Below are 115,343 nucleotides of genomic sequence, written 5' to 3'. Positions count from 1 at the left end.
AATGATAAGATTCTAAAAGGCTACAAAAATCGTGTGCGTAAGATAAACGCATTAGAAGCAGAGTTAGAATCCTTAAGCGATGAAGCTTTACAGCAGAGATTTCAAGCGATAAAAGATGAAGTTACACATAAGCTTGGTAGCTTAGATAATAGTGATTTTTCTATTCAAGTGGTAAATTCTCTCTTAGATTCTAAACTTGAAGAAGTCTTTTCTCTCACAAGGGAAGCAAGCAAGAGAATCCTTAATATGCGGCATTTTGATGTGCAGCTTATCGGCGGTATGGCTTTGCATGAGGGAAAGATTGCAGAGATGAAAACAGGGGAAGGGAAAACACTTGTAGCAACGCTTCCTGTTATCTTAAATGCCTTATCTGGTAAAAGCGTGCATGTTGTAACCGTGAATGACTATCTAGCAAATAGAGATGCAGCGACTATGCAACCACTTTATAACTTTTTTGGCTTTAGTGTGGGCGTTATTACAAATGCGATACAAAGTGATGAAGAGCGTTTAAAAATCTATTCAAGCGATATAGTCTATGGCACAAATAATGAATATGGATTTGATTACTTGCGAGATAATATGAAGTATAATCTAGATCAAAAAGTGCAAAAACGCCACTTTTTTGCTATCGTTGATGAAGTAGATTCTATCCTTATTGATGAAGCCAGAACACCGCTTATAATCTCTGGTCCCATTAATCGTAAAATGGAGAATTATCAATTAGCAGATTCTGTTGCAAAGAAAATGCAGAAGGTTACTGACTTTAGCGTTGATGAAAAAAATCGTGTGATTCTAACCACAGAAGATGGAATCAAAAAAGCAGAATCTCTTTTTAATGTAGAAAATCTCTATGCGATTGAAAATGCCTCTTTATCACACCACCTAGACCAAGCCCTAAAAGCAAATTATCTATTTGTAAAAGATAAAGACTATGTAGTCCAAAATGGCGAAGTCGTCATTGTAGATGAATTTACAGGCAGACTAAGTGAGGGCAGAAGATTTAGCGAAGGGCTGCATCAAGCCCTAGAAGCAAAAGAGGGCGTAGCTATTAAAGAAGAAAGTCAAACACTAGCAGATATTACATTCCAAAACTACTTTAGACTCTATGATAAATTAGGCGGCATGACAGGGACAGCCCAGACTGAAGCAACAGAGTTTTTAGAGATATATAAACTTGAAGTTGTATCAATACCGACTAACTTACCGATACAGAGAAAAGATTTAAATGACTTAATCTATAAAAGTGAGCAAGAAAAATTCCAAGCAGTGCTAGATAAAATCACAGAGTTATATAAAAAAGGGCAGCCAGTGCTTGTTGGCACAGCAAGTATTGAAAAAAGCGAAGTTTTGCATGAATGGCTAAAAAAAGCGAGAATCCCGCATAATGTATTAAACGCAAAACAGCATGAAAAAGAAGCAGAAATCATTAAAAACGCAGGGCTAAAAGGTGCAGTAACCATTGCTACAAATATGGCAGGTAGAGGCGTGGATATTAAAATCGATGATGAGATACGAGATCTAGGCGGACTTTATATCATCGGCACAGAGCGACATGAAAGCAGAAGAATTGATAATCAGCTAAGGGGTCGTGCAGGCAGACAGGGCGATCCGGGCGTTAGTCAATTTTATCTAAGCCTTGAAGATTCCCTGCTTAGAATCTTTGGAAGCGATAAGTTGAAAGGCGTTATGGGTAAGCTTGGTATGAAAGATGGCGAAAGCATAGAATCTAGCATGATTACAAAATCTATTGAAAAAGCACAAAAAAAGGTAGAATCTCTTCATTTTGAATCAAGAAAGCACCTACTTGAATATGATGATGTAAGTAATGAACAAAGAAAAGTCATATATAGATTCAGAAATGAGCTATTACAAAAAGATTTTAATATGGCAGAACGAATAAAAGAAAACCGCGAAACAAGCGTGCATAACCTTTTAGAAAGAGGACAAATATTGCCACATGATGTGCCAGAAAACTATGATATTGCGGGACTTTTAGCCGTATTGAAAGAAGAATATTTGCTTGAATTGAGTGAATCTTTAGAAGCAAAAAGTTATCATGAAATACAAGAGATTCTCATATCCGCCTTGCAAAATGAATATGACAAAAAGTTTGCAAATACAACACCAGAAATGCGTAATGAGCTTGAAAGAATCATTTATTTGCAAGTGGTAGATAATGCGTGGCGAGAGCATTTATACTCAATAGATCATTTAAAAACAGGCATTAGCCTTCGTGGATATAATCAAAAAGACCCGCTTGTAGAGTATAAAAAAGAGAGTTATAATCTCTTTTTAGAGCTTGTAGAAAATATCAAAATTGAAGCCTATCGCACATTACAAATCATTCAATTTAACACGCAAGATGTGCAGCAAGAAGAAGAAAAGATTCTATCAAACCTAGAGCATGAAAATGAGAATCTTGTGCTAAATCATAGCGGATTAGAAGAAGAGATAAGGGATAAAAAACCAGCAAGAAATGAAATATGCCCTTGTGGTAGTGGTAAAAAATATAAACACTGCCATGGTAAAAGCGGACCAAAACGAGGCGCCCTTGCAAAGCAAAGAGAAGACATCAATGCTTAGTTAAGCATTTGCTATAAGTAATTTTAGATTCTAAAAGTTTATTTTGGAATCTATACATATACTATATACACCACAAAAATCACAGAATATTTTTTACACTTAACCCATAAAATGAAGTATTATAGCTTTAAATGAGGCTATATGATTGTGGCAATGAATGAAAATTTAGAGATTTTAGTTCTGCTAAACATTCTCACTTCACTTTAACAAATCTTAATATAACTATGTCATAATCAGTGATTTATTTTATTTTAGCTTTAATTTTAACTACACATAAGGATACACAATGCAAAATATACGAAATATCGCTGTGATAGCACACGTAGATCACGGCAAAACTACACTAGTAGATGGGCTTTTAAGTCAGTCTGGGACATTTGGTGAGAGAGAGCAGGTTGATGAAAGGGTAATGGATTCTAACGATTTGGAGCGAGAAAGAGGCATTACAATCCTTTCAAAAAATACAGCCATAAACTACAAAGGCACAAAGATAAATATCATTGACACGCCCGGACACGCTGATTTTGGCGGGGAAGTGGAGCGAGTGCTAAAAATGGTAGATGGCGTTTTATTGCTTGTAGATGCACAAGAAGGCGTTATGCCTCAAACGAAATTTGTCGTCAAAAAAGCCCTTAGCTTTGGAATCCGCCCCATTGTAGTGGTGAATAAGATTGATAAACCTGCCGCAGAGCCTGATCGCGTGGTAGATGAAGTGTTTGATTTATTTGTATCAATGGACGCCACAGATTCTCAGCTTGACTTTCCCGTGATTTATGCTGCTGCGCGCGATGGCTATGCGATTAAGGATTTAAATGATCCTAAAAAGAATCTTGAGCCATTGTTTGAAGCGATTTTAGAGTATGTGCCGCTGCCTAGCGGAAGTAGTGATAATCCGCTGCAAATGCAAGTTTTCACACTTGATTATGATAACTATGTAGGCAAAATTGGCATTGCGCGGGTGTTTAATGGACGCGTGAAAAAGGGTGAGAATGTAATGCTTGCAAAAAGCGATGGCGAGAAAGAGACAGGGCGTATCAGCAAACTCATCGGCTTTATGGGACTAGCAAGGACAGAGATAGAATCTGCTGAAGCGGGGGATATTGTAGCTATTGCTGGATTTAACGCCGTTGATGTGGGAGATTCTATTGTATGTCCTAATAATCCTATGCCACTTGATCCTATGCACTTAGAAGAGCCTACAATGAGCGTGTATTTTGCGGTAAATGATAGTCCTTTGGCGGGATTAGAGGGCAAGCACGTAACGGCAAATAAAATCAAAGATAGACTATTAAAAGAAATGCAAACAAACATTGCTATGCGATGTGAAGAGATGGGCGAAGGGAAATTTAAGGTAAGCGGTAGAGGGGAGTTGCAAATTACCATTTTAGCGGAGAATCTAAGGCGTGAAGGCTTTGAGTTTAGTATCTCACGACCTGAAGTGATTGTCAAAGAAGAAAATGGCGTGAAAACTGAGCCTTTTGAGCATTTAGTCATTGACACACCACAGGATTTTAGCGGGGCGATTATTGAAAAGCTTGGCAAGAGAAAGGCGGAAATGAAAGCTATGAATCCTATGAGTGATGGCTACACAAGGCTAGAGTTTGAGATTCCAGCAAGGGGGCTTATAGGCTATCGCAGTGAATTTTTGACAGATACAAAGGGTGAAGGTGTAATGAATCATAGCTTTTTGGAGTTTAGGGCATTTAGCGGTGGGGTGGAATCGCGTAAAAATGGTGCGTTAATCTCTATGGAAAATGGCGAGGCGACTGGATTCTCACTCTTTAATATACAAGAGCGGGGTGTGCTATTTGTAGCCCCACAAACCAAAGTGTATATCGGTATGGTAATAGGTGAGCATAGTCGCGATAATGATTTAGATGTTAATCCCATTAAGGCAAAGCATTTGACAAATATGCGTGCAAGTGGGAGTGATGATGCCATTAAGCTTGTGCCACCGCGAGAACTGACTTTGGAGCGAGCATTAGAGTGGATAGAAGATGATGAGATTTTAGAGGTAACACCGCAAAATATTAGGATTAGAAAAAAGATTCTAGAGCCAAATATGCGTAAAAGAGCGAAGGCAAAGTAGGGTTTTGTGTGTTGTTTAAATTTACATAAGGGGTGAGTGATGAATAAGTTTTTAGAATCTATATATTTCCGCCATTCGTGCAAACTTTTTGATGAGAATAAAAAGATTCCAAAAGAAGTGTTTGATGAGATTTTAGAAGTGGACAGATTATCGCCAAGTTCCTTTGGGCTAGAGCCTACAAGGCTACTTGTGTTGCGTAGCGATGAGGCAAAAGCGGCTTTGCGTCCATTATGCTGGAATCAGCCTCAAATCACAACAGCAAGTGAAGTTGTAATATTTAAAAGTTTGCAAAATGACTTAGTCCCGCCAAGTGAATACACAAAGCAAAACACCTTTAGGCGTAAGCCAGACTTAGGTGCGTATCAGGCATTTTGTGATTGTTTAGGTGGATATTTAAAAGAGCGGGGTCTAGATTCTGGCGAGTCGCTTTATCATTGGAGTAGCAAACAGGCTTATATTATGGCAACCTATATGGTAGCCTATGCGAGTTTCTTAGAGATTGATACTTGCTATATTGAGGGCTATGAAAAAAGGGAGGTGGAGAAACTCTACGGGCTTGATCCATTTAAAGAGCAAGTAAGCCTTATTGTGTGCTTTGGCTATCGTGGCAAGGAACAACAGCCTAGATATAGAATCTCGCTTGATGACTTGGTGGAATATAAATAAAGTTAAATCTGACTTATAAAAACATAAAGATTTAAAGGCTTGTTATCCACAAGAATAGTACCTTAATATTTTATAATAATTGAACTTAAAGCTAGTTTCTATAAATCTTAGTGAGTGGGTAACTACACTGCAAAAACATATTAGCGATACTGACTTGATAGTGCCAGTTATTGGTGTGTTTAGTGCTAGGAAAAGATCACTTTTAAACTCATTTTTAGGAAAAAGATACCTTATAAGTGAGGGCATAACCCCAGAGACAGCCCTAGCTACAGAGTTGCACTATAATACGAGCGAATACATTGAGGCGGTAAGGGAAAATGGCAGTGTAGAGAAATTTAGCGTAAATGTTACTGAGATTCCAAAGGATAGGGCAAAGTGAGGGCAGATTCTGTAATTAATGATTTAATACACAGTTCCATTATCTGCAGAATTAAAAGATTCTATGGTGGATATTGCTAATGACATTACAAGCCGAATAGATTCTACTCTCAGCAGCATCAATACTAAGACAGGCAATACGACACAAAAATCAATAATTTATGTCGGTGGGACAGAACTGCCAAGAGGAGCAAAAAGCGTCCTAAAAATCTTAATAAAACATGGTGATTTGTAGGGGTCTATTGGCGGAGCATTAAGGCTTGCTCTGTCCGTGCTTAATCCTATCGCGGGAATCTTTGTGTTATTACTCCCTAACTTAATTATGGGTATTCTTGGCAGTAGTAAAAACCAGACGAACAAGATGAAATGCGACAAATTAAAAATGCAGTCATTTCACAAGTTATACCAGAGAGTAAAAGTGAGTTAGACAAGCAAATACCAGAAATCTTTAATAATTAAGTAGAAGAGATGACAAAAAGAAACAAGTGCTAACTATAAAAACAGAATCGCACAAAAGAAACAAGCGGTAGAATTAGCACAAAAAGAGATGGAATCTCAAAGCGCAAATATTGAATCTATGGTAGCTACATACAGGGAAGCAATAGATTCTACACAAAAAGAAGTTAAAAGATTATTCTAAGTTAGGGGGCTAATATGGAATTTTTGCAAAAGATAGCCGATAGACTAGCAACACAGGCAAATAGCTTATTGGCAAATCACGATTTAACAAGCGCTAAGATTCTAAAAAACATTCCACAAAATCCCATAAAGACCGATATTATAGAATCTACTTTTATAATTGCTATGACTATAGCATAGCAGGGAGTTTGTTTTGAGAGCATTTCTTATCACACGCTGTATTTATTTTTTTAAAAGGTTTTGTTTAGTCCTTTCTGTTGGCTTTATGCTGTGTTATAATTTGTATGCGTTTGATAGGCTAACTGAAGAAGAGTGGCATTATACATATAATTTTTGTATGCAAAATAATGCGAATGCATGTGATTATCTTATCGATAATGGCTTAGTTGGTCCGCAAGAATGCCTTGATAAACAATGTGAGATTGTAGGCATGATATACACACTTGCAGGCAGACACGATGAAGCACTAGCCTATTTTGAAAAGCTATGTGAGAGTGGGAATGTAGCAAGTTGTGGTAATGTCGGCGATATTTATTATTTCCATTTACATGATTATTTTCGGGCAAGAGACTTTTATGAGCGTTCATGTAAGCAAAAAAATAGCGCAAGTTGCTATGGTTTAGGCATTATGTATGGTAATGGAGAGGGTGTGCGACAAAGCTTTGATAAGGAAGATAACTTTTATAAACAAGCATGTAATGGTAAGGAGCCGCTTGGCTGTTATAATTTGGGCGTAATGTATCAGCAAAAAACAGATATGAAAAATCATCTAAGCATTGCAAAAGAGTTTTATGGCAAGGCATGTGATTATGGCTATCAAAGCGGCTGTGATAAATACAGAGAGTTTAATGAAATAGGAATTAAATAGTCTTATTATAAGAGAAGCATTTTGAGACAATATGTAAAAAAATATATCGATAAAAGCACGATTATTTATGGTGTAGTGGGGATTATTAATACCATTGTTGGCTATGGTATTATGTTTGGCTTAACCTTTATGGGTGTTGTGCCAGAGATTGCAAATGCACTAGGCTATGGAATCGCCTTTATAGTCTCATATTTGCTTAATAAGCGATTTACTTTTCAATCAAAGCATACGCATAGAAGAGATTTTACACGCTTTGTGATAGCAAGTTGCTTTGCTTATATGACGAATTTATTGACACTTATTATATGTTATAGAATCTTATCTTGGAATGAATATATAGCACTCATAATTGCAAGTATAGTGTATGTCATTGTTGGTTATTTGTTGCATAAATTTTGGACTTTTCGCTAAGATTATAATAAATACATAATAGATTCTATGCTTTTATGAGCAAGTGTAGGTCATTTTAATGTATTTTGATATGGAATGAGATTTCATATCAAAATGCTAAAATAAAACTAAATTTAATCACACTTAAGGAAAAAATATGCGAGTTGATTTACATAATCACACCACTTACTGCAATCATGCAAATGGCAGTATGGAATCTTATATGCAAAAAGCAAGTAGCCTTGGTATAGATATTTTTGGATTTTCATGCCATGCCCCGATGAGATTTGATGAGAAATATCGCATGAGTTTTGCGGATTTACCAAACTATCTTGCACAGATTCCAAAAACTTATGAATCTATGGAAGTTTTGTGCGCGTTAGAAGTGGATTATATACTTGGTAGGGAAGATTTACTAGATAAAGCTGTGCTAGATTCTGATGTGGATTATTTGATAGGTTCGGTGCATTTCTTAGATGATTGGGGCTTTGATAATCCGGAATTTATAGGTAAATGGCAAAAAATGGGCGTATTTGCCACTTGGGATAAATATCTCTCATCTTTGCAAGGCATGGCAAAAACGGGATATTTTCAAATAGCAGGACATTTTGATTTACCAAAGCTATTTGGTGATGTTATGCCGCAGAATCTCTATGCAAAAATGAAAGAAACACTACATATTATGAAAGATATGGATATGGTGCTAGAGATAAATGCAGCAGGTTTGAGAAAAGATATAAAAGAGCAATATCCCTCAAGAGAGATTCTAAAAAAAGCAAAGGAAATAGGACTTGATATAACGATGGGAAGCGATGCACACGATACTTGTCAAGTAGGCTTTGGTTATGAAGAATGTTTAAAGATTTTAAAAGATATTGGCTTTAACAAACTTGCAATTTTTCGTAAAAAACAGAAGTTTTTGGTTGATTTAGATTAATAAAAAATATCACTTGAAGTCTGCTATAATTCACTAAAAACAAGGCTATATAATGGAGAAAATTTCACTATTAAATAACGAACAAACAGAACGCATAATCGCTGGTGATAAGAAGACAATAGATTCTCAAAATGAAAATACCCTGCGACCTATATCATGGGAAAACTATATAGGACAGGACAAGATTAAGAAAAATTTGCAGGTATTTATTGAAGCAAGTAAGAAGCGTAATGAATGTTTAGACCATATTCTATTCTTTGGACCGCCAGGGCTTGGCAAAACTACGATTAGCCACATTATCGCACATGAAATGGGGGCAAATATTAAAGTCAGTGCAGCCCCCATGATAGAAAAAGCGGGGGATTTAGCAGCGATTATGACAAATCTTAGTCATGGCGATATTTTATTTATCGATGAGATTCACAGGCTAAGCCCTGCTATTGAAGAGATTTTATATCCAGCTATGGAAGATTTTCGCCTTGATATTATCATAGGGCAAGGGGCAGCCGCTCAAACTATAAAGATTGATTTAGCCCCATTTACTTTAATCGGTGCGACAACAAGGGCTGGTATGCTATCAAACCCCTTGCGAGATAGGTTTGGAATCAGTGCGAAACTAGAATTTTACAATGAAGATGAGTTAGCCTTAATCATCACAAAAGCAAGCCTTAAACTAAACACAAAGATTAATGAAATGAGTGCAAAAGAGATTGCAAAACGATCGCGTGGCACACCGCGTATTGCCCTGCGACTACTAAAAAGGGTAAGGGACTTTGCTGAAGTGCAGGATAAAAATATGATTGATGAAGTCATCGCAAAACACGCATTAAATGAGCTAGGCGTAAATGAGCTAGGCTTTGATGAGATGGATTTGGGCTATTTGAAGATTCTATCACAGGCAAATGGCAGACCTATTGGCTTAAATACAATTGCAGCAGCAATGAGTGAAGATGAGGGGACAATAGAAGATGTGATTGAGCCATATTTACTTGCAAATGGCTATATTGAACGCACCGCAAAAGGCAGAATCGCCACGCCTAAAACCTATACACTTTTTCCACATTATGCCAAAAACGATGGTTTAAGTTTATTTTAATAATTAGGAAAGTTGCTTTTATACACATATTAAAATAAGTATGGTGAATCTTAATTGCAATTTATATTAAAATACAACAAGTTTCACAGCTTTATCTTAATAAAAAAGCGGCGATTCTATAATAAAAGTGTTTCTTAGAATCTGCCGATTTTAAATTTGGCTTATTATATTAAAAAGGTAAAGTATGAAATCAGTTATTCTTTACACAGATGGTTCAAGTTTAGGGAATCCGGGGGCTAGTGGGTATTGTGCCCTGCTTGAGTATAAAGCCCCAAATGGTAGAGTTTTTCACACGCAAGTAAGTGGTGGTGAGGCATATAGCACAAATGGACGCATGGAGCTTAAGGCGGTTGTAGAGGGATTAAAAATGCTTACTGAACCTTGCCGTGTAGTCATTGTAAGCGACTCCAAGTATGTATGTGATTCTATCGAGCAGTATCTTCCAAATTGGCAAAAAAAAGGTTTTAAAGATGTAAAACACACGGATTTATGGGGAGAATATATACATGTAGGAGCAAAGCACACTATAACAACACAATGGGTTAAGGCACATAATGGACATCCACAAAATGAACACTGCGATAAAGTCGCAAGAGAAAATGCAAATCTCTATGCAGAGTAGAATCTTATTTCGTGCTGTAAAATCTCATAGAAAGCTTGAGTGCATTAAAAATATATTCCTTTAACATACATGAATTTTAATATTTGACTCCCTATGTTATGTTTAAAGTAATTAAGATTTTATATCATTTAAAATCAAAATAAGGCATAAACACACAATGAAAAAAAATCTCATAGCGAAAAAACATACAGAATCCATAGATTCAAAAACAGAATTTCGCACAAAAATAAAAGCAAAAATGCAAAAGAGATTCTGCATTTATGATAAGCTTTGTGCGAAAAATATATACACACACATAACAAGCTACAAAAAGCCAAAAACCTATAAGATAAAACGCAATAATAAACTTTTCTATATACAATCAAAAGCAAAAGAATGCAATGTCTTGCTCTACATTCCACTATCTACTGAAGTAAATATTACGCATATTTTGGCAAAATTAAAACAGGATAAAAAATATCAGGTATTTGTCCCAAAACTTGAAAAAACAAGCTTTAACATGGTAAAATATCGTTTTCCTTTGGTAAAAACCCATTGGCGACTTTATGAACCAAAAACTTGCAAGATTTATAAAAATATATTAATAGACATTGCTATTGTGCCAGTGCTTGGCGTTGATAAAAATATGAAAAGAATAGGATTTGGAAAAGGTATGTATGATAGATTTTATGAAACTTTAAAGGTGCGACCTTATAGTATTTTTGTGAGTAGATTGCGGCATATTTCTAGTAAGTCATTGTGTGAATGGCATGATATACAAGCAGATATATATGTGAGTGCGTATAAATGACTTCTATTGTTTTACTTTCATGCGGGGCGACCGCTATTTGTGTTGCATTTCTCACTTTCTTTGTTGCAAGGAAGTTTTCCTATGCCAAAATGCTTTTGTGTATTGAGCAAAATAATGCAAAAATTAAGGCATTAGAAACCGAAATAGAGCAGTTACTGCACAATAAACATGTAAAAATGCAAGAAGAAGAGGAACAATTCAATAAAAAACTTGCAAAGCGTAAGAATGAGCTTGAAAAAATAATACAAGAACATGAAGAAAGCAATAAGATAATAAATCATGCAAAACAGGAAGTATTAAGGCAAAAAGAGGAACAAGCAAAAATATTAGAGCGATGTCAAGAAGAAAAAATAAAGCTTTCATCTCTTTTGCAAGATTACACTGCTCTAACAAAAGAGGAAGGAAAAAAGATTCTATTAAAAAATCTAGAAGATGAGCTGATACAAGAGAGGGCTAGTCTTATCCGCCGCTATGAGACAGAGGCAAAGGCCGAAGCAAAACGCAAGGCAAACTATATTATCGCACAAGCGACTACGCGATTTGCCGGAGAGTTTGTCAGCGATAGATTGGTGAATAATGTGCGGTTAGTAAATGATGAGATGAAAGGCAAAATCATTGGCAAAGAGGGGCGAAACATTAAAGCCTTTGAGATGGTTTGCGGTGTGAATCTTATCATTGATGATACGCCTAATGAGATTTCACTTAGCTCATTTAGCCTTTATAGAAGGGCTTTAGCGACAAGGACACTTGAAATTCTCATGCAAGATGGCAGGATACACCCAAGTCGCATTGAAGAAGTGTATGAAAAAGTAAAGGCACAAGCAGAAGAGCAACTCTATCAAGAAGGCGATGAGATTCTATTGGAACTTGGTATAGGCTATGTGGAATCTGAGCTTAAAAAACTCATAGGAAAACTAAAATATCGTGCAAGTTTTGGGCAAAATGCTTTGCAGCATTCACTAGAAGTGGCACGACTAGCAGGGATTATAGCAGGTGAGTTAGGTGGCAATGTAAAACTTGCAAGAAGAGCGGGACTCCTGCATGATATTGGCAAAGCACTCACAGATGAACAAGGTGGTAGCCATGTGGATTTGGGTGCTGATATATGTTTAAGATATAATGAAGATTCTGTTGTAATTAATGCCATATACGCACATCACGGACACGAAGAGTCTAAAAGCATTGAATGCAGTGCAGTCTGCACGGCAGATGCATTAAGTGCGGCAAGACCGGGTGCTAGAAATGAAGCAAATGAGAGTTATATCAATCGTGTGAGAGATTTAGAAAAAATTGCTATGGAGAAATTTGGCGTAAAACAAGCCTATGCGGTATATGCAGGTAGAGAAATACGAGTAATTGTAAGAGCTGATTTAGTAAATGATATAGAGAGTGTTGTATTATCTAGAGAAATTGCAAATGAAATCAAACAGCAATTACAATATCCGGGCGAAATAAAGGTTAATGTAATACGAGAAATGCGCGCTGTGGCGTATGCATGAGAATCTTATACGCTAAGTAGCATATAAGATTCTAAGATTGTTTAGATTTGCGAAGTTTATTGATTGCTTTTTATCACATAAAATTCACTTCAATAATATTAAATATTTTCTTATTTGCGTCTGTATAATGCAGCATTGTTTTTACATAAAATCACATTTTTGTAAAAATAGCCCTTAAAACAATGCAGATTTATATGCTATTTGCCTAGATAATATAGTGTGATAATAGTTTTACACAAAGGATTTAATATGCTAACACTACGCAAAGCAAATGAACGGGGGCATTTTAATCACGGCTGGCTTGATACTTATCATAGCTTTTCTTTTGCAGGATATTATGATGAAAGGTTTATGGGTTTTAGCGCATTGCGTGTGATTAATGAAGACAGAGTAGAGCCGAGCAAGGGCTTTGGGACGCATTCGCATAAGGATATGGAGATTTTAACCTATGTGCTAAGTGGGACAATCGCGCATAAAGATAGTATGGGCAATGAAGAGCGTGTCCCAAGTGGGGAGTTTCAAATAATGAGTGCGGGCAGTGGCATTACGCATTCAGAATTTAATCTTTTAGACGAGCCGTTGCATTTTTATCAAATTTGGATTCAGCCAAATGAGCTAGGCATTAAGCCAAGATATGAGCAAAAAGCCTTTGACACAAGCAAGGGCAAAACACTTATTTTGTCCCCAAACGCTGAGCAAGATTCTCTAAAAGTGTATCAAGATATGCGATTATGGCTGTATAGGGATATTACCAACGAGACTTTTAGCTTTGAAAGTGGTCGCAAGGCGTATATCCAAGTGGTGCGTGGCAAACTAGAGATAGAATCTAGCCAAACCAAGCCCTTTATCATAGAAACAAGTGATGGTGTGATGTGCTGCTCTGAATCTAGCTTTATTCTCAAAGGCTTAGATTCTAATAATGAAGTGTTGATTTTTGATCTGCCTTAAACACAATTAGTCCGTAACATATAGTTGCATGCCAACACAAACTCGTGATAAAATGCAATATAAACATTTTGTTGCTATGAAATGGCATTAATACAAGATTGGAATCTTTTATGCAAGTATTGTTGGTATGTTTGAATTATATGCAAACAAGGATATATGATCTCAAAGCATGAAATATGGTCTATGATAGATTATTGCTTGTTGCATTTTGACTTTAAATGATAAATAAACTAAACAACATATAATATTAATACCTAATATAAAGCCATTATCACCCAAATCTTCCCGCAATATAATCTTGTGTCTTTTTATCCTTTGGTTTTGAAAAGATCTTTTCAGTATCATCAAACTCTATCACTTCACCAAGTAAAAAGAAAGCAGTTTTATCAGATATACGCATAGCTTGTTGCATATTGTGCGTAACGATAATAATCGTATATTCTTTTTTGAGTTTATTAATGAGTTCTTCTATCTTTAGTGTTGATATGGGATCAAGTGCGCTTGTAGGTTCGTCCATTAGGATTACTTCAGGATTTACGGCTAATGTCCTTGCGATACATAGTCTTTGTTGCTGTCCGCCACTAAGGCTTAGGGCAGATTGCTTTAATCTATCTTTAAGATCTCCCCATAAGCCAACATCTTTTAAGCATTCTTCTACGATAGAATCAAGCTTATCCTTATGCTTTATCCCATGTGTTTTTGGACCAAACACCATATTATCATAAATACTCATAGGAAATGGGTTTGGTTTTTGAAAGACCATGCCAACCTTTTTACGCAATATATTTACATCATATTTTTTATAGATATTAACTTCATCTAATAGAATCTTGCCTTTAATTTTACAGCCTTCTACTAAGTCATTCATACGATTAAGGCTTTTTAGAAAAGTGGATTTACCACAACCACTAGGACCGATAAAGGCGGTTACTTTACCTTTTAGAATCTGCATATTAATATTCTTTAACGCATGAAAATCATTATAGTAAAGATTCATATCCTTAATACTAAAACATACTTTTTTATCCATTTTATGCCTTTGTGAGAGTTTTTGCTATGTAGTTTGATAAAAGATTGATGATTAGCACAATCACAATGAGAATCATTGCCGTGCTATATGCCTCATTGATATGATGCCCTTCATTTGATATAAGATACATGTGCATACTAAGAGTCCTACCAGAATCAAATAGTCCAGAAACTTGAGCAAATCCGCCAAAAGTATAAAGCAATGCGGCACTTTCACCTACAATCTTACCAATGCTAAGGATTATTCCTGCTAAGATTCCGGGTGTAGCAGCAGGTAGAATAATCGCAAAAATAGTTCTAAGCTTACCTGCCCCAAGTGCAAAACTTGCCTCTCTATACATTAAAGGCACAGACTTTAATGCCTCTTGTGCGCTACGCAAAATTACAGGTAAAATCATAATAGTAATGGTAAGGCTACCTGCTAAAAAGCTAAACTTTAATTGAAAAAATACGACAAATGCAAGGAAGCCAAAAAGCCCATATACGATTGATGGGATACCTACAAGCGTTTCAGCTGCGGTTGTAATGACAGCGATGAGTTTATTTTTACTACTACTATATTCTGTGAGAAAAATCGCCCCAAAGATTCCAAAAGGCATGGCAATAGCAAGGGAGAAAAGTATCATATTAATGGTATTTATAATAGCTGGCATCATAGAGACATTTTCGCTATTATATTCCCACTCAAAAAGGCTTGGTGTGAGATAAACAACACCTTTTATAAAAATAAAGCCAATTAAAATGCAAAATATCGCAAGTGTGCTAAAAATGGATAGTCGCATACACCAAAATAATAGACTAGATAGCCCATCTCTTCTCATCTTTATCCCTTATTAATACTTAGAAAATTTGCTTGAAAGTGTAAAAAATGTATGTAAAATCGCAAAACTAGATTGTAAAATATTTGTAAATTATTGCTACAACTAACTCTTAGGGCGTTAATTTTCTTGCTTTGATTCTAGGATATTTCATTTATCCTTTGTTATATGTGGCATTGAAATGTATTTTTACACCAAATACACGCTAAAAACATGAAATATTTATAGAATCACATACAAAAATATCTACAAAAACAAACATAAATATCATATAATTTTCATTATTTTTCACAATGTCTTATTAGGACAAAATAGCACAAGGAGTTATCATGCGATTACATAAGATTCTCATATTTTCTGCACTCAGCCTTTCTATGCTGTATGCAAGGCAGAATGAGATTGCAATCATGGAGCAAGAGCATAAAAACACAGAATCTACAATAGAGCAAGAAAATGGCGTATTTTTACATGGTGGTTTAGAAGTGTTTAATAAAACTGCATTTAGCACGAAACAAGCATTGCCTAATAATAGCTATGGTTACGCCTTAGGGCAATTAGGCGTGGGGTATAAATATAATGATTTTCAGGTTATGATTGGAGCGGTTGCTGCTGGGCTTACTTATGATTCTACAAAAGGTTTGGGTTATAACTATGTGGGGGCATATCCGGGCTATCTCAATGACAAAGACGCAACAGCGGACAATACCCATAATGCGTTCGTGCATAATGCTTATATACACTATCAAACAGATTCTCTAAATATTAAAGCAGGGAGATTTGAGCAAGAAGATGATGATTGGTTTGATAGCTATGCTGAAGGTATAAACGCAGTGTATAAATTTGCGGATAACTTTCATGTAAAGCTTTTTGGCTCAAGCACAGTGGCACTTGTAGGTAATAGTTGGCTTACAGATTTTAGCACTACTTATTCTACTTATGGAATCTTAAATGCTGAAGTCGGCTATAATAACGACTTTTTAGATGCAAAGGCTTATGTGTATTATGGTGCAAAAGAGTATGTTGCACCGGGGCTTAGTGTGAGTGCTAGTTTTGGCGATAAAGAGAGTGTTAGCTATACTACAAAGCTAGTCGCACTTTTCCCTATACATAGTAAAAGCATTCTTGATATAGGTAATCACTTTTTCGCTGACTTTAAAGATCCCACCGGCTTTACTTCAAGCATTCTTGTGAGACAAGATATTGACATTTATGATACTTATAAAATCGCACTTGGAGTCTATAAAAATATAGGTAACGCAAATGCTAGAATGGGTATGTTTGGTAATCCTATCGGCATAGATATTTGGGATAATAGTGTGTATGGCACAGGCAGATCGCTTAATGCTTCTGTTGCCCCTGATGCCCTTAGTGTATTGCTTTTCACAGAAGCTAGATATGAAAAATTAGCAAAATTTGTAGAATCTTTGTCCTTTGGACTTGATGGGCGATATACCACTGCCCCGAGTGCGACAGAGTATTCATTGAAGTTTATTATCGATTGGCAGATTATAGATTCTGTAAGTTTGGGCTTAATTGCTAACTATTACACACATATCATGCAAAATGATGCGTGGAATGAACAAGATATTGCCCTAAATGGTCGCCATGTCCTTGATAGAAGCTATCTTATGTCATCTGTAACCTATGCGTTTTAGTTTTTTTACCCTTTTTCCAGATTTAATCATGCCTTATTTTGGGCATAGCATTATGCGAAATGCTATACATAATAAAAAGATTGAAGTAGAATGTATAAATATCCGCGATTTTGCTTCCAATAAGCATAAAAAAGTGGATAATGCCCTTATTGGCGGTGGAGCGGGCATGCTGCTTGATCCATTTGTGCTTGATTGTGCTTTACAGCAGGCAAGAGATTCACGCATTATATTTCTTAGCCCTTGTGGTGCGAGATTTAGTCATAAAGATTCTGTCCGCCTTAGCAAATATAGCCATATTAGCTTTGTGTGTGGGCGATATGAGGGCTTTGATGAGCGAAGTATTGAGCTACATGCGACAGAGATTTTTAGCATAGGCGATTTTATCTTAAGTGGTGGCGAGTTAGGGGCATTGTGTATGGCAGATTCTATTGCTAGGCATATACATGGTGTGCTTGGCAATGAGCTGTCTTTACAAGGTGAAAGTTTTGAATCTGGCTTACTTGAAGCACCAAATTTCACAAAATCAAAGCAGTTTGCTAAAAAAAATCAAGAAAATTTACCAACTTCAGCATATTTAAATGGAAATCACGCTATAATCGGCGATTTAAAACTTACCATGTCTAAGATGAAAACGCAATATTTTAGACCGGATTTATTAACATCATAAGTGAGGAAATCATGAAAAATCGATATATCGAGCAATTTGAAAAAGCACAACTTGAGAATAAGTCTGTGCCACAATTTAAAGCAGGTGATACTCTGCGTGTTGGGATTAAGATAAAAGAGGGTGACAAAACGAGAGTGCAAAACTTTGAGGGTGTATGTATAGCTATACGCGGTAATGGCGTGGATAGGACTTTTACCGTGCGTAAAATGGGTGCTAACAATATAGGTGTTGAAAAGATTTTTCCACTTTATAGCGATAGCTTAGAAAAAATAGAAGTGTTGCGTATTGGGCGAGTCCGCCGTGCAAAACTTTATTATTTGCGTAATAGAAGAGGTAAAGCTGCAAGGATTAAGGAATTAAGAAAAGAGTTGAATAAAAAAGAAGCATAATAGTCTCATTGTTTTCATACAATCTTTACTTCAATATGCTAATTGTGTTGTGTGGATCGTGCGGAATTTACCGCAAGATTCTAACACTTGAGATTCCAGAACTTTTTATGGATATTTAGAATCTGCCAACTCTCATCAAACCCTTGAATACTTTATGTGGATAGTATTGAGATATTTTTGAAATAATCTTATACAAGTAGTTTCGTTATATGAATAGCAAAGAAACCAAGAATTTTCTCCTTTTGGTAGATACAGACACATAGAGTGTAAAACATGAAATTTAGATTCTATAAGGGTTACTTTTTGTGTTTTTTTGATTATTGTTTGTGATAATTCTTGAGAAGACCATACGGAATCTAAAAGCCTAGAAAATCATATAAAGCCCATCAAACTTAGTTTAATTTCGCAAATATTACTTAGTATGATAAATAGATTCCGCAAAATCTCTGCTTTGTATTTTTTAAGCCTATATTTTTATATAGCAAGAAAAGATTCTAAATACACGCCACTAAAAACATAAAGAAATTGACAATCTCATTTCATTAAAGCAAAGTATGCTAAAATTAGCCACGCGATAATTAGCTTACACGATAAAACACAAACAAAAGGATTAAATATGAAAACTTATGATTTTAAAGCAATTTTTATGCAGACTTTGCATGATGAAGGTAATGCACTTTTAGCGTATAGTGGGGATTTGGGCGATTTAGATTCTATTATCAAGCTTATAATAAATATGAAAGGTAAGCTCGTGCTTATAGGAGTAGGCAAAAGCGGGCTAGTCGCACAAAAAATTTCAGCGACACTCTCAAGCACGGGCACACCAAGCATTTTTTTGCATCCCACAGAAGCTATGCATGGTGATTTAGGCGTATTGCAAAAAGATGATTGCGTGTTAGCGATTAGTTATAGTGGTGAGAGCGAGGAGATTGTAGCGATTTTGCCACATATTAGACGCATGGGGTTGCCTATCATTACTATGTCAAAGTCAAAAAAGTCGCGCATGTCTATGTTTGGCGATTATTTTCTGCCCTTAATTATAGAAAGGGAAGCATGTCCTTTGCAAACTGCCCCCACGACTTCCACCACGCTTACACTTGCCTTAGGCGACTCTCTTGCTGTGTGTCTTATGAGGGCTAGGGGCTTTAGTAAGAGTGATTTTGCAAGTTTTCATCCCGGTGGGAGTTTGGGTCGTATGCTTTTTATCAAAGTGAGCGATATTATGCAGACGCAGAATCTCCCCTTGCTCGATACTGCGATGAGTTTGCGTGATGCGATTAGTGTTATGACAAACGGGCGTTTAGGAAATGCATTTTTTGTAGATTCTAATTATAAATTGCTTGGTGTGCTGAGTGATGGCGATTTAAGACGAGCTATGTTTGATAAGGGTTTTAGCTTAGAATCTAGTGCTTTTTCTTATGCTACAAAAAATCCAAAAGCACTTTATGATAGCAGTATGCTTGCATTTGATGCTTTAAAGATTATTGAAGATTCTAAGATTCAGATATTACCTATTTTAACACAAGAGGGTGTGCTGGAGGGTGTTATTCATATGCATGATTTAATCCAAGCTGGGTTTTGTAAGTAAGTGTTATATGGGTTTAAGATGGTGGCTGTTTGTTAGAAATTTAGAATCCCAAATCTTGAAAGAGAACTTTTTTGTGATATGGTATCCCGTAGTTTCTACCGATGAAATCATATCTGTCGAAAACATAGAATTGAAATGCCACACAACATATAAAAAATACAATACCAAGGCAAAAGCCAATGATGATTTTGAGGCTTGAAAATAGCACGATAGACGCATTGAGTGTGGGCATATTGCGGAAAAAGGCAACACACACAATGCTGACTACAACAAAGCTTTCCCATATCACAAACCAAGGAATCATAAAAATTTGATTGCTGAGAGTTAGGGTAGCAGACAACCCTGTGAGAAAAAAGGCAACAACAAGAGCAAGGCATACACCAAAAACAACAAGGTTTTGTCGCAATGTGGGGATAAATACAAGAAAAAACGCAGGAAGATTCACAACAAAAAGGTAAAAAACAAGGATAATCCCCCCTTGATATAAGCTCAACAAAAGTATGTTCAAAAAGTGGCGTTTGTGTGATGAAGTATCGGTAAGCTAAAATGCCAAGAATGCAAAGTATCACATAAAGCACAAAGAGAAAGGGCAAAGAGAGAAAGAAACTCTTTGTTTTTATATTATTATGAGAATCCATACATTATCCCTTAGAAATATCAGCACATGCAAAGTATAAACCACGCATTATATATGCTTTATTTTTATGCAATTAAAGATGATAAGCCAACTTAAAACTGCTTTTTCTCTGCGTCTTCAAGAATCTGTTCTGCGATTTCATGCACTGCTTGACTAATCTCTTGTGAATGTCTTGCAACATCTGCACTTTGATGTGTGCTATCTTCGAGTTGCGTAACAGCTTCATTAATTTGGGCTACACCTTGTGCTTGTTCGTTTATGGTCTCTGCTACTTCATTTATCCCTTGTGATAGAATGTTGGCATTTGCTTCAATTTCACTTAAGCTTTTTTGCGTGCGTTCCGCTAGTTTCCTTACCTCATCAGCAACGACTGCAAAGCCCCTGCCATGCTCTCCAGCTCTTGCTGCTTCAATAGCAGCATTCAAAGCAAGCAAGTTTGTTTGATTTGCAATATCATTAATGATAGCTACGATATTTTTAATATCTTCACCTTGTTGCAACACTTCGTTCATACGCCCACGCATACTTTGCATTGAGGCTGTGATTTGCTCCAGTGAAGCGGCAGTTTGCGTTAGGGCTTGGGCTTGTTGCGTTGTGCCTTCTGTGAGTTTATTGACATTATCTTCAAGCGAATTTGACTTATCGTTAAGGCTTGTTGCAAAAGATTTCGAATCTTTTAGCATTCTTCTTATTTCGGCACCAAGTAGATTTGCAATGCTTTCGATATTGCCTTCTGCTTCAGGGATAGAGTTGCGGAAGTCAAGGTTTTTATACTGCTCAAAAAGCTTTTGAATCTCATTCATGTTGCTACCGATTTTTGTTTGTAAAACCTCAAGTAAATTATTTAGAATCTCTTGTAATTTAACCAATTGTGGATTATATGGCTTTTCTGTTAGACGCACTCTTAGGTCGCCATGCTCTACCCTATCTACAACATCTATGGCATCAGTAATGGCAGCCTTATCTTGCAGACTATGATTCTCAATATCTTTTACAACTGCATTAATTTTCTGTGCCATTCGCCCAAATTCATCTTTCTTATGAATCGCAATGCTATCAACTTTATTTGTTTTATAATCCAAAAATGCAAAGAAATTTTCCAAGCCAACATAGATTTTTTCAATATCGCTTTGCAAATAGAATTTTGCATAGCCAATAGTGATTAAGATAATAAAGATTGTAAGGACTAGCACGGTAACAATGATCGCATATCTTACCAAATATAGTTCTTCTAGCACTTCATCATAGGGTGCAAAACTCACCATAGTCCATACTACATTATCCCATATTTCAAATTTAAAGACACTTGCTAAACCTTTTGCACCGCTCTTAGATTCTATCTCAATAACCTTTGTATTCTCTCTCGCTCCAGCATCTGGATCATACTGCAATGCCGTAATCTCTTGGGCTGCTTTAGAATCCATAACCGCATCAAGAGATTCTCCAAGCTTTTTTGTATCAGGATAGAGCGTCAAGGCATTATAACGATTTATAAGAAAGCGTTCTGCATGTGCATATAAAGCGTGTTTTGGATTAAATACAACTTTTGAAAGACTATCCATATCAATTAGCGTTCCAAGCACACCAACAACCTCATCATTATTTGAAACGATTGGAAAAATCACGCCCACAACCGACTTTTCTACATTATTGTAAAGTATGCGATAAGGCTTTGTCAGAATCATGTCCTTTTGTGTGTATGCTTCTTTAATGTCTGGCATACCCTCAAAAATACTGCGTCCATCAGGCATTTTTATAACACCTTGCTTTGCTATCTCAATGCCCGTGTCGTATTCATTATTATCTGTATCTATGAGAGCAAATTCTAAATTACCGTTTGCATTATATAAGTTTGCGTTTGCTCTTCTACTACGAGAAAAAGAAGGGTGTTTAATCTGTGCGAAAGTGGTTATCATGGCGGGATCGTAATCCACAATGTAGCCTAAAAAGTGCATAAGAGAGTTATCACTAAGAGAGCTAGTCCCCTCCTCCCAGTCTGCATGGATTGCCTTTGTGATTGCCTCAAGATTCCCACCTGCGACATTGAAATAGTTCTCTACATCTCTAGCATCTTGAATAGCATTTGCAATAAGCGTTTTTTGTGCTTCATATTGCATACTATTTTCTAGTTTGCTAGATACAACCATATAAAGCACACACATGCCTAGCACTAAAGCTGTTGTTAAAAGAAAGCTGATTTTCTTGCCTATACTCATATCGCGAATAAACTGCATTTATACTCCTTGTTTTTCCTTTGTTTTTGCAGTGTAAGGTTGTTATTGTAGCCAAAATTACAAAAAAAAAAAAACATTTTTCATTATTTTTCATATTAAAGTTTAAAATTTTACATTTTTATATGCATGAATGCTTTGTGAGTGCTTTGATGTATATCTGATAGGTATAGTAGGTGTCCCTACTGATTAAAATTAATGGTTGTTGAGAGGCGAAAGAGGATCTCAATATTATCGATGAGAGTAGCACATCATACATTGCAGATATAAGACACCAACAAGATAGCAACCCAAAAACATTTTTTTTTTTTGCAAGATATGAGAAATTTAAGAAGACCTCATTCTATGTGTTGCCGTCTAAAAAGTTCTCAAATTGAGATTAAATTGAAAGTTTCTTGTAGCATGTATGCTAGGTAACTAACTATGCTGCAATACAACAACGATCGTATTTAAAAACACGCGTTTAAATATAATGACAAACAGATTATTCTCTAATTCATCTTAAGCCAACACAAATAGCCAATCTCGAATCTACAACGGAATATCAACCTTTGATATAAGATAAAAAGTAACTGCACCAAAGATAGCTGATAGTGGCACGGTAATAAGCCATGAAGCAACGATTCTATTGATTGCACTTCGTCTAACTAGCTCTTGCTTATAGGCTTTTTTCAGACTTTTACGCTCTTTTTTCTTCAATACGGGCAAATCGGCATTCTTCTTATCAGTTTTTGCAGCATTCTCTTTTAGCGATTGTAGCATCTCTTGCTTTTGCTTGATATTTGCGCGTTCAAATTTTGTTAAGAATCTTTGCACAGCTTCTTCATTTTTACCTTTATATGCCTCAATTACTTCTTGTTGCATAGTGTAGTAACGCTTTTTTAGATATTCACGCAAAAATCCAACGCCAAAAATCGCACCAATAGCAATGTGTGTAGAGCTTACAGGCAGTCCTAATTGTGAAGCAATAAGCACGGTGATAGCAGCAGAAAGGGCTACACAGAAAGCACGCATTTTATCAAGATCTGTAATCTCACTACCAACCGTCTTGATAAGTTTTGGTCCATAAAGGGCTAGTCCTAGCGAGATTCCAAGCCCACCAATAAGCATAATCCAGAATGGCACTTGTGCTTTACCACCAAACGCTTCCATAGTCGTCTCTCTAATTGCCTCATAGATTCCCGCTAAAGGTCCAATAGCATTTGCCACATCATTTGCACCATGTGCGAAGCTAAGAAGAGCGGCAGAAAATATTAAAGGGAGTGTAAAAAGCTCATTAATATCCTCTTTTGTATTTGAAAGCGTATCAGCCTTTTTAATGATAAATGGACGAGAAACAAAGAAAATAACAATTGCAATGGCTAATCCAGCAAGTAAGGCAACACCAAAACTCAGTTTAATCATGCCAGTTTTTTGCACCAAATACACGCTAAATGACCATGACATAATGAGAATTAGTAATGGCACAACGCGTTTTGCCGCAGTCTTTTTATCGCTTTGATAGGTAATAGATCGCTTAATGATAAATAAAAATATCATGGCGATTAAGCCACCAAGACAAGGTGATACAACCCAGCTTAATGCAATCTCTCCCATAGCACCCCAGTTTGCTATGCCAAAGCCACCAGCCATAATACCAGCCCCAAGCACACCACCAACAAGTGAGTGTGTCGTAGATACAGGCGCACCAAGCGCAGTAGCCACATGCAGCCAAATCGCCCCAGAAGTAAGGGCAGCAAGCATTACATAAATAAAGGTTTTACTATCTTGCAAACTCGCGGGATTAATAATGCCAGATTTAATCGTATCAACGACATCTTTTCCAGCAATAATCGCCCCTAAAGCCTCTGCAATCGCAGCGATGATTATCGCACCAACAAGTGTGATAGCATGAGACCCAACCGCTGGACCAACATTATTTGCCACATCATTTGCACCGATATTGAGAGCCATATAGCCACCCACAACCGCAGCAAAGATAAGCACAACAGGGCTACTGACAGGATAGCCAAAAGTGATAGCAATACCAGCAATAACAATAAAAAATGCAAGCACAATGCCAATCTTTATAATATCCTTTTGCCCAAATGATGTAGCATTCTCAATCTTGTTAATATTTTGAATATCCATAAAACCTTCCTTAAGACTTGAAATGGCACAAAAACCTTTTCATTATAGCTTAATATCTCACTCTTTGCTTTGCGAATTAGTGCAAATATGTCATTCATAGGTCACAAATGCATAGATTCTAGTATAAATAAACACATACAATTACAAATCCCATAATATTATCAACATATCACACATAGCCCATAAAAGACATATTATAAGAAATTAACTTAGAATCTTCTCTCCAATATTGCGATTATTGCATTACATTTTCACATATATATTTGTGTATTTTTGATAGAATACAAGCTTTTTAATTTTGTAATTTTTGGTAGAGAAAAAGGGAAAATATGGGACAAAATGACAATATCACAATCATAGGTGCAAAAGAAAATAATCTAAAAAATATAAATCTCTCTATCCCAAAAAATAAATTAGTCGTATTCACAGGTGTGAGTGGTAGCGGTAAAAGCACGCTTGCATTTGATACCTTGTATGCTGAGGGGCAAAGGCGATATATAGAATCTCTCTCAAGCTATGTGAGACAATTCCTTGATAAAGTAGGTAAGCCTAATGTAGAAAAGATAGAGGGGCTAACTCCAGCTATTGCCATAGATCAAAAGACGACTTCAAAAAATCCACGCTCCACCGTTGGCACTATCACAGAAATATATGATTATTTGCGACTTTTATATGCTAGAGTTGGTATGCAACATTGCCATTTATGCGGGGAAAAGATTAGCTCTATGTCATCAACTGATATTATTAATGAAGTTTTAAAATTGCCAAAAGATTCTAAACTCATCATTTATGCCCCCATTGTTAAAGAGAAAAAGGGAAGCTTTCAAGATAAATTAGAATCTTTACGCACAAAAGGCTATGTAAGAGCAAAGATTAATGGTGTGATGACAAGACTTGATTCTGAAATCACACTTGCAAAGACTAAAAAGCATAGCATTAGTATCGTTATGGATAGAGTGGTGCTAAATGAAGAAAATCATGCAAGAATAGCTTATGCGATAGAATCTGGACTAAAAGAATCTTATGGTGAAATTGAAGTTGAAATTTTGCAAGATTCAAAAGAGCATAATGAGATAATCCACTTTAGCGAACATTTAGCTTGTTTTCAATGTAAGGTAAGCTTTGAAGAGCTAGAGCCTGTAAGCTTTTCTTTCAATTCCCCAAAGGGTGCATGCAGAGATTGTGGTGGCTTAGGTGTGAAATACGCCCTTGATATGAATAGCATTATTACACAGCATGAGCCACTTAATAAAGGCGGGATAAAGTTTATTTTTGGATTCAATAAAAGCTATTATTACGCACTTTTTGAGGGTTTTTGTAATGCCTATGATATAAAGCCTAGTAGCACTTTTGCGGAACTCTCTAAAGATAAGCAAAACGCACTTTTATATGGCAGCACAAAAGATATTATGGTAACTTGGAAAAATAGCACGATAAAGCAGACTTGGCGTGGTGTCATGCAAATAGCCCTTGATGTGCTAAAAGATGATGCAACAGATTATATGGTAGAAAAAATTTGCAGTGGTTGTAATGGTAATAGGCTAAATCCACAATCTTTAAGCGTGAAAGTCGCAGATAAGGGGATAGCAGAAGTGATCAATATGCCAATTGAGCATTGCTATCACTTCTTTGATACAAAAGAGAATTTTTCCTACCTTAGCACACAGCAAAAGCAAATCTCAGATTCTATACTTAAAGAGATACGAGAGAGATTATTCTTCCTTTATGATGTTGGGCTAGGCTATCTTACACTGCATCGTGATGCGCGTAGTATTAGTGGAGGGGAGAGTCAGCGAATACGCATTGCAAGTCAAATCGGCAGTGGGCTAACAGGCGTTATGTATGTGCTTGATGAGCCAAGCATAGGATTACATGAAAGAGATACGCTAAAGCTTATTAAAACGCTAAAATCATTACAGGAAAAGGGTAATAGTGTCATTGTCGTAGAGCATGATAAAGAGACTATTATGCGTGCAGATTTTATAGTCGATATAGGACCGGGTGCTGGAATCTATGGTGGTGAAGTCGTCTTTAGTGGTAAGGTTAAAGATTTATTAAAAAGCAAGACTTTATCCGCACAATATCTAAATGGCACAAAAAAGATTGACTATAAATATAATAGAAAACAAGAGACATGGCTAAGTATGCGAAATGTTACTTTGCATAATCTCTGTAATATCAGCGTAAAGATTCCATTAGCAAACTTTGTGTGTGTAACAGGCGTTAGTGGTAGTGGCAAAAGCTCACTTATTTTACAGACACTCTTACCCGCCGCACAAGAATTGCTTAATCACTCAAAACGCATTCAGGCAAATAGCGGTGTAATTATTGAGGGCTTAGAGAATCTTGATAAAGTAATCTATCTAGACCAAAGTCCAATAGGCAGAACCCCAAGAAGTAACCCAAGCACTTACACGGGCTTAATGGATGATATACGCCATTTGTTTGCAGAGACAAAAGAGGCAAAAATACGCGGTTATAGTGTCGGTCGCTTTAGCTTTAATGTCAAAGGTGGCAGATGTGAAAAATGTCAAGGTGAGGGCGAAATAAAGATAGAAATGCACTTTCTACCCGATGTCATGGTGAAATGTGATGTATGCAAAGGTGCGAAATATAACCCCCAAACACTAGAGATTACCTATAATCACAAGAATATCGCCGAAGTCCTTGCTATGAGTGTTGATGAGGCATGTAGCTTTTTTAGTAAGATTCCAAAGATTTTTAATCGCCTTAAGACTTTGCAGGCAGTGGGGCTAGGCTATATCACACTCGGGCAAAGCTCACTTACACTAAGTGGTGGGGAAGCCCAAAGGATTAAACTTAGCAAGGAATTAAGCCGTAAAGATACAGGTAAAACGCTGTATATCCTAGATGAGCCTACAACGGGACTTCACTTTGCTGATGTGGATAAACTCACAGGTGTGCTACATCATCTTGTAAGTCTTGGAAACTCTGTCGTTGTGATTGAGCATAATTTAGATGTGATTAAAAACGCTGATTATATCATTGATATAGGACCAGATGGTGGCAGCGGTGGTGGGAAAATTGTAGATTGTGGTAGCGTAGCTGATATTATAAAAAATAAGGATAAAAGCGGGAGCTACACCGCACAATTTTTAGCAAATGAAGTGTTGTGATGGTTTTTAATGATTTTAAAAGATTAGTTGTCGTTTAATATAATAAAGTGGGGTTAAACACTAGCTCTTGGATTTCATTCTAGGCTTAGACGCACAACTTATTTATTCATGTCTTGTCGCCACAAACACCTTTGGGATCTAATCCTTAATAAGCTAAGATGTGATAATTCTAGATAAACTTGCGTTGCTTGGTGTTGCAATATAAAATAAAATTCTGTAAAATACTTTACAAAAATTTATAGCCATCACTCATAAAAAAAGGAAAATCATGCGTTTTTCAACTTTCTTTGCACCAACACTTAAAGAAGCACCAAAAGATGCAGTGTTAAAAAGCCATATCTATTTGCTTAGGGCAGGCTACATTCATCAAATAGGCAGTGGTATTTACAACTTTTTGCCATTAGCACAAATTGTAATGGATAAAATCAAAACCATAGTAAGAGAAGAGATGAATAGAGCCGGGGCAAATGAAATTACTATGGGATTTCTAACGCCAACAAGCCTTTGGGAGCAAAGTGGAAGATATGAAAAATATAGCGAATTAGCCCTTTTTACCGATAAAAAAGGGGCGTCTTTTGTGCTTGGTCCAACACATGAAGAGTGTGTAACAGAGATAGCAAAAACCTATATCAAAAGCTATAAGCAACTGCCACTTAATCTCTATCAAATCCATTTAAAATTTAGAGATGAGTTGCGTCCTAGATTCGGGCTTTTGCGTGCTAGAGAGTTTGTGATGAAAGATGCGTATAGCTTTCATGATTCTTTAGAATCTTTGAATAAAGAGTTTATAAATATGCGTGATACTTATGTGAGAATCTTTAGGCGTTTGGGGCTTGATTTTCGCATTGTTGAGGCGGATTCTGGTGCGATTGGTGGGAGTGGTAGTCGTGAGTTTATGGTGCTTGCTGAATGCGGTGAAGACACGATTGTAACCTGCAGTAAATGCGATTATGCTTCAAATATTGAAGCGGCAGTGCGTAAGCCAAAAACATGCGATGAGATTGCCCCACAAGCTACAAGCAATTATCATAAATTTGAAACGCCAAATGTAAAAACTATCGATGATTTGAGCAAGTTTTTTAAAGTCAATCCATTCTATCTTATGAAAGCGGTTGTAAAAAAAGTGATTTTTAAAGATAGCGTTGATATTGCTATATTTTTTATGCGTGGTAAAGATATGCTAGAGGATACTAAGGCATTAAACGCACTTCAGGCGATTGATCCTTCCGTGCTTGATATAGCCGATGCGGATACGGCATTTTTAGAATCTTATAAGTTGCCACAAGGCTCTATTGGTCCTATACATTTGCGTGCCTTGACAAATTCTCGTTTTATTGTGTTTGATAAGGAATTAGAGAATGGAGAGGATTTGATATGTGGGGCAAATGAGCATGGTTATCATTATGTTGGTGTGCAATTGGAGGAATTTGATGATTTATATTATCGCGATTTAGTCGCTGTGCAAGAGGGCGATTCTTGTGCTAAATGCGGTGGGACTTTGCGTTATAGTAAGGGCATTGAAGTAGGACATATTTTTAAGCTAGAGGATAAGTATTCAAAGCCTATGCAGGCTAATTTTCTTCTTTCAAGTGGCTCTAGTATGCCTTTTACTATGGGTTGCTATGGGCTTGGTGTAAGCAGACTAATATCTGCTATTTTAGAGCAAAAGGCAGATGAAAAAGGCTGTGTGTGGGGGGCTGTCGCACCCTTTAAGCTTGATATTATCATCTCAAATATGAAAAATGAAGAAGAGGTGCTTTTTGCTACAAATCTTTATACACAATTACAAGAGAAGGGCATTGAAGTCATACTTGATGATAGGAATGAGAGGTTTGGGAGTAAAATCGCTGATTTTGAGTTAATCGGCTTTGAATATGCCTTAATTGTAGGTAAGAGACTTGCTGAAAATAAGTTAGAATTAATAAAGCGAAATGGACTCATAAAGACAGAATATAGCAGCGTAAATATCTTAGAATCTTTGCTTGGGGTTTTGTAAATAAAGATTCTATAAATGTAGTTGTAGATTAAATAGTCTAAATTCCACACAGAAGATAAAGAATTGCTGATCTCATTTAAAGTGTAAGATAGTGTGCTTACAGGCAGTAGATGCACTAGTAATAAAAGTTTTAACAGGTTTTGATTTACTTATAATGTTAAATCATAACATCGGACATATTGGAAAGGTGGTTGTCTATTTACAAAAAATATGCCTTAAAAGTGATTCTAAATAATCTTTGATTTAAAGCTATCTTAACACTTGCTAGATTCTAATCTTAGAATCTTTATGGTTTTAATCTAAAAGAATATTCTGTAAAATACAGAATCTTTATCTTAATTTAAAAGGACAAATATGTTGCTAAAAAGTGTGTTAATGGGTTTTCTTTCATTTCATAGTGTAGATACAACCATGTTAAAAGAATGCGAAAATCACGCAGACATAATAAGCGGTTGTGTAGAGAGAGAATATCATTCAAATGGGAAAATTTATTGGGAAACACCATTTAAAAATGGTGGAAGAGAAGGCATAGAAAAGTGGTATTATAAGAGTGGTGAGCTTCGGGCTGAAATGCCATATAAAAATGGTGGAAGAGAAGGCATAGAAAAATGGTATTATGAGAGTGGTGAGCTTCGGGCTGAAATACCATATAAAAATGGTGAAAAAGAAGGTATAGAAAAGCGGTATGATGAAAATGGGAATCTAAAGATTGAAATACCATATAAAAATGGTGAAAAAGAAGGTATAGAAAAAGAATATTATTCAAATGGGAATCTTTGGATAGAAACACCATATAAAAATGGTGAAAAGGACGGCATGGTAAAGTCGTATTATGAGAATGGGAATCTAGGAGTAGAAACACCATATAAAAATGGCAAAAAAGAAGGCATGGTAAAGTGGTATTATGAGAATGGGAGTCTTTGGAGAAAAGCGCCATATAAAAATGGCAAAATAGAGGGCATAGAAAAATGGTATTATGAGAATGGGAGTCTAGCAAGTGAAAGACCACATAAAAATGATGAAGCACATGGCAATTTAAAATACTACACAGAAGATGGAGGGCTACTTGCTTTGCTTAAAGCCGAGAATGGCAAGATTACAAGCGGTAAATGCTATAATAATAAAGCCCCAACAAATAAAGATTTAGAAGAGATTGGTAGATTTTATAGTGCTGGCAAAGGAATTAACTATTTACAAAAAATATGCCTTAAAGAGAGTGATTCTAAATAACTTATGATTTAAAGCTATCTTAACACTTGCTAGATTCTAATCTTAGAATCTTTTAGGCTTTAATCTAAAAGAATTTTTGTAAAATACAGAATCTATTATTTCAATTTAAAAGGGGCAGTTATGTTTTTAAAAAGTGTGTTAATGGGTTTTCTTTCATTTCATAGTGTAGATACACCTATACTAAAAGAATGTAAAACCGAAGAAGACATAATAAGAGGTTGTGTAGAAAAAAAATATGATTTAAATGGGAAACTTATAAAAGAAACACCATATAAAAATGGTGAATTCGAGGGTATGGAAAAAGAGTATTATGAAAATGGGAATCTTCATATAGAAACACCATTTAAAAATGGTGGAAGAGAAGGCATAGAAAAATGGTATTATGAGAATGGGGAACTTAAAACTGAAATACCATATAAAAATGACAAAAGAGAAGGTATAGAAAAAGAATATCATTCAAATGGGAAAATTTATTGGGAAACACCATACAAAAATGGCAAAGCAGAGGGCATAGAAAAGTGGTATTATGAAAATGGGAATCTTTGGAGAGAAATACCATACAAAAATAACAAAGCAGAAGGCATAGAAAAGTGGTATTATGAAAATGGGAATCTTTGGAGAGAAATACCATATTTAAACAACTTGTTTCATGGGGATACGAGATTCTACACAGAAGATGGAAAACTACTAGCCTTATTTAAAGGTGAGAATGGCGAGATTATAAGTGGCAAATGCTTTGATGATAAAGTCTTAACAGACAAAGAAATAGACGATCTTAGTAGACCCAAAAGCATTGAAGAATCAATTAACTATTTAAAAGAAATATGCTCTAAATAATGTATAATTCTAGCCTTGTATGTATCAAATAGAATCTAAGCTATAAAAGGAAAAATATGGTATCAGTGGTGATTTTAGCGGCTGGGTTTGGCACACGAATGAAGTCAAATACACCAAAGGTTTTGCATAAGCTATGCGGTAAAAGCATGATTGAATATGTGATTGATACCGCATTAGAGATAAGCTCTGATGTGCATGTCGTGCTATATAATCAAAAAGAGAGAATACAAGCGTTTTTACAGGAAAAATACGCATGGCATATCGCTGATAAGATTACTTTTCACACGCAGTTGCATGATAAGTATCCGGGCACTGGCGGGGCTTTGATGAAAGAAAATAAGCAATTAATCGATATAAAAGGTGAAAAGGTGCTAATCCTTAGCGGTGATACGCCTCTAATCTCAAGCAGTGATTTAGAAATGCTAGTAAATGGGGCTGGCTCTATCAATCTTTGTGCGTTTGAGACAAAAAATCCTTATGGTTATGGCAGGATTATCAAAAAAGACAAGGATTTAAAACAAGCATTTGCCATAAAGGGCATTATCGAAGAGAAAGATTGCAGTTTAGACCAAAAAGAGATTAATATCGTAAATGCAGGGATTTACTGCTTTACTAAAGAGATTTTACAAGAGTATGTATCAAAGCTAGATTCTAATAACGCACAAAATGAATACTATCTCACACAGCTTATAGAACTCGCAAATAAAGATTCTAAAGACATTTTTGCCTTTATATGTTGTGAAAAAAATATGCTTGGGATAAATACAAAACTTCACCTTTCACAAGCAGAGCAGATACTCTTAACAAGGCTAAGAGAAAGGGCAATGGAACAAGGCGTTATCATGCAGATTCCAGAGAGCATTTATATAGAATCTAGTGTGTGTTTTGAAGGGGAATGTGTGCTTGAAAATGGGGTGAGAATAACAGGTAAAAGCTATATCAAAGATAGCCATATAAAAGCTCATAGCGTAGTGGAAGAAAGCGAGATTATAGAAAGTGATATAGGACCGCACGCACACATACGACCAAACTCACATATAAAAGATTCTCATATTGGCAACTTTGTTGAATGTAAAAATGCGAGTTTAGATGGAGTGAAAGCGGGGCATTTAAGCTATCTTGGCGATTGCGTGATAGGAGATGGGAGCAATATTGGAGCAGGTGTGATTACCTGCAATTATGATGGCAAGAAAAAGCATAAAACACATATTGGCAAAAATGTCTTTGTAGGGAGTGATTGTCAGCTTGTAGCCCCAATACATATCGCAGATAATGTGCTGATTGGTGCAGGTAGCACGATAACTAAGAGTGTAGAAGAGGGCAGCCTCTCTCTATCTAGGGCTAAACAGATAAATTATGCAAATGGATTCTATAGATTTTTCAAGCCAGAAGATGAGTAAGGATACTCGTGCAAACACAAGATAATCTCAATGAAAAGCAGCTACAAATAAACTACTATAAAAACATGGAGTTTTTTAAAAGTCTCAATCCAAAGCTTTTTCATGCCCTAAGCAAAGCCCCAACGCTTTACAACCTACATATTGATTCTTATGGATATAATGTAATCCATATCCCAACACAAACTATGCAATATCCGCTTATAAAAAGCACAAATGATAAAAACGCCCCTACGCATAAAACAAGTATGCAAGACACACATAAAGAACTTGCTAAAAATCCTATAAAAAATCCGCAATGGGAACTCTTTAGTAATCACGCATTAACTCCAAACGCACATTTTATAAATGAAGAGAAGCTAAATATCACAGGTAAGCTTTGCAATGATTTATTAAGAGAGAGTGTAAAAATGGGAGTGGAATCTAAATCTTGTCATGTTGAGTGTAGCAAAACATCTCAAAGTTTAGAATCTACGCCACTTGAATCTAATGCGAATTTTCAGTCATATTGTAATGAAAAGCAAGATTCTATATTAAAATCTAAAATTTGCCATATCGAGCGAAGCGAAATATCCAGCAAAACATTAAAACAGAATCTAGATTCTATAAAAATGCACCCTAAACCCTGCACCCACCAAGATTTGGTGGAGAATCTAGAATCTAAAACAACCACTTGTCATACTAAGCCTTTAGGCGAAGTATCTAATATAGAATCTAATAAAGATATTTCATGCTTACACACTCGCACGAGCGAAGCTTTTGCCCATACTTGCAAAAATGACAATACACAGAATCTAAATCTCGCAAAAGATTCTAAAACCACACAACAAGATTCAATACAAACACAAAGCAATCTCACACTCTATGAAAATCTAATAGAATCTTTTTGTAATTCCAAATTCCTGCCACAAACAAATATATATGGGCTTATGGGTGGTATGTTTTTACAAGAATTGCTAGAGAAAGACTATCAATTTTATTCCTTAATGATTTATGAAGAACATATTGATTTATTCCGCATTTCACTCTATTTTATCGATTATGATAGGCTATTTCAGCATGTTGGAAAGAACTCTTGCTTTATCATTATAAAGGATATATCATTTGAACTTGTAAGTGCGTTTTTACATGCAAAAAAGCTAACAAATAATTTTTTGAGTTTGAGTTTAACGCATTATACAACTGATAATGTAGCCCTGCTTAAAGACTTCATTTATAAAGAGAAAAAGGCTATTATGCGTGGTTGGGGTAGCTTTGAAGATGAGCTTATAGGCTTAAAAAATGCGTGTTTGAATCTAGCAGATTCTAGGCTTTTAAGCATGCGACCAAAGCGAGTAAATGCCCCAATTTGCGTTATAGGTAATGGGGCTAGTCTTGATTTATGTATTGATTTTTTGAAAGCTTATAAAGATTCTATGATTTTGCTTAGTTGTGGGACAGCTTTAAAGGTTTTGCGACATCATGGCATACGACCTGATTTTCAGCTAGAGATTGAGAGAGTGCCTTATCTCTCACAAGTTTTAAAGGAAGCAAATTTAGGTGATATTCCGCTAATATTCGCACAGACTACGGACACAAAAGCATGTAATTTAGCAAAAGAAAAATATGGATTTTTACGCGGTGGTAGCAGTAGTGCGTATTTAGATTCTACATATATTCCGCTAGAGTTTAGCGCACCTTTTGTTGGGAATGCTGGGGTTAGTATCGCGAGTCTTCTTGGGAGCGATGTGATACTATGCGGTATAGATTGTGGTTATATAGATGGGTATAGCAAACACGCTAAACATAGCTTTTATGGCGATGAAAATACAGAGATTCCAAAGGATTGCTTTCAAGTGGAGAGTAATAAAAACTTGCGTGTATTTAGCAATGACTTATTCTATCTTAGTGCGAAAAATATCGAACAAGCCATAAAGCTATACAAGCCAAATAGCGTGATTAATCTAGGCTATGGTATGCGTTTTCAGCATACAATAGCCCTAAATGAAGATGATTTTACACTAAAGCCTATTGATAAAGAAAGAGAACTGAAGCATTTTAAAGAGAATTTTACCCCCTATAAACTCATGCTAAACACACAAGAAATGCTAGATTCACTCACTGCGTTTAGTAATGCCTTACAAGAGATTCTCACACAGGATACACACACAATACAAGATATTTTTAACCTTACACAAGATATTTTTAATCTACTTCAAAAAAGCATTGATAATAAGATTATGCGTAAAAGCATCATTTTACTTGAGGGCAGTATCATGCACTTAAGCTATACGCATTTACTCGCACAACTTTTTGCAGGAACTACGAAGAATCTAGATTCTACAACAAATTGTCATTTTGAGCGTAGCGAAAAATCTAGCATAGAAACTAAAAAAGATATTTCGTGCTTACGCACTCAATATAACAAGAATCTAGAATCTATAAATTTTGCACCCCAAAGCCCTGCATACACTCAAGTGGCAGAACACCTAGATTCTAACAACTACACAGAAAACACGCATTTAATAAAGTTAAAAACACTTTATTCACAAGGACTTTTTTCGTTGATAAGTAGTAGCAAAAAAGCAATGGAAACTATAGGCTAAACAAACATATAATACCTTGAGATTAATGCCCTAAGTATTTCATATTACAGGGAATTGCATTAACTCAAACTGCAAAATGCGACAACTTTATGTAAGATTTGGAGTAACCTAGGGGATAACATGGTAATAATGCAGATAGAATTTCTATATAACATCACACATAACTTTTTTGTCTATTCATATCAGTTGCAAGGTATGGATTATCATCTTGCATTTTGTAGATTAACTCTTGTATGCTTTTTTTATTGTCATCTGCATTATCATATTGCATAATCCATTCTAGCTCTTTTTGTGTAATGCCTACGAGTTGTAGAAACTGGAGTTTGCCATGCTCTGTTGTAACGCCTTGTATCTCTGTATCATGCGTTACAATCATGGCGGTAATCAAGGATTTATCATCACGGCTAAGGGACTTGCCATCACCTGCGATAAATTGCAGATTCTCTAAATAGCTTTCTTGCGTGTTTGTAAAAAAAGCAAGATTTGCAAGCGTATTTAGCACCCATAGGCACTCTTCGGGCTTATTTGCCACAAGTTTAAAAGTCATCTCATAGCCCCAGCCACTCCATTCACCACCAAAAGATTCTTCGTTTGCGTATAACTCACTCATACCATAGGTAACAATATGCTGATATTCATTCATAGAAGTGTAAATGCTGTAACCATCAAGGTATTGATCGCCACCAAGATTCGCACGGGAGGCAAGATTTGTAGCATAATGACGCGGTTTTTGGTCGCCATAAATTGCGCTAAAACAAGATTCAATAGCTTCCCAACCGGGTGAATAATCTGGATTTTTTTCTATTTTCTGTTTATATTCTTCTAAAGTCATGGCAAGTCCCCTAAACTCAAAGTGATTTATAACTACAATCATATAATATTTAAGCTGAAATTTTGTTGATTTTTATTTACTCATGTATTTTTCATACACTAGATTCTATGCGTTTTGAATAGTATAGAAACAAATATCTTTTTAAAAGGTTTAGTAGTATATATTTATATAACTTTATATCAATTAGCTAAAGTTTTATTATATAAATACTATAAAATTTTAAAAAATTTAGCACTTGTTTATAAATATTGCTAAATTTATGCTATGATTTCAGCACATTTTATATAAGGAGTTTCTTATGAGTATTTTTGATAAATTGACAAACCAAATGAGAGAGATATTAAACAATGCGGCTCAATTTGCCATTACGCATAAAAATAATGAAACACAGCCCATTCACACATTGCTTGCCATGCTTGCAGATTCTAATATGCTTTTATATCAAGCATTGCAAAAAAATAATGAAAATATTAATGCCTTAATACAGAATCTCACACTTGAGATTGATAAATTGCCTAAAGTTAGCAATGCAAATACGCAAAATATGTCGCTTAGTAAATCATTGCAAGAAGCCTTGCAAAATGCCCTAAGCTTTGCTACAACACAAGGTGATAGCTTCATCGGTGTAGATAGCTTTGTGAGAGCAAATCTTGATTCACATTTCAAAGATTTGCTAAAAAATATTGATAAATTAGAGTTAATCAATACGCTAAAAAATATGCGAAAAGGTATGAAAATAGATTCTCAAAGTAGTGATGACACTCTTGAAACGCTAGATAAATATGGCATAAATCTTAGCAAACTTGCCGCACAAAATAAGCTAAATCCAGTTATTGGCAGGAATGAAGAGATTGAGCGAATGATGCAAATCTTAATTAGAAAAACAAAAAATAATCCTATCTTGCTAGGAGAACCGGGCGTTGGTAAAACCGCAGTTGTAGAGGGACTAGCCATAAAAATAGCAAAAAAAGAAGTGCCACTATCCTTGCAAAATAAGCAGGTTATAGCCCTTGATATGACTGCATTAATGGCGGGGGCAAAGTATCGTGGCGATTTTGAAGAGAGATTGAAAGCGGTTGTTGATGAAGTAAAAAATAATGATGAGATTATATTATTCATAGATGAGATTCACACTATTGTTGGGGCAGGTGCGAGTGAAGGTGGCATGGATGCAGCAAATATTTTAAAACCCGCATTAGCAAGGGGAGAGCTAAGAACAATAGGGGCTACAACACTAAAAGAATATAGAAAATATTTTGAAAAAGATGCAGCCCTTGCAAGGAGATTCCAACCTGTAAATATTAATGAACCAAGTCAAAATGAAGCCTTGCAAATCATGCGTGGCATTAAAGAAAGCCTAGAGGCACACCATAATGTAAGCATTACCGATGGGGCATTAGTCGAGAGTGTGAAGCTATCAAGTCGCTATATCACAAATCGCTATTTGCCTGACAAAGCTATCGATTTAATCGATGAGGCAGCAGCAGAACTCAAAATGCAAATAGAATCTGAACCAAAAGCCATTGCAAAAGCAAAAAGAGATATTGAAGCATTAGAAGTTGAAAAGGTTGCCCTAAACCTTGACAAAAACGAACAGCACAATACGCGTTTGCAAGAGATAGAAAAAGAACTCATAGATTCTAAAGAAAAGCTAAGCGGATTGCAAAGTGCCTTTGAAAATGAAAAGACACTATTTAGCGATATTGCAAAAGTGAAAAATGACATAGAATCTTTGCGTAGAGAAAGCGAGATAGCACGCCGCAGTGGCGACTATGCAAGGGCTGGAGAGATAGAGCATGGAAAGATTCCAAACGCACAAGCTGAATTAAAGAATCTTGAAGCAAAATGGCAGGATTTACAAAAGAGTGGCTCACTCTTAAAACATGCTGTAACAAAAGAGAGTATCGCAGAGATTGTATCGCGTTGGACTCAAATCCCAGTGGGTAAAATGTTAGAATCTGAAAAACATAGAATCTTGCATATTGAAGAGAATTTAAAAGCAAGTGTGATAGGGCAAGACAGGGCGATTGAGAGCATTGCCCGTGCGATTAAACGCAATAAAGCAGGGCTTAATGATGCAAATCGTCCTATTGCTAGTTTCTTGTTTTTAGGGTCTAGTGGTGTTGGTAAAACGCAGAGTGCAAAGGCATTAGCAAAGTTTTTGTTTGATAGTGAAAAAGAACTTGTGCGACTTGATATGAGTGAGTATATGCAAGAGATTGATGCGACAAAGCTAACCGGTGCAGCCCCCGGCTATGTGGGCTATGAAGAGGGCGGAATCTTGACTGAAGCCATTAAAAGAAAGCCTTATAGTGTCGTGCTTTTTGATGAGGTGGAAAAGGCGCATCCAAAAGTCTTTAATGTGCTTTTACAAGTGTTAGATGATGGCAGATTGAGTGATAATAAGGGTGTTGTTGTGGATTTTAAAAACACAATTATTATCCTAACGAGTAATATAGGCAGTGAATTTATTTGCGAAGATTCTAAAGAAGTGGCAATGAAAAGAGATGATATTGCGGCTTTACAAAAAGCAATAAAAGAGGGCAATATAGAATCTAGAGAGAAATTAGAGAGAGAAAAAGAGATTCTAAACAGCTTAGTAGAAGCACAAAGGGCTTCTCAAATGGAGAAAATCGAGCAAGAGTTAAAGAAATTTTTTAGACCAGAATTTCTAAATCGACTCGATGATAAGATTATTTTCAACGCTTTAAGTAAAGATGATATTAGAAATATTATTGATATTTTAACACAGCAGGTAGCCCTAAAACTTAAGGATAGAAATATCACGCTTGTTTTAACAGATTCTATGAAAGATTATCTAGCAGATTCTGGCTTTGATCCTGTATTTGGTGCAAGACCGCTAAAAAGGGCAGTGCAAAGAGAGATTGAAGACAGACTTGCAGATTTAATCCTTAATGAAGAGCTAAGCGAACAAAGCAAGGTGATATTTGATATTGTGGAGAATAGTGTAAAAACGCAGGTGGTATCAATGTAGTGTAAAAAATCTTTGGTATGCCCTACCCTTTGGGGTGGGCTTACTTCGGTCCTTCTTGCATTCTATGTTGAATCTTAAAAATGTCATGTGTGATTGGAGCGAAATATCTAAGATTTCAGAAGCTACAAATGTAAAATTTTAGCGAAAATTCACTAAGACTCTTGTAAAAAAAGGGGGGGGGCTTTATGTCTTATTTTACATTACATTTAAGCTTAGGTAGATCACTTATAAGAAACGAAAGAGTGTGTTTGATACCCTTTTCTGTTGATTCTATATAGGATTTACCGATGGTACTTATAGAATCAATACATTCATTGTGTGTATAATATACTTCTAGATTGTATTTGCCTTGTTGCTTATGTTGCTTTTTTATGTAATAAAGGATGATAGGTAATCTTAAAAAGCCTACAAAATGTTTTGTATTAAGCAATAAGGCTTCCCCAATTTTATACGCATAAGAAAGCCTTGCAATATAGTCTTTCATATTCATTGTTAAAGCATCGACATTTGAATGCGTTTTCAATGTGTGATCCATTCTTTGGATAAAAAAGTCTCGATACAATCTGTAATCAATAGGTCGCAAACCTTCATGTATTCCACTACTGCAAGCAAGATTATCATCGGAATCATAGTTGGCAAACCATATAAGATCTGGCTCTGGCACATACTCTAAAAATGGCATTCTTCCAAAGATATTGTGTCCGACAAAGCATAGCTTACCCCCCCCCCCCCATTTATTAGCCGATTTTCTTTTTGCATAATTTCATAATAAGAATCTATAAAATAGGAAAGATCTAGCCTCGTTGTAAATAAAATATCATATCGTGTATAAAGCATATAATCATATTCTATATTGTGTTGTTTCGCATATTCTCGCCTTATTTCATTTGCTCTTTTATAGCTCAGCATAAACCCGCGTTCTTCTTGTAATGTTTCGATTGCGTATCGCTTTGGCTTGTATGTATTTATTATGTCGTCTTTATCATCTTGGCTTAATGGTTTGCCACTTAATGTTGCATTGTCTTTATGCCATGAAGTTTGCGCGACTGGCTCAAACATGTCCCATGTGTGCATAAAAATATCAATATCCCATTTTTCTTTATTTGTCTCAACAATATTTTTCAAAAAGGATTCCGCAGTATCCTTATATGTTCTAGTGTGTCCTATTAGATGAATGGCTAATTTTTTCATTACAAATCCTTCTCTAAAATTAATACTTCCATCAGATCTATGTGTAAATCTACTCAATCACTCTCTTGCTCATCCTCACTTTGTGTTTGTAATTCCGGTTCTTTTTTGCCTGTGTTTCTAATCCTATTATGTGCATAATCTACAATTCTTTGTGCGATTTTTTGTAAAGGTAGAATCTCTCGCACAGCACCGATTTCAATAGCTTTTTTAGGCATACCAAATACAACACAGCTTGCTTCATCTTGTGCGATAGTGTATGCACCATTATCAAACAATTCTTTCATACCTATCATGCCATCATCGCCCATTCCAGTAAGGATAATAGCAAGGGCGTTTTTACCTGAGGCATTATTCGCACTTCTAAATAATACATCAACACTTGGTCTATGCCTACTCACCCTATTTGCTTCAAGCGGTGAGGCATAATATTTCCCTCCCTCACAACTTACCACAACATGTGCATCACCATTTGCAACATAGGCACAATCACTTTGCAACTGCGTCTTTGCATTGACTTCAAATATATCGATTTGACTATGTGCGTTTAGTCTTGCTACTAGCGATGCGGAAAAAAGCTTTGGGATATGCTGCACTACAACAATGGGTGGTAATCCCTTTGGTAATTCTGCAAAAATCTTATTCAGTGCCTCTGTCCCACCCGTTGAGCTGCCGATAACAATGAGTTTATCTCTTGATAATACGCAAGGATTTTTAGGCAATACTGAATCTGGGTGATATTTCTGCTCTATCTGTCGCGATAAAACATTGTTATTACTTTTTTTGTCATCTTTTTTTAACGCCATACCACTCTCTCCCCTACAATATGCCTATCGTTGATTCTGAATTTTTTACAAACATTTTATTACCAAGTCGTTCAAAATATGGGCTAAGGCTTAATATATCTTCTGAATGCCCCAAATACAATGTGCCGCCTACTTTTAACACATTATGCAATTTTGTGAGTATGCTTTCTTGATCTTTAGGTTTAAAGTATATAAGCACATTTCGACAAAAAACCATGTCAAATTCACCTGCACTAAAAGGATAAGTCTTATTAAAAAGATTTAATTGTTGAAATGTAATCATACTTTTGAGACTACTTTTGGCACGCAGTGATACCACATCTTTTGATACTACTTTCACAATGTCAAAATACTTATCAAGCTCTACCCAGTCTGGAATCTTGTTTAATCTAGAATCAAGGATATATTCACCCTTTCTTGCAAGCTCAAGCATACTTGTATCAATATCTGTTGCAATAATCTTAATCGAAGAGGTTGAATTATAAAGTGTTTTTGCATAAAGACAAGTGGCAGCTATAGAGTATGGCTCTTCACCGCTTGAGCTTGCAGAGCAAAATATTTTTACCGCACTATTACTGCGTAAAAGTGGTATCAAAGTGCGATTTAACATATCATTGAAATGATAAGATTCTCGAAATAAATCTGTTTTATTTGTAGTAAAGTTATTGATGAATACCTGCTTTACTTGTGCGTTTGTCTTCACAAGATATAAAAGATCATCAAGGCTTTTAATGTTAGCACAAACAGCTTCTTTTTGTAATGAATTGATTCTATTTTGTATCATCGTTTGACGCGTATCAGTAAGGTAAATACCACAAATATCATACAAAGTGTCTTGTATCTGCCGCAATGTTTTAGAATCTAGCTTCCAAGTATTCTCTTTCAAAAATGCCCCTTAATAAAATCTCAAAAATATATACATAAATCTTATTTTTGCAAATGTTTTTACTATAATGTTAGCATATTTTTTTGAAATAGGGACGAAAACATGCGGCTTGGTGTAAATATTGATCACATTGCGTATTTGCGTGAAACTAGAAAGATAAACGATCCTGACCCACTTGAAGCAATCTTTATTGCAAAAAGGGCTGGGGCAGACCAAATCACAATTCACTTGCGAGAAGATAGGCGACATATACATGATAGCGATTTATATCGCATTGCAGAATCTAGCTTTTTACCGCTTAATGTGGAGTGTTGCAGTGAGATAGATATGCTGCATTTAGTAAGCAAGGTAAAGCCACACAGAGTAACACTTGTGCCAGAAAAAAGAGATGAGGTAACAACTGAAGGTGGATTAAGGCTATCTCAAACACTCTTAGAATCTCTAAAGATTCTAAGAGACAATGAAATACAAATCGCGCTTTTTATCGACCCAAATATTGAGAGTATAGAAAAAAGTGCGGAATTTGCAGAAACACTAAAAGTGCCTATCGCAGTGGAGCTACACACAGGAAAGTATGCAAATATCTCTCTTATGCTTAACTCTAATCTATCTCGCACACATAATTCTATACAAGAGTTACAATATGATAGGAAGACATTGCACGCCATGCTAACACAAGAGTTGCAGAATCTAAAAGAAATAACACAACACGCTTTGCATGCAAACCTAAAGGTATATGCTGGACATGGGCTAAACTATGTGAATGTGAAAGATATTGTAAATATACAGGGCATAGAAGAGCTAAATATCGGGCAAAGCATTATAGCGCGTTCAATCTTTGTGGGATTAGAACAAGCAATAAAAGATATGAAAGAGTTAGTTGGGTAGTTTTGTTGTTTGTTGGTTATGGGAGCCTTATACCACAGATTTTTTCCATATAGAATCCAGTGGGTTTGTGTAGATTCTATGTGAGATTTCCCTGCGATTGGGCTTTGGTGTGCTATATCCTTGTTAGATTAATAACCTCTAATCTGTGATTTATGGATATAGCCATGTATTGCATCTTTACCATGTCGAATGCCCGGTGGGAAGTAGAATACTTCATACCAGCCATTTACATCATTACAATTTATAAAACCATCAAACTCAGAGCAACTAGCACCGATAAGAATAGCTTTTGAAGCTTTAGGTTTTTGCATATCAGCTTTTAGCATTTGTCCTGCGATTGTGCCTTTTGGAGTTTGGCGGATATTTACATAATCATCTTTTGAAGCATAGCTAAACTCTTTTGTAACCGCCCCTTTCATTGGATATGCTGAATATGATTTCTTGGGCGGTGTAAGTGCAAAAACACTTTTCATTGTTGAGCCGTTTTGACTCATATGTGCTTTTACTCTTACTGCTTGTTCTCCATAGATTTTTCCACCAAAAGTTTTAGCTACTACATCGTTAGAAACCTTAATCCCTTCATTTTTACTGGGTTTCATGGCAAGACATGCGGACATAGCTTTTTCACTCGCACATTGAAACACTTGTTTTCTATCAAAAAACACATTTTTAAGATTTGTATCTGGGTAGAAATATGTGCCATTTGGACTTGATACAAGCACACCTGTTGCTACTACTTCACCTGTGGTTTCAATATATTGTTCGCTGTCGCCATTAAATATCGTTTTTAATTTGAGTGTATTCTTCTCCATAACGCCATCATTACGCAAAAGACTCTTAAACTCTGGGTTAATAGGACCAACATCAGCTACTGCCATACCGCACATAAGTGCAAAACTTAAACACATTTTTTTAAACATAAATGCCCCTTTAAAAACAAAATGAGATTTGATTGTAGCTTTTTTTATGTATGAAATCAAGCTTTTTATAAGAAGATTCTATAATTTTCATAGTTTTTAGTCCATAAAAAGCAAAAATGTAAATCTTCATCTCTAAAAACTCTAAATTGCTAGATATTTCCAAGTGCAATTGGGCAGTATCTCTTCTATCTTATGTTTTAATCTCTCATCAAGATACATGCTACTCTCAAAAATAAAGGTTTTACCACTCACACTATCTTGAAAGCCGATACCAAATCTTGTATCACCTTGAGATGAACGCATAATATTTGCTATAGCACTCACTTGTTCTTCTGTGATAACGCTTTGCATTAACGCACATAAACATGAGTTTCTTATATCCATATCTGCTACGAGATTAAGCGGCTCAATGCCATTTGCTTCATCAAGGATAGAATCTCCATATACAGCGTTATTATGCAGCTTAGAATCCATAGATTTCTTTGTAAAAGTTTTAGAATCTTGTGTATTTGTTTGTGATTTTGCATTATCTTTTTTCACACGCAATTTTATCTCTTTACATGATTGTAATGTGTGGATTTCATGCACTCTTATTTCTATTTTATAGCTTACCTCAGCACTGCCATCTTCGCCCTCTGTTACCATTCTCTCTTTTTCAAGTTTGCCTACTATGCCAATAGGATTGCTTAGATCAAAGCTATCAAGCAGGTTGAGTTGATCTTCAAATAAAGTTAAAGGTTGCTTACCGCTAAAGTCCATAATCTTTGCTGTGCCATAAGTGCGGTTATTTTTACTCATTTTTCGCTGTAAGTCTTCTAGCTTTCCTATAAGCATAACCCTTGATCCATCGGCGATATTCTCTAACTCTGCGATTTTTACAACATTTTTTATTTGCTCTATCTCACTTCTAAAGTCATCAAGCGGATGTCCGCTTAGATAGATTCCCAAACTTTCATATTCATATTCAAGCAAGCTTTTATTATGTAGTTCTGGCAAAGGCTTTATCTGTAATTCAGGACACAACTCTTCTGCACCAAATAGCCCACCACCACTGCGTTCCCTAGACATTCTCCTGCCTAAATCGCAAATATAATCAAGATTATCAAGCATACTTGCACGCGTGTAGCCAAGATTATCAAGGCTACCACTTTTTACTAAGGGTTCAAGCACTTTTTTAGAGATTCTCTTAAAATCTGCTTTTGTGATAAAGTCTTCAAGATTCTTAAAAGCACCTTTTTGTTTTCTATCATCGATAATGCTTTGCAAAGCCCCTTCTCCTGCACCTTTAATCGCATTCAACCCAAAGACGATTTTCTTTTTACCATTAGAATCTATTATTACAGAAAAGTTAGTTTGCGAGGTATTTACATGCGGGGGTAAAATCTCAATACTCATAGCCCTTGCTTCATCTATGTATGTAGCGACTGCTTCTATTTTATGACTTTCGCTTGATAGCATTGCTGCCATAAACTCATGCTCATAATAGGTCTTTAAATAGGCGGTTTGAAAGGTTAAGATTCCATAAGCGGCTGAATGCGATTTATTGAATCCATACTCTGCAAACTTTGCTATCTGGTCAAAAAGCTCTTCTGCTTTTGTCCTATCAAAGCCATTTTTCTCTGCACCATCGGCAAACTTTGTGCGATTTTCTGCCATGATTTGTGCGTCTTTTTTACCCATTGCCCTTCTTACAAGGTCCGCTTCACCGAGTGAGAATCCACCTATAACTTGCACGATTTGCATAACTTGTTCTTGATAGACTATTACCCCATAGGTATTTTTTAGAATCGGCTCTAACTCTTTGAAAGTATAGCTTACAGGGCTTCTACCATGCTTTCTATTAATATATTCATCACTCATGCCACTATCCATAGGACCGGGTCTAAAGAGTGCTAAAAGGGCGATAGCATCATCAATGCCGCTTGGCTGCAATCTGCGGTTAAATTCCTGCATACCACTAGATTCTAGCTGGAATATCCCAAGTGTATTCCCACTACGCAATGTCCTATATACCTTTTCATCATTCACATCAAGCGTTGAGAGATTAATATCAATATTATTTGTATCTTTTATAATATCAAGTGCGTCTTGAATAACCGTGAGTGTTTTTAAGCCCAAGAAGTCAAACTTGATTAAATCCACTGGCTCTAAATACTTCATAGAATACTGCGTTACCATAACCCCTTTTGTCCGCTCACTCACATATAAGGGGACTTTATGCCATAACTCTTTTTCAGAATCTACCACAAGGGCTGCGGCATGTTTGCCGGTATTTCTATTTAGCTTTTCAAGTCTTAAAGCCATTTCCCATACTTTTCTTGCAAGTCCCCTATTTTTCTCATCTCTATCGTTATCGCCTTCTGTGATAAGCTCTTGTATCTTTGGCTCTAGCTCATATGCTCCCTCTATAAAATTCCCGTTTTTATTATAGCCTTTGAGTGTAATGCCTAGCTTTGAGGGGATAAGCTTTGCAAATCTATCCGCATTTGGTATAGACATGCCATAGATTCTAGCAACATCTCGTATCACTCCCCTTGCTAGCATTTTACCAAAGGTAATAACTTGTGCTACATTATATTCACCATATTTTGCTTTCATGTATTCAAACATTTCTGGGCGTCTTCTTTGGCAAAAGTCAGTATCAATATCGGGCATTGATATACGCTCTGGATTCAAAAATCTCTCAAAAAGCAAATTATACTTAATAGGATCAACATCAGTAATTTCTAAACAATAAGCTACAAGGCTACCTGCCGCACTTCCTCTGCCCGGTCCTACTGGAATCTTATTTTGCTTTGCATAATTGATAAAATCCCATACAATAAGCATATAGCCGGGGAATTTCATCTGTGTGATAATATCTATTTCTTCTTGTAGGCGTTTATGATATATTTCATGCTTGTCTTTTTCTACCTGCTCTAATCTTTTTACTAAACCTTGTTTGCATTTATAGGCAAAATATTCTGCTTCATCTTGTATTGTAAGCCCTTCATTTTCTGCATACTCTTTTGCAAACTTAAAGCTTGGTGGGGTGGGTGGATTCTTATCATCTTTTAAGTCAATGGTAAGGTCGCATTTATCTGCTATTTCTTGTGTGTTAAATACTGCTTCTGGTATATCCATGAATAAATCAAGCATTTGCTTTGGACTTTTGATATAAAACTCTTGAACGGTGTGTCGCAATCTCTTTGGGTCATTAATATCAGTTGCCATAGCTATCATCATGGCTGCTTCTTGCATACTAGAATCTTCTTTATTTGTATAATGTGCGTCATTTGTAGCAATGAGCTTTGCCCCTGTCTCAAGGCTTAATCGCAACAAATCATTATCAATAAAGCGTTGGTCTGCTATGCCATGTCGCATAATCTCAATATAAAAATCATCGCCAAAAATATCTTGATATTCATGTATAGCTTCTTTTGCCCCATCATAGCCTTTTGCCCCCATGATGATTTTTTTATCCCTTTTTTTGCTATCCATGTATGGACTTAAGTTTAGATTCCATGAAATCTCGCCATTAAGACATGCAGAAGAGCAGATAATGCCTTTAGAATACTCTCTTAGAATCTTTTTATTAATCCTTGAAGTGCGATAGAATCCTTGTATAAAACTCTGGCTTGATAGATACATGAGATTCTTATAGCCTTCTTCATTCTTTGCATAAAGACAGATATGAAACTTTGGTGTATTTGGGGATTTATCACCTAAATCTTCTTTATTGTGAATATAGGCTTCAATGCCAATAATGGGCTTAATCCCTGCTTTTTTCATAATCTTATAAAACTCAATAGCCCCAAACATATTGCCATGGTCTGTCATTGCAACACTATTCATGCCAAGCTCTTTTATGCGTTTTGCTAAGACATCAAGCTTATTTGCCCCATCAAGTAGTGAATATTCTGTATGTAAATGCAAATGTGTAAATGGTATATTTTCTGTATTATTCATATTTTTTCCTTTTTATAAACCATGATTGCAATGTTACACTACATAAGATTAAAAAGCTATGAATCTATAAATTTTGCATTATACTGCTTTAAAGATTTTATGTGTCATGTTCGCTTACACCAAGCATTTTTTTATTAACATGCTATAATGTTGCGTAATTTTCTGGATTAAGATTCTCTATGCTGTATGGACAGATTCTTGGGATTCACATGTATTTTATCGAATCTCAAATCTAGGGCACTATAATATCAAGGAACAAAAAGGAGAGATAATGCGGCAATCTATATCCACAACTAGCAATACGGCTTTACCTATTGATACACTCGTTGATACTCTTGCTGATAAGCTTGATATACAAACTGATACTGCAAAGCAAGTAGCCACACCTTGTAGTATCACACAAAAACTACTCAATAATGAAGATATTCATCATTTATTGCCACATGCAAGCATAGCGGAGTTAAAAAGCATAGCAGAGTTAATACGACATAGAATCTTAGAAGTGGTGAGTAAAAATGGTGGGCATTTAAGCTCTACGCTTGGAGCGGTTGAATTGATTGTGGGAATGCACTCGGTGTTTGACTGCTCTTTGCACCCATTTATTTATGATGTGAGTCATCAAGCCTATGCACATAAATTGCTTACAGGGCGATACAAGGCATTTGAGAGTTTGCGTCAAATTGATGGCATAAGTGGTTTTATCGCACCTTATGAAAGCAGTCTTGACTACTTTATAGCAGGGCATAGCTCGACTTCACTCTCTCTTGCAGTAGGTGCTGCTAAGGCTAAAAAGCTAAGAAATGATCCGCATAAGCCCATTGTAATGATAGGCGATGGCTCCATGAGTGCGGGGCTAGTCTATGAAGCGTTGAATGAATTAGGTGATTTAAAACTGCCTGTAATTATTATCTTAAATGATAATGAAATGAGTATTGCAAAGCCTATTGGTGCGATTTCTAAGATTCTATCAAAGACTATCGCTAGTCCGCTGTATCAATCCATGAAAGAAAAAGTGAAAAAAATCGTGGATAAAATGCCAAATGGCACGACTTTTATCGCAAAACGATTTGAAGAGAGTTTTAAACTCATTACGCCCGGATTATTATTTGAAGAGTTTGGGATTGATTATATAGGACCAATTGATGGCAATAATATAGAAGAAGTCGTTACTACGCTAAAAAATGTCGCCTACTTAAATCGTCCCGTGCTGCTACATTGCCAAACCATAAAGGGCAAGGGCTATCAAATCGCTGAGGGTAAATATGAAAAATGGCATGGCGTTGCCCCATTTGACTTAAACACAGGACAAGCGATTGCAAAAAGTGCGATTAAAAGTCCAACTGCTGTGTTTAGCGATACGCTTTTAAGTATGGCACAACGCAATGAAAAAATCGTAGGCGTAACCGCAGCTATGCCAAGTGGCACAGGGCTAGATAAACTCATGGATATAATGCCAGAGAGATTCTTTGATGTCGCAATAGCAGAGCAGCACGCAGTAACCTCTATGGCGGCTATGGCAAAGGAGGGCTTTAAGCCTTATATTGCTATCTATTCTACTTTTTTACAACGAGCATTTGATCAGATTGTGCATGATACTTGCATTATGAATCTCCCCGTTGTATTTTGCATTGATAGAGCTGGGATTGTGGGTGAAGATGGTGAAACGCATCAAGGCTTACTAGATATTGCCTATCTGCAAAGCATACCAAATATAACTCTCATCGCCCCAAGAGATAATAGCACACTTTCCCTGCAACTTGAATATTCACAATATGTAACTTCACCGCTTGCTATCCGCTATCCTAGAGGGCAGTTTATGCTAGAAAAATGCTATATGCGTTTAGATTCTATTATAAAAGATTATGATACAAAAGCAAGGCAAAATATAGAATCTAATAATTGTCATGTTGAGCGAAGCGAAATATCTCAAAGTTTAGATTCTAATAAACACATAACAGAATCTACAAAAAGCACTAAAGAGACAACGCAAACAGATTCTAAAACAACCGCTTGTCATACTGAGCCTTTAGGCGAAGTATCTAACACGGAATCTAAAAAAGATTCAAATAAAGATTTTTCGCTTTTGTCAAAAACTCAAAACGACAAGAATCTAGAATCTCAACCATTTGGGCGGGTGCAAGGCATTGGGGTGCAAGATAATGAGAATTTAGAATCTTGCAGAATAGTCTTGAAGAATCTTCACAACGCACAAAACTATAACACACACCTAAAAGCACACAAAGCACAAATGCTATATGATAGCTTAGTGCATACAAAAGATTTTATACAACATAACACAGAATCTAGCAGGAAAAAGATTCTACTTATAGGCTATGGCAATGGTGTGGGTCGTATGCTTGATGTATGGCTTAGTTTGCTAACAGAGCATAATATCCATGCTTCACTGCTTGATATAATTAGCTTAAAGCCGCTTGATACTGATATGCTTACTATGTGTTTGAGAGACTATACGCATATTTTTGTTATGAGTGATAGTTATAAGCTAAATGGTGTTGGTGCATGTATCATGCAGTTTGCATTTAGCGAGTTAGAGCGTGGCAATCTAGCACAGATTCCAAAGATTATAAGCTTTGAGATAGAAGATATTTTTGTAAAACATGGAAACACACAAAAGATTGAAAAACAGCTTAATATAGACACAGAAAGTTTGGTGTCCAAAATTTTAGAATCTTACTTTTAGTTCAATGTAAAATATTAAACTTCTATATCATGCGATCATCTCAACATATTGTTTCAATGCTTATACAAGCAAATAAAGACAACAAGAACTTTACATTTTTATCATACAATGCAATGCTAGAGATAATGGCAACAAAATAGGTAGATAATGACAACAAAACATGGCACAAAACGCAAGGTATATGACTATACACATAGAGTTCAAACGCTAGATTCTATAAATTATCTTAAGCTACATGCGACTTTTTGCCTTATTTTACTGCTTGATGTAGCCTTGCTTTGCTTTATGACTAGCCAAACGAGTATATATATTAGAGAAGCACATGATTTTTTTAATAAAGATTCTCTTCCAAGCTATCTTGCAAATATCGGCGTATCCCTTATGCAACACTTTTTTCATAATCCATTGTTCAATGACTATGGCATGCGTCTGCCCTTTATATGTCTGCATATACTTAATTGCATACTGATGTATAGTATTTCACTACATATCTTGCATAAAAGTAGCGATTCGATTGTATGTGTGCTACTTTTTATGGCGATACCGGGTGTATCAGCCCAAGCTTTAGTTCTCTCTTACATGGGGATTTTAACACTTTTATGCTTACTTATTGTGTATTTTCAAGTGCGTTACAAACGCATTGCTTATGAGTTATTTATTATTGCTGTATTTTTAGATTCTGGTGCGGCGATCTTGTGTTTAGCTCTCTTTTTTTACGCACTCTTAAAGCGAAAAGCCTATACAATGGTTTTTAGTATGATATGTTTTGGTGTTAATATGTATCAATTTGCACCTATACATGGCGTCCCAAATTCATATTTTTTCGATACTTTGGGGCTTATGTCGCTGGTTTTTACGCCTGTATTGTTTGTATATTATGTCGCTGCTACTTATAGCTACACTTTTAAAAAGTCCCCATTATTATTGCATCTCATACCATTTGTTGGATTTTTATTCATCATGCTGTTTTCAACACGGCAAAAGATTGAAATTGAGAGTTTTTTGCCGCCATTATGCGTTGGGATTCCATTTTTTATGCAAAAGATTCTCTTTGACTTGCGTTCTCGTTTGCCACAATTTAGAATGCGATATAAGATTCGCATTTATGGACTTATTTTGTTTTTACTATTTGGAAATATAGCTCTTTTTGGCAATAAAATTACCTACTATATAAGTGATGTGCAACATAACTTTGCCTATTCGTTTTATGAAGCAAAAGATATAGCAAAGGAATTGTATAAGCGAAATATAACACATGTCAATGTGCCAAATAGTGATTTAGCCCTGCGACTTAACTTTTATGGTATCAATACAGACACAAAAGACAATCCGCCAAAATACACACTCGCAGCAAACAATAAAGGCTCTATCATAATAACTTATGGCAACACTAAAGTTGCACAATACGCCCTTATCCCTTATAAAACCACGCATAAAAAGTAGGGATAGATTCTTATGTGATTTTACCTTGTAGTTAAATAGAATCTTGAGAGGTTATGCAAGTATTATTGTTATGTATCGCAAAGTATCACTAGATCAAGTAATAAAAGATTACAATAAACCTTATAAAAAAGGTAGCTATCAAGTTTTTATATTACTCTACCCCAGCAGTATTTCCCAAAAATATCACAACCAAGTCATTTATGAAAGTAATTTGTCATTTTTGATTAAAATTTGCTAGAATCTGTGCTTCATGTTTTAAAGCTTTTTGCTATCCATAGCAAAGCAAATAACGAAGTGTTAGAATCTGGAGGCATTATGGTTGATTATGGCATTAAATTTTGGTCAAATGATGATTTTATTATCGATGATGGCGTGGTAAAGGTGAATTATAAAGTAAAACCCGCTCTCATTGATATTGTAAAAGAAGCAAGAGAAAAAGGCTATAAAGGACCACTGCTTTTAAGATTCCCACATTTAATAGAAAATCAGATTACAAAGGTTTATGATGCTTTTCATGCCGCCATTAAAGAGTATCAGTATCAAGGCTGTTTCAAAGCTGTATTCCCCCTAAAAGTTAATCAAATGCCAAATTTTGTCCTGCCTTTAGTCGAGCTTAGCAAAGGCAAATGCTATGGCTTAGAAGCAGGGAGTAAATCAGAGCTTATCGTAGCTATGGCTTATACAAATAAGGGCAGCCCGATAACCGTGAATGGCTTTAAGGATAAAGAGATGATTTCGCTAGGTTTTATCGCGGCAAATATGGGGCATGATATTACCCTTACAATAGAGGGGCTAAATGAGCTAAAGACTATCATAGAAATCGCAAGTGAGATGGCAGAGCCTTATCCTAATATTGGCTTAAGGATACGACTGCATAGCGTTGGCACGGGCATTTGGGCAAAAAGCGGGGGTATTACCTCTAAGTTTGGACTAACTTCAACAGAGCTTTTAGAAGCTATGAAAATGCTAGAGCATTCAAAACTTCTGCATAAATTTACCATGATACATTTTCATATCGGCAGTCAAATAAGCGATATTTCACCACTAAAAAAGGCGATTCGAGAAGTAGGCAATATTTATGCAGAGCTTAGAAAAATGGGGGCAAAGAATCTTACCGCAGTAAATATTGGTGGTGGTTTAGCAGTGGAATACGCACAGCATGAAAGTATGAATTGCAAAAACTACACTTTGACAGAATTTAGCGGCGATGTCGTCTTTAGCTTAAAAGAGATAGCAAAGAATAAAAATGAGTTAGAGCCAGATATTTTTATAGAATCTGGTCGCTTTATATCCGCTTCACATGCAGTTTTGGTAGCTCCTGTATTGGAGCTTTTCTCACAAGAGTATGAAGAGAGTGCGTTGAAATTAAAAGAAGATTCTAATCCACCGCTTGTAGCAGAGCTAAATGACTTATATAACTCTATCACAGAGAAAAATGCGATTGAATACCTGCATGATAGCCTTGATCACATGGAATCTTTACTTACACTTTTTGACTTGGGCTATATCGACTTAAAGGATAGAAGTAATACTGAAGTGCTAGTGCATTTGATTATCAAAAAAGTGATTAAGCTTTTAAAGTATAAAAATCATAATGAGATTCTAAAGATACAAAAAAGTGTGCAAGAGAGATATTTGCTTAATTGTAGCTTTTTTCAAAGTTTGCCAGACTACTGGGGATTAGAGCAGAATTTCCCCGTTATGCCACTTGATAGGCTGAATCGCCGTCCAACGCGTGCGGCAAGCCTTTGGGATATTACCTGTGATAGCGATGGTGAGATTTCATTCAATCCGCAAATGCCCCTTTTCTTACATGATGTCGATGTGTCAAAAGAAGAGTATTTTCTAGGCTTTTTCCTTGTTGGAGCGTATCAAGAAGTGCTAGGTATGAGACATAATCTCTTTACGCATCCAACAGAATTTAGCGTTATCTTTGATGATGAGCTAAATAAAGGCTATGAAATCGCAAATCTATTAGAAGCCCAAACAATAGTCGATGTACTAGATGACCTAGATTATGATACAAAAGAGATTGAGAGAATCTTAAAGCAGCATATAGAAGATAGTGATTTAGACATAGAGACAAAAAAGGCAGTGCTAGGCAAACTCTATGTTATGCTAAGTGAGAATGGCTATCTAAGGACTATTAGCACAGATACATTGTAGTGTTTAAAGGGGGGATTTATGCGTTTTGTGTATAGATATATTATGGCTTTTATGGTGTGTGCTAGTCTTATGATAGCAGATTCTAAAGTAGATTCTAAAAAAATAGAATCTACTAAAAATACAGAATCTAGCCCAAAAGAACACTGGCTAGAGGCAACCATAAAACGCATAAAACTACTATTCAATCAAAACGATTATGTAGAAGATGCAAAATGCGATGAGACTTGGCAAAAAAGAGTGTGTGATGGTAACATTATGTGCTATGCTACAAAGTGCTTTTATCCGCAAGCAGATATTGAAATGATGCATAGAATCTTTTTAGAAAATCTAGTCATTTACTTAAAACACCATCACGCAGCAAGGGAGAAAGACCGCATAGCACACCTTTCAAATATCTTAAAACTAGGCTTACCACAGGATAATAAAGAGCACGACTATACTTTCATAAATTCATATAATGTAAAATGCACCTACACACTTTGGAAAAAAGATGATAAGACACTCTTTTTTGACTTAAGCGGTTGTTTAAAAAAGAAAAATCAACGAATGACACGCACACTCATACAAGATGACTTAGGTGTAATAGAACTATACGAGCATATTGCGTATTAGATTCTGGGCTGCAAATGGCGACCGCGAAACTTACGAAGAGAGTGCTGATAGATGAGTTTCTTATTATTTTGAACTTTTAAAAAAATAAAATATCCCTTGGAAATGCCCAATACTTACACACAATAAGAAAAACGCTGGAATCTGTGCTTATAGAATCTAAATCGCTACTTCTAAAAGCTGCCACATGGGTGCTACTATGCTATATGCAAGTCCTGCGATTAGGATTCCCATAATAATTGTTGCAAAAGGTTGCGAGAGTATTTGCAAAGTTTGCAAGGATTGCGTGAATCTGTCTTTATAGAATCTTGCATTCAATTCTAGGGCTTTATCTAGCATTCCGCTTTGTTCTCCACTTTGTAGTAATGCGATATTTGCGATTTTTATATCAATGCTATTTAGGGCTTGACTTAGCGGTATGCCTTTATCTAGCATAAATCTCAAGTGGGAAATTTTTTGTTGCAATACGCTATTGTGTATCAATTTTTCACACTGCACAATACTATCCATAAATGGCACTTTACTTTTTAAAAAATAATGTAACCCCAAAAAATATATATAAAGCCAATAATCAGTTACTACATGATTAATGAAAGGAATATGCAATAAGATTCTATCTCTAACTAACTTTTTATTCAAAAATATAAAACAAAAAATAATAAAAATTAGAATACAAGCAAGTATCTCAAATATATAACTTTGTAAAAAGCTAGATATTTTAAGAGTAAGTTCTGTAAAAAAAGGCAAATTCGCACCTAATTCATTATAAAGGTTAGCAAACTCTGGAATCACAAAAAATGCAAGCACAAAAAATACACATAAAAAACTTAATGCAAGTAACAATGGGTAAATCATAGCATTACGCAATGCTTGTATATAGGCATTTTTTTGTGATATTTCTTTTGCACATAACTCACAAGTCTCTTGCAAAAATCCACTCTTTTCACCAATGCTAAATAACGCTACCACAAGACTCCCGCAAGTATTTATATGCTTTTGCAAGGCACTAGAAAGCGTATCGCCTTTTTCTAGTGCATGAATCATAGATTGCAATAACGCCGCATTTTCCTTAAAATATAGTTCTTTTTTTATGGATTGTAAAATAGAGATTAAATGCAAACCCGAAGTGTAGCTAAACCCAAGCTGCCAAAAAATCCTTTCAAGTTCTTGTGTTTTATTACCATATCGCATAAAAAGGCTAACTTCGTTTATATTTGTAACAAGGAAATTTTTTTGCAACATTTTTTGCTTTGCTTCCTCTGTGTTTTTAGCAAAGATGTATCGCACACCTTGCGTGTTTATGCTTTGATAATTGCATTTAAAAAGTGACATAGCTATCCTAGATATAAAGTTATGTATAACTATAACAAAATTACAGCTTTTTATAAAATGTATGTTTCACTCTAATGTAAAATTTTTGTAAAATATTAGTGAAATGATATAATGATAACTTTTTTATACTAAAATAAAAGCTTTATTTTTTGAGATTTATTACTTTTTCTATGGATAAATTCAATATTTTAGAGTAGCAAATTAAGGCACAACACAAAGGGAGAATGAGTGCAGACAACGCAGGGTTTTCTACGAAAATATATGTATGTGATTGGCTTTTTTTGTGTATATCACATATCACTTTTTGCACAAACTTTTGAGTTGCAAGACTTTGTAAAAGCCATTGATAAAAATGCAATTTCATTAATCGATAATAAAGCACAATTTGAAAGTATGCTGGCTGAAAGAAAATCAAGTATTGCATGGGAATATCCTACAATAGAGGCAAGTGGAAACACAGCGAAAGACACCAATAAATCTGGGGTAGAATGGGATATGTCAATCGTTGCTAAACCAAAACTCTGGTGGGTAAATGCCCTTTTAAAACAAAGCCTGCAAGCAAAAGGGGAGCAATATCAAAAGACACATAATCTGCTTAGAAATCTTAACTTTATCAATGCAAAACGCATTTATCTTACCTATGTGGCTACAAAAGAGAAATGTCGCTATTATCTTAAAAGGGAAGAAAACTTTTTAAAGCTACTTCATATCGCAAAGAAAAGGCTAGAGGGCGGGAGTATCAGTAGAAAAGATTATGTAAGCTTTGAGGTGGCTTATCTAGATTCTACTCTAGCGAGTGTAGCGGTGAGAAATGAGCTTTTAGAGTTACAAAAAAATCTTTTTATGTTTATGGGTTTAGATAAACAGCATTACGCACATATCTCAACAAATAAAGATAATACAAATATGCTATATGCGATTGAAAAGGAATTGCATAGCATAGAAAATATAGAAAATGATGATAGCGATACAAAGCATAATGAGATTATTATAAAAGGTTTAGAGTTTCAATTTATCGACATGCAGCAGAGTTTGCTAGACCAAAAGATTCAATCTTCACTTTATACTGAAATACTGGATTCTCAAACAAAAGAATATAAATCTCTAGCACAATATGAGGGACAGAATCTATGGGGAAATTTAGAGGTAGGCATAGGGGTTAATCACTCACTCTCAAGCTATAATCCATCTTTGAAGACTACGATTCCCCTGCCTGTTACAAGGAAACAATCGCATTTAAAAGCAAAATATATGGCTTTAGAATCTGGCACACTTGCAAAGACAAATATTACAAAAAAGCAAATTGCTATTAAAGCAAAAGCATATCTGCAAGAATTAGCCCTGCAAAGAAAATACATTGACATCGCAAAGCAAAACACACAAGCAAAGCAGCATTTAGCAGAACTTAATCGCTTGGGCTATGAGGCACAGCAGGTTACTCTTTTTGAGTATATCACACAAGAAAACGCATTTGTAGATTCACAAATTGCCCTTGTCAATTCACAGATAAAATACATTGATATAGTTGCGCTTTTAGAAGAGACTTTAGGCGAGAGTTTCACAAAAATAGATTAAAAAGATGAAAGGAAAAGCCATGATACAAGCAAACTTTTATAAAACTTTACAGAATCTTTTTGTGCTATTTAGCATATTTTTTATACCGCTTTATGCGGATACAGCAAAATATGAAGCGATAAGCTTAAAAGATTCTGAAATGAAGGCAATGGGCGTTGGAATCTTTGCTATTAAAAACACTTCAAATGAAAGGGGCGTGCCTTTCTCTGCAGTAGTAGATTTTGATGATAAAGATGGTTATACGCAAAATTCAAGCCTTGAAGTTGTCGTGGTGAATCTCTATAAAAGGGCTGGTGAGAGTGTGAAAAAGGGAGAGCCTATTGTAGAGATTAGCTCAAATGCTTTGAGTGAGCTTTACTTCTCACTGCAAAATACTCGCAGTAGATTCCAAATCGCACAAGAAGTAGAAAGGAAAGATAAAGACTTATTACGGCAAGGCGTTATCTCACAAAGAGCGTATCAAACAAGCTATCTTACTATGAATGAGCTTCGTTTGAAAATGAATGAAATCCGATCATCTTTTAATATCTTTGGTATTAATCCAGATAATCCACGCGGGCAATATGGCTTTCTTGTTCGCGCTAGTGGTAGCGGGACACTAAGCGTTGTGCCAACACAGATTGGACAAAAGATTCCAGCTTTTACGCCTTATATAAGGATAGCAAAGCCTGATAATGACAATGTGCTTTTACGCATAAGAGTGCCGCAAAATAGGCTTAAAAGCGTGCAGCAAGGATTCTCTGTATTTAATGATAAGGGCGATAAAATAGGCATAATTGAAAGCATTTCAAGCGTCATTGATAAGCAGACAAATACCATTAGTGCAGTAGCAAGAGTGGAGGCAAAGGGCTTTAAAGTCGGTGAGATAGTAGAGATTTATGTGGCAGGGTCAGTGGGTGGTAGTGCAGTTGTGATACCTGATGATTGCTGGATTAAATATGACAATGACTATCTTGCATTTATTCAAGTAGAAAATGGATTTAAGCCCACTACTATAAACATTTTAGAAGAGAGAGATGGTGCAGCTGTGGTAGAGGGAGATGGATTAAAAGTTGGCACAAAAGTGGCAAAAGGCTCACTTGTTTTGCTAAAAGGTGTTATGGCTGGACTAGGTGAAGATGGGAGTGATGGCAATGGTCATTAATTGTATAGCAGGATTTGCCAAGATTTTTTGCTTAATACTTCAGTGTATATATAAGGGAGTGGCTAGATATGCTTACAAAAATCATTGAATTTTCTTTGCGACAAAAGATTATCGTTACAATCCTTGCATGTCTTTTACTCGCCTATGGTGTGTTTAGCTTTGTGAGAATCCCAATCGATGCCTTCCCTGATGTAAGCTCTACGCAAGTAAAAATCATTATGAAAATGCCCGGGGCTTCCCCTGAAGAAGTAGAAAATCGTGTGGTGCGACCTTTAGAGCTTGAATTGCTAGGATTACAAGGGCAGACTTCACTAAGAAGCACAAGTAAATATGCCATTGCAGATATTACTATTAACTTTGAAGATTCTGTAAATATGAATATCGCAAGGCAGATGGTAAGCGAGAGATTAAGCACTGCTATGTCTGAATTACCAGCAGGTGTGAGTGGTGGTTTAGCCCCGATTGTAACGCCTTTGAGTGATATGTATATGTTTACTATCGAGGGTAATATCACAGAAACTGAAAAAAGGCAGCTGCTTGACTTTACTATCCGCCCAGCCCTAAGAAGTATCAAGGGTGTGGCTGATGTGAGTAGCTATGGTGGCTTTGCAAAGGCTTATGTTGTGATTCCAGATTTTCATGATATGGCAAAGCTTGGGATTTCTATATCAGAGTTAGAATCTGTGCTGCGTGAGAATCTAAAAAATGATGGCGCGGGGATAATCAATCGCCCCGGTGAAATGTATCTTGTAAAAATTGAAAGTGCAGCAAAAAACATTAAAGACATTGAAAATATCTCAATGCCTACGCAAAATGGCTATGTGCGGATAAAAGACTTCGCTCAAGTGGTAGAAAATCATCGCACAAGACTAGGCTTTGTAACAATAGATGGCGAGAGAGAAACGACTGAAGGAATCGTGCTAGGATTAAGGGGGGCAAACTCGAAAAATACCATTGAAATGGTAGAAAAAAAGCTTGATGAAATTCGGGCTAATCTCCCACCAGATGTGCAAATAAATACTTTCTACAATCGATCTGATTTAACACAAAAGGCAGTAGATGCCGTGATTAAAGTCCTTGCAGAAGCCATTGTGCTTATTGTTATCGTTTTATTTTTATTCTTAGGGGATTTGCGTGCGGCTGTTGCTGTGAGTGTTATTTTACCTCTTGCTTTATCCGTTGCCTTTGCGTTAATGGAGAAAAATGGCTTAAGTGCGAATTTAATGAGTCTAGGTGGGCTTATAATCGCTGTTGGAATCTTAGTAGATTCTGCGGTTGTTGTGGTAGAAAACGCCTTTGAGAGATTAAGCCATGAGCAAAATCTAACAAAGATTCACACAATCTATCGTGCTTCAAAAGAGATAGCCCCATCTGTTGTAAGTGGGATTATTATCATTATCGTATTTTTTGTGCCCATTCTCACACTAGAAGGCTTAGAGGGGAAAATGTTTGTGCCTTTGGGAGAAACTATTGTATATGCCCTTATCGGCTCACTTATACTCTCAATCACGGTTATTCCTGTTATGTGTTCGTTTGTATTAAAGTCAAAGCCGCATAAAGAAACGATTTTATTGCGTGGGATTGAGTATTTATATCACCCTATGCTTAAGTTTTGCTTAAATAATGGTCGCATTGTAATGATTGGCTCACTTGTATTTCTTGTGTTTGCTTTCTCACTTTTCCCCTATATTGGTAAGGCTTTCATGCCTACACTTGATGAGGGCGATATTGTATTGTCCATTGAGACGACACCATCGACTTCTATTGATGAATCGCGTGATATTTTACTTAGAATCACAAAGCAAATTAAAGATTCTGTCCCCGAGATTAAAACCATTATTACGCGTGCTGGTGCTGATGAGTTAGGACTTGATTTAGCTGGATTCTATCAATCAGATTCTTTTATCATCTTAAAGCCAAAAGATGAGTGGGAAGCAAAAAACAAAAAAGAAATAATTGATAAAATACATAATGCTGTAAAAGATTTTAAAGGTGTTACATTTATTGTAACCCAGCCCATTGACATGCGTATTAGCGAAATGGTAACAGGTGTGCGTGGTGATGTAGCCATTAAGATTTTTGGCTCTGATATTGATGAGTTAAATAGCTTAAGCACACAAATCGCTGATATATTAAAGGATATAAGGGGTAGCAAGGAAGTCTATACCGCATTGAATAAAGGGGTAAATTACTTCTATGTAACGCCACAACGAGAGAAAATGGCACGAACAAATATTAGTGTCGAAGAGTTTTCAAAATTTATGAAAAGCTCACTAGAGGGCTTATTTATCGATTATATACCACAAGGCTTTGCAAGGACACCTGTGCTTATCCGTCAATCAAGCGATATTGCCTATGATGTATCAAAGTTTCAAGGCTTAGAGTTAAGCTCTGAAGATGACTTGGTTGTGCCTATTAACTCTGTCGCAGAAATTAGGGCGGTTGATGGTCCAATTAGTATTATGAGAGAGCAAAGCAGTCGTGTGGGCGTTGTAAGAAGTAATGTTGAAGATAGGGATTTAGGTGGCTTTGTAGAAGAAGCTATGGCAAGAATTAGTGCGGAAGTAAAACTGCCCGATGGTTATAGCCTCACTTATGGTGGGCAGTTTGAAAACCAGCAAAGGGCAAACGCGCGCTTTAGCACTGTTATCCCACTAAGCATTTTAGTCATCTTTTTTATTCTATTCTTTACATTCCGCTCTATTACGCTTTCACTTATGATTCTATTAAACATTCCATTTGCAGTAACAGGCGGCTTAATATCTTTATATCTATCAGGTGAATACATGTCAGTACCAGCGAGTGTAGGCTTTATCGCATTGTTTGGTATTGCCGTGTTAAATGGGCTTGTTATGGTAGGCTATTTTGTCCAGCTTATTAAAAAGGGACACAGCATTGATGAGGCAGTAGAAATGGGGGCAAAAAGAAGACTTAGACCGGTCTTAATGACGGCAAGTATTGCAGCACTTGGACTTGTGCCTATGCTTATTGGTGGTGGTGTTGGCAGTGAAGTCCAAAAGCCCTTAGCAGTCGTTGTGCTTGGCGGACTTGCCACTTCAACAGCACTCACACTACTTATTTTACCGCCAACATTTAAAATGATTGCAAAGCGCTTTAAGATTATTGATGGAGAGCAGTAAGACTAGATTTTGTATAATTAGCCCTTTTGACTTAAAATATCTTAAGCATTATCTTGTAATTTATATGCTATGATTTGACTTTTTGAATATAGCATTAGGTTATGTTTAGTCGCAATACACTAACAATTAGGAATATAGGAATGACAAAAGATTCTAAAATCTATATAGCTGGACACACAGGACTTATAGGTTCAGCCGTGCTTCAAAAACTACAAAACATGGGATTTAATAATCTAGTTGTAAGAACTCATAAAGAATTAGACTTATTAAATCAAGCTTTAGTTAGTGATTTTTTCGAGCAAGAAAAACCAGAGTATGTATTTTTCTGTGCGGCTAAAGTTGGTGGCATGGTGGCGCAATTGCAGAATAGAGCGAGTTTTTTATATGAGAATCTTACTATGCAAAATAATGTAATCCATTATGCTGCTAAAAATAATACAAAGAAGCTATTATATCTTGGCAGTATTTGTATCTATCCGGAATTTGTGCCATTACCCATAAAAGAAGAATATATTTTTCAGGGTGATTTGCAATACAATAATGAGCCTTATGCGATAGCAAAGATTAGTGGTTTAAAATTGTGTGAATTTTATAGTATTCAATATGGGGTGCAGTTTATACCGGTTATGCCTGTAAGTGTGTATGGCTCAAATGATAATTTTGACTTAGAAACTTCTCATGTTCAAGCAGCCATTTTTAGAAAAATATATTTAGCAAAATTGCTTCATGAAAATAGATATGATGAATTATTGAAAGATTTAAATCTAAAAACTATTGAAGAAGCTAGAATCTATCTTTCTAAATTTGGCATTGATGATAAGCAGGTAATGCTTCTTGGAACTGGAAATACGAGTAGAGAATTTTTACATTGTGATGATTTGGCTAGAGCCTGCATTTATCTCATGCAACATAAAGATTTTAAAGACATTGCACAAAATATTGATGGGAAAATAAGAAATTCACATGTTAATATCGGCACTGGCGAAGAAATCACGATTAAGAATCTAGCGTTCATGTTACAAGAAATGCTAGATTATAAAGGGCAAGTTTCATTTGAAAGCACAAGTAAAAATGATGGCACATTGGCAAAAAGTATAGATTTAAGTAAAATACACGCATTAGGTTGGCGGCACAAAATTACATTAAAAGAAGGTTTAAATATGATGTATAAAGATTATGTAAATGGTATTTACAAGTAAACCACCTATATTTTAAGAAAGGAAAAGCATGACAAAATATCCATTAAAAGGTTATCCATTAGCGTCATCTACTTGGGATAGGCAAGAGTTACAGGCAATTCAAGAAGTTATTGATAATGATATATTTACTATGGGCAAAAAGGTAAGCGAATGTGAAAAAGATTTTGCAAAGTTTGTAGGATCTAAATATGCTGTGATGACAAGCTCTGGTTCAACTGCTAATTTAATAGCAACTGCAGCTTTGTTCTATACAAAGCACAATAAATTAAAAAGAGGTGATGAAGTCATTGTCCCTGCTGTATCTTGGAGCACGACTTATTATCCTTTATATCAATATGGGCTAAAATTAAAATTTGTAGATATTGATTTGGAAACACTTAATTATGATTTACAATCCTTGCAAGATGTAATCACAGATTCTACAAGAATGATTATGTGCGTTAATCTACTGGGTAATCCAAATGACTTTGATAGAATACGGGCTATTATAGCCGGTAGAAATATTATCTTATTGGAAGATAATTGTGAATCAATGGGTGCAGAATATAAAGGCAAGCAGGCTGGCACTTTTGGTGTTATGGGGACATTTTCTACATTTTTTTCACACCATATAGCGACTATGGAGGGTGGCTTTGTAGTTACTGATAACGAAGAGTTGTATCACATTTTACTTTGTTTAAGAGCGCACGGCTGGACTAGAAATCTGCCAAAAGATAACTTAGTAGCACCAAAAAGTGATAGCTGGTTTCATGAATCTTTTCGCTTTGTTTTGCCTGGATATAATGTGCGACCTGTTGAGATGAGTGGGGCTATTGGCATCATACAATTAAAAAAACTTCCTACTTTCTTAGAGTATAGAAGAAAAAATGCGGAACTTTTTTGCAAATACTTTCAAAATCACCCCGATTTTATCATTCAAAAGCAAATTGGACTTAGCTCTTGGTTTGGCTTCTCTTTGATTATTCGCCCAGATTCTATGATACAACGAGAGGATATATTGCAACAATTAGATAAAAACAATATCGAGTATCGACCCATTGTGGCGGGTGATTTTACACAAAATGAGGTGTTAAGCTATTTTGACTATGAGGTACATGGCTCTTTAAAAAATGCAAAACACTTGCATAATAATGGCTTTTTTGTGGGGAATCATCAAGTAGATATTACAGATTCCTTGCATTTATTAAAAGCAGTGATAGACGGGGGGGGGGGGGTAACTAACCCTTTAAATTCCTATATCAAACATTCTGTTGTTAATGATTCTATAAACAATAAGCATTTTAATCCAGCACTTCGCTTTGCAAGGAGTGCATAAAATGGCAATAGAATTTGATATAGCAGAATCTAAACTTTTGCAAGGCGTATATATTATTACACCAAATAAATTTAGAGATTTACGCGGTGAGATTTGGAGTATTTTTACAGAAGAACATATAGGCAAATTAATACCAAATAATATAAGATTCAAACATGATAAGATCATTACTTCATGTCATAATGTTTTGCGTGGCATACATGGAGATGTGAAAACATATAAGCTAGTTACCTGCGTGTATGGCGAAGTGCATCAAGTTGTGGTAGATTGCAGGAAAGATTCACAAACCTATCTTAAGTGGGAAAAGTTTATCATTAATGAAAACAATCAACAAATTATTTTAATACCGCCAAATATGGGAAATTCATATTATGTAAGTTCAAATCATGCAGTTTATTATTATAAACTTGCCTATGATGGGGAATACCTAGATGCACAAGATCAATTTACATACGCATGGAATGATGAGAAAATAGGCATTAATTGGCCTACAACAAAACCGATTCTATCAGAGAGGGACATTATTGCAGATAGTCGCAATAGATAGAATAACCCATTCTTTTGTCAGTAAGTGTATCGCTAAGATTCCATATTATTATTATGTATGCAAGAATTCTAAGCAAGTCTGCATTGTGTAAAAAATGTCATGTTATTTTGAAGCCCAAAACAATACTTCTATTTTTCAAACAAATTGCACAATTATTGCTTTATTTAATTCTTACATAAAAGCTGCAAAATATTGTATCGTATGTAAATATTCTTGCTATAATGCCAATATTTTTGCAAGAGAAGTTGATTGAGTATTCTTAGTGTAGGAGTGTGAAGTTTGGATATATTAGCTTTAAATATAGAATCTTTTGCAAAGCAATATGCTACTTTCACTCTTATTGATACAAGAGCGACTACTACTTATAATGTCGCACATTTAAAAGATTCTATAAATTTAGCGACAAAAGATTCTATCTCTATCTTTATTCAAGAAAATTTTAATCTACAAGATTCTAATACAACTAACAATTTTAACTTATCTTCCCCCCCCCCCCCATTAGTAAGCCGCTTTTATTTCTCTGCTTTTCAGCCAAAAGGGCAAAGGAATTTGCAAAGTTTTCTCTAGCGTTATTAGAGAATACGCACTATCCTTTTAATGAAGTGTATTATTTAGAATCTGGGGTTATGGAGCTATATGACTTTGGGTTTAGCTTTGTTGAGAATGCAGCGAATAAACATACAAAAGAAACATCGCTAAATGACATTATCACGCAAACAAAAAATGAGTTAAAAAGGCAGTTTTTAAGCACGACTCGTGCGTGGATTATCGCTTTTAGTGGTGGGAAAGATTCTACTTGTATTTTGCAGTTATTTTATGAAATGCTAGTAAGTTTGCCAAAGCATTTACAAAGGCAAAGCTATGCTATCGCCTCAAATACGCTTGTAGAAGCCCCACATATTGATACATTCTTACATAATGTGTTAGATTCTATAAACACTCACGCAAAAAACAATGATATTCCATTTAGCATTTTGCAAGTCTCGCCAAGTTTGCAAGATGACTTTTGGGTAAATCTTATTGGCAAAGGCTATCCAAGTCCCACAAGGACATTTCGCTGGTGCACGGATAGATTAAAAATTACGCCAAGTAGAATAGAAGTTGCAAATATAACAAAACAGGCTGGTTCTGCCCTGCTTGTTTTGGGCACAAGAGAGCAAGAATCTACAAATAGAAAAAAGTCTATGCAAAAGCGGATTCTAAACAATCAAGGCTTCTCAAAACACGATGATTTTCCAAATACAATGACTTATGCACCCCTTAGCAAATGGAGCACTGATGATGTATGGGCGTATTTAAGCACACATAAGCCCTTATGGGACAAGAATCATAGTGAGCTTTTTAAACTCTATGCAAAGGCAAGTGGCGATGAGCGTCAGTTTATCACGCATTTAGCTCAAAGTAGTTGTGGTGGGAGTAGGTTTGGCTGCTGGGTTTGCACTGTGGTGAGTGAGGATAAATCCTTGCAGGGCTTTATAGACACAGGGGAAAATCATCTAAAGCCGCTGAATGATTTTAGAAACTATATAAAGCGTTTAAGAGAAGATAAATTAGCTAGAGCAGATTATAAAAGGGACGGCAGAGCGGTGTATAAAAATGGAGGGCTTGGACCATTTTTAAGCAAAACACGCATAGAGATTTTTACAAAGCTTTTAGAAACTGAAAAAGAGTTTCTAAGTCTTGGTGGAGAGAAAGAACTCATTAATTCTGCCCAGATTCTAGAGATACAAAAGGAATGGGACAAGGATTTTGACTTTGAAAACACCGCATTGCAAATAGCGATGAAATTTAATAAGAAAGGAGTTTGTATGCAAGATAAAAAGCAAAAGATTTTGCACGAAGAGATTCTAGAAGATATTGTGGCAAATACTGAAAACACAGAAGTAGGGCTTGATGATATAAAAGCCTTGCTTCATACAAGTCTTGAGATTTATAACACTTATGGGCGAAGGGGAGTAAATAGTGCACCAGCAAAAATAAAAGAAGAGATTGAAAAACTGCTGAATGATAAAAGCACAAAAGAGGAGCAAGAATGTTTATAGAAGAGGTTAGTATTTGCAATCTTTTTGCCTATTATGGAAAGGTAAGCGTTGCATTTAGGCAGATTAGTGATAAGAATCTTTATTGCCTTTATGGTAATAATGGCTTTGGGAAAACAAGTTTTATCCGTTGTGCAAAACTACTTTTTCTTGGCACGGGTTTAAATGAAACACTGATGATTGTTTGTTATCATTAATTGCATCATGGCATTAAATTGCAATAATAAATTTATAGTAAAATATAAAAACTTTTATTTAAATGTCAGCAAGGCTATTGTAATGAGTAAAAATATAATTGATTGCATAACACAACAAAACATAGAATCCATTTTTAATATATTTAATACTTTAAATAAAGATGATTCTCATAAATTGAGCAGTGATGATATTTGCACACCTATGGAATGCGTAAAAATAATGCTTGATTATATTCCAAATGAGTTTTGGCAACAAGAAAATATAAGAGTGCTAGATCCTTGCTGTGGAAATGGGAATTTTGGTGCGTATGCTATGTTTAAAACCGATATAGAAAACATATATTTTAATGAGATTAATGAGAAACGACTGCAACATTGTAAAAAGATTCTAAATCCTACACATATAAGCAATTATGATTTTTTAGGTATGGAATCTAGCTTGTTGGGAAAATTTGATTTAATAATGGCAAATCCTCCCTATTCTGGCGGTGGGAATAAAAACCGCTCACTTTCTAATAAATTTATAGAATCTAGTATTGATAAACTTAACGATAAGGGCTATCTTTGTTTCGTAACGCCAAATAATTATATGACTTACAATAACAACAATACGACTTTAAAAAAGCTATTAAATCTTGGCTCGTTTATAGTAATTGATAATGATGTAAAAAAGTATTTTAAAAATGTAGGAAGCTCATTTAGCATTATGGTATGGCAAAAAGGCGTGATGGATAATAAAACAACGATTATCAATAATTATTTGCTAAAAGATATTCAACACAATGTTGTAATCCCAAAAGATTTACCATTTTTGCCACTTTATATGTCGCAAAATATATTAAATGCTATTGAAAAATTGGTTTCAAAAACGCCCAATAATTTTACCTATCGTTGCGATTTGCATAATTTCACGCAAAAAGCATTTTTAAGCGATACGCAAGATAATATTTATAAATACCGCACAATTCATACTCCACGCAAAACCCGCTATGCAAGTAAAAAACAAGACATTTATGATAAACATATTATCATCATTCCGCTATCAACTTATTTTATCCCCTATATAGAATCTAGGGCTAACACTACGCAGTCTGTGGGGTATTTTGCCTTTGATTCTAAAAAAGAAGCAAGTGAGTATGTAAAAATATTAAATAAACCGCATTTTAAGGTATTGATACACCTTACTCGCTATGGTAATTTTAATAATATAATGGTTTTAAAGCATTTAGCATTTGATAAGCAAATAGAGCTGGATTCAAAAGAGCTACACGATATAGAAAAACTACATAAAAAAATACGCTACTAAAGGGTAAAAATGGCAAAAGATTCACTCACTCTAAATCAGTTTATCTCTCTTTGTGATGAGATAAATGGCGTATATATTCAAAAAAGTGGCGATGACTACTTAAACGCATTGTCAAAAATTTTTCCGCTTAATAATAAAAATGACAAGCCCTTTAATCTAGTAGAAATTCAAGCCCAACCCACACTTAAGGATTTTAGCTTTAGCGGCAAAGATGATTTTATTTTTATTTGTAATTTACAAGCAAAACCGCTTGAGATAAAAGATTCTATCCGTAAAAATGAAAAAATATTAGCTTTAAACTTTGCCAATGAAAACGCAAAGAAAATCTTTGATACAGCCTTGGGAGTAGCTTATATCCTTACTTGTGAGATTGAAAACAAAGAGCATATTATAAAATTTGGTCAATCTCGCACTACTTTTAAACAACGACTCGGATCTTATAATTGTGGTGTAGTCAATAATTGGCGGACCGCCTCTACTACAAATATTAAAATGCTTCAATCATTAGTCGCTACTCGTAAGACCTTTAATCTTTATCTTTATGATTGTAGTGATGAAGTAATGATAATAGAATGGCGTGGTGAAAAATCTGTCCCCTTTGCTTCACCAAAATCACTAGCAGTTGAAGATATTATGATTAAAAAATTTATCGCACAATTTGGAGTAAAACCACTTGCGAATATACAGGGCGATGCCACACAAGTAAAGTGAAGATAGAGGACACGCAAAAATTAAAAGTGTGCAAGATTCTAGTGAATTGTTTTAGGAGTGAATATGGCAGATTTTTACACAAATCAAACTGAAGAAAATCTTATCTATCGTGTGATAAAAGAGGGCTTAGGCTTTGAGTCTGAAAATGAGATTCCAAAATATCTTATCTTGCGTTTGGCCCTAGCCTTAGCGTTGCGATTAAAGCCTTTGCCACTAGATTCTACTCTTTGGCAGGAAAGGCAATTAAGCGGAAGCAGAGGGAAAGAATATCATTTAGAGCAACTCAGCGGCAAAGATAAAGGCGAAAATGAAGATATGGATCTTTTATATCGGGCTTTGCTTACAGAGAAATTTCACGCCTATTTACAAGTCGATTTATTTAGCGATGATAAGGCTTATACTGCTTTGCTTGGCAAAAATATACAAAGGGGACTTTTTGAGATATATCACTCGTGGAAAAATAATGACTGCTTTTATCAATGGTGCAAGGATAATTTAGGCTTTCATTTACAAAAAGAAGACTTTACGCAGTCTGGCACAGATTCTACAAATACGCAAGATTCCACACTTTTTACAGAGATAGAATCTTATTTTACGAAACATAATATTGCCCTTACACATTTAGAAACACTAAATTCTTATAGACATAGAATCTGCAAGGTTGAGGTAAAAGACCCGCTTAAAATACAAAGCTTTGAAACACAGGCAAAATACCTTGATAAAACGACTACATTATCTAATGTGAAAATTACTTCTTGCAGTGGTTTAGCAAGGACTTATAATATTGAAGTAGAAAAAAAAGATTCTGAGTGGAGCTATCCTAGCAAAGTAGAGATTGAAAATGCTCTCTCTTTATTACAATCACAAGGATATAAACTGCCTATTTTTGCGGGATTTGATATAGAGAAAAAGCCCTTTTATTTTGACTTAGTAAAAGCACCGCATCTAATTGTCGCAGGGAAAACAGGCAGTGGAAAAACGATATTTTTGCAAAGCATAATACATTCTCTTTTATTGAGTAATAAAGCAGAAATTGTGGTGATAGACCCAAAACTTGGCATTGATTATCAAATCTTTGGCGATAAAATAAGGCTTATTACAGAGAGTGAAGAAGCGTGTGAGTTTTTAGATGATTTGATAGAAGAGATGAAAGAGCGAAATGAGCGTATGGTAACAGCAAAAGTAAGTGATATAGAATCGCTTGGCTTGACATATAAGATTGTTTTTGTTGAAGAGCTAAATTTTGTGATTAGGGATAATAAAGAGATTGAGAAAAAACTTGCAAAAAATATGTTTATCGTGCGTCAAGCAGGGATTCACATCATACTTGGTATGCAAAATCCAGATTCTAAGAATCTAAGTAGCGATTTACGAAATAGTGCTAGTCGCATAGCTTTATGTGTAGCTAAGGCAGAAAACTCTAGAGTGATACTTGGTGAAAGTGGAGCTGAAAAACTGAGTGGTAAAGGCGATATGCTAATCAAGCTAGATGGTGCAAGTAGCCCAAAACGAGTGTTTGGTGTAAAGCTTTATTGATGATTCTATTTTACAATATTCTATGCTTTATGAAAAAATTAGAAAAATCTATCGTTTCATTTTTAAAAAGAGATTCTGCGCATTACAATGCTAAGTATTATTTGGTTCTAGTTTTAATATAGAATCTGTTTGCACTGCGATTGGAATATGTTCTTTTTCTAGCCACATATCATGGCAATAATCACACGCTTTAAAGAAATCTTGTGCGTAAAAATCTACAATCCTTTGTCTAAGATTAGAATCTGAAAGATTAATGAAGTCCCCTTGAAATTCTCTCAAACCTTTAAGGCGAGAAAGAGAACTTGCAATAGGGCATATAAACAAAGCACCATCTGGGGCAATACTTGTTTCAGATTCTATTGTCTCTTTTGTGCTATCACGCCTTATGCCTTCACTACTCATGAGACTAACGCAAGGCATCATGCAGGCTTTAAAATTGCGTATGATATCCTCATTTGTGCGACCTCTCTTATAGATTTTGCCCGGATTCCACCATGATGAGTTTTTGTCTGTCCAAATTACATAGTATGGAATCTTATGGGTTTTTAGTTGATCTATAAGGCTTTCTTGCTTCAATGGGACTTTTAGATTCGGCGATCTGCTGTAATCTGATATGCAAACTATCGCATTAGGACAAGCTTTTAATGCAGCAAGGGATTTGTCATTAAAGATTCTTGTGCCATTTGTAACAATGTTAAAACTTCTTACTTTTCTTTCTCGCCCAAGATATGTAATCACTTTATCAATATCTTTAAACAATAGCGGCTCTCCACCGATAATACGAACACTATGTATAGAATCTATGGCAGCAAAAAACTTATCTAGTGATTGCTTGATGCCTTCATAAGTGCAAATGTATTGATTTTTTGAATCAAAATATTGCATGAGATTATTGCAAGATTCACAACGCAAAGTGCATTTTGTAGTTAATACAAGCTCAATATATGGTATATCTACTTTGCCAAGTTTTACGCGTTTTTTGTAATATGAACGGATAAATTTCATTGCGATATTTTCAAGTTTTTTATCTAGTTTATGCTTTTTCCATGCAACATATTGAGAGAGTGTTGAAAAGAATTGTGATGGATTCTGTTTTATATCTTTTTTAACCTGTTTGAAACTAATGTGAGTGCATTTGCCTGATTTTTGACTCCTTATTCGTGCCTTTCCTACAACATACATGTATAGTGCTCGTATTGTATGTTGCGGTTGTTGTTTTATGGTATTTTTCACTTGTTTGAATCTAAATTGTGTGCAATAATCCCCAAAATAATCCGCATTGCGTTCTATATATCGCACTCTAAAAATATTGTCATCTCTATGGGGGGGGGGGGGTGATTGTTGTCATATTGTTCCTTAAATAATGATATTGCAATCGTGTTATTATAATAAAGATTTCATTATATTGCATTTTTATAGCAAAACAATAAATACACCTAATTTTGCTTTGCAAACTCGATTAGATTCTGTATTCTTTTAATACTCTCATCTTTATCTAAAACGCAAAGACATGCACCCAAATCAATGCCACCCTTTTGTCCTAAAAGCCCAAGACGCAGGGCTTGCATAAATATGCTAGGTTTTATTGCGAATGTATTTGCAATATTATTTGCATGTTCTTGTATGAGAGATTTTGTGCTATCGATGTTTAGTGTTGCATTTTGTAATTTATCTATAAATTGACTTAAGGCTTGTTCTAAAATCGCCTTAGTATCTTGTGTGAATAGCTTATTATACAAGGCTTTATCATAGTATGCTTGTTGTGATTTATCCATGTTTTCACTCTCAAGTGCTAAGGGTGTATTAAGGATTTGTGCGATTGCATTTCTCATGCTTATAAGATCATTTACACGCGTTTTTAACTCATTTAAAAGTATGTTTTTTCTCTCATTTGATAGAGATTCTAGAGTCTGCGTTGTCTTTTTGGCACTTTCCAAAAAAGTTTGTTTAGGGGAGTTTGCTTCTTGTGCTTCGTCATTTATGTCCAATAAACTTCTCGCACAAGAATCTGCACAACCCTTGAAATTATCTAAAAATACTTCCGCAGTGGGCGTTTTGGATTTTGTAGATTTTAGATTCTCTATATTAAGTAATTGTGCTAACTTTTCATTATCCATTGCCTTAATGTATTCTGCGTTTAGCCAATATAGCTTTGAGAAGTTACAGCCTGAAGGATTGCTATTAATCCTGTGCGGATCAAAGCATTCAATCATTTCTTGCAAACTAAAGATTTCTTTATCGCCATGCCCATACCCAAGCTTAAATAAGAAATTCAGCAAAGCCTCTGGCAAGACCCCGCTATCTCTATATTCTAATACAGATAACGCCCCATCTCTTTTACTTAGCTTCTTGCCCTGCTCATTACAAATCATAGGGATATGATAGAATCTTGGTATATCAAAGCCCAATGCCTTATATACAAGTAGTTGCTTTGGCGTGTTTGAGATATGATCATCACCGCGTATAATATCTGTAATCCCGCTTAGTGCGTCATCAATAGCAACGACAAAATTATAAGTCGGCGTGCCATCACTGCGTAAAATCACAAAGTCATCTAACTCACTTGCCTGAAAGCTAATATTGCCCTTCACACCATCTTCAAAGCTAATAACGCCCTCTAGTGGGGCTTTAATACGCACACAAGGGACTATATCCTTTGGGACTTCACCGATAAAATCCCTGTATTTACGACTACAATTTGCATGATTTGCCCCCTTATTTTGTGTCCGCATAGCCGCTAATTCATCTTTTGTAAGATAGCAATGATAGGCATGTTTAGAATCTAAAAGCTTTTGTGCGTATTGCTGATAAATTGGTGTTCTCTCACTCTGAAAAAGCATAGGACTATCATATTCTAGCCCCACCCATTTAAATGCTTCTAAGATTCCATCAAGTGCTTCCTTGCTATTTCTCTCTGTGTCTGTATCCTCTATGCGTAATAAAAATTTACCATTTTTTGCTCTTGCGTGTAGATAGCTATATAATGCGGTGCGTAAGCCACCGATATGTAAATGCCCTGTTGGCGATGGTGCAAATCTTGTTGTAATCATATTTTCCCTTTTATGTTTGGAATCTTTTACAAATGAATCTAAAATTATAATTTATTTTTGATAAATAAGGGGGAGATAAGTGTATTTTGCGTTTATAGATAGATTCCATATCCTTAAAAAGTATTAAAGCTAATCTATACAAGGCTCTATATTTAGCTTCTAGTCCCTACATTACCTACACGGCATTAGCAACTATTATGTCAAACAAAACCTATTTATTCGCTTTTCAGTGTATTATCCCCAACGATTGGCTTAAACTCGCGTGTGATGAGATTGTAATTTAGAATCTGTCCGTTCATAATGTTGTAATACCAACCATAGATTTGCAATTCCCCGCGATTAAAACGCTCTTCAACAAATGGATAGCTTAAAAGATTATGAAGCTGTTGTTGGATATTTTGCAATTCTGTAAGCCAAATGCGTTTATGCTCACTCTCTGGCTGCATGGATTCAACTTGTGCTATCGTTGGTTTAAGAAGGGCTAGCCATTTTTTTACATAAGGCATTTCATTTAGCATATCGTGATTATAGACCGCCGCACATGCCCCACAATTACTATGCCCACATACAATAATATTTTTCACTTTAAGCTTACAAATAGAGTATTCAATCGATGAAGTGGTAGCAAGATAGCCCTCCATCATCTCGTTATTTTCATCTTTAAATGGCGGTATTAAATTGCCAATATTTCGCACGACATAAAGCTCACCGGGCTTTGAATGTGTGAGTCTGTTTGGATCGATTCTAGAATCTACACAGGTAATAAAAAGCGTGTGTGGTTTATTTTCCTGCAAACTTTTAAAAAAGGCTTTTTCATTATTATAATCTTCTTCATAAAATTTTATTGCACCTTGAAAGAGTTCGTTCATATCCTGCCTTAATTAAGAGTTTTTGCCTATTTGCAATTATACAAAATGTTTCTATATAATGCAATTTTTAGTTTGATTGCACAAAGAGAGATAATGATACATACTATTATACACACCATTCTTGACATTATAGAATCTTTTGGATATTTTGGCATTTTTATTTTCATGGCGATAGAATCAAGTGTGCTGCCCCTGCCTAGTGAAGTGGTGATGATACCTGCTGGTTATCTCGTGTGGGAGGGTAAGATGAATCCTGTATTAGCCATTCTTGCGGGGACTTTTGGTAGCCTTGCTGGTGCATTATGTAATTATTTTATAGCCATAAAAATAGGTAGAATCTTTGTTATAAAATATGGAAAATACTTTTTTATGAAAGAAAAAAGCCTTGTTACAACAGAGAAATTTTTTAATAAACATGGAGAGATTAGCACTTTTATAGGTCGGCTTATCCCTGTTGTAAGGCATTATATCTCTTTACCTGCGGGACTTGCTAAGATGAATTTAGTGCGTTTTAGTATTTTTACACTCATTGGGGCTGGTATTTGGGTGAGTATTTTGACGGGGTTTGGATATTGGCTTGGTGATACTTTTAGTGGGATTGATATTAATGAAATTGTGGATACATTTGGCAGGGGAGAGCTTGATTCTACACAGCAAGATATTAAGGCAAAAATGCGTCTTATTATAGTTGCAGTGCTTGGCTTTGTGTGTATATGTGCTTTGGTATATATGTGGTTTATGCGTAAGAGAAAACAGAAATAAATCCTTGTCGCTGCGTTTAAATCACTCAATTTAGGCTTTGTAAGCCTTGCTTAAGAAATCTTAATACTGCATTTGAAGTTTTACATAGGGTTCATTTGAATCTAAAATAACAAAACATCATTAAATCTCTACAAGATAGCCCTGCAATGTAGAAACATAGCAGTATATTATAATTAATGACTAAAAAAACATTATATCAATATACTAATTAAAGTTAATAATATTGACTAAAGGTTGTATTTATTTATCAAACTTATGTTATAATTGCTAACTCAAAATATGAAATTAGGAGTTTAATATGGCAAAAAAAGCATTTCAAACAGAGATCAAGCAATTACTTGATTTAATGATACATTCTCTTTATTCTAATAAAGAAATATTCTTACGCGAACTTATCTCAAATGCAAGTGATGCCCTCGATAAGCTAAATCATCTCACACTAAGCGATGATGCGTATAAAAGCCTTGTGTTTCACCCAAGGATTACCATTAGCTTTGATAGTGAAAAAAAGATTCTAAAAATCGCTGATAATGGTATCGGTATGAATGAAGATGATTTAAACAATCATCTTGGCACGATAGCAAAAAGTGGCACAAAAAGCTTTTTAGAGAATCTAAGTGGCGATAAAAAGAAAGATTCTAATCTTATTGGGCAGTTTGGCGTAGGTTTTTACTCAAGCTTTATGGTGGCTGATAAAGTGGTTGTGAATACGAAAAAGGCTCTTGATACAAAAGCATATACATGGATAAGTAGCGGTGATGGTGAATATGAGATTCTAGAATCAAGTAAGGAAGACTATGGCACAGAAATCACGCTTTATCTTAAAGATGATGCAAAAGAGTATTGCAACAAATGGAGTATTGAAGATGTGATTAAGCGATATTCAAATCACATTCAATTCCCTATATTTTTACAATACACAGAAGAGAAAAAAGAGGAGGGTAAAGACGAAACTACTAAAGAAGAAAAAGAAGAGCAAGTCAATAAAGCAAAAGCCCTTTGGACGATGTCAAAAAGTGAGTTAAAAAAAGAGGATTATGAAGACTTTTTTGGCACACTTGCTTATGATAAGGAAAAGCCTATAAGCTACATACACACTCATGCTGAAGGGAAATTGCAGTATAAAAGCCTATTTTATATCCCTGCGACACCGCCATTTGATATGCAAAGAATGGATTATAAATCACATGTGAAGCTGTATGTAAAGCGCGTGTTTATAACTGATGATGATAAAGAGCTATTGCCTTCATATTTGCGATTTATACATGGGATAATTGATAGCGATGACCTGCCACTCAATGTAAGCAGAGAGATATTGCAAGAAAATAAGATTCTAGAACAAATCAAAAGTGCATCAGTTAAAAAAGTATTAAGCATGATAGAATCTCTTGCAAAAGATGAAGCAAAATATAAAGATTTTTATACAAAATATGGCAAGGTGCTAAAAGAGGGGTTATATGGCGATTATGAAAATAAAGAGAAGTTATTGCAACTTATGCGTGCGTATTCGCTGAAAAAGGGCGAGTATATAAGCCTTAAAGCCTATAAAGAAGCAATGCTTGCAGAGCAAAAGGGTATATTCTATGCAATAGGCAAGGATTTAGAAACGCTGAAAAATAATCCTGTGTTAGAGAAATTTAAAGACTATGATGTGCTGTTGTTTGCCGATGAGGTGGATAACTTTGTCATTCCTACAATTGGCGAGTTTGATGGCACAAAGCTGCTTGATATTAATAGTAAAGAGGCAAGTGAGGGCATTAAAAGCGAGATTAGTGAAGAGCAAAAGAAAGCTTTTGAAACTCTTATAGAATCTTTTAAAGGGCTAGATGGTGTAAATGAAGTAAGTCTTAGCGATAGTCTCACTTCACCTTTAGCACTCACTGATGAGGGTATGCAAAATAGCTATATGGAGCAAATCATGCGGCAAATGGGGCAGGAAATGCCAGAACCAAAAAAGAATGTAGAGATTAACATAAACCATGAATTGATACAAAAAATTAAAGATATGCCTAAGGATTTACGCGATAAATACTGCCTTATACTCTTTAATGGTGCAAAAATACTTGAGGGGCAAAGCCTAAAAGATTCTAAAAGCTATGTTGATAGCGTGCATGAAATGCTGCTAAAGAGTATTTAGTGTTGTAATTATTGGAGGGGATATTATTTTAATGTGTGTTTGGAATCTAGTAAGATTTTACACACAATCTTATAACCTTATGTAATTTTTGCATTTGCGAAATGATCTATCTATTGACAATATTTATCCATTAAGACTTTACAAAAAACTTACTGCTGAAATAAAACTGAAATGATTTTATGATTCATAAAAATTAATAAGAGATTATGCAGATATATGGTGTCAAGGGGGGGACTTGAACCCCCGACCTCCGGCTTATGAGACCAGCGCTCTAAACCAGCTGAGCTACCCTGACATTTAGAGAAAGCGTATTATAGCACAATAATATATACAAAGTCAAGTCCCTTGACTTTGAAGCATTTATGGTATTTATATATTTTGATTTTATTTTCTCATACAAGGAATTAATATAGTATTTTGGGTGGGACTATAACATATTTTAAGTTTTTGCAATGCTGCATAAATTGCTAAAACATGCAACATAGACGTAAGTAAGAACAATATATAAAATTAATTTATGCAATGCTTTTAACAAAATACTAAGGGATTTATCTATGCGTGTATATACCACATGATTCATAAAACTATTTTTAGCTTTTTTATAGATGTATAGGATTTTAAAGCCTTTAAATAATACGCCAATCCATAGGCATTTTACCCATATCTTGCAGAGCTTTATTTGCCTGCAAGAATACACCGCTACCTACAAAACCCCTAGCAAGTGGGCTAGGATGTGGGGCTGTGATGATTGCGTGTTTTGTGCTATCGATTAGAGAGATTTTCTTTTTAGCAAAATTCCCCCATAGCATAAATACAATACCGCTAAAATGCGTTGAGAGAGCATGAATTACAGAATCTGTGAAAGTTTCCCAGCCAAAATGCTTATGCGAACCTGCCATGCCTTTTTGCACACTAAGGATAGCGTTAAGCAATAGCACACCTTTTGTAGCCCATTGTGTTAAATCACCATGATTTGGCATACAAATCCCTAGACTATTTTCAAGTTCTTTGTAAATATTTTTTAAGCTAGGTGGTATTGGCACGACTTTTGGCACACTAAAGCTTAAGCCCATAGCCTGCGGTATTTCTCCATCTTGTGTAAAAATGCTACCATGATAGGGGTCCTGTCCCAAGATTACAATGCGAACAGATTCTGGTGGCGTGAGATTAAATGCGTTGAAAATCAGCTCATTTGGTGGAAATATCGCATTTTGCGGAAATACCGCATTTTTGTGCGTCTGTAAGGCTTGTTTATAATGCTTTATGATTTCTAAAAAATAGGGTTTGCTAAACTCATCTTTAAGTAGATTAACCCATTGTGGTGAAAGTGTTTTGGGTATCAACATGATTAATGATTAGAACTCAAAGAGCCATTATAGATATATTGCACAGGTTTGCGAAACTCCATTCTTGACACGGTGTCATTAATCAAGTTTGTAAAGACATGTAAATCTGTGTATTGTCCGCTATCAACGGCTGCATTCCCTGCTACATACAACACCCTAGTCTTTTTATACACATCATACCAATCAAATGCTACGCGATAAGCATCTCGCACAACTCGCTTTGTGTTTTTCTTTGTAGATTCTCCATTCTTTGTGTCAATACTACATGAAGGGACACCATTTATCACATTACAAACACCTGTTGCATTAAATGTATATTGATAGTTACTTGCTGGATCTAACTGCTCCTTAGCAACGCGAATGTAGATCACATTTCTAGCATAGGAAGTATCAATCTGCCCTTGCATATAGATATTATTAAATCCCCTTTTTTTAAAGGCTAGTAATGCTTGTCCTGCATAGTATTTTGACGAAAGATCCCACGGGTCTGATACGATAATTGTCGGTGCATTTGTATCAAAATCATAGGTTGGCAACACGGTGGAATAATATTCTGCTTTATAGTTACCTTGAGAGCAAGCTACAAATATAAACGCAAGAAAAAGCAGTGATACAAATCTTATTGAAATAAAAAATCTTAACATCAAAATCCCTTAGATACAAAATCCTTATAGAATCTAAAATCATAAAAGCAAAAAAGATTCCAAGCAACCATAGAGAGTATGATAGCACAATAAAGCAAGTTTTATTCTTTGGTTATGAATCTTATCTACTCTAAAGTTCTTGCCATATTGAGATAACCCCCTCTCACTTACCTTAAAAATGTCTATTTAGACCCACACTTTCAACATACATGGAAATATGCAAACTATCACACAACAAACATGCACATATTACATACTATACATTATAATCTTTATGCTTCTAACTTATAGCCGACACCACGCACAGAAATGATATATTGCGGATTTTTAGGATTCTCTTCTATCTTTGATCTTAATCTACCGATGATAACATCAATGCTTTTATTTGAGCTTTCCGGGTTAATAGACTCAGATTCAATCGCGATTGCTTCCCTGCTGAAAACATGCCCTTTTTTACTGATAAGCAAGGTTAGAATCTCATATTCAGCCCTTGTTAAATCAAGCTTTTTATCTTTGAAAAACACTTCCCTTGTGTCCTTATCAATGGAGAATATCACAGATTTATCTGCTATCTTTTCTTCTGCCATTTTTTGTGAATAACGGCGGAGTAAGGACTGAATGCGCGCTACAAGCTCTTTTGGATCATAAGGCTTTGGGATATAGTCATCTGCACCGCTATCAAGGGCTTTTACCTTATCATTTACATCACTTCTTGCTGATGATATGATTATAGGAATGTTTTTTTGCTTTGCGACTTTTTTGCACACTTCGAGTCCATCAAGATTTGGCAAAGTAAGATCAAGTAATAAAAGATCAAAATGCTTTGTTGCAAGTGCTGACATGCCCGTATATGGCTCATCATAGTTTGTTACATGAATGTCATGTTGCTTCAGATAATCACTCAATACTTCGGCTAATTCAACATCATCTTCAATCATTAAAATTTCTAACATTATACACCCCTGCTATTACTAGGTTTAAACGGCTTGTATTGTATAGTATATTTCATAAAAACCGCCTTAATTCCACAGAAACAGAATCTAGCATACTACGCTACTTAGGCATTAGCTTTCAACTATTTTGTTGTCCTTATAATATAAGGCACACCCTGCACACCTGCAGCAAGGCTCTCTTCTGAAATGCGTGTCGCAAGATCATTGTTACCAACCTTTGGTGCATAATCAGCACGAAATACCTTTTTTAATAACGCAATCTTTTGGTCTCTGTTTTTTACGCTTTGTAATTCTTGATAATATCCAGCAGTTCTATTCTGTGCTTTTTGTCCTAATATACCCACCATTAATACTTCAAGATTTGCATCTTTTAAATAGTCATCAAGGTGTGCTATTTCTTGCAAACAATAAGGGCAAGTGGTATCTAAAACCATATATATGGTGTTTTTTGATGGCTTTGTAGATTCTATCTTTAAGACTGAACTTGAATGCTTTTTAAATAAAGCTAATATTTTAGAATCTTTCATATCCTTATTATATTTATTCACCCCATCAATACTAGCACGCAAAGCACTACCACTATTACTTGTCGCAATGCCCTCTGCTAAAGGTATCATATAGCTGCCATCTTTACTTACAAGTAGTGCCATCCTCTCTTTATTTGGAGATTCTAAAATGATAACTGAAGCATCTTTTAATGGCTCTTGTGTGTTAGAGATAACCTTAAAATCTAGCTTTGTATTTTCTTTTAAAAACTTCTGGACCACCTTGCTAGAATCTTGTGCCATCATGCTATGAGAAGTGAGACTTAATCCAAGCAGACTTAGTGAGATAAAATAAGATATCTTCATAATATTCCTTTTTTGTAATTTGCAATGCGTAATTGTATAACGCTTTTGTTAAGTATCTAAAAAGTTTATATGTTTTAAGTCTGTTTATTTATGTGCCGTGATTAAGAATTTAAGATTGCAAATCATTGTGCCTCGCACGATAGATATGCTGGAAAGTTTCCAGCCTATCTAATCTTTAAGGTAATGAGTGCGATCAAGTTTGACAAAATAGCAATAATCCAAAATCGCACGATGATTTTATTTTCCGCCCAGCCTTTTGCTTCAAAATGATGATGGATTGGTGCCATTAAAAAGATTCTTTTTTGTCGCAATTTATAGCTGCCAATTTGCAAAATCACAGAAATAGTCTCAATCACAAAGATAGACCCCATAAGGATTAATAGAATCTCATTCTTTGACACAATGGCACAATATGCGATAAAGCCACCCAAAGCTAAACTCCCACTATCGCCCATAAAGACTTGTGCGGGATGGCAGTTATACCACAAAAAGCCAAAGAGTGCACCTATCATAGCAAGGCTTAAAACCATAACTTCACCAGAATCTATGATATGGGGCCAAAGCAGATATTTTGCCATCTCGACATTGCCGCCGACATACACAAATACACTCAACGACGCAAGCGCACAAATGCTAGGAATAGTCGCTAAACCATCGAGTCCATCGGTTACATTCACCGCATTTGTAGTCGCTAGAAATACAATCACCCAAAAAGCAATCATAAAATAAGATTCTAAAGTAATTAAGGGCTTTTTAAGCATGGGAATGTAAAAATCCGTGCTTAAGCCAGACATATACAGCCATACACTTAAAATGAGAGCCACACAGGCTAAAAGCAAAAATTTTGCTCTTGAACTCATTCCAGCATTACTCTTTGCTGAAATCTTCATATAATCATCTCTTGCACCAATAAGCATGAAAGTAATGAGACAAATAAGCCCGATTTGCACATAAGAATTGCTAAGATTTGCACAAAATAGACTTGATATAACCGCAGAAAAGACAAAGACTAAACCACCCATAGTCGGCGTGTCTTTCTTATTTGCATGTGCTTTTATAGATGATGAAATGGGCTGACTAGCCTTTTTTGCCTTAGCCCATGCGATAAAAAACGGCATACAATACACACTCAACAAAAAGGCAATAAAAAAGGCTAAACCAGAGCGAAAAGTAATGTATTTTAATAGTGTAATATTTAAGATTCCATGCAATTCATAAAACATAAACTTCCTTAATATGTCGATAAAAGTTAAAATGGAATTCTACTATATTACTGCGTGTTTGTGGTGTTTTCTCTTTATAAAAGATTAAATTGTTGTTCTAAAATTTTTTACATTGTAAATGGGTCGCCAATCTGATTAACAATAAATATACGAAGTTATTACTGACAATAATTTGATATAATACGCCCTATTTCATTCACATTGAGGATTTATTATGAAACTCTCGCTTGTTGTTCCTTGCTATAACGAACAAAAAAGTTTAGAATCTTTTAGCAAAGAGATTTTTAGCATTTTGGATTCTATCTCTAAAGATCACAGCAATACTACTCTCACATTTGAGTGTATTTTTGTAAATGATGGTAGCAAGGATAATACAATAGAATTGCTACTTGCCTTAAAAGCTATGCAGTCTTATTCCCCAAATGACAAAGATTTGGCAGTCCATAATGAAAACATTATAGAATCTAAGCAGTCTATAACACAAGATTCTAATCCCTATAATCTCACTATGCCGCCAAACAATTGTGAAATAAAAGTAATTGATTTTACACGCAATTTTGGCAAAGAAGCAGCTATGTATGCAGGGCTTAAAGAGAGTAGTGGGGATTGTGTTGTGATTATGGACGCTGATTTACAAGACCCACCGCTTTTATTGCCACAAATGTTTAAAAAATGGTTGCAAAATGAAGCAGATATAATCTATGCTAGACGCATTAATCGTGCAGGTGAAGGATTTATAAGATCAAGGCTTTCAGAAGGATTCTATACATTGCATAATCTTATCTCATCAGTGCATTTAGAATCTGGTGTGAGAGATTTCAGACTGCTTGATAGGCAAGTTGTAAATGCCCTGCTTTCCATGAGTGAATATCATAGATTCTCAAAGGCTATGTTTGAATGGGTGGGATTTAGAAAAATTGGCTTAGAATATGAGAATATTCCGCGTCATCAAGGCAGTAGTGGTTGGAGTTTATGGAAGCTTTTTAAATATAGTGTTGAAGGCTTTATTAGCTTTAGCACCATGCCTTTGCGTATTGCTTTTATACTTGGTTTCGTGATGAGTTTATTTAGTCTTGGTTACGGCTTGTATGCTATTATTGGTGCTTTGTGTTTTGGGAATGTTGTGCGTGGTTGGACTTCGCTTGTTGCTTTAATCGTATTTATTGGTGGTATGCAGCTTATCATTCTTGGAATCATTGGTGAATATATCGCTAGGATTTATGAGCAAGTAAAAAGGCGTCCAATATACATCAAACGACATGGCAGGAAAGACTCATAGTCAAAAGATTCTCAATTGAGATATAAAAAGATTTGAAATTAATGGAGACAATTCAATGCAAAAATCAGTCGTGAATAAGTCATGGTTACTCATGGGGGGGGGGGGGTTACTTATCCTTCTTCTTTCACTTGGTATTAGAATCTACTTTTTGGAACAGAAAAAAGATGCGCATGTTGATGAGATTCTATCAATCATATTGACTGAATATAATCAATATGGTTGGGGTAAGCGTTTTGAAGAAGAGAAGGTATTTAGTAGCGATTCTGCAAAGCAGGGGTTGTTATGGAATGACCCTAGCATAAAAGGTGCGTTTCAAGATGTATATAAATTATGGAAAAACAATAGAGATGATCCACATACAAGTCTCTACTACATTATATTGCGTTTATGGCATATAGGCTACACAGATACAAATTTACAACATATATTTTATCGTGGCATAAGTTTAAATCTCGTATTTTTTCTTGTTGGATTTTATTGTGCTTATCGCATTGCTACGAAATTATTACAAAATGAATGGCTTGTTTTCCTCTTTTTATCACTTGCATTTCTAAATCCTGCAAGCATAGGCAACACCTTGTTTATGCGACCTTATGCTTTGCAGGAAATGCTATTTCTAGCATTTTGTTTGGGCTTTGTTTGCATAGTTGAGAGATTAAAACTAGATTATCGCAAGTATAATTCATGGCGTTATTATGTTATATTTGGATTTTTGAGTGCATTGCTGTTATCAAGTGGATATTTTGCTGTGCCGTTTGTATTATTGGTGTTTTTATGTGCTAGTTTATGGGAGCTAAAGTATTTTACAAGGGAGAAAAAATGGCAAATATTTTTTCCACTATCTCTTATTACTGCTGTTATATTTTGTTTTCTTTTATATACAAAATATTCTCGTGGATTCCGTGGTTCTCGCGGAGTGGAGGCAGGTGAAAAGCTAAACCTTACATATTTAAAAGAGAATCTGCTAAACAATACTGAAACTTTTTTCAATATCTTAAGCTTCAATCTTTCGTGGATTATTTTAGGGATAATGCTGCTTGGATTATGTTTGGCACTCTTGTATCGCAAAAGATTGTGCTATAAGAAGGATTTATTTGTTATTTTCTTTGGAGTTTGTGCGTTTATTTGGTCGTATGCTGTTATTTATGTTGCCCCTTATAAAACCTTGCGTTATATTATGTCAATCTTTCCTATATTTTTATTATTATTGCCATTTGGGCTTTATATGATTGATACAAGTTTAAAATCATATAGCGTGAATAAATATTTGCGTAACACTCTTATTGGCATACTTGGTATGTATTGTGTGTATGCAATAGTACCAAAAGATAGCAGTAAAATTGAATTTATAAATTACCATATCGCAGAATCCCAACCGCCAAGAGATGATAAGCAAATGATAGTCGTTGTATTGCAAGCCATGTATATGTATGCTAATATCCTGCCCTATTTGGATAAAGACATGATATTTTTAGATGACTGCACGAAACTATCTAGCATAATAGAAAAATATGGACACATTGAGCTTATAACAGATGAAGGTCAATGCAAACTAGATCAATATGATTCCAAAGCATATTGGAAGGCAGGAGGGTTGCAAAGCGTGATAGTGAATCAAAAAAGTTCCAACTAGCCCCATTAAAACTTAGCTAAAATCAAGCTTATAGCTTTTTATAAAGGCATTTTATAGAATCTTTTTATGCAATTAATATACTAAATTAATCTTAGATTCTAAAATAAACCATCAAGGACTAACGCACATGCGTTTGTAAAAGTATATTTGGCTCTATTTGTATGTATTGTGTGGCAAGGTAGCGTTCAAGCTCTAAGTGGCGATTGAGTATGGGGAGTGAGTATTCGGCAATAATTCCTTTCTTGCTTAGATAGGCATAAGTCTCTGTTGTGGCAAACTCGCTCTCATCTTGCAAAATTCTCACTAAAGTATCAGTGTTAATAGAATCTCGAAAGTCTTTTTCATCTTCAAATATAAGTGTAAAATAATCAATATATTTTTCTTTCAATGCTTTTTGAAGTTTCTTGGGTGTGTCTTTAGTGATATTAGTATTTGAATCTTGTGTAAAATACTCTTTTGTAAAGCTAAGTCGTGTTTGTATTTGGAGTAAAAAGCTAATAAGCATAATCACACATACATGGAAAAAATCATCTTTTTCATACACACGCACACACATGCTATATGGCTTTTTTGTCTCATAGATATTATCAAGACTTGCTGTGCGTGCGATATTCTTTAAAAATTGGCTGTAATTGTGATTAAGATTATAGAGAAACTCAATCTCATCAGCACTCAAAATCTCACTAAAGCAACCAATAATATCCGAATACAAGCTATTATGTAAAATCACACTATTAGGGCTTGTCTGCACGAGTTTGCCAAGCAAGAGTTTGCTACCAAAGGGCTGCAAATAGCCCGGTGAAAATGTGCGTGGTGTGCCTGATACAAGCTTTGATTTATACGCACCATTAATACAGATTGATACCTTTAGCTTATTTGTCGCATAATTCATTTCAGCTTTATTGTAAGTAAAAAGGCTAAAATTTGAAGTGTCTTCTGGCAGGTTTGCGATTAAATCTGCAAGGCTTGTTTGTGTAACTTGTGAGGGGATAAAAATCTGCTTTGCTACCTCATAGATATAAGAATCTGTATAGATTAGAATTTGTGCGTGTAAGCTAAATCGCATATACTGCACTTCCTTTGCTGCTTCATGTATGTCATAAAATGAGCTGATAAATATAACACTAATGCCTTTATCCCATACTAAAAAGTTGCTTGTTTTCTCACTCGCCTGTAATTTCATAAAATCTTGTTTTGTAATGATTTCATAATCTATAAATTCTTTCTCTCTTACCCTTTTACTCTCCATTACACATAAAAACGGGCAGAAATCAAATATAGGCGTGAAAAGATAATAAAAGATTCTAGCGATTATAGAATCTTCTAAGAATGAGACATTGCCTATCATAATATTACTTGCTATTACTGCACCAATCTCATGTATAGCAAGTTTTTTGGTATGGATAAAGATATTTCCAAGCGGCATGAGTAAGACAGATTCTGTCTCTTGCAGGAGTTGCTTATAAGCGTAAGCATAGTATTTAAAGCTATCAAGTAGCATATAGACTTGCTCTTCATAAATGCTTTGTGGTGTGTTTGGATATAGCTCACAAAGTGTTGCAAAAAGGGCTGGTATGCATTCTTTTAATCGCCCGATGATAGAAGTTATGATATTACTTCTATTTTGCAGAATCTCTTCTTGCATTTTTTGTGCTTTTGCTAATTCTTCTTTTTCTTTCTCTGCATAGAGTGAAAATGTAGCTGGGGCATTATTCATACTTTGCATATTTAGTCTGTGCATATCTTGTGCGTTTAGGTATAAAATATCTTCTAGCTTATTTGTATTTGGCATAGATATTTGCAGGTTTTCTAAGTCTTTTAGAAATGAGATTTGCTTGTTTGTATCAATGGAATCTTTGCTAGATTCTGTATTAGAATCTTTATTAGATAAATTTGCTAAAAGCATCATTTGAGATAATACTAAAGGCTTTCTTAGCGTATAGTCAAAGGTTTCAAAGTTATATTGCTGTGTTTGAGTTAAAAGCGTAGAATCTTTTAGGGCATTAAGGCTATATTCTTTTTTAATCTCATCTTTTTTACTCTGGGCTAGACTTTGCAGGAAAGCTTTAGACTTTTTCTCCCATTCTTGTTTATTATAAAGCATTGAGATATAATCAAGTAAGCCATAGTTAAGACTTGTATGCACCCCCTTTAATCTCAAAGCAATCATATCGCTAAATTGCGTAGTAAAATAGCTTGTGCTAAATAGCTGTGCTTCATGCTTAGCTAAGATTCTATACAATGGATAGTGAAGACTTGCTTCTATCTCAAAGCGTATTTGCATATCAAGGCTTTTTGCAAGGGCGATAATAAACATATTTGTGCTTGTTATATGACAGGTTAGAATCTCTTTATATTGAAAGCATTTTGTAATCAAAGCGATTAAATTACTTCTAGCATTTGCCTTATTTGTAAAATGCGTATTAATAGAGCGGGTATGTGCGACTTTAAACTCCATAATATCATAGGTATAGTCTAAGTCTTTTAGTCTTACACATAGCTTTGCCTTATTTTGAGCACATAGCTTTTTGCTTAGCTCGGCGATATAATCTAGGGCTTCCAATGACATAAAATGATAGCTAGGCAAACTTAGCGTAATATCAACAGGATAGCTAATGTTTTTCACCGCATTTTCTATACTCGCTAAAAGCACAAAAAGATTCTCGCAGTCATTATCAAGGATAAGCATTTTTGCATTTGAGTTATTTAAAAGTGTTTGCAGATTGGCACTAAGCTCTGTAATGCGTTGTGTTTGATCTTTAAAATCTATGTTTAAGATAAGATTTAAAGGATTTATAATAAGCCCATTTACTTTATCTTGTGTGAAAAGGTCTAAACAAGTGTTTATAAAAGATTCTATATCGCTTTGTAGGTTTGGAAGTGGTGTAAAAACATAGAGTAAATTCTTTGCTTTTTTATGTGGCTTATATTTTTTTATATTGCTTGTTAGAATCTTATCACAGCCCTTTTTTGTATCCTTTAATAGTGCATGACTTGGCAATATTGAAAAACGATAGCAAATAAGTCTAAGCATCTCAAAGCTTGAAAAAAAGTGTTTAATAAATAAATTATCGAGTATGAAATTATCTAAAAAAGCGTAAAAATTTTGCGGAATCTTTGAGCCTTTTTCTATGTTTTTAATATGTATCAGCATAAATTGCTCTAAAAAATCCATATCGCTTTTACTTAAGGCTTTAGTGCGATGATAGATTTGCATATCTTTCTTTCTAATGTATCTTTTTGCGTTATTGAAATATGTTGTTGCGGTTGTAATTATCGCATTTTCATCATATATAGCCATTAGTTTTTACTCCATGCCTTATGTCTTAATTTCATAATGAATTATAGCAAATTAGATTTTATATTTGTAATCAAAGCATAGAGCTAATAAAAGGCAATGTTTTAGATTCTATTTTCTTTAAAAACGACAATAACTAAAACTCATCTATATCACTTAAATCTATACCTAACACAAGATGCACATAGTCATTAAACTGCCTCTCTGCTTCCTTACCATTACCCTTAAATTCCTCTATACCATCATCTCTAAAGATATAGCCTGCATAGAAGATATGTCGATCATACTTTTTCATTACTCGTGGCTTACCATCATAAAAATAAACCTCTTTTTGCATACCCCAAAAAGACTCTTTAACAAGGTTTATATTTCCAGACTTATCATAATAAATTTTAATAGGATCTCGTGGGTCTTCGTACAAACTTGTTGTCTTTTTATTATTTCTATTATAGAATGTTTCCTTATTGCCCCTGATTTCTAGTCTTGTTACGCAATATCCATTAAACATAAAGCAGTTCTTTCCCAAAATCCCAAAACTTAACCCATGCAAATAAACATTTCCATCACCGCTTATAGCGGTTACAATCCCATGTGGTTTACCATCAATGAAGTTTATTTCATAGCTGTCATGGTATATATCCGTAAAAAAGTTTATTTTATCAAGTTTGCCATCTTTATAGTGTCGTATCTCTTTTTGTTCGCCTGATATATCAAAAATAGTTATACTCCCATCACTAATCCTACCTTCTGTAAATGGCACAATAAGTGGCTCTTTATATTGACTTATCCAAACATCACCATGAATCTTATGGTCTTTGAGTGGTATTTCTATATATTTTTCATTGTCCGTATTATTGTTGTAACAACGCAAGATTCCATTGGAAAAATCCTTAGGCACTAATCGTTCAAATGGCGGTATCATAATCCTTGTGGTAAAGTCATATTTAAGTCCTTCTCTATTTGTCATCATTCTAAAATGAGTCCGAAAATCCCAAATTATATCTTCACCTTCTGCCAACTCACCAAAATATTTATAATCATATCCTAACACTCCAAGATTTTTTGTCCTGCCATTTTCCTCGATTTGACAGCCAGTAATATGTGTCATTTTTGCATACATGGGCTTTGCAATTATCACACAAAAGATAAGACATAATGCAATGCCTGTTGTTATTGCCCCTTTAGTAAAGCCACTCTCAAAGGTAGGTAATGTGCCAAATCGCTCTGCATCTTTACCTGTAGGCATGAGTGTAAATATAAAAACCACAATATTAAAGCCTAAAATAATAAGTTTTAATAATATTGCTACTTCTTGATTAAATTCAACTATCAAATCAATGAAAGCTAGACTTATAACAACCAAATAACCAATATAGTAGTATTTAGCGCTAAATCCCACATCGCGTATTCTCATAGCTCCTCTTACCATACTCATAAAAGCGTATAATAATCCCAACAACATAGCACAGAATTGTATGAATCCAATATAGTTTTTTAACTTTGCTGCCAATGTATAAGTGCCAATGTAATTTGCCCATACTAAAAATGACACTATTATCATAATATATATAGCCAACTCAACTAAAACCATAAACCAATATGCCTTTCTCGATATTCTAAACACATTGGAATCAGATATGCTGCTAAGGATTTTAAAATATAACACAAAACACCTTTTATAAACTTATATTGAAAGAGTGAAGTATATCGCATATATGATTATAGGAAGCTTAGATGGGTGTTGTTGATGGTTTAAATCTGTATTGATGTCTTTGTTAAAGAGTCTTTTTGTGTTTGTTATTCTTCTGCTTACTTATTGCCATGAGGGATAGAATCTTGAATTTGCATATCGTTATATTTAATTTTTTAAAAATGCGAAATATTCTTTTTTAGAATCTTTCGTAGATTCTAGATTTTTAGATATTTGCCTAAAGGATTAGTATGACAAGCGGGAGAGTGAGTATGATAAAATACATTGATACATTGTTGTTTTGAGACTCTTTTTTGTCATTTTGAGCGTTAGTGAAAAATCTCTATATCTGTCATTTTGAACCTTTGAAAAAAGGCGAAAAATCTCGTTTAGAATCTTTTTAGATTCCATATTGGTAGATACTTCACCCAAAGGCTTAGTTATGATAATCACTAAGCCTTAGATTCTAATTCCATTTGGTGCATTTTGACAAAACTTTAGAATCTGTTTTTATATATTCACACTTTTTTTGTAGAATAAAAGATTTATCATAGCGTTTTAAATCTTAAATCTCGTAAGCACAAGGAAATATCATGGTAAAGTTTCATTTAGGCTTTAAGAATCTAGCTATAAATACAGACGAGTCTAAGAGTGAGAGAGATGAAATCTTTACAAAATTACTCAATGAAAAAAAGCAGCAAGAAAGCGGCTACTATAATCTCCCCTATGAGACAAAAGCCCTGCAAGATTCCCTTGCATATATGCAGCATAATAGTGCGGTGCTAAAGGATCTCACGCATATTGTAATCATTGGCATAGGTGGAAGCTCACTTGGCTTAAAAGCCATTGATACAATGCTTTATCACTTGCCACACAGAAATAATATCGCAGTGAAGTTTTTAGAACATACAGATCCCTTAAAGATACAAAAATCACTGAAAAAAATTCGACTTCACACCACGCTTTTTATCGTGATTTCAAAGTCTGGCATGACGATTGAGACTACTTCTTTGATGAAATATTGCATTTGGCGGTATAATCTTTTGGAATCTTGTGTGAAAAATCGCCTACTTATCATCACAGATACAAACTCGCCACTTGATACATGGGCAAAGCAAAATGGCGTGTATAGCGTTGGGATTGAAAGCAATATTGGTGGGCGATTTAGTGTGCTTAGTGCGGTTGGAATCTTGCCTTTAATGCTGCTTGGCTATAAGGTAGATTCTATACTTAAAGGGGCAAGAGATTTGCAAGACTCTTTTCTTAAAAGAGAGGAAGAGCATATATTAGAAAAAGCACAATTTATGGCAAAAAATCATGATACTTTACCGATGAATATTTTGTTTTCATATTCTAGTTCTTTTAGAGATTTTAATCTTTGGTATGTGCAGCTATGGGGGGAGAGCTTAGGCAAGATTGATATGGATTCTAAAAAGATTGGCTTAACGCCTATTAGCCTTATAGGTAGTATCGACCAGCATTCATTTTTGCAGCTTATTTTAGAGGGTAAGCAGGATAAAACCATTACTTTTTTAGGCATTAAAGAAGAGGGGTATAATGAGCTTGTGATACCTGATATAAAATTGCAAGGATTAGAGCAAACTGATTTTGTAAATACAATTTCTTTCGCTAAACTACTTGCGACACAAAAAAAGGCTACAATGCGTGTTTTGCAAGATGAGGGTTTGCCTATTGACTGCATTGAGATTGATTTATTAAATGAAGAAAATATCGGCTGTCTTATCATGTATTATGAGCTGCTCACTTCAGCTGTTGGCTGCATTTTTGGCATACAAACCTATAATCAACCCGCAGTTGAAAGGGGTAAAAAGCTTTTGTGCGAGATGCTTAAATAGTTGAGTGGTGTTTATTGTAGAGTAAATTATTAAAAAACTTTATGCACTTAATTATAGAATGCTTACACTATGTCTTGTTGCAAACTTTTAGAATCTTTGTGTGTTGGGATCACAGCAATTTTACTTTGAAGCACTTTTACTATAAAAATATACATACAAATAGACTATATTACACTAAAATGGCAACCAACATGTAAAAAAATCTCCAAACACTTTAGATTTTACTCATACAACACAACATAAACATTCTGTGGTCCATGCACACCAAAAACGGTTTGTAACTCAATATCAGCTGTCCTGCTAGGTCCTGCTAGAAATACAATATTTGTTGGTAGATTAGAATCTTGTCCGCTAGTCTTTAGTATCTTAAATGCAGAAAAAAGATTTGGCACAATAGTTTCTTTATGCAATAAAATAATGCAAGTTTTCACCACAAGAGAAGCTAATCTAGGATTACACTCATTTGTCCCAAGTCCCACTATACCCAAATTTGCTACGCCTACTTGAGCGTGCAGAATACTTGCTTCAATGCTAAAAAGCTTATCACGCATAGAATCTACGCTTGTATCATACAGCAGGGTTTGTGTCTGTAAAGACTGCATAATAGAATCTTTCATATTTGCGATATTTTTCGCACAAAGCAATTCTTTAATATCGCATTCTTTAATAATCTCATTAATGCTATTTACTAGAGAATCTTTTGTCGTAGTTATGAGGTGTGCCATATTTGCCTTTTGATACTGCGTATAGACAGAGAGTAGATTCTCTCTATCATATATCATTGTGTCAAAATGTGTGGGCTTAACTGATTGTATAGGATTTGTGCGAGTTGCTTCTCTCACTGCTTGTAAAATGCTATCTCTACTCATAGATTACTCCTTTCATTTTCTTTACTTTTGCATGGAGATTCCCATTTAGTGTTGGCAACTCATGGTTTTGTAGCCATTTGCCAAGCATACTTTTCTGCACGAATGAAAAAGGTGCTACATATCGCAATAATGGTGAGAAAATATGTATCATTTTGAAAGCCATACGCCATTTAAAGCCATTAGTCGCTGCTTTGCTAAACTGCTGCATCATTTTTTGCTCTTTAACATCTCTTTGTGTCTCATGATAGCCCGCTATTTTCATACGCCCTTGTCCTACTCTCTCACTGCGTAAATCGCGTATGAGTTCAGCTAATGGAATCTTAACGGGGCATTTCTCACTGCAACGCCCACAAAGACTGCATAAATTTGTCATATAGCCGCAATTATTTAGCCCAAAAATCTGTGGCGAAATGACTTCGCCAATAGGTCCGGGATAGGTTACAAGGTAGGAATGTCCCCCGATTTTATCATACACTGGGCAGTGATTAAGACAAGTCCCGCAGCGGATACAGCTTAGGGCTTTATGAAAATGAGGCTCGGCTAGCATTTTTGATCGATTGTTATCAAGCATAATGATATGCACTTCTTTTGGTCCATCAAGCTCGTTTTCTTTTCGTGGGCTTGAGATAATATTGTTGTAGCAAGTAATGGGTGCTCCAGTGGCAGAAGGCACAAGCAGAGTATCTAGCACACACGCATCTTCAAAGCTTTCTACAATCTTTTCAATACCACAAATGGCTACATGTATATCACATGCACTAGAGCTCATACGCCCATTGCCCTCATTCTCAAGTAGCCAAATAGCCCCCTCATTTGCAATGGCGAAATTCACACCTGTTAAGCCCATTTTAAAACTTTGAAACTGATTTCTCAAATGCACTCTTGCTATGCCATTTAGCTCTTCTGGGACATTTGTAAAGCTTACTTTAAGATTCTCTTCAAAAATCTTTCCTATTTGATTGCGATTTTTATGGATTGCAGGGACTACTATATGCACCGGTGTCTCATCTATAAGCTGGATTATAAGCTCACCTAGATCAGTCTCTACTGCTTTTACACCCTTTTCTTTCAAAAACGCGTTTAAATGTATCTCTTCACTTGCCATAGATTTACCCTTAAGGATAGTATCTACATTTTTCTCTTTTGCAAGATTATAGATAATCTCATTTGCTTCTTTAGAATCTTTAGCCCAATGCACTTTTATGCCTTGCTTTGTAGCATTAGATTCAAACCTTTCTAAAAGCTCGGGTAGATTACTTAACGCTCTTTGCTTGATTTGTCTGCCAAGCTCACGCAAACCCTCCCAATCATAATAGCGACTAGCAATTAGCCTTTTTCTATTTGCCTTTAAAGCGTCCATTGATGACTTGAGATTCGTGCGTAATTGAGAATCACTCAAATGCGTAACGATAGAATCATGATAGTCTGTTGGTGAATGATATGTATTTGCACTCATCACATAACCTCTCTTTATATTAGAATCTTAAAATTAGAATCGTTTTGTATAAACATTCTAGCGACATTCTATGATTTTTCTTTTTATTTGCATGATTTTATGAATGTGAAATATAAAATAAGGAAAATTGGTAAAGTTTATGTTGTGATTTATCATGTTTGTAGAAGCTAGATTTCAATTAATCTCATAGATTCTACAATGCAGTTTGCCACATCTTGAATATACATAGATTTCAAGTGTGGATAATCTTAGCGGATTGCTGATAGCTCTTTTGTGATGGTTTGAAGCTCTGTTATTGCTTGTGTTTTGTTTTCTATATCATTTTTAAGCTGTTCTAGCTGCTTATCATATTCGCTAAAGAGTTCATTACCTAACTCCACTTTTTTTAATGTTTGTAAAATACGATTTGCGTGTTTTGTAATATCTTCTTTTACTTCATTTTTGAGTGTAGCAATGAAATTTTTTGCTTCTTCCATAAAGGATTCTGCTGCCCATCCCTCTAGTGTCCCACTTCCTTCTGGTAGTCTGTGGTTTGTATAGGATATATCTGGCAGGTCTATAGAATTTACTATGCTTTGCAAGATATATCGCAAACGATTGATATTAATACTTGTTTCATCACCACCATTATCAATAATGGATTTTCTTAATGCTGGGATAATCTCTTTTGGCACTTTATCTTTAAAGCTTTGCATAGCATTAAAATTACTATCTCTAATTTCTTGTTCTATATTTTCTATCAAATTACTCAACGCACTTTTTACAGCACCTGTTCTAATTGTTGTTACAGAATATGTTTCGGTTTCTGTTTTGGTGCTACCCCAACTAAAAGGATTATACCACTTAGATGTGCTAACCTCATAAGTTTCTGTTTTGGTTTCCACGCTTTCAGCATTATCCACATCGCCTGTTGCCTCTCTATATTTTGCATTGAGTTTATTAATAAGGCTATCTTTTAAATCTCTTTCAAAATAGCTAAGGGTATTTTGATAGGCTAGATTTACATCCATACTCGCTGTTTCTTTTGTATTTTGTATTTGCTTTCTTTGTTCTTCTAGCTCTTTTATATCTGTGCTTTCTAGCTCACTTTTTAGTTCACCGACATACTTCACTAAATCTTGTAGATATTTATCTACAATTTCTGCTTTTTGTTTGCTGAAATCCTGCACTTTTTGCTGCATGATTTCATTTTTTCGCCCTGCTACCTTATCTAGAATCGTTTTTAATTCAGCAATTTTTGCTAACTCATCTAAGTTTGCTTCTGTTTTGCTTCTATCGCTATTAAATTCTTCGGGATAATTTGTCCTTAAAAGCTTTATTGTATGTGCTTCTATCTCATCAAGTTTGCTTTCATCATCTAAGTTTTCTTTATGCTTGTAGAGATACCAGAGGTGCATATTACGCTTTCATCGCCATTTTGTAATAGACTATCATAGGCATCGCCTACTTCTGGGTTACTCTTTTTTAACCCATCTATTCTTTTTACCATTTCACCTGCTAATACGCTTCTAACACGATTTAGTGCCACTTTAAAATCACCATTTGCATCACTTTTTATGCTACCCATAAGTTGTGTATCAACTTTTGAGGCGACCGCATAAAGCTCTCTTATGCCATTTTTATGCGTGATTCTATCCATTAAGTCCAAGTCTTCGTTACTCATAAACTGCCCAGCAGGCGATACGATAAATATCACATCACATTTGCCTAGCTCATCTCTTGTTCTCTGCTCTCTTGATACTACGGGATCATTTACTCCGGGCGTGTCTATAATATTTACATCTTTAAAGCTATCTGTTTGAAACTTGATTTTAACATTGCGAGTGAAAGGCATATATTTACCACTAGAGCCAACATACTCTTCTAAAGATTTTTGTAAATCCTCTAAACTATCAAATATAACTTGTTTATGAGAATCTAAGCTATTTATATCAATGCCAGATTTTCTTATCCTATCATATTGATCTTTACTTGCAGCCATGCGAGATTCTGAAAGCTCACTTGTCGTTCTTCTTTGTGCGTCTTGCAAGAGTTCTGCTTCACTCTTACTCGCATATTTTTTATTCTTCTTTAAGTTTTCTATTTTTTCCTGTGTAATTCTTTTAAACTCTGTTTCATAAAGTTCAGAATCTTTTTTAATATTAGCAATATCTTCTTTTGTGAAAAAATCCACTTCAATAGCAAACTTTTCTCCATAGCCTATCTCTGTTAATGCCGCAGTCATGGGTGTAGCTGCTTTTGGTAATACATTTTTCCCATTAAAAGCGATTGCGTTTAAAAGAGAGCTTTTACCAGCTTTTACGCGTCCTACAATGCCTATTTTCATCAATCTTTCAGTATCGCTTAAATCTTTTAGTGAAGATTTAAGATTCTTATGCATGAATAGCTCTTTGTTGTATAGAATCTATTCATGCTGCACCATAAACTAAAAGTTATTTATGCAACTTCTTCTCAATAATAGCTTTGCTTGGATACATAAAGAATGTGTTGTATTTAATATTAATGCCTTCTTTATTATCAGTTGCATAAGATTTAATTGTAAGCGGCATGTTTTTGTCCGTATCTATCGAATCATTATAATCGCCCTTTGCACGCAATATAACAACAAGGAATTTCGCATCATTTGGCTCTATTAAAAATTCCTTTTTATCCTTATAATCTGGCATGATAATCTCAAACTTATCTGCCATATCACCATCTACTTCAAAAGCAAAAGTATGTGGCTCTCTATCAATATTCTGCACGACAAACTTATATACATTATCAATCGCACCACTCTCTCGCACGATATAAAGCTCTGATGCTCTTGTGATATTTAATAGCATACTCTTATGAGATTTACCCACAAAAATAAGCAATCCAAATATAAGTGTCAATATCACCATATATGCAATAGTTTTAGCCCTTAAAAGTCTTGGCTTTGTCTTTTTCTCCATAGCATTTGGTGAACTCCAAGTAACAAGGCTTGGTAGATTAAACTTCGCCATAACAGCAGAACACGCATCAACGCATTCTAAGCAATGGATACATTCAAGCTGTGTGCCTTTTCTAATATCAATATGCGTTGGACACACTTTCACACAACTTTGACAATTCGTGCATTCATTATGTGGGTCTTGCTTTTTAGGTGCAATGCCTATTGCACTGCCATTTGGGTTATATAACAATCCCCCTCTTTTTGTATCATAGATAGACATAAGCGTATCGTTATCAAAAAAGACTGACTGCACTCTTGCATAAGGACACATATAGATACAGAATTTTTCAGCGATAAAGCAGACCTCAATCGTCATAAATGAAGCAACAACAAGCCAAAATCCAAGTAAAACTCTATGTTCTTCAAAATCTCTAGCATATACAAAAAAATCTTCTGGCGGAACAAAAAAGAATAAAAAGTCAGCAGTAGCAATAAGGGCAATACATGCAAAAAGCACAATGCCTAGCACATATTTAAACTTTTTCATCGGTGTGTCAAGCTTTAAGACTTCTTGCTTATTTGATATTTTCTTTCTTAATCCAAGTAGTTGAGTTTGAATAATATCACGATACACAGAGCGGAAAATAGTCTGCGGACAGCCCCAACCACACCAAAATCTCCCCGCCATAACGGTCATAAAAAAGATACCAACAAAAAGCATCATAAGCATAAAAGTCATAACATAAAATTCTTGTATGCTATACTCAATGCCTAGCACATGCAATACCTTATGGTCAAAAGAGAGCAAAAAGATATGATTTTGTGCTTCCCCGATACGAATGAAAGGGACGACTAAAAGCACGATTGTGAGTATAATGTAGCCTATATGTCGCTTTCTGCGAAAGTTTTCAATCTTAGCACCATTTTTTTGTGTATTAGAATCTGAAGCGGCTTGCATAATCAATCCTTTAAGTAGTCTTTGATAGCTAGAATCAAAGTTTCGGGTTAATTTGATGATTATACATATTTTAATGTTAAAATTACATTAAAGTGTTAAATTTTGTAACTTTATTTAAAATTAATACTAAGGAATGCTATGTTACAAGCAATAAATGTGAGTATGCGCTATGCAACAAAAACATTATTTGAAAATATAAATATAAAGCTTGATAGTGGAAAGAGATATGGGCTTATTGGGGCAAATGGTGCAGGTAAATCGACTTTTCTTAAGATTCTAAGTGGTGAGATAGAGGCAAGTAGTGGCGATATTGTGCTAAATAGCGGTTTGCGTCTTGGTGTGTTAAGTCAAAATCAATACGCATTTGAAGATTTAAGCTTGAAAGATGCTGTGCTGATTGGCAATAAAAGGCTATATGACGCGGTAAAAGAGAAAGAGAATCTGTATGCAACAGCGGATTTAAGCGATGATAAAATCAATTCTCGTTTAGGTGAGCTTGAGATGATTTGCGTGGAAGAAGATCCTATGTATGAATGTGAAGTTGTGATTGAAAAGATTCTAGAGGACTTAGGATTCCCAGCAAATACACATAATGAATTAATGAAAACACTCACAGGCGGGGATAAATTTAAGATTCTATTAGCACAAGTTTTATTTCCAAAGCCAGATGTATTACTGCTTGATGAGCCGACAAATAACCTTGATTTAAGTGCTATTGCATGGCTTGAAGAAAATCTTAGAAGACATGAGGGCACACTTGTAGTTATTAGCCATGATAGGCACTTTTTAAATGCGGTTTGCACGCATATTTTAGACCTTGATTTTAAAACACTGAGAGAATTTAGCGGTAATTATGATGATTGGTATATCGCAAGCACATTAATCGCAAAGCAGCAGGAAATGGAGAGAAATAAAAAGCTAAAGGAAAAAGCGGAGTTAGAAGACTTTATCCGCCGCTTTGGTGCAAATGCAAGTAAGGCAAAACAGGCAACTTCAAGGCAAAAACAGCTTGATAAACTAAACCTTGAAGCCTTGCAAATATCAAGCAGAAGAGACCCAAGCATTGCTTTTAAAATTAAAAGAAATATAGGCAATGAAGTGTTAAATGTTGAGAATCTTAGCCACTCTTATGGCGACTTAGTAATATTTCAGAATCTAGATCTCAATGTCTTGCCCGGTGATAAAATCGCATTAATCGGTGCAAATGGCGTTGGCAAAACCACACTTTGTAAGATTCTAGCAGAGCAATTACAGCAAAATAGCGGCGTAGTAAAATGGGGAGCGACTATTGAAATGGGCTACTTCCCGCAGGATACAAGCGAGATTATCAAAGGCGAAGAAACGCTATATGAATGGCTAAGGGCATTTGATAAAAGTGTAGATTCTAATGAGATTAGGACATCACTTGGGCGAATGCTATTTAATGGCGAAGAGCAAGAAAAAAGCGTGGGGGCATTAAGTGGTGGTGAAAAACATAGAATCATGCTGTCAAAACTCATGCTTGCTAAAAGCAATTTTTTACTCTTAGATGAGCCGACAAACCACCTTGACCTAGAAGCCATCATTGCATTAGGCGAAGCCCTTTATAACTATGTAGGCGGTGTAATATGTGTAAGTCATGATAGAGAACTCATCGGTGCATATGCGAATAGAATCATAGAACTTGTTATTGATTCTAAAAATGGTGGCACAAAAATGATTGACTTCCGCGGCAGCTATGAAGAGTATTTGGAAACGAAGAAGTAAAATATTTGTTGATAGAAACTAGTATCTCTTGATAATATATGGGGAAATAGTAGCGTATTATATAGTTTCTAGAAAAAGTATGAAGAAAAACTCTGCAAGAGTCTTGGTTAGACAATTTTTGGTGCATGAATACTTTTTCATGAGAATTAGCTAATATTGATCAATACGCAATAACCAAGCCCCCCAAACTAGAGAAACAACACAGGTACACGAATAGATCTAGGCTTCTTATTTTTATGACAAGCGTTAAGATTATCAGAATTTTTTTAAAGGATAGCTTGAAAATCGCCTTATAAATGTAAATAGTGATTAAGTTTCACTCCCAAACACTTACAAAACTTTACATTAAGAATTTTCAGCAAGCTACCCATATGTATCTATATACTACAATTCAATTTTTTACCACCATTAATAACACTAGCTTACTAATAATTATATAATTTAATTTCAGTTTTTCCCTATAAATAAAAATACCAAAGATAAGCCACAAAAAATAATATGGAATTTGACTATTTTGAAATACTTGACTTGTTGTTTTTTTTTGTAGAATCCTGAGATTAATTAAGTTTATTTAAACTATCTTGGTTTTTATTTGGTTACATCATGTCTCAGAAACTCGACTTAGAATCACTTTTTATTCAGCATGATTTATTGCTTATTGATGGATATTCACTTGCCAAAATATCCTTTGATAATGAGTATGATTTGGTTTTAGAACCAATTTTGAAAAAACTCAAAAAGAGAATTTATTTACCATATAGCATATTTGAAAAATTACAAGGAGATCCTAGAATCTACAAAAAATATTTTGGAATACAAAAATACATTGTAGTTAGTCAAGAATATAATACTATAAATGAAGCCATACTTGCAAATAAAAACAAAAAGATTTTAGTCATAGTTGGCGATATTATAACGGGTAATCAAGTATTAAGGCGTAAAAAGACGGCGGTATTTTTCGGCAAAAAGGATTTTAGTTTCTTTAATAAAGGCAAAACTAAATCGCAAACACATAGAACACAAACAAAAAAACTAAATACAGACAAAATAAAAATAAAGGGGAACATTCCGGCACTTAATGAAACAATACATTATAAAGACAAGAACAAACCGGTCGCCATAAAGCTTACAAAAGAATTAGCAAAAGGTGGGGAAGGCATTGTATATGAAACAGATTCTAACTATTTAGCAAAGATTTATAAAACAGATGAACACAACAAAGATCAATTAAAAGTCCCAAAATACACACAACAAAAACTAAAAAAGTTTGAAGAAGTAAAGCTTGATGAATATTCCAAGCAACATATATATCTACCACTAAAAACGCTATATAATAACAATAATGAGTGGATTGGGTTTTTAATGAATAGGGCAAAAGGTAAGCCAATACAATATATTTTAGGTGGTAGCAAGGAGAGAAATAAGCATTACCCAAACTGCAACTATAAAGATTTAATTGAAATGTGTATTAATTTTTTGAAGTTAAACATAAAACTACATGAAAAAGACATTATTATTGGGGATATTAATCCTAATAATGTGCTTTTTGACACGGACAATAATATTTCACTTATAGATTGCGATAGCTTTCAAATAGATAAATTTCCCTGCCCTGTAACAACAGAGGCATTTTTGCACCCATCCCACAGAGGTAAAAACATGAATAAATTTATGCGAAATTTAGCAGATGAATATTATGCGATTGCAGTATTTCTATTTCTACTCGCACATGTAGGTAGATACCCCTATGATTGCAAGGGTAGTGATAGGGATAAATCTCAAAAAGAAATGAGATTCCCATACATTGTCGGTGGCAATAGTGGGAAAGCCCCAGATAAAGGGCAGGAGTATTGGGAAAAGCTAGACCAGACACTGCAGGAGTGTTTTTATCAAACTTTTCAAAAAGGTGGAAAATATGCAGATGAAAAAAATATTTTAAAACCAGAAATATGGTTAAAGCATTTTGAAAAATTTCACAAGAGTTTATAATTGCCTGTATTGCTTAAAGTGTTAAACTTTGGATTTATTGATAGGGAATTGTTTGTTATATTTAAGTGAATTAAAATTTATTAAATCCAAATTTTAGCGGTTTAAGCCGCAATATTTTAATGTAGGAGTTAGCATGAGTGATTTAAATGAAGAAATCGTTAATGAGTTGGCAGATAATCCCACAAAAAGAGTGCCTGTGTGTCTATGCCTTGATACAAGTAGCTCTATGGGCGGCAGTCCCATTATGCAGTTAAATGAGGGTGTTAAGCTATTTTATGAAGCAATCAACAATGATGTTGTGGCAAAACAATCCGCTGATGTATGTATCGTTACATTTGGATATAATGGTGTAGAATGTAGGCAAGATTTTCAAAGTATAGCAGAAGAGATGCCGCCTAGCTTTTCTTCAGGTGGAAATACGCCTATGGGAAGTGCTGTAACTATGGCTTTGGATTTATTGGAAGGTAGAAAAAAGGAATATCAAGACAATGGTGTTGAATATTTTCAACCTTGGCTTGTTTTAATCACAGATGGAGCACCAACAGATAATTATACAAATGCTGCACAAAGGGCAAGCGATTTGGCTAACAACAAAAAGCTTACCGTGTTTGCAATTGGTGTAGATGGATGCAATTTGGAAGTATTAAAGCATTTTTCGCCAAAACGAGCACCCATAATGCTAAAAGGATTAAATTTCCCAGAGTTTTTTCAATGGTTATCACAAAGTGTAGCGATCACTTCGCATTCAAAGCCGGGCGAAGAAATTAAATTGCCTGATACAAGTGGTTGGGGAACACTATAAAAGCATTGTATTGCAATAGATTTTAAGGAGAATATATGCAGGAATTTATCTCTATTTGCTATGAAACACAAGGGCGAAGTCATGTAGGCTCAAAGACACCATGTCAAGATAGGGCATATAGCCTTATAGATTCTGATATTGGCATTATAACACTATGTGATGGTGCTGGAAGTGCAAGGCTGTCTCACTATGGAGCAGAGAGAACAAGCAGGGTTGTGGCAAATCTTATGAGAGATAACTTCGGTAGATATTATACAGAAGCTGAGCCTAGTGTAGTAGCAAAAGAGATTCTAGAATCCATTAATAATGAGCTTATAAAAGAGAGTGAAACTAGAACAAATGAGCTAAAAGATGGGGCGTATAAGGAGATTCAGAGACTATTGGAAAAAGGTCGAAATGATCTTAATAGTGTGTGTTGTAATATTGACTTTAATTATAAGGCAGAATTAGAATGCAAAGTGGATTCATTAAATAAGGATATAAGAGAATTGCATAATCGCAAGGATAAAAGCAAAAGAGAACATGACTCTTATCGCAAGGATTTACAAACCGATATAGAAGAGTATTGGCAGGAATATAAAGAAAGGATAAATAATTTAAGAATTTTTTATATTAAAATCCTAAAGAAACAGCATAAAAAATCTTTAAAAAAATTTTTTAAGAAATTTCTAAATTTTTTCTCTAAAGAAGATGAATTAAGTGGTATTAAAGATATAGAATCTTTGTGTAAATACATGCAAGATTCTATATCACAAGAAAATGGAAGCCTAAAAGGATTATTAAGCAAAATAGAATCTAGTATGAATGATATTAAAGCAGACAAGCAAGAAAAGATTGCAAACATTATAAAAGACTTAGAGAAAATAGGACAAGATATACTTAAAACATTAAAACAAGTATATAAAGATATAAATAAACACGCAAAAGAGCTGCAAGAGAAATTAAAAAAGCAAAAAGATGAGCTAGAGATACAGCAGGGAGAATTACATAATCATATTTTAAAAACAAAGAAAGAGTTTAAACTTATCATTAAAAACTTCATGCAATGCTATGAAGCAGCCGCACAAAGAGAACAAGATTTACTAGAAAAAGCAATAAAAGATAAAGAGAGTAAAAAAAGCAAACTACAATCACACATAAAAGATCATGATGACTTAAAACAAAAATTAAGCAAAGCTAAAAATGCTTTTAATAGTAAGAAAAATGAGATAAAAGAACAAATAGAGAAAATTAAAAAATACTCTAAAGAGAGATTCTACAAAGAGAGTGATATAGATAGTATTAAAATAAATGAGCTACAAAATGTGCTAGATTCACTAGAGAATACAAGAAGGACATGTTTGGATTTTATAGCAAATAAAATAAACATGCAAAATAGGGATATGGAGAAAAAGATAGAAATAAATCTAGAATCTCTTTTAGAAAATATAAAAAAAGAGATTACTAATAGCGTTTGTACACCAAAAGACCTAGCCTCTACCTTGCTGTTTGCAGCGATTAAGGGAGAGCAATGTCTTATAGGGCATTTAGGTGATGGGGCTATTGGTGGGCTTTATGGAAATGAACTTAAATGTATCTCAAATCCAGATAATGGAGAACATGCAAATGAAACATATTTTGTAACTACAAAACATGCAGAAAGAGCATTAAAGATTATAAAAGGAAATATAAAAGAAAAAGATATTCATGCTTTTGTATTAATGTCAGATGGTAGCACAGAGGGATTATATAGCAAAAGAGAGAATAAATTTATAGAATCTTTGCAAAAACATATGTTAGCAATAAGAGAAGGACAAGATAAAGTCAAAAAAACAACAAGATATAGAAAATCTTATAGAAAAAGTAAAAGAGCAAAAAAGCTTTGATGATTGTAGTATTGCGATATTGGTAGAAAACTAACAAGGCACTCTACTTGAATTACTAAAAGATCGTGAAACAAAAATCTATCGCATGATACATTACAACATGTCTATACGATATATAGGAAAACTATAAAATAAACTTTATATTTGCCGCAAAATGCCTAAAAGCAAGTATTTGCATGGGAAATAAAATAAAACTTAACATAGAATAATTTCTTTGAAACTTACTCATTGGAAACAAAATGCCCCCTTATGCAACCACAAAGCAATATATGTTAAATTTACAAAAACAATATAGAATCCTTTGCAAAAAATCTATAAAAAGGAATGCAATGTTTCGCAATATGCTTAAATATTATCTGCATGTTGTTTTATTTATCATGTTTATAAATACAAATTATTTATTTTCGCAAAATTATGGTGGAAATTATGATTGGCGTATGCTTGGTGGGGGACCATTGCAGCTTGTATCATTTCACATTGGCACAAATACAAGTATCAATCGCAATTCCACAGGCTATAATATCGGTGGGAGTGTGGGGTGGAACTATCTATCGAGTTTTTATAACGCATTTGATGGCATTGATCATATTTTTGATATGGGCGTAAGAGTTAAATACATGTTTAATGATTCTATTATTAAAAGCCATCTTGTTGGGACGGAGCTTTATTTTCATTTCCCATGTAGCACGACTAACCTTTTTCGTCATGCACCACAGCCTCTTTCGCTTATTATCGGCGGTGGAGCAATCTTTGCAAAAAATAATACTCAAGCACAGAATCTATCTTTAAACGAAACAACAGGGTATTATGTAGAAGTGGGTGTTGGACTTTTTAAATACTTTGTTATTAATGCAAATTTATTATATCGTGCGAGTTTTTTTCAACCAAATGCTTTGAATATACAGCCTATCGAGCATAATTTCCTTGTGGAATTTGCGATTTTTTAGGGATTATAAGTTTAATCACTTACTTATTAAAAGCTGGTGCTATCAAAGCAGCTGGGATATAAATCGGTAGGGCAACAGCCGTTATAGCAGCAGCTGGATATACCGCAAATGGAAAGCGAAGTGAGAGCTGCACGGAGTGTTGCGTGGGGGCATTTGTGATAAAATCGCTTCTAAATACAAGTGAAGCATGCACGGGGCTACTTGGTAAAATAAGCATACCAGCATCTATATATGTCCCACCATTTATGCCTATATTATCAAGTCTGCCACCAACCCCAAATACTACACTTGCAACCTGCCAACCTTGAATGTTAAACAAAGGCGGATGATAATATGTCTCAATGCCAAATCTATGTGTGCCATAACTTCTTACATCAAAGCTATACTCATATCTACCCTTTACACCAAAATTTAAGATTCTACAAGATGACCCGCCAATCCCCATCCACCCTATATCAAATGCAAGATGATGGGCTGGAAGTTGTCTATCCATCATAATAGAATCTGTGCTATGTGAAGATAGACTAAAGCCATATCCATATTCTGCTCCAAAAATATTACTAATAGCACTCAAATAGGTCATATTTTTATAAAAAGGCATGTTTTCATTCAACAAATCCCCATCGGATATATAGCGAATAAAAGATTCACAAGCCCTAGCGCTATTGCCTATAAAGATACTTATGATAAGAATGTATAAGGTATGTTTATAGAGTTTATTATAAAGTAGCATAAATGATAACCCCCATAGATTTGAATCTGTCTATTATAGCATTTGTTTGTTTTAAGAGAATGGCTTTGTTATAAATTAATCCGTTGTGATTATAGCAGGCAATGTGCTTTTAGATTCTAATAGAGAGATTCAAATATGAGTAATTTAAATAGGGATTTATGCAAAACACTTGCATTGCGAGTTATTTTATAGTAGGATTTCATAGATTTTCTTAGAGAAATACTATTTGCTTAAATCAATGTAAGTTTAGAATCTTCTGCTTAGTCATTCCATAGTTTTGCAAGCAAACCGCTGTATTTGTAAATATTTTTGCCACAGATGTGTAAAATGCAGAATGATATATTGATTGGTATTTTGGAATCTCTTTTGCTTGTATAGGCGTTTAGTTAGTGTATTTTAGAATCTAGTGATTTTGTTGGTTGGAGTGTGTTGTGCGTTGTTATAAAGTGCCGTTTATGTGTTTATGTGTAGTCTCTTTGTTGTTTGCTGAAGGTGATTTATCTGTGGGCGAAAAAGCTGATGTGGAACAGCTTGAGCTTGCTGGTGGAGATTCATTTGAATATGATATTGACAATAAAATCCGTAGGGCAAAAAGCAGCGTGCAAGTTGGCGTGGGTATAAACTTCACACATAATGTTGATACGAAAGCATTGCAGGTAAATGCGAGTGTAGCACTTGGATATAGTTACTTTTTTCATAAGACTTTTGGCGTAAGGCTGAATGGCATTTTTGATAATACACAGACAAGCTATTTTGGTGGGGTTGGATTGGATGTTATGTGGGATTTTATCCAGACAGAGCCATTTGGCTTTGGTGTGCTTGTTGGCAGTAGTGCTGGATATACAGAGCGGTATGGCACTTATAAGAATGGTGGATTTTTAGGATACTTTCATGTGGGGCTAGGCATGGTGTTTGATGGTGGTAGAAGTAGGCTTGATGGTATTACTAGGATACCATATAATACTATTGGCACAGCAGGACAAATATCGACAGATATTACTTATGTACTCATGTATTCCTATACTTTTTAATTATTTATTTTGCATTAGAAGACTTTGTGGTTCTTGCGGTAAGATAGTGAGAATCATAGAGTGTTTTTTATTTCTCTATTTTGTATATATTTTCAGAATCATATATAATTACTATGCTTTGAGTTATCAAGTTGAGATAGTTTTGGAAAATAGATTCTAATTAAGATATATGACTTAAAATGGCTTGGATTCTCTGCATTAAATATGTTTGGAAATATTATGTGATTAGAAAGATGATGACAATGAGAGTAATGAAATTAAAATCTTTTAATTTCATTACTGCAATAAAATTTATAAAAAAGCTAAGTCTTAATCTAGATTAAGACTTTGAGAGTTACACAGAATCTATACTTATTTGCCTATAAGTGTTTTAATGTATTGATCTGCTAAATAAAGCCCATTGCTTTGTTCGCCGATAAGCTTTATTTTATCCACTATGCCACGAAACAACGCCTCTTCTTCATGCTGCTCTGCTACATACCACTGCAAAAAGTTAAAAGTTGAATAATCCTTATTTTCTAGCATAAAACTTACAAGATCATTAATCGATTTTGTGATTGATAGCTCATGTTGATAAGTTTTTTCAAACACATCAAGTAAATTTTTGAAGTTAGATTCTGGCTTTTCTATCGCTTGTAGCTCCACAACAGAATCTGTTTCATTAAGATAAGTGATTAGCTTTTTAGCATGATCGCTTTCTTGTCCTGCATGTGAAAATAAAAACTGCCCCGCACCATCTAATCTGTTATGAAAACACCATGAACTCATACTTAAATACAGATTTGATGCAAACATTTCTTTTGCAACTTGCTCATTTAACTTTTTTGTAACTTCAGCTGATAACATATTATGCTCCTATATAATAAAATATTTTGATAATTTGATACAATTTCAAATTAACTTTATCATTATAGTATATTAAATGATAATAAGTCAATATGTAATCCACTTTTTACTATAATATGTAAATTATAAAAAAAATATTATAGTAATGTTTTGGTAGATATGCGGAATACGCATTGTGTAAAAATGAGTGCAGAGATTAAATGACATGGAGTCTGAAAGAAACACATTGTATTGGACACAGCCAAATCAAGCATATAGGTTAGTTTCTAGTTATTATGATTGGCAAGTTGCTTGTGTAGGAATAAAGTTGCCAATTGTTTTAAAACACAAAAAAATATCGCAGAATCCACAATCATTGCTAGCGTTACCGCTATGGCAACACCCATCATGTGCGATGACTTATCATAGGCCGGTGTGTCAGCACGCATGAGATAGCACAATCAGCTAGATTATTCACCACAAACATCGGGGTATTTATCATATATTGTGTAATTGCATCTGTTATACCATACTTCTCGGCTTGTTATAGGTCTGTCAGATAGTCGGCTAATCCAAATAGCATCCGACTCAGAATGATATTACGTGCGAAAAATCTGAGAATATATTGCTTATTCTAATTATATCTTTTTGTTCGTCTTTTGTTAGGACTTTGCCGTTTTTACATACGGAGAATTTAAGCCCATGATAGAAACTTAATGGATACAATAAAATGACTTCTAAGCCTATTTCCCCTTTCTCATTATAATATTTTGTCTCTATTTCATCTTTTTTATACTCTCTCTCACTTAAAAGATTCCCATTGCTATAATATGTTTTTGTAATACCCACTCTCTTGCCATTCTCATAGTTAGCCTGTGATGATAGATTCCCGTTTCTATAGTATGTTTTTTCTATGCCATTTTTCTCTCCATTTATATATGCACTCTCACGCAACAATGCCCCATCATCATAATACCACTTTTCTACACCATGCCTTTTATCATCTTTATATGTTGCAGAATACGCGAGTTGCCCGTTTTTATAATACCCTTTTGTAATACCTTCTAATTTACCATTCTTATATTCTACTTCACTGCGTATCTTTCCATTTTCTTCATAATACTCTTTTTCCATGCCGTGTTGCTTATCGTCTATATAAGGGGTTTCATGGATAAGTATGCCTTCCCCAACCAGCGTCCTTATATAATCAACACTATACACTTTTTCTATACCATGTTTTTTACCATCTTTATATGGTGTCTCAGAACTAGAGCCTTCTCATCTATTTGAACTATGTGATTATTTCTAAACCATTTTTTATCATTTTTGTATAATACCTCAATATCAAGATTTCCACTCTCATTAAAGTATTGATATAATCCCTCTCTTTTGCCGTTACGATAAGGCAATTTAAATCTTACAATAGCACTCTCACCAATTTCTGTCGACCAATACATTTTCTCAATGCAGCCTCTTTGTCTATGCGTATCACTGACACATTCATTCAATACTTTGCGTATAGATTTGCATATAAAAGCGAAATGCCAAAAAATGTGCTAGTAAATAAAACTCTCATAAATTCCCCTTTTGCCATATTTTGCCATATAAAATAGTAAAGATTCTAAAGTGAAAAAATGAAATTGTGACTTTAGCATATTTTCCTATAGTTCTTATATTTTACCAGACTCTTAAGGTATGTAAGATTGTATGCAAGTTTGCCACACTAGGCATAAAATCTAGCTATTAACATAAGATTCAGATTCCATAAATGACTACATATTTACTGATATTTTTATTATTCTAAAAACTAAGAGTGTATTTTGATATGTGTTTATTCAAGCAAAAGTTCCATATTTTGAAATACTTGTATAAAAATGCCTTGCTAGATTCTAAATAAAAAATTAAAAAGTATGCAAAAAAGAATTATTTGCTACGCAAATATTTACAAAATCAAGCTAGAATCTAAAGTCTTTTATTGAAATGATAATTAAGGCATTTATAAACAAGGAGAACGATTATGCAAAAAGGCATACAATCATACATGCAGCTATGCTATGTTTTTTACACACAAGCAAGATACAAAATCACAAAAGCTAACCCAATGAAAGATTCTCAATTCTCATTTATGATTTTCTGTGTGATTGTGCTTGTAATGTTTATAGGCTGCAAGGATTCTACACAACAAGCACAAGAAGTCCAAGCCCTGCAAGTCCAAGTAAAAAATATAGAATCAAAAAATGTAGCTTTAAACTTTGAGTATCCAGCACGACTAAAAAGTATCCAAAGTGTAAATGTATATGCAAGGGTGCAAGGCACACTTTTAACAAAGAATTTCACAGAGGGTGATATTGTAGAAGAGGGGCAGTTACTCTTTAAGATTGACTCAGCACGCTATCAAGCAAAGGTGAATCAAGCAAAGGCACAATATCATTCCGCAGAGGCAAGCTTTGTAAAAGCAAATCGCGACTGGAAAAGAGTGGAAAGCTTGTATAAGCAGGGCGTATATACGATAGACCAATATGACACTTCAAGGGCAAATTACTTACAAGCCCAAGCGAATCTAGCAAATACAAAAGCAGCCCTTGAAGATGCTAAGATTGATTTAGGTTATACTGATGTGGTAGCAAGTATTAGCGGTAGGGCTGGTATGCGAAAATATGATGTTGGGAATCTTGTCGGCACAAGCGGTCAAGATGTATTGACGACTATTACGCAGTTAAGCCCGATTTATGCGGAGTTTTCTATCCCTAGCAGAGATTATTACTTTATGAGAGGGTTGGAGGATAGTAGCATACAAGTTGAGTTTGTGTTAGGTAATGGCAAAGCGTATAGCAAAATGGGCAAACTAGATTTTATCGATAGTGTGCTAGATTCACAAACAGCTACAATCAAGGCAAGGGCGATTGTGGATAATGATGAACACAAACTTATACCAAATGAATTTATGCGTGTGAGACTAAAAGGCTTTGAAGCACAAAATGCCATCACAATACCACAAAGCGCCCTTTTGCAAGATAAAGATGGAAGCTATGTATTTATCGCAAAGGACAATAAAGCAGAGATAGCAAGGGTAACGCTAGGACAGAATCTGCCAAATAATGAAGTCTTAATCCTTGATGGGCTTAAAAATGGCGATTCACTCATCATCAATCAATTATCAAAAATCCGCCCAACTATGCCTGTTAATGCAACCTCACAAGATTCTAAAGATACAAAAAGCATGAGTTTTATGCAGCATAATATAGAATCTACTTCGACTTATCATGTTAAACATAGCAGAATATCCAAGATAGAATCTCAACAAGATATTTCGCCTTTTTCAAAGGCTCAATATGACAAGTATATAGAATCTAGTAAAGCAGATTCTATATACGGATAAAGGGGATTTGATGTCAAAGTTTTGTATCAATCGCCCTATTTTTGCTATGGTTTTATCCATAGTGCTGACGCTTGTTGGTGCGATTTCTATCTATATTTTACCGGTGGAGGAATACCCCCAAGTTGTGCCAAATGAAATTGTCGTGCAGGCAACATACACAGGTGCTAGTGCTGAGGTTGTTGCAAACACTGTGGCAAGTGTGCTAGAAGATAGTATTAATGGTGTTGAGGGTATGCTGTATATGAAGTCTTCATCATCATCAAGTGGGGTTGTAAGCATAAGTGTATATTTTAGCAATGACACAAATGCAGATATGGCAATGGTAAATGTCAATAACCGCGTGCAGTCCTCACTCTCAAGGCTTCCTGCAGAGGTGCAAAGAGTAGGTGTAAATGTCTATAAAAAATCTTCAACACTACTTGCTATCTATGCTATGTATTCTGATAATGCAATCCATGATTCTACCTATGTGGCAAACTACGCCTTACTCAATGTTGTAAATGAGCTAAAAAGAGTGCCGGGCGTGGGTGATGTCATCGTTTTTAGCAATCGTGATTATTCTATGAGAATCTGGCTTGACATTGATAAACTCTCACAAAATAATCTCTCACCAAGCGAAGTAGCACAAGTAATCTCTGAGCAAAACTCACAATTTGCAGTGGGTTCATTTGGTGCAGAACCTTTAAATGATAAAGTGGCTTTTACCTATTCTGTAAGCACACATGGAAGATTTATTAGTGCGAATGAATTTGGTAATATTATTATTCGATCAAATGCCGATGGTAGCGCTTTGCGTCTAAAAGATGTAGCAAAAATCGAGCTTGGAGCAAAAGATTATAGCGTTAGTCCGCTATTTAAAGGTAAAGAATCTGTTGGCTTTGGTATATCAGCCCAGCCGGGTGCAAATGCCCTTGATGTAGCAAATGGCGTTGCAAAAAGGCTAGAAGAGTTAGCAGAAAATTTTCCAAATGGAATGCAATATAATAATGTGTATGATACGACTACATTTGTTAAAATCTCAATCAAAGAAGTGATTAAAACATTCGCAGAAGCCATTGTGCTTGTTATTATTATCATGTATTTCTTTTTACAAAATTTCCGTGCGACTATTATCCCTGTTATTGCTATCCCTGTGTCTATTGTAGGGGCATTTGCAGGTATGTATGCACTTGGATTCTCAATCAATCTTTTAACACTTTTTGGGCTAATACTAGCCATTGGTATCGTTGTTGATGATGCCATTATTGTGATTGAAAATGTAGAGAGAATCTTGCATACAGAGACAAATGAAAATGGAGAAAAATATTCAGTAAAAGAGGCGACACTAAAGGCTATGAGTGAGATTCAAGGACCTGTTGTAGCCATTGTATTAGTGCTTTGTTCTGTATTTATCCCAGTAGCATTTATCGGTGGATTTACGGGAGCAATTTATAAGCAGTTTGCAATTACTATTGTTATTTCTGTGGTTATTTCTGGCTTTGTTGCATTGACTTTAACCCCTGCTTTATGTGTGTCTATTTTAAAAGCAAAAGAGCCTAAGCCCTTTTATCTTGTAAAAAGATTTAATGATGTATTTGATTGGCTTACCTTTAAGTTTGGAAAACAAATCGCAAGGGTTTTAAGAAGAGGGGGGCTTTTATCTCTTTGTTTTATTGCAATCATTGGCGTTACTTGGGGATTATTTAAGAGACTGCCAACAAGTCTTGTGCCAAGCGAAGATAAAGGCATTGTAATATCTTCATTGCAGCTACCACCTGCTGCTTCACTCTCACGCACAATTGTAGAGGGTAAAAAGGCATTATCTTTCTTAGAGCAAGATCCAAATATTGATTATAGCTTTTTAATTGCAGGTTATGATATGCTTGCTGGTGCAGCAAGGACAAGTGGGGCTATCATCTTTACAACCTTGAAAGACTGGAGTGAGAGAGACCAGAGTGCAGCGAGTATTGTAGGTAAATTCTATGTTTTATTAAACAAGCAACTTGAAGCAAATGCTATTGTATTTGGCGCACCTGCAATCAGTGGTTTATCCCTTGCAGGTGGGTTTGAAATCTATGTGCAGGATAGAAATAATGGCACAATACAAGACCTTGAGAAATACACAAATCTCATTGTTGCAAAGGCAAATCAAAGACCAGAGCTTACACGCGTAAATAGCATGTTTAATCCAAATATTCCGCAATACTTCATCACCCTTGATAGAGAAAAGGCAAAGTCTATGGGTGTGAATGTAAGCGATGTTTTCACAACTATGCAAAGCGTTTTTGGGCAATATTATGTCAATGACTTTAACCTTTATGGGAAAACATATCAGGTGAATATCCAAGCTGAAAGCGAATTTAGAAAATCACCAGAAGATTTAAGTCGCGTATTTGTAAAATCAAATAAGGGTGATCTGGTCCCAGTGAGTTCTTTAGTGGAGTTTGAACGCGTTACAGGGGCAGACATTGTAGATAGATTCAATCTCTTTATGAGTGCGAAAATCACAGGACAAGCAAAGGGAGACTACTCAAGTGGCGATGCTTTAAGGGCTATTGAGGAAGTAGCAAAAGAAGTATTACCGCAGGGCTATACAATAGCCTATTCAGGCTCAAGCTATCAAGAAAAAAATGCAAGTGGCACAGGGACTATTGCCTTTGTGTTTGGACTTATTTTTGTGTTTCTCATTCTATGTGCGCAATATGAGCGGTGGCTTATGCCTTTATCAGTGCTTACTGCAGTACCTTTTGCAGTTTTTGGTGCAGTCCTTGCGACCACTTTGCGTGGGCTTGATAATGACATATATTTTCAAATCGGGCTTGTTATGCTTATCGCTTTATCGGCTAAAAATGCGATCTTAATTGTGGAGTTCGCACAGCATTTACATGAAAGAGAAGGAAAGGGCATTATAGAATCTGCCATAGGTGCGGCAAAGCTTAGATTTCGCCCTATCATTATGACTTCTTTAGCATTTAGTATTGGCGTATTGCCTCTGGCTTTAA

At 35.1% G+C, this 115,343-nt stretch carries 87 protein-coding genes, 1 tRNA gene and 2 pseudogenes (2 of these 90 cut by a window edge); 56 read left to right on the top strand and 34 right to left on the bottom strand.

All coding sequences use genetic code 11. From position 1 onward, the window contains the following. The 14 genes from secA to XJ32_RS08115 form a co-directional block, all read left to right on the top strand. Positions 1-2,583, top strand: partial view of a preprotein translocase subunit SecA gene (gene secA, locus XJ32_RS08170; protein ID WP_077388974.1) — the 3' portion only. The gene continues 36 nt to the left of window position 1, outside the view; the window shows 2,583 of its 2,619 coding nt (coding positions 37-2,619); the start codon falls outside the window, past its left edge; its stop codon occupies positions 2,581-2,583. Between the two features lie 286 nt (positions 2,584-2,869). Continuing rightward, on the top strand, positions 2,870-4,672 hold the full coding sequence (typA, locus tag XJ32_RS08165; RefSeq protein WP_077388973.1) for a translational GTPase TypA: 1,803 nt from the start codon (positions 2,870-2,872) through the stop codon (positions 4,670-4,672). Between the two features lie 39 nt (positions 4,673-4,711). Then, entirely contained in the window at positions 4,712-5,338 is a 627-nt protein-coding gene (locus tag XJ32_RS08160) for an NAD(P)H-dependent oxidoreductase (RefSeq protein ID WP_077388972.1), read from the top strand. A gap of 79 nt (positions 5,339-5,417) precedes the next feature. Then, a complete protein-coding gene (locus tag XJ32_RS08155; protein WP_077388971.1) occupies positions 5,418-5,717 on the top strand; it encodes a P-loop NTPase family protein in 300 nt (99 codons plus the stop codon). A 63-nt stretch (positions 5,718-5,780) separates the two neighbouring features. Further along, positions 5,781-5,951: a hypothetical protein gene (locus XJ32_RS11960; protein WP_155761491.1), complete on the top strand. Its 171-nt coding sequence runs from the start codon at positions 5,781-5,783 to the stop codon at positions 5,949-5,951. A gap of 419 nt (positions 5,952-6,370) precedes the next feature. Further along, positions 6,371-6,535, top strand: coding sequence for a hypothetical protein (locus XJ32_RS11955; RefSeq protein WP_155761490.1), 165 nt, complete (start codon positions 6,371-6,373; stop codon positions 6,533-6,535). A gap of 13 nt (positions 6,536-6,548) precedes the next feature. Then, positions 6,549-7,223 carry a tetratricopeptide repeat protein gene (locus tag XJ32_RS08150; RefSeq protein ID WP_233706074.1) on the top strand — a complete coding sequence of 225 codons (675 nt, stop codon included), beginning with the start codon at positions 6,549-6,551 and terminating at the stop codon, positions 7,221-7,223. Positions 7,224-7,244: 21 nt separating this feature from the next. Next, a complete protein-coding gene (locus XJ32_RS08145; protein ID WP_077388970.1) occupies positions 7,245-7,634 on the top strand; it encodes a GtrA family protein in 390 nt (129 codons plus the stop codon). Between the two features lie 136 nt (positions 7,635-7,770). Further along, positions 7,771-8,550, top strand: a complete 780-nt coding sequence (locus XJ32_RS08140) for a histidinol-phosphatase (RefSeq protein ID WP_077388969.1) — start codon at positions 7,771-7,773, stop codon at positions 8,548-8,550. A 52-nt stretch (positions 8,551-8,602) separates the two neighbouring features. After that, positions 8,603-9,646: a Holliday junction branch migration DNA helicase RuvB gene (gene ruvB / locus XJ32_RS08135; protein ID WP_005219098.1), complete on the top strand. Its 1,044-nt coding sequence runs from the start codon at positions 8,603-8,605 to the stop codon at positions 9,644-9,646. Positions 9,647-9,830: 184 nt separating this feature from the next. After that, a complete protein-coding gene (locus XJ32_RS08130; RefSeq protein WP_077388968.1) occupies positions 9,831-10,268 on the top strand; it encodes a ribonuclease H family protein in 438 nt (145 codons plus the stop codon). A 157-nt stretch (positions 10,269-10,425) separates the two neighbouring features. Further along, positions 10,426-11,058, top strand: coding sequence for a 5-formyltetrahydrofolate cyclo-ligase (locus tag XJ32_RS08125; protein WP_077388967.1), 633 nt, complete (start codon positions 10,426-10,428; stop codon positions 11,056-11,058). Further along, positions 11,055-12,557, top strand: coding sequence for a ribonuclease Y (rny, locus tag XJ32_RS08120; RefSeq protein WP_077388966.1), 1,503 nt, complete (start codon positions 11,055-11,057; stop codon positions 12,555-12,557). Before XJ32_RS08125 ends, rny begins: the two co-directional genes overlap by 4 nt. A 249-nt stretch (positions 12,558-12,806) precedes the next feature. Then, entirely contained in the window at positions 12,807-13,505 is a 699-nt protein-coding gene (locus XJ32_RS08115; RefSeq protein ID WP_077388965.1) for a pirin family protein, read from the top strand. A gap of 271 nt (positions 13,506-13,776) precedes the next feature. On the opposite strand, the gene pstB is transcribed toward XJ32_RS08115, so the two are convergent. Both pstB and pstA read right to left on the bottom strand, forming a co-directional pair. Further along, positions 13,777-14,535: a phosphate ABC transporter ATP-binding protein PstB gene (gene pstB, locus XJ32_RS08110; protein WP_004088596.1), complete on the bottom strand. Its 759-nt coding sequence runs from the start codon at positions 14,533-14,535 to the stop codon at positions 13,777-13,779. Position 14,536: 1 nt separating this feature from the next. Then, positions 14,537-15,355, bottom strand: a complete 819-nt coding sequence (pstA, locus tag XJ32_RS08105; RefSeq protein WP_004088598.1) for a phosphate ABC transporter permease PstA — start codon at positions 15,353-15,355, stop codon at positions 14,537-14,539. Between the two features lie 326 nt (positions 15,356-15,681). On the opposite strand from pstA, the gene XJ32_RS08100 reads away from it, so the two are divergent. The 4 genes from XJ32_RS08100 (at position 15,682) to XJ32_RS08085 (ending at position 19,651) form a co-directional block, all read left to right on the top strand. Further along, positions 15,682-17,007, top strand: a complete 1,326-nt coding sequence (locus XJ32_RS08100) for an outer membrane family protein (RefSeq protein ID WP_077388964.1) — start codon at positions 15,682-15,684, stop codon at positions 17,005-17,007. After that, the gene (trmD, locus tag XJ32_RS08095; RefSeq protein ID WP_077388963.1) at positions 16,997-17,674 is read left to right on the top strand and encodes a tRNA (guanosine(37)-N1)-methyltransferase TrmD; all 678 of its coding nucleotides are present in this window, start codon (positions 16,997-16,999) and stop codon (positions 17,672-17,674) included. The genes XJ32_RS08100 and trmD overlap by 11 nt, the downstream gene beginning before the upstream one ends. An 11-nt stretch (positions 17,675-17,685) precedes the next feature. Beyond that, the gene (rplS, locus tag XJ32_RS08090) at positions 17,686-18,063 is read left to right on the top strand and encodes a 50S ribosomal protein L19 (protein WP_004088603.1); all 378 of its coding nucleotides are present in this window, start codon (positions 17,686-17,688) and stop codon (positions 18,061-18,063) included. 616 nt (positions 18,064-18,679) lie between these two features. Continuing rightward, positions 18,680-19,651: a KpsF/GutQ family sugar-phosphate isomerase gene (locus tag XJ32_RS08085; RefSeq protein ID WP_077388962.1), complete on the top strand. Its 972-nt coding sequence runs from the start codon at positions 18,680-18,682 to the stop codon at positions 19,649-19,651. A gap of 40 nt (positions 19,652-19,691) precedes the next feature. Here XJ32_RS08085 and XJ32_RS08080 read toward each other — a convergent pair whose 3' ends face one another. The 3 genes from XJ32_RS08080 to XJ32_RS08070 all read right to left on the bottom strand — a co-directional run bounded on the left by XJ32_RS08080 (position 19,692) and on the right by XJ32_RS08070 (position 24,649). Beyond that, positions 19,692-20,147 carry a hypothetical protein gene (locus XJ32_RS08080; protein ID WP_254422322.1) on the bottom strand — a complete coding sequence of 152 codons (456 nt, stop codon included), beginning with the start codon at positions 20,145-20,147 and terminating at the stop codon, positions 19,692-19,694. Between the two features lie 233 nt (positions 20,148-20,380). After that, positions 20,381-22,522 (bottom strand): methyl-accepting chemotaxis protein, encoded by a 2,142-nt coding sequence (locus tag XJ32_RS13490; RefSeq protein WP_077388961.1) that lies wholly within the window; start codon positions 22,520-22,522, stop codon positions 20,381-20,383. 528 nt (positions 22,523-23,050) lie between these two features. After that, positions 23,051-24,649 carry an inorganic phosphate transporter gene (locus XJ32_RS08070; RefSeq protein ID WP_077388960.1) on the bottom strand — a complete coding sequence of 533 codons (1,599 nt, stop codon included), beginning with the start codon at positions 24,647-24,649 and terminating at the stop codon, positions 23,051-23,053. A 329-nt stretch (positions 24,650-24,978) separates the two neighbouring features. Here XJ32_RS08070 and uvrA point away from each other — a divergent pair, with 329 nt between their 5' ends. The 6 genes from uvrA (at position 24,979) to XJ32_RS08040 (ending at position 35,831) form a co-directional block, all read left to right on the top strand. Next, a complete protein-coding gene (gene uvrA / locus XJ32_RS08065; RefSeq protein ID WP_077388959.1) occupies positions 24,979-27,786 on the top strand; it encodes an excinuclease ABC subunit UvrA in 2,808 nt (935 codons plus the stop codon). Between the two features lie 268 nt (positions 27,787-28,054). After that, positions 28,055-29,782 carry a proline--tRNA ligase gene (locus XJ32_RS08060; RefSeq protein ID WP_077388958.1) on the top strand — a complete coding sequence of 576 codons (1,728 nt, stop codon included), beginning with the start codon at positions 28,055-28,057 and terminating at the stop codon, positions 29,780-29,782. 354 nt (positions 29,783-30,136) lie between these two features. Further along, a complete protein-coding gene (locus XJ32_RS08055; protein ID WP_077388957.1) occupies positions 30,137-31,012 on the top strand; it encodes a toxin-antitoxin system YwqK family antitoxin in 876 nt (291 codons plus the stop codon). Between the two features lie 120 nt (positions 31,013-31,132). After that, positions 31,133-31,849, top strand: coding sequence for a toxin-antitoxin system YwqK family antitoxin (locus tag XJ32_RS08050; protein ID WP_155761489.1), 717 nt, complete (start codon positions 31,133-31,135; stop codon positions 31,847-31,849). Between the two features lie 56 nt (positions 31,850-31,905). Then, positions 31,906-33,249 carry a bifunctional UDP-N-acetylglucosamine diphosphorylase/glucosamine-1-phosphate N-acetyltransferase GlmU gene (gene glmU, locus XJ32_RS08045; protein ID WP_077388956.1) on the top strand — a complete coding sequence of 448 codons (1,344 nt, stop codon included), beginning with the start codon at positions 31,906-31,908 and terminating at the stop codon, positions 33,247-33,249. Positions 33,250-33,257: 8 nt separating this feature from the next. Then, positions 33,258-35,831, top strand: coding sequence for a motility associated factor glycosyltransferase family protein (locus XJ32_RS08040; protein WP_254422321.1), 2,574 nt, complete (start codon positions 33,258-33,260; stop codon positions 35,829-35,831). A 154-nt stretch (positions 35,832-35,985) separates the two neighbouring features. Here the strand turns inward: XJ32_RS08040 and XJ32_RS08035 are convergent, their stop codons facing one another. After that, positions 35,986-36,663 (bottom strand): suppressor of fused domain protein, encoded by a 678-nt coding sequence (locus XJ32_RS08035; RefSeq protein WP_077388955.1) that lies wholly within the window; start codon positions 36,661-36,663, stop codon positions 35,986-35,988. A 298-nt stretch (positions 36,664-36,961) separates the two neighbouring features. On the opposite strand from XJ32_RS08035, the gene XJ32_RS08030 reads away from it, so the two are divergent. Next, complete coding sequence (locus tag XJ32_RS08030) at positions 36,962-39,658, top strand: ATP-dependent Clp protease ATP-binding subunit (RefSeq protein WP_077388954.1); 2,697 nt, start codon at positions 36,962-36,964, stop codon at positions 39,656-39,658. Positions 39,659-39,848: 190 nt separating this feature from the next. Here XJ32_RS08030 and XJ32_RS08025 read toward each other — a convergent pair whose 3' ends face one another. The 4 genes from XJ32_RS08025 to XJ32_RS08010 are packed head-to-tail and all read right to left on the bottom strand — an operon-like array spanning position 39,849 to position 42,538. Beyond that, the gene (locus XJ32_RS08025; RefSeq protein ID WP_077388953.1) at positions 39,849-40,340 is read right to left on the bottom strand and encodes a DUF8374 domain-containing protein; all 492 of its coding nucleotides are present in this window, start codon (positions 40,338-40,340) and stop codon (positions 39,849-39,851) included. Then, positions 40,328-40,849: a hypothetical protein gene (locus XJ32_RS08020; RefSeq protein ID WP_077388952.1), complete on the bottom strand. Its 522-nt coding sequence runs from the start codon at positions 40,847-40,849 to the stop codon at positions 40,328-40,330. The genes XJ32_RS08025 and XJ32_RS08020 overlap by 13 nt, the downstream gene beginning before the upstream one ends. 53 nt (positions 40,850-40,902) lie before the next feature. After that, entirely contained in the window at positions 40,903-41,652 is a 750-nt protein-coding gene (locus XJ32_RS08015; protein WP_077388951.1) for a CheB methylesterase domain-containing protein, read from the bottom strand. A gap of 13 nt (positions 41,653-41,665) precedes the next feature. Next, positions 41,666-42,538, bottom strand: coding sequence for a CheR family methyltransferase (locus XJ32_RS08010; RefSeq protein ID WP_004084347.1), 873 nt, complete (start codon positions 42,536-42,538; stop codon positions 41,666-41,668). A gap of 102 nt (positions 42,539-42,640) precedes the next feature. On the opposite strand from XJ32_RS08010, the gene XJ32_RS08005 reads away from it, so the two are divergent. Beyond that, the gene (locus tag XJ32_RS08005; RefSeq protein WP_077388950.1) at positions 42,641-43,426 is read left to right on the top strand and encodes a pyridoxine 5'-phosphate synthase; all 786 of its coding nucleotides are present in this window, start codon (positions 42,641-42,643) and stop codon (positions 43,424-43,426) included. A gap of 128 nt (positions 43,427-43,554) precedes the next feature. Here the strand turns inward: XJ32_RS08005 and XJ32_RS08000 are convergent, their stop codons facing one another. After that, positions 43,555-44,346, bottom strand: coding sequence for a hypothetical protein (locus XJ32_RS08000; protein ID WP_077388949.1), 792 nt, complete (start codon positions 44,344-44,346; stop codon positions 43,555-43,557). 513 nt (positions 44,347-44,859) lie between these two features. After that, positions 44,860-48,294 (bottom strand): annotated as a pseudogene (dnaE, locus tag XJ32_RS07995) (DNA polymerase III subunit alpha); the annotation flags it as partial. Between the two features lie 424 nt (positions 48,295-48,718). On the opposite strand from dnaE, the pseudogene dxs reads away from it, so the two are divergent. The 5 genes and pseudogenes from dxs to XJ32_RS07975 form a co-directional block, all read left to right on the top strand. Beyond that, positions 48,719-50,143 (top strand): annotated as a pseudogene (gene dxs / locus XJ32_RS12910) (1-deoxy-D-xylulose-5-phosphate synthase); the annotation flags it as partial. Continuing rightward, positions 50,129-50,995 (top strand): transketolase C-terminal domain-containing protein, encoded by an 867-nt coding sequence (locus XJ32_RS13335; protein WP_367635303.1) that lies wholly within the window; start codon positions 50,129-50,131, stop codon positions 50,993-50,995. The pseudogene dxs and the gene XJ32_RS13335, both read left to right, overlap by 15 nt. A 147-nt stretch (positions 50,996-51,142) precedes the next feature. Then, positions 51,143-52,438: a hypothetical protein gene (locus tag XJ32_RS07985; protein WP_077388946.1), complete on the top strand. Its 1,296-nt coding sequence runs from the start codon at positions 51,143-51,145 to the stop codon at positions 52,436-52,438. Positions 52,439-52,753: 315 nt separating this feature from the next. Continuing rightward, on the top strand, positions 52,754-54,604 hold the full coding sequence (gene speA / locus XJ32_RS07980; RefSeq protein WP_077390246.1) for an arginine decarboxylase: 1,851 nt from the start codon (positions 52,754-52,756) through the stop codon (positions 54,602-54,604). A gap of 18 nt (positions 54,605-54,622) precedes the next feature. Continuing rightward, positions 54,623-55,216, top strand: a complete 594-nt coding sequence (locus tag XJ32_RS07975) for a hypothetical protein (RefSeq protein WP_077388945.1) — start codon at positions 54,623-54,625, stop codon at positions 55,214-55,216. Between the two features lie 156 nt (positions 55,217-55,372). On the opposite strand, the gene XJ32_RS07970 is transcribed toward XJ32_RS07975, so the two are convergent. Then, positions 55,373-56,545, bottom strand: coding sequence for a type II secretion system F family protein (locus tag XJ32_RS07970; RefSeq protein WP_077388944.1), 1,173 nt, complete (start codon positions 56,543-56,545; stop codon positions 55,373-55,375). 228 nt (positions 56,546-56,773) lie between these two features. On the opposite strand from XJ32_RS07970, the gene XJ32_RS07965 reads away from it, so the two are divergent. The 12 genes from XJ32_RS07965 to XJ32_RS07910 all read left to right on the top strand — a co-directional run bounded on the left by XJ32_RS07965 (position 56,774) and on the right by XJ32_RS07910 (position 71,254). Next, positions 56,774-58,120 (top strand): TolC family protein, encoded by a 1,347-nt coding sequence (locus XJ32_RS07965; protein WP_254422320.1) that lies wholly within the window; start codon positions 56,774-56,776, stop codon positions 58,118-58,120. A 19-nt stretch (positions 58,121-58,139) separates the two neighbouring features. After that, positions 58,140-59,264, top strand: a complete 1,125-nt coding sequence (locus tag XJ32_RS07960) for an efflux RND transporter periplasmic adaptor subunit (RefSeq protein ID WP_077388943.1) — start codon at positions 58,140-58,142, stop codon at positions 59,262-59,264. Between the two features lie 68 nt (positions 59,265-59,332). Further along, the gene (locus XJ32_RS07955) at positions 59,333-62,404 is read left to right on the top strand and encodes an efflux RND transporter permease subunit (protein ID WP_005219910.1); all 3,072 of its coding nucleotides are present in this window, start codon (positions 59,333-59,335) and stop codon (positions 62,402-62,404) included. 140 nt (positions 62,405-62,544) lie between these two features. Further along, complete coding sequence (locus XJ32_RS07950) at positions 62,545-63,603, top strand: GDP-L-fucose synthase family protein (protein WP_155761488.1); 1,059 nt, start codon at positions 62,545-62,547, stop codon at positions 63,601-63,603. Positions 63,604-63,631: 28 nt separating this feature from the next. Beyond that, on the top strand, positions 63,632-64,918 hold the full coding sequence (locus XJ32_RS07945; RefSeq protein WP_077388942.1) for a DegT/DnrJ/EryC1/StrS family aminotransferase: 1,287 nt from the start codon (positions 63,632-63,634) through the stop codon (positions 64,916-64,918). A gap of 1 nt (position 64,919) precedes the next feature. After that, on the top strand, positions 64,920-65,465 hold the full coding sequence (locus tag XJ32_RS07940) for a dTDP-4-dehydrorhamnose 3,5-epimerase family protein (RefSeq protein WP_077388941.1): 546 nt from the start codon (positions 64,920-64,922) through the stop codon (positions 65,463-65,465). A gap of 279 nt (positions 65,466-65,744) precedes the next feature. Further along, positions 65,745-66,032, top strand: a complete 288-nt coding sequence (locus tag XJ32_RS07935) for a hypothetical protein (RefSeq protein WP_077388940.1) — start codon at positions 65,745-65,747, stop codon at positions 66,030-66,032. Between the two features lie 35 nt (positions 66,033-66,067). Further along, a complete protein-coding gene (gene dndC, locus XJ32_RS07930) occupies positions 66,068-67,507 on the top strand; it encodes a DNA phosphorothioation system sulfurtransferase DndC (RefSeq protein ID WP_254422319.1) in 1,440 nt (479 codons plus the stop codon). Next, the gene (locus tag XJ32_RS07925) at positions 67,498-67,701 is read left to right on the top strand and encodes an ATP-binding protein (protein WP_254422318.1); all 204 of its coding nucleotides are present in this window, start codon (positions 67,498-67,500) and stop codon (positions 67,699-67,701) included. Before dndC ends, XJ32_RS07925 begins: the two co-directional genes overlap by 10 nt. Positions 67,702-67,783: 82 nt before the next feature. Then, positions 67,784-69,007 carry a methyltransferase gene (locus XJ32_RS07920; RefSeq protein WP_167619993.1) on the top strand — a complete coding sequence of 408 codons (1,224 nt, stop codon included), beginning with the start codon at positions 67,784-67,786 and terminating at the stop codon, positions 69,005-69,007. Between the two features lie 9 nt (positions 69,008-69,016). Further along, entirely contained in the window at positions 69,017-69,718 is a 702-nt protein-coding gene (locus tag XJ32_RS07915; RefSeq protein ID WP_077388937.1) for a hypothetical protein, read from the top strand. A 63-nt stretch (positions 69,719-69,781) separates the two neighbouring features. Beyond that, the gene (locus tag XJ32_RS07910) at positions 69,782-71,254 is read left to right on the top strand and encodes an FtsK/SpoIIIE domain-containing protein (protein WP_077388936.1); all 1,473 of its coding nucleotides are present in this window, start codon (positions 69,782-69,784) and stop codon (positions 71,252-71,254) included. Positions 71,255-71,344: 90 nt separating this feature from the next. Here XJ32_RS07910 and XJ32_RS07905 read toward each other — a convergent pair whose 3' ends face one another. The 3 genes from XJ32_RS07905 to XJ32_RS07895 form a co-directional block, all read right to left on the bottom strand. Next, complete coding sequence (locus XJ32_RS07905; protein WP_254422317.1) at positions 71,345-72,553, bottom strand: radical SAM protein; 1,209 nt, start codon at positions 72,551-72,553, stop codon at positions 71,345-71,347. Positions 72,554-72,690: 137 nt separating this feature from the next. Continuing rightward, a complete protein-coding gene (gltX, locus tag XJ32_RS07900) occupies positions 72,691-74,304 on the bottom strand; it encodes a glutamate--tRNA ligase (RefSeq protein ID WP_077388935.1) in 1,614 nt (537 codons plus the stop codon). Positions 74,305-74,519: 215 nt separating this feature from the next. Continuing rightward, positions 74,520-75,173 carry a carbonic anhydrase gene (locus XJ32_RS07895; protein WP_005219438.1) on the bottom strand — a complete coding sequence of 218 codons (654 nt, stop codon included), beginning with the start codon at positions 75,171-75,173 and terminating at the stop codon, positions 74,520-74,522. A 93-nt stretch (positions 75,174-75,266) separates the two neighbouring features. Here XJ32_RS07895 and XJ32_RS07890 point away from each other — a divergent pair, with 93 nt between their 5' ends. Both XJ32_RS07890 and htpG read left to right on the top strand, forming a co-directional pair. Then, positions 75,267-75,935 (top strand): DedA family protein, encoded by a 669-nt coding sequence (locus tag XJ32_RS07890; RefSeq protein ID WP_077388934.1) that lies wholly within the window; start codon positions 75,267-75,269, stop codon positions 75,933-75,935. A gap of 298 nt (positions 75,936-76,233) precedes the next feature. Beyond that, positions 76,234-78,072, top strand: coding sequence for a molecular chaperone HtpG (gene htpG, locus XJ32_RS07885; protein WP_077388933.1), 1,839 nt, complete (start codon positions 76,234-76,236; stop codon positions 78,070-78,072). A 217-nt stretch (positions 78,073-78,289) separates the two neighbouring features. On the opposite strand, the gene XJ32_RS07880 is transcribed toward htpG, so the two are convergent. From XJ32_RS07880 to mraY, 6 genes are all read right to left on the bottom strand, one after another. After that, positions 78,290-78,367 (bottom strand) — tRNA-Met (locus XJ32_RS07880). Positions 78,368-78,698: 331 nt separating this feature from the next. Then, positions 78,699-79,418, bottom strand: a complete 720-nt coding sequence (gene ung, locus XJ32_RS07875; RefSeq protein WP_077388932.1) for a uracil-DNA glycosylase — start codon at positions 79,416-79,418, stop codon at positions 78,699-78,701. A gap of 2 nt (positions 79,419-79,420) precedes the next feature. Beyond that, a complete protein-coding gene (locus XJ32_RS07870) occupies positions 79,421-80,062 on the bottom strand; it encodes a hypothetical protein (protein WP_077388931.1) in 642 nt (213 codons plus the stop codon). Positions 80,063-80,334: 272 nt separating this feature from the next. Beyond that, entirely contained in the window at positions 80,335-81,015 is a 681-nt protein-coding gene (gene arsR / locus XJ32_RS07865) for an acid response regulator transcription factor ArsR (RefSeq protein ID WP_005219348.1), read from the bottom strand. Between the two features lie 122 nt (positions 81,016-81,137). Next, positions 81,138-81,866, bottom strand: coding sequence for a hypothetical protein (locus XJ32_RS07860; protein ID WP_254422316.1), 729 nt, complete (start codon positions 81,864-81,866; stop codon positions 81,138-81,140). Between the two features lie 164 nt (positions 81,867-82,030). After that, on the bottom strand, positions 82,031-83,089 hold the full coding sequence (gene mraY, locus XJ32_RS07855) for a phospho-N-acetylmuramoyl-pentapeptide-transferase (protein WP_077388930.1): 1,059 nt from the start codon (positions 83,087-83,089) through the stop codon (positions 82,031-82,033). 214 nt (positions 83,090-83,303) lie between these two features. Here mraY and XJ32_RS07850 point away from each other — a divergent pair, with 214 nt between their 5' ends. Together XJ32_RS07850 and XJ32_RS07845 are read left to right on the top strand one after the other, a co-directional pair. Continuing rightward, positions 83,304-84,368, top strand: coding sequence for a glycosyltransferase family 2 protein (locus XJ32_RS07850; protein WP_020995534.1), 1,065 nt, complete (start codon positions 83,304-83,306; stop codon positions 84,366-84,368). 55 nt (positions 84,369-84,423) lie between these two features. After that, positions 84,424-86,001: a glycosyltransferase family protein gene (locus XJ32_RS07845; RefSeq protein WP_077388929.1), complete on the top strand. Its 1,578-nt coding sequence runs from the start codon at positions 84,424-84,426 to the stop codon at positions 85,999-86,001. Between the two features lie 118 nt (positions 86,002-86,119). On the opposite strand, the gene XJ32_RS07840 is transcribed toward XJ32_RS07845, so the two are convergent. The 3 genes from XJ32_RS07840 to XJ32_RS11945 all read right to left on the bottom strand — a co-directional run bounded on the left by XJ32_RS07840 (position 86,120) and on the right by XJ32_RS11945 (position 91,442). Next, entirely contained in the window at positions 86,120-89,302 is a 3,183-nt protein-coding gene (locus XJ32_RS07840) for a hypothetical protein (RefSeq protein ID WP_077388928.1), read from the bottom strand. Positions 89,303-89,435: 133 nt separating this feature from the next. Then, positions 89,436-90,965 carry a DUF805 domain-containing protein gene (locus tag XJ32_RS07835; protein ID WP_155761486.1) on the bottom strand — a complete coding sequence of 510 codons (1,530 nt, stop codon included), beginning with the start codon at positions 90,963-90,965 and terminating at the stop codon, positions 89,436-89,438. A gap of 270 nt (positions 90,966-91,235) precedes the next feature. Further along, a complete protein-coding gene (locus XJ32_RS11945) occupies positions 91,236-91,442 on the bottom strand; it encodes a hypothetical protein (RefSeq protein ID WP_155761485.1) in 207 nt (68 codons plus the stop codon). 140 nt (positions 91,443-91,582) lie between these two features. On the opposite strand from XJ32_RS11945, the gene XJ32_RS07830 reads away from it, so the two are divergent. After that, a complete protein-coding gene (locus XJ32_RS07830) occupies positions 91,583-92,845 on the top strand; it encodes a glucose-6-phosphate isomerase (protein ID WP_077388926.1) in 1,263 nt (420 codons plus the stop codon). 221 nt (positions 92,846-93,066) lie between these two features. Here XJ32_RS07830 and XJ32_RS07825 read toward each other — a convergent pair whose 3' ends face one another. The 5 genes from XJ32_RS07825 to ccoG all read right to left on the bottom strand — a co-directional run bounded on the left by XJ32_RS07825 (position 93,067) and on the right by ccoG (position 99,045). After that, entirely contained in the window at positions 93,067-93,714 is a 648-nt protein-coding gene (locus XJ32_RS07825; RefSeq protein WP_077388925.1) for a LutC/YkgG family protein, read from the bottom strand. Continuing rightward, positions 93,707-95,170, bottom strand: a complete 1,464-nt coding sequence (locus XJ32_RS07820) for a LutB/LldF family L-lactate oxidation iron-sulfur protein (RefSeq protein WP_077388924.1) — start codon at positions 95,168-95,170, stop codon at positions 93,707-93,709. Before XJ32_RS07820 ends, XJ32_RS07825 begins: the two co-directional genes overlap by 8 nt. A gap of 248 nt (positions 95,171-95,418) precedes the next feature. Then, positions 95,419-96,567: a V-type ATP synthase subunit I domain-containing protein gene (locus tag XJ32_RS07815; RefSeq protein WP_077388923.1), complete on the bottom strand. Its 1,149-nt coding sequence runs from the start codon at positions 96,565-96,567 to the stop codon at positions 95,419-95,421. Then, a complete protein-coding gene (locus XJ32_RS07810) occupies positions 96,528-97,550 on the bottom strand; it encodes a dynamin family protein (protein ID WP_077388922.1) in 1,023 nt (340 codons plus the stop codon). Before XJ32_RS07810 ends, XJ32_RS07815 begins: the two co-directional genes overlap by 40 nt. Positions 97,551-97,602: 52 nt before the next feature. Continuing rightward, on the bottom strand, positions 97,603-99,045 hold the full coding sequence (ccoG, locus tag XJ32_RS07805) for a cytochrome c oxidase accessory protein CcoG (protein WP_077388921.1): 1,443 nt from the start codon (positions 99,043-99,045) through the stop codon (positions 97,603-97,605). Positions 99,046-99,183: 138 nt separating this feature from the next. Here ccoG and abc-f point away from each other — a divergent pair, with 138 nt between their 5' ends. The 5 genes from abc-f to XJ32_RS07780 all read left to right on the top strand — a co-directional run bounded on the left by abc-f (position 99,184) and on the right by XJ32_RS07780 (position 106,394). Further along, positions 99,184-100,791 (top strand): ribosomal protection-like ABC-F family protein, encoded by a 1,608-nt coding sequence (abc-f, locus tag XJ32_RS07800; protein WP_077388920.1) that lies wholly within the window; start codon positions 99,184-99,186, stop codon positions 100,789-100,791. 603 nt (positions 100,792-101,394) lie between these two features. After that, on the top strand, positions 101,395-102,780 hold the full coding sequence (locus tag XJ32_RS07795; RefSeq protein ID WP_077388919.1) for a hypothetical protein: 1,386 nt from the start codon (positions 101,395-101,397) through the stop codon (positions 102,778-102,780). 133 nt (positions 102,781-102,913) lie between these two features. Beyond that, entirely contained in the window at positions 102,914-103,582 is a 669-nt protein-coding gene (locus XJ32_RS07790) for a vWA domain-containing protein (RefSeq protein WP_077388918.1), read from the top strand. A gap of 35 nt (positions 103,583-103,617) precedes the next feature. Continuing rightward, the gene (locus XJ32_RS07785) at positions 103,618-105,447 is read left to right on the top strand and encodes a protein phosphatase 2C domain-containing protein (RefSeq protein WP_077388917.1); all 1,830 of its coding nucleotides are present in this window, start codon (positions 103,618-103,620) and stop codon (positions 105,445-105,447) included. 329 nt (positions 105,448-105,776) lie between these two features. Further along, positions 105,777-106,394, top strand: coding sequence for a hypothetical protein (locus tag XJ32_RS07780; protein ID WP_004088188.1), 618 nt, complete (start codon positions 105,777-105,779; stop codon positions 106,392-106,394). Positions 106,395-106,413: 19 nt separating this feature from the next. Here XJ32_RS07780 and XJ32_RS07775 read toward each other — a convergent pair whose 3' ends face one another. Further along, complete coding sequence (locus XJ32_RS07775; protein WP_254422315.1) at positions 106,414-107,007, bottom strand: hypothetical protein; 594 nt, start codon at positions 107,005-107,007, stop codon at positions 106,414-106,416. A gap of 551 nt (positions 107,008-107,558) precedes the next feature. On the opposite strand from XJ32_RS07775, the gene XJ32_RS07770 reads away from it, so the two are divergent. Beyond that, positions 107,559-108,158, top strand: a complete 600-nt coding sequence (locus XJ32_RS07770; protein WP_254422314.1) for a hypothetical protein — start codon at positions 107,559-107,561, stop codon at positions 108,156-108,158. Positions 108,159-108,509: 351 nt separating this feature from the next. Here the strand turns inward: XJ32_RS07770 and XJ32_RS07765 are convergent, their stop codons facing one another. The 3 genes from XJ32_RS07765 to XJ32_RS07755 all read right to left on the bottom strand — a co-directional run bounded on the left by XJ32_RS07765 (position 108,510) and on the right by XJ32_RS07755 (position 110,491). Next, complete coding sequence (locus XJ32_RS07765) at positions 108,510-109,004, bottom strand: ferritin (RefSeq protein ID WP_004088183.1); 495 nt, start codon at positions 109,002-109,004, stop codon at positions 108,510-108,512. 567 nt (positions 109,005-109,571) lie between these two features. Continuing rightward, positions 109,572-110,204 (bottom strand): toxin-antitoxin system YwqK family antitoxin, encoded by a 633-nt coding sequence (locus tag XJ32_RS07760; RefSeq protein WP_077388914.1) that lies wholly within the window; start codon positions 110,202-110,204, stop codon positions 109,572-109,574. Between the two features lie 5 nt (positions 110,205-110,209). Next, entirely contained in the window at positions 110,210-110,491 is a 282-nt protein-coding gene (locus XJ32_RS07755; protein ID WP_155761484.1) for a toxin-antitoxin system YwqK family antitoxin, read from the bottom strand. A 593-nt stretch (positions 110,492-111,084) separates the two neighbouring features. On the opposite strand from XJ32_RS07755, the gene XJ32_RS07750 reads away from it, so the two are divergent. Both XJ32_RS07750 and XJ32_RS07745 read left to right on the top strand, forming a co-directional pair. Then, entirely contained in the window at positions 111,085-112,362 is a 1,278-nt protein-coding gene (locus XJ32_RS07750) for an efflux RND transporter periplasmic adaptor subunit (RefSeq protein WP_174566035.1), read from the top strand. 10 nt (positions 112,363-112,372) lie between these two features. Continuing rightward, positions 112,373-115,343: the 5' portion of an efflux RND transporter permease subunit gene (locus XJ32_RS07745; protein ID WP_077388912.1), read on the top strand. It continues 161 nt past the right edge of the window; the window shows 2,971 of its 3,132 coding nt (coding positions 1-2,971); the start codon lies at positions 112,373-112,375; its stop codon lies beyond the right edge, outside the window.

It is taken from the genome of Helicobacter bilis, from assembly GCF_001999985.1.
In the GTDB taxonomy this organism is placed as follows: Bacteria; Campylobacterota; Campylobacteria; order Campylobacterales; family Helicobacteraceae; genus Helicobacter_A; species Helicobacter_A rappini.
The sequence above is the reverse complement of the archived record's forward strand: the minus strand, read 5'-3'. Positions and strand labels throughout refer to the sequence as shown.

What these genes read in the sequence shown, in the direction of transcription:
- XJ32_RS08025 (WP_077388953.1), bottom strand. Translation starts at nt 40,340, where the DNA reads ATGCCATTTTTAGAGTATGTGCCAGAGCCAGATCTTATATGGTTTGCC.
- arsR (WP_005219348.1), bottom strand. Translation starts at nt 81,015, where the DNA reads ATGTTAGAAATTTTAATGATTGAAGATGATGTTGAATTAGCCGAAGTA.
- pstA (WP_004088598.1), bottom strand. Translation starts at nt 15,355, where the DNA reads ATGAGAAGAGATGGGCTATCTAGTCTATTATTTTGGTGTATGCGACTA.
- typA (WP_077388973.1), top strand. Translation starts at nt 2,870, where the DNA reads ATGCAAAATATACGAAATATCGCTGTGATAGCACACGTAGATCACGGC.
- XJ32_RS07960 (WP_077388943.1), top strand. Translation starts at nt 58,140, where the DNA reads ATGATACAAGCAAACTTTTATAAAACTTTACAGAATCTTTTTGTGCTA.
- glmU (WP_077388956.1), top strand. Translation starts at nt 31,906, where the DNA reads ATGGTATCAGTGGTGATTTTAGCGGCTGGGTTTGGCACACGAATGAAG.
- XJ32_RS07765 (WP_004088183.1), bottom strand. Translation starts at nt 109,004, where the DNA reads ATGTTATCAGCTGAAGTTACAAAAAAGTTAAATGAGCAAGTTGCAAAA.
- XJ32_RS07785 (WP_077388917.1), top strand. Translation starts at nt 103,618, where the DNA reads ATGCAGGAATTTATCTCTATTTGCTATGAAACACAAGGGCGAAGTCAT.
- XJ32_RS07870 (WP_077388931.1), bottom strand. Translation starts at nt 80,062, where the DNA reads ATGTTAAGATTTTTTATTTCAATAAGATTTGTATCACTGCTTTTTCTT.
- ung (WP_077388932.1), bottom strand. Translation starts at nt 79,418, where the DNA reads ATGTTGATACCCAAAACACTTTCACCACAATGGGTTAATCTACTTAAA.
- XJ32_RS07890 (WP_077388934.1), top strand. Translation starts at nt 75,267, where the DNA reads ATGATACATACTATTATACACACCATTCTTGACATTATAGAATCTTTT.
- XJ32_RS08060 (WP_077388958.1), top strand. Translation starts at nt 28,055, where the DNA reads ATGCGTTTTTCAACTTTCTTTGCACCAACACTTAAAGAAGCACCAAAA.
- XJ32_RS07795 (WP_077388919.1), top strand. Translation starts at nt 101,395, where the DNA reads ATGTCTCAGAAACTCGACTTAGAATCACTTTTTATTCAGCATGATTTA.
- XJ32_RS07920 (WP_167619993.1), top strand. Translation starts at nt 67,784, where the DNA reads ATGAGTAAAAATATAATTGATTGCATAACACAACAAAACATAGAATCC.
- XJ32_RS07910 (WP_077388936.1), top strand. Translation starts at nt 69,782, where the DNA reads ATGGCAGATTTTTACACAAATCAAACTGAAGAAAATCTTATCTATCGT.
- rplS (WP_004088603.1), top strand. Translation starts at nt 17,686, where the DNA reads ATGAAAAATCGATATATCGAGCAATTTGAAAAAGCACAACTTGAGAAT.
- XJ32_RS07895 (WP_005219438.1), bottom strand. Translation starts at nt 75,173, where the DNA reads ATGAACGAACTCTTTCAAGGTGCAATAAAATTTTATGAAGAAGATTAT.
- speA (WP_077390246.1), top strand. Translation starts at nt 52,754, where the DNA reads ATGGTTGATTATGGCATTAAATTTTGGTCAAATGATGATTTTATTATC.
- XJ32_RS07975 (WP_077388945.1), top strand. Translation starts at nt 54,623, where the DNA reads ATGCGTTTTGTGTATAGATATATTATGGCTTTTATGGTGTGTGCTAGT.
- mraY (WP_077388930.1), bottom strand. Translation starts at nt 83,089, where the DNA reads ATGTTTTATGAATTGCATGGAATCTTAAATATTACACTATTAAAATAC.
- XJ32_RS07830 (WP_077388926.1), top strand. Translation starts at nt 91,583, where the DNA reads ATGGTAAAGTTTCATTTAGGCTTTAAGAATCTAGCTATAAATACAGAC.
- XJ32_RS07945 (WP_077388942.1), top strand. Translation starts at nt 63,632, where the DNA reads ATGACAAAATATCCATTAAAAGGTTATCCATTAGCGTCATCTACTTGG.
- ruvB (WP_005219098.1), top strand. Translation starts at nt 8,603, where the DNA reads ATGGAGAAAATTTCACTATTAAATAACGAACAAACAGAACGCATAATC.
- htpG (WP_077388933.1), top strand. Translation starts at nt 76,234, where the DNA reads ATGGCAAAAAAAGCATTTCAAACAGAGATCAAGCAATTACTTGATTTA.
- XJ32_RS07985 (WP_077388946.1), top strand. Translation starts at nt 51,143, where the DNA reads ATGACAACAAAACATGGCACAAAACGCAAGGTATATGACTATACACAT.
- XJ32_RS08125 (WP_077388967.1), top strand. Translation starts at nt 10,426, where the DNA reads ATGAAAAAAAATCTCATAGCGAAAAAACATACAGAATCCATAGATTCA.
- XJ32_RS11955 (WP_155761490.1), top strand. Translation starts at nt 6,371, where the DNA reads ATGGAATTTTTGCAAAAGATAGCCGATAGACTAGCAACACAGGCAAAT.
- XJ32_RS07915 (WP_077388937.1), top strand. Translation starts at nt 69,017, where the DNA reads ATGGCAAAAGATTCACTCACTCTAAATCAGTTTATCTCTCTTTGTGAT.
- XJ32_RS08140 (WP_077388969.1), top strand. Translation starts at nt 7,771, where the DNA reads ATGCGAGTTGATTTACATAATCACACCACTTACTGCAATCATGCAAAT.
- XJ32_RS08085 (WP_077388962.1), top strand. Translation starts at nt 18,680, where the DNA reads ATGAAAACTTATGATTTTAAAGCAATTTTTATGCAGACTTTGCATGAT.
- XJ32_RS07780 (WP_004088188.1), top strand. Translation starts at nt 105,777, where the DNA reads ATGTTTCGCAATATGCTTAAATATTATCTGCATGTTGTTTTATTTATC.
- XJ32_RS07750 (WP_174566035.1), top strand. Translation starts at nt 111,085, where the DNA reads ATGAAAGATTCTCAATTCTCATTTATGATTTTCTGTGTGATTGTGCTT.
- XJ32_RS08015 (WP_077388951.1), bottom strand. Translation starts at nt 41,652, where the DNA reads ATGGCGTTAAAAAAAGATGACAAAAAAAGTAATAACAATGTTTTATCG.
- XJ32_RS08050 (WP_155761489.1), top strand. Translation starts at nt 31,133, where the DNA reads ATGTTTTTAAAAAGTGTGTTAATGGGTTTTCTTTCATTTCATAGTGTA.
- XJ32_RS08070 (WP_077388960.1), bottom strand. Translation starts at nt 24,649, where the DNA reads ATGGATATTCAAAATATTAACAAGATTGAGAATGCTACATCATTTGGG.
- XJ32_RS07820 (WP_077388924.1), bottom strand. Translation starts at nt 95,170, where the DNA reads ATGAGTGCAAATACATATCATTCACCAACAGACTATCATGATTCTATC.
- XJ32_RS07815 (WP_077388923.1), bottom strand. Translation starts at nt 96,567, where the DNA reads ATGCACCTCTGGTATCTCTACAAGCATAAAGAAAACTTAGATGATGAA.
- pstB (WP_004088596.1), bottom strand. Translation starts at nt 14,535, where the DNA reads ATGGATAAAAAAGTATGTTTTAGTATTAAGGATATGAATCTTTACTAT.
- gltX (WP_077388935.1), bottom strand. Translation starts at nt 74,304, where the DNA reads ATGATTACAACAAGATTTGCACCATCGCCAACAGGGCATTTACATATC.
- XJ32_RS07950 (WP_155761488.1), top strand. Translation starts at nt 62,545, where the DNA reads ATGACAAAAGATTCTAAAATCTATATAGCTGGACACACAGGACTTATA.
- XJ32_RS07825 (WP_077388925.1), bottom strand. Translation starts at nt 93,714, where the DNA reads ATGAGTAGAGATAGCATTTTACAAGCAGTGAGAGAAGCAACTCGCACA.
- rny (WP_077388966.1), top strand. Translation starts at nt 11,055, where the DNA reads ATGACTTCTATTGTTTTACTTTCATGCGGGGCGACCGCTATTTGTGTT.
- abc-f (WP_077388920.1), top strand. Translation starts at nt 99,184, where the DNA reads ATGTTACAAGCAATAAATGTGAGTATGCGCTATGCAACAAAAACATTA.
- XJ32_RS08000 (WP_077388949.1), bottom strand. Translation starts at nt 44,346, where the DNA reads ATGTTTAAAAAAATGTGTTTAAGTTTTGCACTTATGTGCGGTATGGCA.
- XJ32_RS08035 (WP_077388955.1), bottom strand. Translation starts at nt 36,663, where the DNA reads ATGACTTTAGAAGAATATAAACAGAAAATAGAAAAAAATCCAGATTAT.
- XJ32_RS08030 (WP_077388954.1), top strand. Translation starts at nt 36,962, where the DNA reads ATGAGTATTTTTGATAAATTGACAAACCAAATGAGAGAGATATTAAAC.
- XJ32_RS08005 (WP_077388950.1), top strand. Translation starts at nt 42,641, where the DNA reads ATGCGGCTTGGTGTAAATATTGATCACATTGCGTATTTGCGTGAAACT.
- XJ32_RS08100 (WP_077388964.1), top strand. Translation starts at nt 15,682, where the DNA reads ATGCGATTACATAAGATTCTCATATTTTCTGCACTCAGCCTTTCTATG.
- XJ32_RS08115 (WP_077388965.1), top strand. Translation starts at nt 12,807, where the DNA reads ATGCTAACACTACGCAAAGCAAATGAACGGGGGCATTTTAATCACGGC.
- ccoG (WP_077388921.1), bottom strand. Translation starts at nt 99,045, where the DNA reads ATGCAAGCCGCTTCAGATTCTAATACACAAAAAAATGGTGCTAAGATT.
- XJ32_RS07845 (WP_077388929.1), top strand. Translation starts at nt 84,424, where the DNA reads ATGCAAAAATCAGTCGTGAATAAGTCATGGTTACTCATGGGGGGGGGG.
- XJ32_RS13490 (WP_077388961.1), bottom strand. Translation starts at nt 22,522, where the DNA reads ATGCAGTTTATTCGCGATATGAGTATAGGCAAGAAAATCAGCTTTCTT.
- XJ32_RS07940 (WP_077388941.1), top strand. Translation starts at nt 64,920, where the DNA reads ATGGCAATAGAATTTGATATAGCAGAATCTAAACTTTTGCAAGGCGTA.
- XJ32_RS07850 (WP_020995534.1), top strand. Translation starts at nt 83,304, where the DNA reads ATGAAACTCTCGCTTGTTGTTCCTTGCTATAACGAACAAAAAAGTTTA.
- XJ32_RS11960 (WP_155761491.1), top strand. Translation starts at nt 5,781, where the DNA reads ATGGTGGATATTGCTAATGACATTACAAGCCGAATAGATTCTACTCTC.
- XJ32_RS08055 (WP_077388957.1), top strand. Translation starts at nt 30,137, where the DNA reads ATGTTGCTAAAAAGTGTGTTAATGGGTTTTCTTTCATTTCATAGTGTA.
- XJ32_RS07810 (WP_077388922.1), bottom strand. Translation starts at nt 97,550, where the DNA reads ATGCATAAGAATCTTAAATCTTCACTAAAAGATTTAAGCGATACTGAA.
- XJ32_RS07970 (WP_077388944.1), bottom strand. Translation starts at nt 56,545, where the DNA reads ATGTCACTTTTTAAATGCAATTATCAAAGCATAAACACGCAAGGTGTG.
- XJ32_RS07790 (WP_077388918.1), top strand. Translation starts at nt 102,914, where the DNA reads ATGAGTGATTTAAATGAAGAAATCGTTAATGAGTTGGCAGATAATCCC.
- XJ32_RS07955 (WP_005219910.1), top strand. Translation starts at nt 59,333, where the DNA reads ATGCTTACAAAAATCATTGAATTTTCTTTGCGACAAAAGATTATCGTT.
- trmD (WP_077388963.1), top strand. Translation starts at nt 16,997, where the DNA reads ATGCGTTTTAGTTTTTTTACCCTTTTTCCAGATTTAATCATGCCTTAT.
- uvrA (WP_077388959.1), top strand. Translation starts at nt 24,979, where the DNA reads ATGGGACAAAATGACAATATCACAATCATAGGTGCAAAAGAAAATAAT.
- XJ32_RS07840 (WP_077388928.1), bottom strand. Translation starts at nt 89,302, where the DNA reads ATGGCTATATATGATGAAAATGCGATAATTACAACCGCAACAACATAT.
- XJ32_RS08130 (WP_077388968.1), top strand. Translation starts at nt 9,831, where the DNA reads ATGAAATCAGTTATTCTTTACACAGATGGTTCAAGTTTAGGGAATCCG.
- XJ32_RS07860 (WP_254422316.1), bottom strand. Translation starts at nt 81,866, where the DNA reads ATGAAGATATCTTATTTTATCTCACTAAGTCTGCTTGGATTAAGTCTC.
- XJ32_RS07925 (WP_254422318.1), top strand. Translation starts at nt 67,498, where the DNA reads ATGTTTATAGAAGAGGTTAGTATTTGCAATCTTTTTGCCTATTATGGA.
- XJ32_RS08020 (WP_077388952.1), bottom strand. Translation starts at nt 40,849, where the DNA reads ATGAAAAAATTAGCCATTCATCTAATAGGACACACTAGAACATATAAG.
- XJ32_RS08160 (WP_077388972.1), top strand. Translation starts at nt 4,712, where the DNA reads ATGAATAAGTTTTTAGAATCTATATATTTCCGCCATTCGTGCAAACTT.
- XJ32_RS13335 (WP_367635303.1), top strand. Translation starts at nt 50,129, where the DNA reads ATGCGTTTAGATTCTATTATAAAAGATTATGATACAAAAGCAAGGCAA.